This is a genomic window from Blastococcus saxobsidens DD2 (assembly GCF_000284015.1).
Lineage (GTDB): Bacteria > Actinomycetota > Actinomycetes > Mycobacteriales > Geodermatophilaceae > Blastococcus > Blastococcus saxobsidens_A.
This window is the reverse complement of sequence record NC_016943.1, coordinates 2,109,762-2,225,104: the sequence shown is the minus strand read 5'-3', so window position 1 is coordinate 2,225,104 and position 115,343 is coordinate 2,109,762. Positions and strand designations below refer to the sequence as shown.

Annotated in this window: 102 protein-coding genes and 5 tRNA genes (2 of these 107 cut by a window edge); 24 read left to right on the top strand and 83 right to left on the bottom strand. The window is 73.1% G+C overall.

From position 1 onward, the window contains the following. The 10 genes from pdxS to BLASA_RS10450 all read right to left on the bottom strand — a co-directional run. A protein-coding gene (pdxS, locus tag BLASA_RS10495) for a pyridoxal 5'-phosphate synthase lyase subunit PdxS (protein WP_014376107.1) crosses the window boundary here: on the bottom strand, positions 1-508 show its 5' portion. It extends 401 nt beyond the left edge of the window; only the first 508 of its 909 coding nucleotides appear in the window; its start codon is at positions 506-508; its stop codon lies off the left edge, out of view. Between the two features lie 51 nt (positions 509-559). Then, the gene (locus BLASA_RS10490) at positions 560-1,108 is read right to left on the bottom strand and encodes a hypothetical protein (RefSeq protein ID WP_014376106.1); all 549 of its coding nucleotides are present in this window, start codon (positions 1,106-1,108) and stop codon (positions 560-562) included. 11 nt (positions 1,109-1,119) lie between these two features. Next, entirely contained in the window at positions 1,120-2,331 is a 1,212-nt protein-coding gene (locus tag BLASA_RS10485; RefSeq protein WP_014376105.1) for a glycosyltransferase family 4 protein, read from the bottom strand. After that, positions 2,331-3,269, bottom strand: coding sequence for a phosphatidylinositol mannoside acyltransferase (locus tag BLASA_RS10480; protein WP_014376104.1), 939 nt, complete (start codon positions 3,267-3,269; stop codon positions 2,331-2,333). Before BLASA_RS10480 ends, BLASA_RS10485 begins: the two co-directional genes overlap by 1 nt. Beyond that, on the bottom strand, positions 3,266-3,883 hold the full coding sequence (gene pgsA, locus BLASA_RS10475) for a phosphatidylinositol phosphate synthase (RefSeq protein WP_014376103.1): 618 nt from the start codon (positions 3,881-3,883) through the stop codon (positions 3,266-3,268). Before pgsA ends, BLASA_RS10480 begins: the two co-directional genes overlap by 4 nt. Beyond that, positions 3,884-4,498 carry an HIT family protein gene (locus BLASA_RS10470; protein ID WP_014376102.1) on the bottom strand — a complete coding sequence of 205 codons (615 nt, stop codon included), beginning with the start codon at positions 4,496-4,498 and terminating at the stop codon, positions 3,884-3,886. Then, the gene (gene thrS / locus BLASA_RS10465) at positions 4,495-6,522 is read right to left on the bottom strand and encodes a threonine--tRNA ligase (RefSeq protein ID WP_041775716.1); all 2,028 of its coding nucleotides are present in this window, start codon (positions 6,520-6,522) and stop codon (positions 4,495-4,497) included. The genes BLASA_RS10470 and thrS overlap by 4 nt, the downstream gene beginning before the upstream one ends. A 61-nt stretch (positions 6,523-6,583) precedes the next feature. Continuing rightward, the gene (locus BLASA_RS10460) at positions 6,584-7,756 is read right to left on the bottom strand and encodes a CapA family protein (RefSeq protein ID WP_014376100.1); all 1,173 of its coding nucleotides are present in this window, start codon (positions 7,754-7,756) and stop codon (positions 6,584-6,586) included. Positions 7,757-7,765: 9 nt separating this feature from the next. Next, positions 7,766-8,320 (bottom strand): MOSC N-terminal beta barrel domain-containing protein, encoded by a 555-nt coding sequence (locus tag BLASA_RS10455; RefSeq protein ID WP_014376099.1) that lies wholly within the window; start codon positions 8,318-8,320, stop codon positions 7,766-7,768. A 10-nt stretch (positions 8,321-8,330) separates the two neighbouring features. Further along, positions 8,331-8,714 carry an HNH endonuclease gene (locus tag BLASA_RS10450; protein ID WP_014376098.1) on the bottom strand — a complete coding sequence of 128 codons (384 nt, stop codon included), beginning with the start codon at positions 8,712-8,714 and terminating at the stop codon, positions 8,331-8,333. Positions 8,715-8,933: 219 nt separating this feature from the next. On the opposite strand from BLASA_RS10450, the gene BLASA_RS10445 reads away from it, so the two are divergent. Next, positions 8,934-9,779, top strand: coding sequence for a hypothetical protein (locus BLASA_RS10445; protein ID WP_014376097.1), 846 nt, complete (start codon positions 8,934-8,936; stop codon positions 9,777-9,779). After that, positions 9,776-11,158 (top strand): multicopper oxidase family protein, encoded by a 1,383-nt coding sequence (locus tag BLASA_RS10440; RefSeq protein ID WP_014376096.1) that lies wholly within the window; start codon positions 9,776-9,778, stop codon positions 11,156-11,158. The genes BLASA_RS10445 and BLASA_RS10440 overlap by 4 nt, the downstream gene beginning before the upstream one ends. A 61-nt stretch (positions 11,159-11,219) precedes the next feature. Here BLASA_RS10440 and BLASA_RS10435 read toward each other — a convergent pair. The 4 genes from BLASA_RS10435 to BLASA_RS10420 form a co-directional block, all read right to left on the bottom strand. After that, positions 11,220-11,291, bottom strand: a tRNA-Val gene (locus BLASA_RS10435). A 26-nt stretch (positions 11,292-11,317) separates the two neighbouring features. After that, on the bottom strand, positions 11,318-11,695 hold the full coding sequence (locus tag BLASA_RS10430) for a TIGR02611 family protein (protein WP_014376095.1): 378 nt from the start codon (positions 11,693-11,695) through the stop codon (positions 11,318-11,320). 107 nt (positions 11,696-11,802) lie between these two features. Beyond that, complete coding sequence (locus BLASA_RS10425; protein ID WP_014376094.1) at positions 11,803-12,621, bottom strand: anti-sigma factor; 819 nt, start codon at positions 12,619-12,621, stop codon at positions 11,803-11,805. Further along, complete coding sequence (locus tag BLASA_RS10420; RefSeq protein WP_051005163.1) at positions 12,603-13,250, bottom strand: sigma-70 family RNA polymerase sigma factor; 648 nt, start codon at positions 13,248-13,250, stop codon at positions 12,603-12,605. The genes BLASA_RS10425 and BLASA_RS10420 overlap by 19 nt, the downstream gene beginning before the upstream one ends. 125 nt (positions 13,251-13,375) lie before the next feature. Between BLASA_RS10420 and BLASA_RS10415 the strand changes: the two genes are divergently transcribed. From BLASA_RS10415 to BLASA_RS10400, 4 genes are all read left to right on the top strand, one after another. Further along, positions 13,376-13,837 carry an SsgA family sporulation/cell division regulator gene (locus tag BLASA_RS10415; protein WP_166486532.1) on the top strand — a complete coding sequence of 154 codons (462 nt, stop codon included), beginning with the start codon at positions 13,376-13,378 and terminating at the stop codon, positions 13,835-13,837. Between the two features lie 93 nt (positions 13,838-13,930). Beyond that, positions 13,931-14,002, top strand: a tRNA-Gly gene (locus BLASA_RS10410). A 41-nt stretch (positions 14,003-14,043) separates the two neighbouring features. Continuing rightward, positions 14,044-14,114, top strand: a tRNA-Cys gene (locus BLASA_RS10405). 54 nt (positions 14,115-14,168) lie between these two features. Continuing rightward, positions 14,169-14,243, top strand: a tRNA-Val gene (locus BLASA_RS10400). A 47-nt stretch (positions 14,244-14,290) separates the two neighbouring features. On the opposite strand, the gene BLASA_RS10395 is transcribed toward BLASA_RS10400, so the two are convergent. The 3 genes from BLASA_RS10395 to coaE are packed head-to-tail and all read right to left on the bottom strand — an operon-like array spanning position 14,291 to position 15,664. Then, positions 14,291-14,773, bottom strand: coding sequence for a GNAT family N-acetyltransferase (locus BLASA_RS10395; protein ID WP_231839635.1), 483 nt, complete (start codon positions 14,771-14,773; stop codon positions 14,291-14,293). Beyond that, on the bottom strand, positions 14,737-15,075 hold the full coding sequence (locus tag BLASA_RS25020) for a hypothetical protein (RefSeq protein WP_014376090.1): 339 nt from the start codon (positions 15,073-15,075) through the stop codon (positions 14,737-14,739). Before BLASA_RS25020 ends, BLASA_RS10395 begins: the two co-directional genes overlap by 37 nt. After that, positions 15,068-15,664, bottom strand: a complete 597-nt coding sequence (gene coaE, locus BLASA_RS10385) for a dephospho-CoA kinase (RefSeq protein ID WP_041775714.1) — start codon at positions 15,662-15,664, stop codon at positions 15,068-15,070. The genes BLASA_RS25020 and coaE overlap by 8 nt, the downstream gene beginning before the upstream one ends. A gap of 145 nt (positions 15,665-15,809) precedes the next feature. On the opposite strand from coaE, the gene BLASA_RS10380 reads away from it, so the two are divergent. Continuing rightward, the gene (locus tag BLASA_RS10380; protein WP_041775713.1) at positions 15,810-16,070 is read left to right on the top strand and encodes a hypothetical protein; all 261 of its coding nucleotides are present in this window, start codon (positions 15,810-15,812) and stop codon (positions 16,068-16,070) included. A 222-nt stretch (positions 16,071-16,292) separates the two neighbouring features. Here BLASA_RS10380 and rpsA read toward each other — a convergent pair whose 3' ends face one another. Then, entirely contained in the window at positions 16,293-17,780 is a 1,488-nt protein-coding gene (gene rpsA / locus BLASA_RS10375; RefSeq protein WP_014376087.1) for a 30S ribosomal protein S1, read from the bottom strand. Between the two features lie 220 nt (positions 17,781-18,000). On the opposite strand from rpsA, the gene BLASA_RS10370 reads away from it, so the two are divergent. Next, complete coding sequence (locus tag BLASA_RS10370; protein WP_014376086.1) at positions 18,001-18,852, top strand: class I SAM-dependent methyltransferase; 852 nt, start codon at positions 18,001-18,003, stop codon at positions 18,850-18,852. Between the two features lie 4 nt (positions 18,853-18,856). Here BLASA_RS10370 and BLASA_RS10365 read toward each other — a convergent pair whose 3' ends face one another. Together BLASA_RS10365 and polA are read right to left on the bottom strand one after the other, a co-directional pair. Then, positions 18,857-19,921 carry an AI-2E family transporter gene (locus BLASA_RS10365; RefSeq protein WP_014376085.1) on the bottom strand — a complete coding sequence of 355 codons (1,065 nt, stop codon included), beginning with the start codon at positions 19,919-19,921 and terminating at the stop codon, positions 18,857-18,859. A gap of 61 nt (positions 19,922-19,982) precedes the next feature. Further along, positions 19,983-22,730, bottom strand: a complete 2,748-nt coding sequence (gene polA, locus BLASA_RS10360; protein WP_014376084.1) for a DNA polymerase I — start codon at positions 22,728-22,730, stop codon at positions 19,983-19,985. A 63-nt stretch (positions 22,731-22,793) separates the two neighbouring features. On the opposite strand from polA, the gene BLASA_RS10355 reads away from it, so the two are divergent. The 5 genes from BLASA_RS10355 (at position 22,794) to BLASA_RS10335 (ending at position 27,624) form a co-directional block, all read left to right on the top strand. After that, complete coding sequence (locus tag BLASA_RS10355) at positions 22,794-23,210, top strand: PaaI family thioesterase (protein ID WP_014376083.1); 417 nt, start codon at positions 22,794-22,796, stop codon at positions 23,208-23,210. A gap of 130 nt (positions 23,211-23,340) precedes the next feature. Continuing rightward, entirely contained in the window at positions 23,341-24,705 is a 1,365-nt protein-coding gene (locus BLASA_RS10350) for a branched-chain amino acid ABC transporter permease (RefSeq protein ID WP_014376082.1), read from the top strand. Between the two features lie 3 nt (positions 24,706-24,708). Further along, positions 24,709-25,707, top strand: coding sequence for a branched-chain amino acid ABC transporter permease (locus BLASA_RS10345; RefSeq protein ID WP_014376081.1), 999 nt, complete (start codon positions 24,709-24,711; stop codon positions 25,705-25,707). Continuing rightward, on the top strand, positions 25,697-26,713 hold the full coding sequence (locus BLASA_RS10340) for an ABC transporter ATP-binding protein (RefSeq protein ID WP_014376080.1): 1,017 nt from the start codon (positions 25,697-25,699) through the stop codon (positions 26,711-26,713). Before BLASA_RS10345 ends, BLASA_RS10340 begins: the two co-directional genes overlap by 11 nt. Next, on the top strand, positions 26,710-27,624 hold the full coding sequence (locus BLASA_RS10335; protein ID WP_014376079.1) for an ABC transporter ATP-binding protein: 915 nt from the start codon (positions 26,710-26,712) through the stop codon (positions 27,622-27,624). The genes BLASA_RS10340 and BLASA_RS10335 overlap by 4 nt, the downstream gene beginning before the upstream one ends. A 304-nt stretch (positions 27,625-27,928) precedes the next feature. Here BLASA_RS10335 and BLASA_RS10330 read toward each other — a convergent pair whose 3' ends face one another. Further along, positions 27,929-29,239, bottom strand: a complete 1,311-nt coding sequence (locus tag BLASA_RS10330) for an ABC transporter substrate-binding protein (RefSeq protein ID WP_419761018.1) — start codon at positions 29,237-29,239, stop codon at positions 27,929-27,931. Between the two features lie 268 nt (positions 29,240-29,507). Continuing rightward, complete coding sequence (locus BLASA_RS10325; protein WP_014376077.1) at positions 29,508-30,107, bottom strand: ANTAR domain-containing response regulator; 600 nt, start codon at positions 30,105-30,107, stop codon at positions 29,508-29,510. Between the two features lie 76 nt (positions 30,108-30,183). Here BLASA_RS10325 and BLASA_RS10320 point away from each other — a divergent pair. From BLASA_RS10320 to BLASA_RS10310, 3 genes are all read left to right on the top strand, one after another. After that, positions 30,184-30,257 (top strand) — tRNA-Leu (locus tag BLASA_RS10320). 2 nt (positions 30,258-30,259) lie between these two features. Then, on the top strand, positions 30,260-30,763 hold the full coding sequence (locus BLASA_RS10315; protein ID WP_014376076.1) for an SAM-dependent methyltransferase: 504 nt from the start codon (positions 30,260-30,262) through the stop codon (positions 30,761-30,763). Between the two features lie 60 nt (positions 30,764-30,823). Then, positions 30,824-32,542 (top strand): pyridoxal-dependent decarboxylase, encoded by a 1,719-nt coding sequence (locus BLASA_RS10310; RefSeq protein WP_014376075.1) that lies wholly within the window; start codon positions 30,824-30,826, stop codon positions 32,540-32,542. Between the two features lie 15 nt (positions 32,543-32,557). Here the strand turns inward: BLASA_RS10310 and BLASA_RS10305 are convergent, their stop codons facing one another. From BLASA_RS10305 to BLASA_RS10225, 17 genes are all read right to left on the bottom strand, one after another. Further along, a complete protein-coding gene (locus BLASA_RS10305) occupies positions 32,558-33,436 on the bottom strand; it encodes an acyl-CoA thioesterase (protein ID WP_014376074.1) in 879 nt (292 codons plus the stop codon). After that, positions 33,433-34,848 carry a pyruvate kinase gene (pyk, locus tag BLASA_RS10300; RefSeq protein ID WP_014376073.1) on the bottom strand — a complete coding sequence of 472 codons (1,416 nt, stop codon included), beginning with the start codon at positions 34,846-34,848 and terminating at the stop codon, positions 33,433-33,435. Before pyk ends, BLASA_RS10305 begins: the two co-directional genes overlap by 4 nt. Before the next feature lie 198 nt (positions 34,849-35,046). Next, positions 35,047-36,549: a glutamate synthase subunit beta gene (locus tag BLASA_RS10295; protein WP_014376072.1), complete on the bottom strand. Its 1,503-nt coding sequence runs from the start codon at positions 36,547-36,549 to the stop codon at positions 35,047-35,049. Further along, positions 36,542-41,218, bottom strand: a complete 4,677-nt coding sequence (gene gltB / locus BLASA_RS10290; protein WP_014376071.1) for a glutamate synthase large subunit — start codon at positions 41,216-41,218, stop codon at positions 36,542-36,544. The genes BLASA_RS10295 and gltB overlap by 8 nt, the downstream gene beginning before the upstream one ends. A gap of 350 nt (positions 41,219-41,568) precedes the next feature. Then, positions 41,569-42,504 carry a prolipoprotein diacylglyceryl transferase gene (lgt, locus tag BLASA_RS10285; protein ID WP_014376070.1) on the bottom strand — a complete coding sequence of 312 codons (936 nt, stop codon included), beginning with the start codon at positions 42,502-42,504 and terminating at the stop codon, positions 41,569-41,571. Continuing rightward, positions 42,504-43,304, bottom strand: coding sequence for a tryptophan synthase subunit alpha (trpA, locus tag BLASA_RS10280; RefSeq protein WP_014376069.1), 801 nt, complete (start codon positions 43,302-43,304; stop codon positions 42,504-42,506). The genes lgt and trpA overlap by 1 nt, the downstream gene beginning before the upstream one ends. Further along, on the bottom strand, positions 43,301-44,650 hold the full coding sequence (gene trpB / locus BLASA_RS10275) for a tryptophan synthase subunit beta (RefSeq protein WP_014376068.1): 1,350 nt from the start codon (positions 44,648-44,650) through the stop codon (positions 43,301-43,303). Before trpB ends, trpA begins: the two co-directional genes overlap by 4 nt. Positions 44,651-44,738: 88 nt before the next feature. Continuing rightward, positions 44,739-46,310: an HNH endonuclease signature motif containing protein gene (locus tag BLASA_RS10270; RefSeq protein WP_014376067.1), complete on the bottom strand. Its 1,572-nt coding sequence runs from the start codon at positions 46,308-46,310 to the stop codon at positions 44,739-44,741. 98 nt (positions 46,311-46,408) lie between these two features. Beyond that, positions 46,409-47,218, bottom strand: coding sequence for an indole-3-glycerol phosphate synthase TrpC (gene trpC / locus BLASA_RS10265; protein ID WP_014376066.1), 810 nt, complete (start codon positions 47,216-47,218; stop codon positions 46,409-46,411). A gap of 157 nt (positions 47,219-47,375) precedes the next feature. Further along, positions 47,376-47,981 (bottom strand): Trp biosynthesis-associated membrane protein, encoded by a 606-nt coding sequence (locus tag BLASA_RS10260; protein ID WP_014376065.1) that lies wholly within the window; start codon positions 47,979-47,981, stop codon positions 47,376-47,378. Continuing rightward, positions 47,978-49,516, bottom strand: a complete 1,539-nt coding sequence (locus BLASA_RS10255) for an anthranilate synthase component I (RefSeq protein ID WP_014376064.1) — start codon at positions 49,514-49,516, stop codon at positions 47,978-47,980. Before BLASA_RS10255 ends, BLASA_RS10260 begins: the two co-directional genes overlap by 4 nt. After that, positions 49,513-49,890, bottom strand: coding sequence for a phosphoribosyl-AMP cyclohydrolase (gene hisI, locus BLASA_RS10250; RefSeq protein ID WP_014376063.1), 378 nt, complete (start codon positions 49,888-49,890; stop codon positions 49,513-49,515). The genes BLASA_RS10255 and hisI overlap by 4 nt, the downstream gene beginning before the upstream one ends. 26 nt (positions 49,891-49,916) lie before the next feature. Then, positions 49,917-50,615 (bottom strand): hypothetical protein, encoded by a 699-nt coding sequence (locus BLASA_RS25015; protein ID WP_014376062.1) that lies wholly within the window; start codon positions 50,613-50,615, stop codon positions 49,917-49,919. Between the two features lie 166 nt (positions 50,616-50,781). Further along, complete coding sequence (locus tag BLASA_RS10240; protein WP_014376061.1) at positions 50,782-52,452, bottom strand: FAD-binding dehydrogenase; 1,671 nt, start codon at positions 52,450-52,452, stop codon at positions 50,782-50,784. A gap of 151 nt (positions 52,453-52,603) precedes the next feature. Then, positions 52,604-53,602, bottom strand: coding sequence for a type IV toxin-antitoxin system AbiEi family antitoxin domain-containing protein (locus BLASA_RS10235; RefSeq protein ID WP_014376060.1), 999 nt, complete (start codon positions 53,600-53,602; stop codon positions 52,604-52,606). Positions 53,603-53,757: 155 nt separating this feature from the next. Then, on the bottom strand, positions 53,758-55,599 hold the full coding sequence (locus BLASA_RS10230; RefSeq protein WP_014376059.1) for an ABC transporter ATP-binding protein: 1,842 nt from the start codon (positions 55,597-55,599) through the stop codon (positions 53,758-53,760). Next, positions 55,596-57,374 carry an ABC transporter ATP-binding protein gene (locus BLASA_RS10225; RefSeq protein WP_014376058.1) on the bottom strand — a complete coding sequence of 593 codons (1,779 nt, stop codon included), beginning with the start codon at positions 57,372-57,374 and terminating at the stop codon, positions 55,596-55,598. The genes BLASA_RS10230 and BLASA_RS10225 overlap by 4 nt, the downstream gene beginning before the upstream one ends. Positions 57,375-57,513: 139 nt before the next feature. On the opposite strand from BLASA_RS10225, the gene BLASA_RS10220 reads away from it, so the two are divergent. Further along, positions 57,514-58,125, top strand: a complete 612-nt coding sequence (locus BLASA_RS10220; RefSeq protein ID WP_014376057.1) for a TIGR03085 family metal-binding protein — start codon at positions 57,514-57,516, stop codon at positions 58,123-58,125. A 251-nt stretch (positions 58,126-58,376) separates the two neighbouring features. On the opposite strand, the gene hisF is transcribed toward BLASA_RS10220, so the two are convergent. From hisF to priA, 3 genes are read right to left on the bottom strand one after another with little or no spacing between them, the layout of a single operon-like run. Next, complete coding sequence (gene hisF, locus BLASA_RS10215) at positions 58,377-59,168, bottom strand: imidazole glycerol phosphate synthase subunit HisF (RefSeq protein ID WP_014376056.1); 792 nt, start codon at positions 59,166-59,168, stop codon at positions 58,377-58,379. Then, complete coding sequence (locus tag BLASA_RS10210) at positions 59,165-59,557, bottom strand: RidA family protein (protein WP_014376055.1); 393 nt, start codon at positions 59,555-59,557, stop codon at positions 59,165-59,167. The genes hisF and BLASA_RS10210 overlap by 4 nt, the downstream gene beginning before the upstream one ends. Beyond that, complete coding sequence (gene priA, locus BLASA_RS10205; protein WP_014376054.1) at positions 59,554-60,285, bottom strand: bifunctional 1-(5-phosphoribosyl)-5-((5-phosphoribosylamino)methylideneamino)imidazole-4-carboxamide isomerase/phosphoribosylanthranilate isomerase PriA; 732 nt, start codon at positions 60,283-60,285, stop codon at positions 59,554-59,556. Before priA ends, BLASA_RS10210 begins: the two co-directional genes overlap by 4 nt. Before the next feature lie 60 nt (positions 60,286-60,345). Here priA and BLASA_RS10200 point away from each other — a divergent pair, with 60 nt between their 5' ends. The 3 genes from BLASA_RS10200 to BLASA_RS10190 are packed head-to-tail and all read left to right on the top strand — an operon-like array spanning position 60,346 to position 62,078. Continuing rightward, positions 60,346-60,960, top strand: coding sequence for a nitroreductase family protein (locus tag BLASA_RS10200; RefSeq protein ID WP_014376053.1), 615 nt, complete (start codon positions 60,346-60,348; stop codon positions 60,958-60,960). 48 nt (positions 60,961-61,008) lie between these two features. Beyond that, the gene (locus BLASA_RS10195) at positions 61,009-61,350 is read left to right on the top strand and encodes a hypothetical protein (protein ID WP_014376052.1); all 342 of its coding nucleotides are present in this window, start codon (positions 61,009-61,011) and stop codon (positions 61,348-61,350) included. Next, positions 61,314-62,078, top strand: coding sequence for an SDR family NAD(P)-dependent oxidoreductase (locus BLASA_RS10190; RefSeq protein WP_014376051.1), 765 nt, complete (start codon positions 61,314-61,316; stop codon positions 62,076-62,078). The genes BLASA_RS10195 and BLASA_RS10190 overlap by 37 nt, the downstream gene beginning before the upstream one ends. 9 nt (positions 62,079-62,087) lie before the next feature. Here BLASA_RS10190 and hisH read toward each other — a convergent pair whose 3' ends face one another. From hisH to hisD, 5 genes are all read right to left on the bottom strand, one after another. Continuing rightward, a complete protein-coding gene (gene hisH / locus BLASA_RS10185; protein ID WP_014376050.1) occupies positions 62,088-62,726 on the bottom strand; it encodes an imidazole glycerol phosphate synthase subunit HisH in 639 nt (212 codons plus the stop codon). Positions 62,727-62,860: 134 nt separating this feature from the next. Beyond that, positions 62,861-63,037 carry a hypothetical protein gene (locus tag BLASA_RS25010; protein WP_014376049.1) on the bottom strand — a complete coding sequence of 59 codons (177 nt, stop codon included), beginning with the start codon at positions 63,035-63,037 and terminating at the stop codon, positions 62,861-62,863. A gap of 4 nt (positions 63,038-63,041) precedes the next feature. Beyond that, positions 63,042-63,638 (bottom strand): imidazoleglycerol-phosphate dehydratase HisB, encoded by a 597-nt coding sequence (hisB, locus tag BLASA_RS10180; RefSeq protein ID WP_014376048.1) that lies wholly within the window; start codon positions 63,636-63,638, stop codon positions 63,042-63,044. Between the two features lie 78 nt (positions 63,639-63,716). Beyond that, positions 63,717-64,823, bottom strand: a complete 1,107-nt coding sequence (locus tag BLASA_RS10175; protein ID WP_014376047.1) for a histidinol-phosphate transaminase — start codon at positions 64,821-64,823, stop codon at positions 63,717-63,719. Between the two features lie 73 nt (positions 64,824-64,896). Next, positions 64,897-66,201, bottom strand: a complete 1,305-nt coding sequence (hisD, locus tag BLASA_RS10170) for a histidinol dehydrogenase (RefSeq protein ID WP_014376046.1) — start codon at positions 66,199-66,201, stop codon at positions 64,897-64,899. A 190-nt stretch (positions 66,202-66,391) separates the two neighbouring features. Between hisD and BLASA_RS10165 the strand changes: the two genes are divergently transcribed. Next, positions 66,392-67,192 (top strand): LON peptidase substrate-binding domain-containing protein, encoded by an 801-nt coding sequence (locus tag BLASA_RS10165; protein WP_014376045.1) that lies wholly within the window; start codon positions 66,392-66,394, stop codon positions 67,190-67,192. Positions 67,193-67,195: 3 nt separating this feature from the next. Here BLASA_RS10165 and BLASA_RS10160 read toward each other — a convergent pair whose 3' ends face one another. From BLASA_RS10160 to BLASA_RS10070, 19 genes are all read right to left on the bottom strand, one after another. Beyond that, positions 67,196-68,524, bottom strand: a complete 1,329-nt coding sequence (locus tag BLASA_RS10160; RefSeq protein ID WP_085972510.1) for a PucR family transcriptional regulator — start codon at positions 68,522-68,524, stop codon at positions 67,196-67,198. Between the two features lie 12 nt (positions 68,525-68,536). Beyond that, a complete protein-coding gene (locus BLASA_RS10155; protein WP_014376043.1) occupies positions 68,537-69,952 on the bottom strand; it encodes a phytoene desaturase family protein in 1,416 nt (471 codons plus the stop codon). Then, complete coding sequence (locus tag BLASA_RS10150; RefSeq protein ID WP_014376042.1) at positions 69,949-71,757, bottom strand: DUF3556 domain-containing protein; 1,809 nt, start codon at positions 71,755-71,757, stop codon at positions 69,949-69,951. Before BLASA_RS10150 ends, BLASA_RS10155 begins: the two co-directional genes overlap by 4 nt. Before the next feature lie 78 nt (positions 71,758-71,835). Beyond that, complete coding sequence (locus BLASA_RS10145; RefSeq protein ID WP_014376041.1) at positions 71,836-73,341, bottom strand: class I adenylate-forming enzyme family protein; 1,506 nt, start codon at positions 73,339-73,341, stop codon at positions 71,836-71,838. A gap of 152 nt (positions 73,342-73,493) precedes the next feature. Further along, positions 73,494-74,105 carry a hypothetical protein gene (locus tag BLASA_RS10140; RefSeq protein ID WP_014376040.1) on the bottom strand — a complete coding sequence of 204 codons (612 nt, stop codon included), beginning with the start codon at positions 74,103-74,105 and terminating at the stop codon, positions 73,494-73,496. Between the two features lie 70 nt (positions 74,106-74,175). Next, the gene (gene dnaE, locus BLASA_RS10135; protein WP_166486530.1) at positions 74,176-77,742 is read right to left on the bottom strand and encodes a DNA polymerase III subunit alpha; all 3,567 of its coding nucleotides are present in this window, start codon (positions 77,740-77,742) and stop codon (positions 74,176-74,178) included. 202 nt (positions 77,743-77,944) lie between these two features. After that, positions 77,945-78,409, bottom strand: a complete 465-nt coding sequence (locus BLASA_RS10130; protein WP_041775709.1) for a GNAT family N-acetyltransferase — start codon at positions 78,407-78,409, stop codon at positions 77,945-77,947. A 17-nt stretch (positions 78,410-78,426) separates the two neighbouring features. Next, positions 78,427-79,230: a CPBP family intramembrane glutamic endopeptidase gene (locus BLASA_RS10125; protein ID WP_014376037.1), complete on the bottom strand. Its 804-nt coding sequence runs from the start codon at positions 79,228-79,230 to the stop codon at positions 78,427-78,429. 8 nt (positions 79,231-79,238) lie between these two features. Next, positions 79,239-80,186, bottom strand: a complete 948-nt coding sequence (locus tag BLASA_RS10120) for an RluA family pseudouridine synthase (protein ID WP_014376036.1) — start codon at positions 80,184-80,186, stop codon at positions 79,239-79,241. Between the two features lie 38 nt (positions 80,187-80,224). Then, positions 80,225-80,716: a signal peptidase II gene (gene lspA, locus BLASA_RS10115; protein WP_269446702.1), complete on the bottom strand. Its 492-nt coding sequence runs from the start codon at positions 80,714-80,716 to the stop codon at positions 80,225-80,227. Between the two features lie 183 nt (positions 80,717-80,899). Continuing rightward, positions 80,900-82,585 (bottom strand): glycoside hydrolase family 13 protein, encoded by a 1,686-nt coding sequence (locus tag BLASA_RS10110; RefSeq protein ID WP_014376034.1) that lies wholly within the window; start codon positions 82,583-82,585, stop codon positions 80,900-80,902. A gap of 73 nt (positions 82,586-82,658) precedes the next feature. Continuing rightward, positions 82,659-83,936: an ABC transporter ATP-binding protein gene (locus tag BLASA_RS10105; protein WP_014376033.1), complete on the bottom strand. Its 1,278-nt coding sequence runs from the start codon at positions 83,934-83,936 to the stop codon at positions 82,659-82,661. A gap of 35 nt (positions 83,937-83,971) precedes the next feature. Continuing rightward, positions 83,972-84,805, bottom strand: coding sequence for a carbohydrate ABC transporter permease (locus BLASA_RS10100; protein WP_014376032.1), 834 nt, complete (start codon positions 84,803-84,805; stop codon positions 83,972-83,974). After that, positions 84,805-85,767, bottom strand: a complete 963-nt coding sequence (locus tag BLASA_RS10095) for a carbohydrate ABC transporter permease (protein WP_014376031.1) — start codon at positions 85,765-85,767, stop codon at positions 84,805-84,807. Before BLASA_RS10095 ends, BLASA_RS10100 begins: the two co-directional genes overlap by 1 nt. After that, positions 85,764-87,014 carry an extracellular solute-binding protein gene (locus tag BLASA_RS10090; protein WP_041775708.1) on the bottom strand — a complete coding sequence of 417 codons (1,251 nt, stop codon included), beginning with the start codon at positions 87,012-87,014 and terminating at the stop codon, positions 85,764-85,766. Before BLASA_RS10090 ends, BLASA_RS10095 begins: the two co-directional genes overlap by 4 nt. Before the next feature lie 257 nt (positions 87,015-87,271). After that, complete coding sequence (locus BLASA_RS10085) at positions 87,272-88,501, bottom strand: DUF4032 domain-containing protein (RefSeq protein ID WP_014376028.1); 1,230 nt, start codon at positions 88,499-88,501, stop codon at positions 87,272-87,274. Positions 88,502-88,580: 79 nt separating this feature from the next. Then, on the bottom strand, positions 88,581-90,092 hold the full coding sequence (locus tag BLASA_RS10080; RefSeq protein ID WP_014376027.1) for a potassium/proton antiporter: 1,512 nt from the start codon (positions 90,090-90,092) through the stop codon (positions 88,581-88,583). A 214-nt stretch (positions 90,093-90,306) separates the two neighbouring features. Next, a complete protein-coding gene (locus tag BLASA_RS10075; RefSeq protein ID WP_014376026.1) occupies positions 90,307-90,702 on the bottom strand; it encodes a type II toxin-antitoxin system VapC family toxin in 396 nt (131 codons plus the stop codon). Position 90,703: 1 nt separating this feature from the next. After that, positions 90,704-90,952, bottom strand: coding sequence for a type II toxin-antitoxin system Phd/YefM family antitoxin (locus BLASA_RS10070; protein WP_014376025.1), 249 nt, complete (start codon positions 90,950-90,952; stop codon positions 90,704-90,706). Between the two features lie 239 nt (positions 90,953-91,191). Between BLASA_RS10070 and ileS the strand changes: the two genes are divergently transcribed. Continuing rightward, complete coding sequence (ileS, locus tag BLASA_RS10065; RefSeq protein WP_014376024.1) at positions 91,192-94,383, top strand: isoleucine--tRNA ligase; 3,192 nt, start codon at positions 91,192-91,194, stop codon at positions 94,381-94,383. Between the two features lie 31 nt (positions 94,384-94,414). On the opposite strand, the gene BLASA_RS10060 is transcribed toward ileS, so the two are convergent. Together BLASA_RS10060 and BLASA_RS10055 are read right to left on the bottom strand one after the other, a co-directional pair. Then, positions 94,415-94,969, bottom strand: a complete 555-nt coding sequence (locus BLASA_RS10060; protein ID WP_014376023.1) for a lipase chaperone — start codon at positions 94,967-94,969, stop codon at positions 94,415-94,417. Positions 94,970-95,022: 53 nt separating this feature from the next. Then, positions 95,023-96,141: an ABC transporter ATP-binding protein gene (locus BLASA_RS10055; protein WP_014376022.1), complete on the bottom strand. Its 1,119-nt coding sequence runs from the start codon at positions 96,139-96,141 to the stop codon at positions 95,023-95,025. A gap of 113 nt (positions 96,142-96,254) precedes the next feature. Here BLASA_RS10055 and BLASA_RS10050 point away from each other — a divergent pair, with 113 nt between their 5' ends. Continuing rightward, positions 96,255-96,647, top strand: a complete 393-nt coding sequence (locus BLASA_RS10050; RefSeq protein ID WP_014376021.1) for a carbohydrate ABC transporter permease — start codon at positions 96,255-96,257, stop codon at positions 96,645-96,647. An 88-nt stretch (positions 96,648-96,735) separates the two neighbouring features. On the opposite strand, the gene BLASA_RS10045 is transcribed toward BLASA_RS10050, so the two are convergent. The 4 genes from BLASA_RS10045 to BLASA_RS10030 form a co-directional block, all read right to left on the bottom strand. After that, positions 96,736-97,464 carry a DivIVA domain-containing protein gene (locus BLASA_RS10045; protein ID WP_014376020.1) on the bottom strand — a complete coding sequence of 243 codons (729 nt, stop codon included), beginning with the start codon at positions 97,462-97,464 and terminating at the stop codon, positions 96,736-96,738. Positions 97,465-97,563: 99 nt separating this feature from the next. Further along, entirely contained in the window at positions 97,564-97,854 is a 291-nt protein-coding gene (locus tag BLASA_RS10040; protein WP_014376019.1) for a YggT family protein, read from the bottom strand. Positions 97,855-97,903: 49 nt separating this feature from the next. Further along, on the bottom strand, positions 97,904-98,635 hold the full coding sequence (locus tag BLASA_RS10035) for a cell division protein SepF (RefSeq protein WP_041775706.1): 732 nt from the start codon (positions 98,633-98,635) through the stop codon (positions 97,904-97,906). Positions 98,636-98,686: 51 nt separating this feature from the next. Further along, on the bottom strand, positions 98,687-99,460 hold the full coding sequence (locus BLASA_RS10030; protein WP_014376017.1) for a YggS family pyridoxal phosphate-dependent enzyme: 774 nt from the start codon (positions 99,458-99,460) through the stop codon (positions 98,687-98,689). Positions 99,461-99,601: 141 nt separating this feature from the next. On the opposite strand from BLASA_RS10030, the gene BLASA_RS10025 reads away from it, so the two are divergent. After that, a complete protein-coding gene (locus tag BLASA_RS10025) occupies positions 99,602-100,960 on the top strand; it encodes an RNA-guided endonuclease InsQ/TnpB family protein (RefSeq protein ID WP_014376016.1) in 1,359 nt (452 codons plus the stop codon). Positions 100,961-101,020: 60 nt separating this feature from the next. Here the strand turns inward: BLASA_RS10025 and pgeF are convergent, their stop codons facing one another. The 11 genes from pgeF to BLASA_RS09970 form a co-directional block, all read right to left on the bottom strand. Continuing rightward, positions 101,021-101,764, bottom strand: coding sequence for a peptidoglycan editing factor PgeF (gene pgeF, locus BLASA_RS10020; RefSeq protein WP_014376015.1), 744 nt, complete (start codon positions 101,762-101,764; stop codon positions 101,021-101,023). A gap of 82 nt (positions 101,765-101,846) precedes the next feature. Then, positions 101,847-103,151, bottom strand: coding sequence for a cell division protein FtsZ (gene ftsZ, locus BLASA_RS10015; protein ID WP_014376014.1), 1,305 nt, complete (start codon positions 103,149-103,151; stop codon positions 101,847-101,849). A 489-nt stretch (positions 103,152-103,640) separates the two neighbouring features. Continuing rightward, positions 103,641-104,285, bottom strand: a complete 645-nt coding sequence (locus BLASA_RS10010) for a cell division protein FtsQ/DivIB (protein ID WP_231839602.1) — start codon at positions 104,283-104,285, stop codon at positions 103,641-103,643. Positions 104,286-104,437: 152 nt separating this feature from the next. After that, positions 104,438-105,901 carry a UDP-N-acetylmuramate--L-alanine ligase gene (gene murC, locus BLASA_RS10005; protein ID WP_014376010.1) on the bottom strand — a complete coding sequence of 488 codons (1,464 nt, stop codon included), beginning with the start codon at positions 105,899-105,901 and terminating at the stop codon, positions 104,438-104,440. Next, positions 105,898-106,995 (bottom strand): undecaprenyldiphospho-muramoylpentapeptide beta-N-acetylglucosaminyltransferase, encoded by a 1,098-nt coding sequence (gene murG, locus BLASA_RS10000; protein ID WP_014376009.1) that lies wholly within the window; start codon positions 106,993-106,995, stop codon positions 105,898-105,900. Before murG ends, murC begins: the two co-directional genes overlap by 4 nt. Beyond that, complete coding sequence (ftsW, locus tag BLASA_RS09995; protein WP_014376008.1) at positions 106,992-108,404, bottom strand: putative lipid II flippase FtsW; 1,413 nt, start codon at positions 108,402-108,404, stop codon at positions 106,992-106,994. The genes murG and ftsW overlap by 4 nt, the downstream gene beginning before the upstream one ends. Positions 108,405-108,514: 110 nt before the next feature. Next, positions 108,515-109,942 (bottom strand): UDP-N-acetylmuramoyl-L-alanine--D-glutamate ligase, encoded by a 1,428-nt coding sequence (murD, locus tag BLASA_RS09990; RefSeq protein WP_014376007.1) that lies wholly within the window; start codon positions 109,940-109,942, stop codon positions 108,515-108,517. Between the two features lie 111 nt (positions 109,943-110,053). Continuing rightward, positions 110,054-111,130 (bottom strand): phospho-N-acetylmuramoyl-pentapeptide-transferase, encoded by a 1,077-nt coding sequence (gene mraY, locus BLASA_RS09985; protein WP_014376006.1) that lies wholly within the window; start codon positions 111,128-111,130, stop codon positions 110,054-110,056. Then, complete coding sequence (locus tag BLASA_RS09980) at positions 111,127-112,518, bottom strand: UDP-N-acetylmuramoyl-tripeptide--D-alanyl-D-alanine ligase (RefSeq protein WP_014376005.1); 1,392 nt, start codon at positions 112,516-112,518, stop codon at positions 111,127-111,129. Before BLASA_RS09980 ends, mraY begins: the two co-directional genes overlap by 4 nt. A gap of 73 nt (positions 112,519-112,591) precedes the next feature. Continuing rightward, positions 112,592-114,160 (bottom strand): UDP-N-acetylmuramoyl-L-alanyl-D-glutamate--2,6-diaminopimelate ligase, encoded by a 1,569-nt coding sequence (locus tag BLASA_RS09975; protein ID WP_014376004.1) that lies wholly within the window; start codon positions 114,158-114,160, stop codon positions 112,592-112,594. Positions 114,161-114,249: 89 nt separating this feature from the next. Next, on the bottom strand, positions 114,250-115,343 hold the 3' portion of the coding sequence (locus BLASA_RS09970; RefSeq protein ID WP_231839601.1) for a peptidoglycan D,D-transpeptidase FtsI family protein. It continues 673 nt past the right edge of the window; only the last 1,094 of its 1,767 coding nucleotides appear in the window; its start codon lies off the right edge, out of view — the gene reads right to left on this strand; it ends in the stop codon at positions 114,250-114,252.

Below are 115,343 nucleotides of genomic sequence, written 5' to 3'. Positions count from 1 at the left end.
GGGTGGCCTCCACGACGTTGCCGGTGCCCGCCTCCCCCTTGGAGCGGATCATCGCCGCCCCTTCGGCGATGCGCCGCAGGGCCTCGCCGAGGTCGGTGGCGCCGCAGACGAACGGCACCGTGAACGCGTGCTTGTCGATGTGGTGGGCCTCGTCGGCGGGGCTGAGCACCTCGGACTCGTCGATGTAGTCGACGCCGAGCGACTGCAGCACCTGAGCCTCGACGAAGTGGCCGATGCGGGCCTTGGCCATCACGGGGATGGAGACCGCGTCGATGATCCCCTGGACCATGTCGGGGTCGCTCATGCGCGCGATGCCGCCCTGCGCCCGGATGTCCGCGGGCACCCGCTCCAGCGCCATGACGGCGACCGCGCCGGCGTCCTCCGCGATCCTCGCCTGCTCGGGGGTGACGACGTCCATGATGACGCCGCCCTTGAGCTGCTCGGCCATGCCGCGCTTCACGCGGTCGGTGCCGGTGGCGGGCTTCGCCTGGTCGGAGTTCGCTGCCACGGGTGTCCGCCTTCGCGTAGACGAGTCGAGTGACGCACGACGTTACGGGGGTCAGCCCGCCCGGCGGCCCGCCGGGTCGGCGTCCTTGGTCACAGCGGCCACCCGGTCGTCGATGTCGAAGTAGCGCGGCAGCGGCCGGGACCGGTGCAGGCCCGTCCAACGCGGGAACCGACGTCCGCGCAGCTGCCGGGTGTCGCGGACGGCGTCGTTGTAGAACCGGCGGGCCAGCGCCACCCGCGTCTGGGTTCCGGCGAGGTCGGTGCGCAGCGCCGTCGGCACTCCCGGCAGCTCGGGCGGCAGCTCGCGCAGGATGCGGCCGAGCGCGTTCTCCGCCAGTTCGCGGTCGCCGGGACCGGCCGCGCGCGCCTGCGCGACCGCGGCGGCCAGCGCCCCCGCCGCCGCATCGCCGAGCGCGGCCGGATGGTGCCGCGCCAGCTCCTCGGCCAGGCCGGCGCGCCGCTGGAGCTGGGCGTCCAGCGTCGCCCATGCGCGGTCGACCCTCACCCGGAGCCGCCGCAGCCGGGTGAGGGTCCAGCCGGCCCAGACGGCGAGCACGACGAGCATCCCTGCAGCGAGCAGCAACCAGTCCAGGGACGTCACGGGGGTCGAGGCTAGCGGCGGACCCGCCGGATGCGGGGAGGTCGCGCCGCGGTGCCCGTCGGCGGCACCGCCGGGAAGTCGTCCTCGGGGGCCGCCGTCACCACTCCGCCCCCCGGGGGCAGCACGGTCTCGTAGACGGCGAGGATGCGCCGGGTGAGGACCTGCCAGTCGTAGCGCGCGGCCACCTCCGCCCCCCGGGCGGCGAGCGCCTCGCGGCGCTCCGGGTCGGCGAGCAGGTCGCACAGGGCCCGGCCGAGGGCGGCGGCGTCCCCACGGGGCACGAGCACACCGGCCGCGCCGTCGTCCAGCACCCGCCCGAACGCGTCCAGGTCGCTGGCGACGATCGGCGCCCCCGCGGCCATCGCCTCGATGAGGATCACGCCGAACGACTCGCCGAGCAGATTGGGCGCGCAGTAGACGTCGACCGAGCGGAGGAGCGCGGCCTTGTCCGCCTCGGAGATCTCACCGAGCAGCGTGACGGAGGGACGCAGCTCCTCCCCCACCAGCCGCCACAGCTCGCCGGCGTCGCCCCGGCCGGCGACGAGCAACCGCACGTCCGGGTGCTCCTCGACCACGGAGCGCAGGGCGCGGAGCAGGACGGGCAGCCCCTTGCGCGGCTCGTCGTACCTGCCGAGGAAGCCGATCGTCGGCGGGTGGCCGGCGCCGCCATGACCGGGCAGGCCCGGCCCATCGGCGAAGAACGGCACGTGCACCCCGTTGGGCAGGATGACCGCGTCGCCGCCGAGGTGCTCGACCTGCACCCGCCGGGCGAAGTCCGAGACGGCGATCCGGCCGCTGATCTTCTCCAGCCACGGCCGCGCCATGGGGCCGACAGCGGCGAGCCACTTCGACCGGGTCGTCGCCGCATGGAAGGTCGCCACGATCGGCCCGGTGGCGATCATGCAGACCAGCAGCGACACCGACGGCGTGGCCGGCTCGTGCACGTGGACGACGTCGAACCGCCCGTCACGCAGCCAGCGCCGCACCCGGGCGGCTGACACCGGGCCGAACTGGAGTCCGGCCATCGAGCCGTTGTAGGGCACCGGGACGGTGCGGCCGGCGAAGGTGATGCAGGGGTCGGTGAGCGACTCCTCCCGCTCGGCCGGCGTGAGGATCTCGACGTGGTGACCCATGGATCGCAGCGTCTCGGCGAGGTCGCGGACGTGGTACTGGACGCCGCCGGGGACGTCCCACCGGTACGGGCAGACCAGGCCGATGCGCATCAGGCGGTCACTCCCCGGCCCCGCCGCGGCGGGTCGGGCGGCACGTCGGGCCAGATGCGGCCCAGCATGTGCCAGTCCTCGGGCCGCTCGGCGATGCCGGCGGTGAACGCGTCGGCGACGCCCTGCATGGCGACGGTCGCCCCGGTGCGGGACCTGTCGGCCACGGGCACCTCCGGGTGGACCTGCACCCGCCAACCGGCGCCGTCGAACCGGCCGACCGCGGGCAGCAGGGCGGCACCGGTACGAGCCGCCAGCAGGGCGGCCCCGCTCGGCATCAGTGCGGGACGGCCGAAGAAGGTGACGGGCACGCCACCGCCACCGAGGTTCCGGTCGACCAGCAGGCACGCCACCCCGCCGTCGGCGAGCCACTGACGGACCACCTCCGAGCTCGGCCGCGGCCCGCCGGTCAGCGGGACGACCCGCATGCCGAGGGATTCGCGGTACTCCAGGAAGCGCCGGTAGAGCGATTCGGGCTGCAGCCGCTCGGCCACGGTGAGGAACGGGCCGCCGAGCCAATCGGTGAGCCAGGCACCGGCGGAATCCCAGTTGCCGCTGTGCGGCAGGGCCAGCACCACGCCGCGGCCCGCACTGCGTGCCCGTCGGATGAGCTCCGCACCGGGAACCTCCGTGTCCCGCCGGATCCGCTCGATCCCGAGCGTGGGTAGCCGGAAGGCCTCCTGCCAGTAGCGCGCGTAGGAGCGCATCGCGCGGCGGGTGAGGTCGTCCAGCTCGGGTTCGCCCAGCCGCCCGCCGGTGACGATCCGCAGGTTGGCCCGCAGCTGCCGGACCCCGGTGCCCTCGCGATGGGTGGCCCAGTCACCGGCCCGCTCGAACAGGCGGCGCGCGACCGGTTCGGGCAGCATCCGCACCGCCCGCCAGCCGGCCGCGTAACCGGCGTCGGGCAGCCGCGCCTGCAGGTCCTGGCGGGAGCCGCTCACGACCCGATCCCCCGGCCCGCAGCGGCGCGCTTCACCGCCAGCACGCGCTGCCCCACGGTGACAGCACTCCCGACGAGCAGCACCCACAGCGCCACGTCCACGGCATACGGGATGCCGAGGCCCGTGAAACCGGTGCCGACGAGGACCAGGATCAGCCGCTCGGTGCGCTCCACCACCCCGACGTCGCAGGACAGCCCCATGCCCTCGGCGCGGGCCTTGATGTAGGAGGTGAGCACGCCGAGCACCAGGCACAGCAGTGCCAGCAGCACCAGCAGGCGGTTGTCGCCGGCACCGGAGTACCACCAGACGAGCGCGCCGAAGATGGCGGCGTCCGCGGCCCGGTCACCGGTGGAGTCCAGGACCGCACCGAACACCGATCCGCCACCGCGCAGCCGGGCCAGCGCGCCGTCGAGCATGTCCAGCAGCACGAAGACCGTGACGGCGAACGCGCCCCAGAACAGGTGACCGGTGGCGATCAGGCCCACGGACGCGGCGACGGCGCCGACGGTGCCCGTGACCGTGACCATGTCCGGCGTGACCCCGGCGCGGGCCAGGCGGACGGCCAGCGGGTTCACCACCTTGGCCACCACCGGGCGGGCGTTGACGCCGAGCACTCAGATCTCCGTCGGGGTGGTGGGGTGGGCGGAGGACCCGGCGTGGTCGGACCAGGCGGCCGCGAGCAGGTCGCGGGTCTCGCGCAGCACCTGCGGCAGCACGCGGGTCAGGCCCACGACCGGCATGAAGTTGGTGTCCCCGCCCCACCGCGGGACGGCGTGCTGGTGCAGGTGGTCGGCGATGCCCGCGCCGGCCACCGAGCCCTGGTTCATGCCGATGTTGAACCCGTGCGCGCCGGCGACCGTGCGGATGGTGCGCATCGCCGTCTGAGTGAAGGCCCCGAGCTCGGCGACCTCCTCGATGGTGAGGTCGGTGTAGTCGGGCACGTGCCGGTACGGGACCAGCATCAGGTGGCCGGCGTTGTACGGGTACAGGTTGAGGACGGCGAAGACCGTCGTCCCGCGGGCCACCACCAGCCCGTCCTCGTCACCGAGGGTGGGGATGACGCAGAACGGGCAGTCGTGGGCGCCGGTGGGCTTGCCCTCGCCGCGGATGTAGGCCATCCGGTACGGGGTCCACAGGTGCTCGAACACCGCGGTCGGGCCGCCGTCGTCGGAGGACACGGCCACCCGGTACGGCTCGGTGCCGTCGCCTCCCCTTCCCGGGGCGCTCATCGGCGGACCGTGGCGTTCTCGGCGGTCGGGTCGGCGTTGCTGCGCGCGGCGACCCAGGCCGCGATCTCCGCGACCGCCTGGTCGACCGGGATGCCGTTGCGCTGGCCGCCGTCGCGGTAGCGGAAAGAGACCGCGCCCGCCTCGGCGTCGGTGGCCCCGGCGATGAGCACGAACGGCACCTTCTGCTTGCTCGCCGTCCGGATCTTCTTCTGCATCCGGTCATCGGAGTCGTCGAGGTCGAAGCGCAGCCCGCGCTCGCGCAGCCGCAGGCCGATGTCGCGCAGGTAGGGCACCTGCTCGTCGGTGACCGGGATGCCCACCACCTGCACGGGGGCCAGCCAGGCCGGGAAGGCGCCGGCGTAGTGCTCGGTGAGGACGCCGAAGAACCGCTCGATCGACCCGAACTTCGCCGAGTGGATCATCACCGGCTGCGCGCGCCCGCCGTCGGCCGCGGTGTACTCCAGGCCGAAGCGGGCCGGCTGGTTGAAGTCGTACTGGATCGTGGACATCTGCCAGGTGCGGCCGATGGCGTCCCGGGCCTGGACGGAGATCTTCGGGCCGTAGTACGCCGCGCCGCCCGGATCCGGCACCAGTTCCAGGCCGGTCTCCTTCGCCGCCTCCTCGAGGACGGCGGTGGCGACCGTCCACTCCGCGTCGGAGCCGATGAACTTGTCGGAGTCGTCGCGGGTGGACAGCTCCAGGTAGTAGTCGTCGAGGCCGAAGTCGCGCAGCAGCCCGAGCACGAAGTGCAGCAGGTGCCGGATCTCCCCCGGCGCCTGCTCGGGGGTGACGTAGCTGTGCGAGTCGTCCTGGGCGAAGCCGCGCACCCGGGTCAGGCCGTGCACCACGCCGGACTGCTCGTACCGGTAGACCGACCCGAACTCGAAGAACCGCAGCGGGAGCTCGCGGTAGGACCGCCCCCGCGACCGGAAGATCAGGTTGTGCATCGGGCAGTTCATGGCCTTGAGGTAGTACTTCGCGTTGTCCAGGTCCATGCCCGGGAACATGGTCTCCTCGTAGTACGGGAGGTGCCCGGAGGTCTCGAACAGCCCGCTCTTGCTGATGTGCGGGGTGCCGACGTAGTCGAAGCCCTCCTCGAGGTGCCGGCGCCGGACGTAGTCCTCCATCTCCCGCTTGATCACCCCGCCCTTGGGGTGGAATACGGGCAGGCCGGAGCCGATCTCGTCGGGGAAGCTGAAGAGATCCAGCTCGACGCCGAGCCGGCGGTGGTCGCGGCGCTCGGCCTCGGCCAGGTGCTCGAGGTAGGCCTTGTGCGCGTCCTTGCTCTCCCAGGCGGTGCCGTAGACGCGCTGCAGCTGCGGGTTCTTCTCGCTGCCCCGCCAGTACGCGGCGGCGCTGCGGGTGAGCGAGAACGCCGGGATGCTGCTGGTGCGCGGCAGGTGGGGCCCGCGGCACAGGTCGGTCCACACCCGGTCGCCGGCGCGGGCGTCGAGGTTGTCGTACATGGTCAGCTGCGCACCGCCGACCTCCACGTCGGCGCCCTCGGCTGCCTCCCCCGCACCGCCCTTGAGACCGATGAGCTCGAGCTTGTAGGGCTCGTGCGCGAGCTCGCCCTGGGCGTCGGCGTCGCTGATCTCGCGGCGGGAGAAGTGCTGGCCGGCTCTGACGATCTCCTGCATCCGCTTCTCGAGGGCCGTGAGGTCCTCGGGGGTGAACGGGCGCTCGGGGTCGAAATCGTAGTAGAAACCGTTCTCGACCGGCGGGCCGATGCCCAGCCGGGTGCCCGGGAAGAGGTCCTGCACCGCCTGGGCGAGCACGTGGGCGGTGGAGTGCCGGATGACCGCGCGGCCGTCGGCGCTGGCGGCCGGCACCGGGTCGACCTCGGCGTCGGCGTCCGGCGCCCAGGCGAGGTCCTTGAGGTCGCCGGTCGCCAGGTCACGGACGACCACCGCGCCATCGGGGCCCTTCAGCGGCACGCCGGCGTCCTTGAGCGCCTGCTGCGCCGTCGTCCCGGCCGGCACCCGGATCGGGCCGACGGCGGTTGGCGAGGGCGGGGTCGACACGGAGACGCTCCAGAGGATCGGCGGGTGGGCGAGGACACCGAGCCTAGTGCGCGGCCCGACCTCACTCGGGAACGACGGCAAGCCCATCCGCGGTCGCCCCTCGCCGGTCGAGCACCCCAGCGACGAGATCGAAGGTCACCGGGTCGGCGGGCACGATCCGCAGCCCGTCAGCACGACGGTCGATGAGCAGCGGAACAGCCTCGGCCACGGAAACCGTGAACCCGCCATCGGACTCGCGGGTGAACGTGAACCGCGCCATCACCGATTCCTCGGTGGCGTAGCCCAGGGTCGCTTGCTCGGCCAGGTGGTTGCCCAGCCCGTACGCGATCCACTCGCCGTCGAACTCCTCGAAGGGCTGCACGACGTGCGCGTGGTGCCCCAGGACGAGGTCGACGTCCGGTGAGGCCAGCAGCGTCCGTGCGGCCTGCTCCTGCGCCCGGGTGGGGTCGTGGTCGTACTCCGCGCAGCAGTGCAGGCTCGCCACCACGATCTCCGCCCCGGCGGCGCGGGCCCGGGCGGCCGCGGCGAGCATCGGCTCGACGTCCGGCACCTCGACCACGTCGACCGCCCACGGCCGCCCGTCCGGCAGCGGGATCCCGTTCAGGCTGAACGTCCCCGCCACGTGCCCGACATGGACCCCACCGGCATCGACGATCGTGGGCTCGAGACTGTCCTGCTCGCTGCGGTGGGTGCCGGTGTGCGCCACACCGGCCGCCTCGAGGACGTCGAGGGTCCGGGTCAAGCCGTCGAAACCGTCGTCGAGCGAATGGTTGGACGCCGTGGAGCACACGTCGTACCCGGCCCCGGCCAGCGCCTCCACGATCTGCGGCTGGGCGACGAATCGCGGGTAGCCCCGGAACGGACCACCCGGCGGGGCGACCGGGGCCTCCAGGTGACAGATGGCCAGGTCGGCCGCCTGGATCAGCGGGGCGACCGGCGCGAAGACGTCCTCGAAATCGTAGCCACCGCCCTCCACGGCCGCGCCGGCGGTGAGCGCGCCGTCCTGATGGATCAGGACGTCCCCGGTGGCCACCAGGGTGACCGTCTCCGGCGGTGGCGGTGGCGGTGGCGATGGCGGTCGCGGTGGGCTGGTGGACGTGGCAGCGGCGGAGGTGCCCGGCGCCGCCGAAGCGGCTGCAGCCGGGGGCACCTGCTCACCGTCGGCCTGCGTCGAGCAGGAGGCCATCAAGGGCAGCAGCACCAGCACGACGTCCGTGCGGCGGATCTTCGGCACGCCCGGAGGCTAGTCGCCGAGCAGGCTCACCGGATCGCCCACGGCGATGTCGCCGGGCTGCCGGACCTCGGCGTACACGCCGAGGCAGTGCTTCGGGGTGCGGGTGACGTGCAGTTCCGCCGACCCGATCCGCACCGTGCGGCCCACCCAGCTCCGCTCGTTGTCGCCGGGCAGCTCGAGCAGGACGTTGGCGCGCGGATCGTCGGCCGAGCAGCCCTCGGGGACGTCGCCGACCGCGGCCCGGTCGATCGCCTGCCGGGACACCAGGTGCACCGCGGCGACGTCGGCGCCCGATCCCCCGGATGCGGGCTCGACGCGGACCGGCCGGCCGAGCACCTCGGCCACCGTGTGCCCGTCGGCGTCCGGATCCCCGCTGGGCGTCACCTCGGCCAGGCCGGGAGCGTGCCTGCCGCGCACCACCTCCCCACTGGCGGCGTCGACGACGGTGTACGCCCGGTCCCCCTCCGGCCCCGCCGGCGCCAGGTGCACGCGGTCGCGGGCGGTGCCCCCGAGGGACTTCACGGGGTAGATCCAGATCCTCGCCACCCGGCCGGTCGTCGTCACGGCCCCGACCCTAGGCGGCGGCTCCGAGGCGGCGCAGCCGGCGCAGCTGCGCGTCCAGGTAGGGCCGGGCCCGGCGCTGGCCACCGGTGCGGGCGATCGCCTCGCCCAGCGCGGTGAGCACCCGCTCGAGGCGGTGTCCGTCCGCGGGCCAGCCCCGCCGACGGCACTCCTCCAGCCACTCCACCGGCGTCCGGTGCCCGCGCTCCCCGTTGCAGCGACCGCAGGCAGCGACCTCGTTCTCCAGCCACGACGGCCCGCCCTTGACCCGCGGCACGACGTGCTCGGTGGTCGGCCGCACCTGCGGGGTGAAGGCCCGCCCGCACCACACGCAGCTGGGCCCGTCCCGGTCGAGGACGAGCTGCAGCCGGGCCGCTCGGTCGGGCTGCGCGCTCACCCCTCCATGGTGCTCCCGGAGGCCCGCCGCGCGCTCGTGCGCACCCAGCGGACTCCCGGGGAGACGGATCGTGAGGGATCGCGGCACCGGCCCAGCCGTTCCCGCGCGCCGCGCTCCGACCCCCACCACAGAACGCCCGACCTCGCAACTCTGCACCGTCCGACGCGATCGGCAACCGCGCCGGCCGCCGTCCACCGACCAGAGAGGCTGGGATGACCGATGGGCACGACGAGGAGGCTCCGCCGCTGGTCGGCGGGGGGTGCGGCGCTGGTGCTCGCCGCCGCGGTGAGCGCCTGCGGGTCCGACGACGGCCCGGTCGAGACCGCGGGCGACGCCCAGGCCACGGCGACGTCCGAGGCGACGGCGACGTCCGAGGCCGCCGTCGCTGATCCGGCGGAGTTCTGCGCGGCATCGGTGGACGTAGAGGCCTCGTTCGCCGGCGCACCACCGATCGACGAGACCATGCCGCCGGAGCAGGCGCAGGCGGCGCTGGAGGAGTTCGGCGCCGAGGTGGAGCCGTTGCTGGCGCACGCGGAGGGAACCGCCCCGTCGGAGGTCGAGGAGGACGTCCGCACCGCGGTCGCCGCGGTGCGGGAGGCGCTGGCCGGTGACATGTCGGCGCTCGACAGCGACGAGTACATGGCGGCCGACGATGCCATCGACGAGTACATGCTCGCCGAGTGCGACTACGAGCGCATCGAGGCCACCGGGGTGGACTACGAGTACGAGGGCATCCCCGACACGGTGCCGGCCGGAACGGTGTCGGTGACGTTCCACAACGAGGGCCAGGAGCTGCACGAGATCGGCATCGTCCGGATCAACGACGACGTGTCCATGCCGGTGGAGGAGATCGCCGCCCTGCCGCCGGAGGAATCGGAGTCGATGATCCAGTTCACCGGCGCCGCCTTCGCCCACCCCGGCGGGTCCGACACCGTGTTCCTGAAGATGGAACCCGGGCGCTACGCCGCCGCCTGCTTCGTCCCCCAGGGCACGACGCACGACACCGAGGGCAGCGGCCCGCCGCACGTGGCCCTGGGGATGCTGGCGGAGTTCGAGGTCGAGTGACCCGCCCGCAGCTGCCGCTGACCCGCCGGAGCTTCCTGGCCGGGTCGGCGGTGGCCGGGCTGGCCGCGATCACCGGATGCGGCGCCCCCGCGGCATCCGGCCCGCCGGCACTCCCCCTGCGGCCCGGCCCCATGACCCTGGACCTGGCGGGCACCGGGGCCCGCACCTGGGGGTACGGCACGGTCCCCGGCCCGGAGATCCGGCTCCGGGCCGGGGAGCTGCTGCGGGTGCGCGTGCAGAACGGGCTGCCCGACGACACGACGGTGCACTGGCACGGGCTGGCCCCGCCCAACGCGATGGACGGCGTCCCGGGCGTCACGCAACGGCCGATCGCACCGGGCGGCGAGTTCCTGTACGAGTTCCGGACGCCGGTGCCGGGCTCGTTCATGTACCACGCGCACGTCGGCATGCAACTCGATCGCGGGCTCTACGGGCCGCTGGTCGTGGAACCCCGGGACGAGCCGCTGGCCTACGACCGCGAGCACACCCTGATGCTCGACGACTGGGCCGACGGCGTCGACGAGCACCGCGGCCACGCCGGTGGGGAACCGGGCACGCCGGCGGTGCCCGATGCCCGGGAGGTGGTCTCCTTCGGCGGCCGCCGGTACCCCTTCCTCCTGGTCAACGGCCGGCCGCCGGAGGATCCGGCGGTGGTGGAGGGGCGGCCGGGTGACCGGCTGCGCCTCCGGGTGATGAACGTCGCCGCGGACACCGGCTTCCGGTTCGCCATCGCCGGCCATCCCCTCACCATCACGCACACCGACGGCATGCCGGTGGAGCCGGTGACCGTGGACGCCCTGCGCCTCGGCATGGGTGAGCGCTACGACGTCCTGGTCGACCTCCGGCAGCGCGGCGGGACGTGGCAGATCGGCGTGCAGCCCGAGGGCCGGCCGGGTCAGGGGCGGGCGGTGCTCCGCTACACCGGGAGCCCGGCGTCCGCCACGCCGCCGGCCGAGAGCAGGCCCGCCGAGCTCGACGGCCGGCTGGCCGGGTACGACGAGCTCCTGGCGACCGAGCCCCTGCCGGTCCCGACCGGGAGCCCGGACCGGGTCTTCGACCTGACGCTGGAGGGCACCGAGATCAACGGCCAGAGCTACCCCGACGCCGATCCGCTCCCGGTCGCCGACGGCGAATGGGTGCGGTTGAACCTGCGGAACACCGGCGCCAAGTGGCATCCGATGCACCTGCACGGTCATCACTTCCAGGTGCGCACGCCCAGCGGACGCGGCCCGGTCAAGGACACCGTCGCGGTGCCCTCGCGCGGTGGGGAGGTCAGCATCGACTTCCTGGCGACCAATCCGGGTCGGTGGCTCTTCCACTGCCACAACCACCACCACATGGAGGACGGCATGGTCCGACTCGTCGACTACGGCCGCTGACGCCGGACCCCTGGAACGCCGAAGGCCCGGTCCGCGGACGTGGACCGGGCCTTCGTACCGGTGGGCGATACTGGGTTCGAACCAGTGACCTCTTCGGTGTGAACGAAGCGCTCTACCACTGAGCCAATCGCCCGGTACGTCGTCGATTGTGCCAGACCGTCACCGCCAGAGCGGAACCCACCCCGGCACCCAGTCGGGCACCCCCGTCATGTGCAGGGTGGCCACCAGGACGCCGTAGACGAACGCCGCCGTCGCGACGGTGATCAGCAGGCGCAGCCACACCGGCCGCCCGGCGAGCCAGTCGGTCCAGCGCTTGACGTGGTGCTTGGTGAACTCGAGCAGCCGCTCGGCCCAGGTGAACTCGGTGGCCAGCACGAACAGGCCCGCGATCACCGTCAGCCACCCGGGGCCCGGCAGCGGGATGGTGGCGAGACCCGCCGCGACGATCAGGGCACCGACGATCCCGACGCCGACGCGGTAGCCGTGGTTCAGGCTCCGGCGGGTGGCCAGGCGCCGCCGCCAACGCGCCGCGGCCACCCGCTCGCGGAGGCTGTGGACCTCGTCGGAGTCATAGCGGGCGCGCCGCTCGTCGGCGGTCTCCGGCTGGGCATGTGCGACCGACGGCGTCGCGGTCTCCGAGCCGCTCAGCTGGCCACCTCCCCCATCGCCACGACCTCCGTCGGGGACGACGGAGCCTGCCGACCGGGCTCGATGCTGATCCCGTAGCCGGGGAAGGCGTCGACGCCGGTCCTTCTGGAGCCTACGGCCCGAACCTCGATCTGTGACCGCATGACGTCGAACGTGCCGAGAGCCACCGGATCACCCTCGCCGAGCCCCCACACCACGTACGTCGTCGACGCCGTGTCGTTCGGCTCGAGCCCGTCGGTGACCACCTGCAGCGCGTCGTCGCGGGACACCACCGTGGCCACCTGGCGATCCCCGGACGTGAGTGGCGTGATGGTCGCCCGCCCCGGCCGGGTCAGCTCCGCCACGACGTCCTCCTGGGCCGCCACGGTCGAACGCAGGTCGTCGCGCGCCTCGACGAGGACCGCCACCCACACCCCCAGCCCCACGACCGCGGCGGTCGCGGCTGCCACCAGCGCGCGGGGCCGCACACCGGGCCGCCAGGGAGCACGGCGTGGCACCGGCCGTGGTCCTGCCTGCTCCGTCGCGCTCCGTCGCGGTCCGGCGGGAGCTGCAGCGGCCACCGGCGACACCTGCTCGGTCTCGTCCACGGCGGCGCGGAGGCGGGCACGCAGCTCCGGCGAGGGTTCCGCTGCCGGCAGGTCCCGCGCCATGGCGGCCATCACCTCGGAGGTCTCGGCGACGGTGCGCAGGCATCGCCCGCACCCGGGCAGGTGGCGCGCGAAGTCCGCCTCGTCGTCCGGCTCCAGCGCGTGCAGCGCCCAGCCGACCGCCAGTGCGTCGAACGCGTGTTCCGCGGTCATCGTGTCCCGTCCCATGGCGCGTCGTCGCTCAGCGCTCCCCCACCCGCCGGGCCGGACAGCCCGCCGAGCTCGGACTTCAGCCGGCGCATCCCCGCCAGCATCCGCGTCTTGACCGTGCCGAGCGGCGCACCGGTCAGCGCGGCCACCTCGCGCTGGGTGTAGCCGCCGTAGTACGCGAGCGTCAGGGCCTCCTTCTGCGGTCCGGGCAGGACACTCAGCGCCGATCGCACCTGCTCGGCGACGACCCGGGACCACGCGTCGTCCTCCACGTCCCGGGTGGCGACCGGAGCATCGAGGACCGCCTGGTCCTCGGCGCGGGCCTGGCGCCGTCGCTGCGACTCCTCGCGGCGCACCGCGTCGACCGCCTTGTGGTGCACCACGGCGAGCAGCCAGGACGCGAAGCTCCCCCGCGCGCCGTCGTAGGCCCCGGGATCGCGCCAGACGCCGAGGAAGACGTCCTGCAGGACGTCCTCGGCCAGGCCGTCGTCGGCCAGGATTCGGCGGGCCAGCGCGAAGGCGGGCCGCCGGAAGCGCTCGTACAGCTCGTCGACGGCACCGCGGTCACCGGCGCGGATGCGCCGGAGGATCTCGACGTCACCGACGCCGTCCTCCGGCCGGAGAACCGGTCGACTCACGGCTCCCATGGTCACACGGGGCCTTCGTCCGGAACCAGCCATCCGGTTCGATGGGGCCGCTGTGGCGCATGATGCGGGTGTGACACCACATGCCCGAACTCGTGACTTCTCCCGCCGCCGGTCGTTGACCTGACATGACGAGCCGATGGATGCCCGGCCACATCTCCCCCATCACTCTTCAGCTGATCGGCCCCCAGTCCTGGACCGAGGTACCGGCACTGCTGTGCTACGACCCGGCCGATCCGTTCGCCGTGCGCATCGCCTTCGGCGACCCGGGCGAGCAGGACCCGGCAGACGGCGACGAGGGCATCGCATGGCTGGTGAGCCGCGAGCTGCTGCAGGCCGGCCTCGAGCACCCCGCCGGCGACGGCGACGTGCGCGTCTGGCCGGCGCACGCGACCGCGGACGTACTGTTCCTGCACCTGCGCGCGCCCTCGGGCGAGGCGCTCTTCGAACTCTCCCGGGGAACGGTCGCCGCCTTCCTGCGGCACACCGAGGCCCTGGTGCCCACCGGGTCCGAGACCGGGCTGCTGCACCTGGACCAGGAGCTGGACGCCCTGCTGTCCAACGGCGGACCGGACGCGCCCGGGCGCTGACCTGCGGAGAGCTCAGGCGGCAGGCCGTGGGCGGCGATCGGGGGACCCCCCTTCGACCCCCCTCCGGACGTCCGCTAGAGTTCTTTCCGTAACGCGGACGTGGCTCAGTGGTAGAGCATCACCTTGCCAAGGTGAGGGTCGCGGGTTCGAATCCCGTCGTCCGCTCGGAACCTCGGGCGTCGGTCGAGAGACTGGCGCCCGCGTGCGGTGGAGTGGCCGAGAGGCGAGGCAACGGCCTGCAAAGCCGTCTACACGGGTTCAAATCCCGTCTCCACCTCGTCTCCTCCGCGGAGCACGAGCGCGGAGGAGGGTCCGGTCGCGAGGCCGGAACGGGCGATTGGCGCAGCGGTAGCGCGCTTCCCTGACACGGAAGAGGTCACTGGTTCGATCCCAGTATCGCCCACCACACGCACACCCCAGGACGCCGGCCAGGCGCCTGGGGTTCTGCCGTTCTCAGGTCCGATCGCCGGTCGCGTGGCCGCGGAGATCGCGCTCCGCCACGATTCGCTCGCCGTCGACCACCGTGCCGAAGCCGACCGCCCGCAGCAGGGCCAGCACCCCGCCGTTCGCGCTCGTCGCCTCCGCCCGCACGACCACGGCACCCGCCTCCCGTGCCCGCTCGACCACCAGCTGTGCCGCTTCCCGTCCCACGCCCCTGCCGCGGGCGTCCCGGACCAGCCAGAATTCCATCTCCAGCACCCCTGGCTCCCCGGCCCGCCGCAGCCGCACCGCGCCGACCACCCGCTCGGCGTCCCGACCCCCGTCACCGACGAATTCGATGACGGCCCAGGTGGCCTCCTGCGCCGGCCCGTCCAGCCCTGCACGTCGCTCGCGGTGGAGGGTGCGCAGCCACTCGATCCGCTCGGCCGTCCACTCCTCCCCCGGCGTGATCGGCGGTGTCACCTCGCCGGGCGAGGCCCCGTCCCGAGCCGCCACCACCAGCCGATCGAGAGTCGCCTCGGTGACCGGTCGCAGGTCGATCCCGACCAGCGTCGCCGCTGCGCCCGTTCCCGCCGGAAGGTGCGCCAGCAGGCGAGGCCGACGCCGAGGTAGGCCAGCGAGAGGACCGTCCAGCCCCAGTCCAGCCAGTCGCTCCCGTCGTCCTCGGTCCACCGCAGCACCGCCAGCACCACCCAGAGCAACCCGAGCCCGATCTGCAGACGCAGCTGGAACCGCGCCCGTGAGACGTCCTCCCGCGCGCGCCGGCGCCGGTGCAGGAGCGAATCCGCGTCAGCCACGCGCCGGAACGACCCGCTCGCGCCAGAACCGGTCGACCTGCTCGGCCAATGCCTCGGGGGTCCCGCTGTTGTCCACCACCACGTCGGCGACCGCACGCCGCTGCTCGTCGGTCGCCTGGGCGGCGATCCGCGCCCGGGCGTCCTGCTCGGGCAGGCCGCGCTCGATCAGCCGCGTCACGCGGGTCTCCAGGTCGGTCTCGACGACGAGCACGAGGTCGTAGGAGCCTGCCCGACCGGTCTCGACCAGCAACGGGACGTCGTTGACGACGACGGCGTCCGCGGGTGCGCCGGCGATCGTCTCGGCGGACCGCTGCCGGACCAGGGGATGCACCAGCCCGTCGAGCCTCCGCCGGGCGTCCTCGGCGGCGAACACGATCGCGGCGAGAGCCGCCCGGTCGAGGGAGCCGTCGGCAGCCAGGACGCCACCGCCGAACTCGGCGGCCACGGCCGCGAGGCCGGGGGTACCGGGCTCGAGCACCTCCCGGGCGATGCGGTCGGCATCCACCACGAGGGCCCCACGCTCGGCGAGCAGCCGCGCCACGGTGCTCTTCCCCGAGCCGATTCCACCGGTCAGTCCGATCGTCAGCACGTACGGACAGTAGCGAGCACCCGGGCTGAGGTCACAGAGCGATAACGCGGACGCGACGGGCACGGCGCGTCGCAGTAGTCACACGGGCCCCACCGTTAACGTCTGCACCGGCGATCTTCCCCGCCCAGAGAGGCAGACCCAGAACATGTCCCGTCACACCAGCGCTGCATCCCCGTCGTCCCGCGCCGCCGGACGGCACCGGCTCGGTGCCGCCACGGGTGTGCGCTGCGCCGACATCCCCGCCGTCCGCGAGCGGATGCAGTTCCAGCGGCCGGCCATCGCCCACCGCAGCTCGCTGCTGCGGTGGATGTTCCAGACGCCGACCACCGGGCGCCACACGTGGAGCTTCCTCGCCGGTTCCGGCGGCCGCCCCCGCACGGCGTTCGCCATCATCCTCAGCCTCTGAGTCCGGCCGCACCGACCGCCGGCGTCGCGCCCTGCGGCCGGTCGGTGCCGCCCCGCTGACGGAAGGGCCCGTGGACGTCGTCCACGGGCCCTTGGTCGTGTCCGTCCGTCGGTGACCGGGTCGCACACCTGAGATCCCCGGCCCGGAAACGCCAGAGGCCCAGCACCCTGACGGGTCCTGGGCCTCCGGCGTTCAGCGCTGGATCAGCGCCGGGCTACCTGGTCACTCACCGCCGGCGAGCTTGGCCCGCAGCGCGGCCAGAGCCTCGTCGCTGGCCAGCGTGCCGCCGCCGCCGCCGCCGCCACCACCGGTCGCCGGGGCGTCCGGGCCGGCAACGTCGTCGCTGGAGTAGCTACCGCCGGCCGCAGCCTCGGCGTCGGCCTCCTTGGCGGCCGCGATCTGCTTGCGGTGCGCCTCGAAGCGGGTCTGGGCCTCGGCGTACTGCCGCTCCCACGTCTCGCGGGCCTCGTCGTAGCCCTCGAGCCACTCGCCGGTCTCCGGGTCGAAGCCCTCGGGGTAGATGTAGTTGCCCTGCTCGTCGTACGAGGCGGCCATGCCGTAGGCGGCCGGGTCGAACTGCTCCTCGTCGCCGACGACGCCCTCGTTGGCCTGCTTGAGCGAGAGCGAGATGCGACGGCGGTCCAGGTCGATGTCGATGACCTTGACCAGGATCTCGTCGCCCACCTGCACGACCTGCTCCGGGATCTCCACGTGGCGCTCGGCCAGCTCGGAGATGTGCACCAGGCCCTCGATGCCCTCGTCGACGCGCACGAACGCACCGAAGGGGACAAGCTTGGTGACCTTGCCCGGCACGACCTGACCGATCTGGTGCGTGCGGGCGAACTGACGCCACGGGTCCTCCTGCGTCGCCTTCAGCGACAGGGAGACCCGCTCCCGGTCCAGGTCGACGTCGAGAACCTCGACGGTGACCTCCTGGCCCACCTCGACGACCTCGGACGGGTGGTCGATGTGCTTCCAGGACAGCTCGGAGACGTGCACCAGGCCGTCGACGCCGCCGAGGTCCACGAACGCACCGAAGTTGACGATCGAGGACACGACACCCGAACGGACCTGCCCCTTGGCGAGCTTGTTGAGGAACTCGCTGCGGACCTCGGACTGCGTCTGCTCCAGCCACTGGCGACGGGAGAGGACGACGTTGTTGCGGTTCTTGTCGAGCTCGATGATCTTCGCCTCGAGCTCGCGGCCCACGTAGGGCTGCAGGTCGCGGACGCGTCGCATCTCGACCAGCGAGGCGGGGAGGAACCCGCGCAGGCCGATGTCGAGGATGAGGCCACCCTTGACGACCTCGATGACGGTGCCGGTGACGACCTCGTCGGCTTCCTTCTTGGCCTCGATCGTGCCCCAGGCGCGCTCGTACTGTGCGCGCTTCTTGGAGAGGATCAGCCGCCCTTCCTTGTCCTCCTTCTGGAGGACCAGGGCTTCCACCTCGTCGCCGACCTTGACGACCTCGTTCGGGTCGACGTCGTGCTTGATGGAGAGCTCGCGCGAGGGGATGACGCCCTCGGTCTTGTAGCCGATGTCCAGCAGCACCTCGTCCCGGTCCACCTTGACGATGACGCCCTCGACGATGTCGCCATCGTTGAAGTACTTGATCGTCAGGTCGATGGCGGCGAGGAAGTCCTCGGCGGAACCGATGTCGTTGATGGCGACCTGGGGGGTGCTGGAAGGACGGACCTGAGTGGAGGTCATGTGGTTGGTTGCTCCGGACGGTTTATGCGTAGGGACAGGACGACCCGCGGCTGTCGGACCGCGGGGAGGTGCAGCGGGGAGAACCGACGCGGGCGTCCCCCGGAGGGGAAGAGCACGACAGACCTCTGGCGCTCCTCAATGGTACGGACGCCGGGACGCTGCGGTCCACCTGGGTGCGACCGGTCCTCTTCCCCCGGCGGCGTGTCACCATCGGCGCGCCATGACCCAGCCCCCGCCGTCGTCCCCGCTGCCGCTCGCGAGCGACGGCTATCCGGCCGCGGGCGGGGTCGCCCGCCGCTCCGCCGACTCCGCCGAATCGGTGCGCGCCAACCGCCTGTGGTGGGACGCCGCGGCCCCGGCGTACCTGGCCGAGCACGGTTCGGACCTGGGCGACGCCGACTTCCTGTGGTGCCCGGAGGGCCTGCGGGAGGCCGACGGGCACCTGCTCAGGGACGTCGCCGGCCGGCGGGTGCTCGAGATCGGCTGCGGCTCGGCCCCGTGCTCCCGGTGGCTGCGCTCGGCCGGCGCCGACGTCGTGGCTCTCGACCTCTCCGCGGGGATGCTCGCCCGCGCTGCTGAGCTCAACCGGTCGACCGGCATCGCGGTCCCCTTGCTGCAGGCCGACGCCGGCGCGCTGCCGCTGGCCGACGGCAGCATGGACCTGGCCTGCTCGGCGTTCGGCGGGCTGCCCTTCGTGGCCGACGTCGAGGGCGCCCTGCGGGAGGTGGCGCGCGTGCTGCGGCCCGGCGGGCGGTTCGTCGCATCGGTGAACCACCCGATGCGCTGGCCGTTCCCCGACTCCCCCGACCCCGACGACCTGCGGATCGTCTCCTCCTACTTCGACCGCACGCCCTACGTGGAGACCGACGACTCGGGGCGAACGGTCTACGTGGAGCACCACCGGACCGTCGGCGACTGGGTGCGGGCGGTCGTGGGCGCCGGTCTGGTGCTCGAGGACCTGCTGGAGCCGGAGTGGACCCCGGGCCGCACGGAGAACTGGGGCCAGTGGTCCCCCGAACGCGGGGCCCTGGTCCCCGGGACCCTGATCCTGGTCGCCCGGAAGCCCGGCTGACCGATCAGCCACCGGCGATCGGCCGCCGCCCGTGCCGCTCCCACAGTTCGTGACCGGCGGCCGCGACCGCTGCGGCCAGAGGCACGAACAGCAGTGCACCGGCGAGGCCCCACAGGACCCCGCCGACCGTGACGGCGATCAGAACCATCGCGGCGTTCAGCGGCAGCCGGTTCTTCATGACGTAGGGCTCGATCACGGAGTTGCCGATCTGCTGCACGACCACGATCAGCCCCAGGACGAGGGTTGCGGTGCCCAGTCCGCTCGACGCATACGCCACGACCACCGCGACCAGGCCGGCGACGAACGCCCCGATCGTCGGGATGTAGGAGGCGAGGAACTGCAACGCCGCCAGGGTCAGGGCCAGCGGGACGCCGATCAGGAGCAACCCGATGCCGATGCCGACCGCGTCGAACAGCGCCACGATCGTCAGCCCCCGCACGTAGCCGCCCACCGTGGTCCAGGCACTCCTGCCAGCAGCGTCGACGTCATCCCGCAGGCGTCCCCCGAACTTGCCCAGCAGCCACCGCCACATGCCCGGGCCGCCGTGCAGGAACAGGTAGGTCAGCGCCACGACGAGGAACGCGGCGATGAGGACCTCGGCCACCGTCCGCGCCGGTCCCAGCAGGTCACCGGCGCTGGTCCCGCCACCGGACGACCCGCCGCCGCCACCGGCGCCGAAGCTAGGCAGGTCGATGCCGAACCGCTGGGACAGGTCGGAGGAAACCTGCTGGAACTGGTCGCGCAGCCGGGGCAGCTGCCCGGCGATCCGCGTGCCGAGCGCCGCCACCGCACCGACCAGGACGGCGACCAGCAGGAGCACGGCTACGCCGGCGGACGCCCCGCGCGGAACACCCCGACGCTGCGCCCACTCGACGGCGGGTGCGAGCACGCCCGCCAGCAGGAGAGCGACGAACACGGCCACCAGGGGCAAGGTGACCTTGACCGCGAACCCCGCGACCAGCCAGAGCAGTACCGCGAGGACCAGGAGCCGGCCACCCACCGCGGCCGACCTGGCCAGCCAGGCGGGAACCGCGGGGTCACCGGGAGCCGGGAGTCGAGAGGAGGCCATGGGTCCCGTCTTGTCCGCCGCGGGGCGGATCGACACATCTGGGACCGGTGGTGGCCCCAGGTCAGTGCGCGGCGGCGTCCCAGCTGGCACCCACGCCGACCGAGACCTCCAGCGGCACCGACAGCTCCGCCGCACCGGCCATCTCGCGGCGCACCAGCGTCTCCAGCGCGTCCCTCTCCCCTGGCGCCACCTCGAGCACCAGCTCGTCGTGCACCTGGAGCAGCATCCGGGAGTTCAGCCCCTCGGCGGCGATGGCCTTCTCGACGCCGAGCATCGCGACCTTGATGACGTCGGCCGCGGAGCCCTGGATCGGCGCGTTGAGCGCCATCCGCTCGGCCATCTCGCGCCGCTGCCGGTTGTCGCTGGTGAGGTCGGGCAGGTAGCGGCGACGGCCCAGCGTCGTCTCGGTGTAGCCGGTCATCCGGGCCTCGTCGACGACGCCGTCGAGGTAGTCGCGGATCCCGCCGAAGCGCTCGAAGTAGGCGTGCATCTGGCCGCGGGCCTCCTCGGGGGTGATCCGGAGCTGCTGCGCGAGGCCGTAGGCCGAGAGCCCGTAGGCGAGCCCGTAGCTCATCGCCTTGATCCGGCGGCGCATCTCCGGGTCGACGTCGGAGATCGGGATGTCGAACGCCCGCGAGGCGACGAAGGAGTGCAGATCCTCCCCCGACGTGAACGCCTCGATCAGGCCCTCGTCACCGGAGAGGTGCGCCATGATCCGCATCTCGATCTGGCTGTAGTCGGCCGTCATGAGCGACTCGTAGCCGGAGCCGACGACGAACGCCTGCCGGATCCGGCGGCCCTCGGCCGTGCGGATCGGGATGTTCTGCAGGTTCGGGTCGGTCGAGGAGAGCCGGCCGGTCGCCGCGATCGTCTGCTGGAACGTCGTGTGGATGCGACCGACGTCGTCGACCATCGGGATGAGCCCGTCGATGACGGTGCGCAGCCGGGTGACGTCGCGGTGCCGCAGGAGGTGCTCGAGGAAGGGGTGCCCGGTCGAGGCCAGCAGCGTGGTGAGCGCCTCGGCGTCGGTGGTGTAGCCGGTCTTGTTCTTCTTCGTCTTCGGCAGACCCAGCTCGTCGAACAGCACCGCCTGCAGCTGCTTCGGCGAGCCGAGGTTCACCTCCCGGCCGATCACCGCGTAGCACTCGGCGGCCGCCGCGGCGACGCCGTCGGCGAACTCCTTCTGCAGCTCGTGCAGGAAGTCGAGGTCGGCGGCGATGCCGCGCTGCTCCATGCGGGCCAGCACGAAGGTCAGCGGCAGTTCGATCTCGCCCAGCAGGTGGCCTCCGCCCCGCTGGCCGAGCACCTGCTCCAGCTCGTCGGACAGGTCGTTGACGGCGACCGCCTTGAGCACGTCGGCGTGCGCGGCCTCCCGGGCGACGTCGTCCTCGCTCGGGCCGAGGCCGTCCAGGGTGAGCTGCCCCTCGGGCTCGACGGCGTCCTTGAGCTCGCGCCGGAGGTACCGGACGGCGAGATCGCCCAGGTCGAACGACCGCTGACCCGGCAGCGCCAGGTAGGCGGCCAGCGCGGTGTCGCTGATGACCCCGTCGAGCTCCCAGCCCCGCGCCCAGATGGCCAGCAGCGGGCCCTTCACCTCGTGCACGACCTTGTGCACCGTCGGGTCGGCGAGCCACGCGGCCAGCGCCTGCTCGTCACCGGCGTCCAGGTCGGGGCCGACGTCGACGAAGGTGGCGGCGCCGTCGCCCGCCGCGAGCGCGAGGCCGGTCAGCTCACCGGTGCCCCGGCCCCACGTGCCACGGAAGATCAGACCCGTGTGCCCGGTGCGCGCGTGCGCGTCCAGCCAGGCACCCAGGTGGCCGGCGGCGACCTCGTCGACCGTGACGTCGAACCCGCCCTCGACCTCCGGCTCCGCGCTGGTGAGCGTGGCGAACAGCCGGTCGCGCAGCACCCGGAACTGCAGGTTGTCGAACAGGGTGTGCACCTCGTTGCGGTCCCACGACTGCACCGCGAGGTCCTGCGGCCCGAGCTCGAGCGGCACCGCACGGTCCAGCTCGGTCAGCCGCCGGTTCTGCAGCACCGAGGAGAGGTGCTCGCGCAGCTTCTCCCCCACCTTGCCCTTGACCGTGTCGACCTGGTCTACCAGCGCGTCGAGGGATCCGTACTCGCGCACCCACTTGGCCGCGGTCTTCTCACCCACGCTCGGGATGCTGGGCAGGTTGTCGCTCGGGTCGCCGCGGAGCGCCGCGAAGTCGGGGTACTGCGCGGGAGACAGGCCGTACTTGGTCTCGACCTCCTGCGGCGTGAAGCGGGTCATGTCCGAGACGCCCTTGCGCGGATAGAGGACGGTGACGTGCTCGTTGACCAGCTGCAGCGCGTCCCGGTCGCCGGTCGCGATCAGCACGTCCATCCCCTGCTCCGCCGCCTGCACGGTGAGGGTGGCGATGACGTCGTCGGCCTCGTAGCCCTCGGCGGTGATGACCGGGACGCGCAGCGCGCCGAGCACCTCCTGCACGAGGCTGACCTGCCCGCGGAAGTCGGTCGGGCTCTCGGCGCGGTTGGCCTTGTACTCGGCGAAGATCTCGCTCCGGAAGGTCTTCCGGCCGACGTCGAAGGCCACGGCGAGGTGGCTGGGCCGCTCATCACGCAGGATGTTGATCAGCATCGAGGTAAAGCCGTAGACGGCGTTCGTCGGCTGCCCCGTGGTGGTCGAGAAGTTCTCCACCGGCAGCGCGAAGAACGCGCGGTAGGCCAGGGAGTGCCCGTCGAGCAGCAGCAGCCGCGGGCGCGGCGCCGAGCTGGTGGGGACGGCGGACGGCGGGGCGCTGGGGGTACTCACCGGAGCGGACATCGCTGCCGATCCTAGGTGCGCCCGCCGACAGGACGGGCCCCGGCGACTGGCTACGGTGCCGGAGTGACCACCCCTCCCCCGGCCTGGCTGCCGGACGGCATCAGCAGCCCGCTCGACGACAAGCTCGGCGTCCGGATCACCGACTGGAACCCCGACCGGCTGGTCGCGACGATGCCGGTGGCCGGCAACGAACAGCCCTTCGGCCTGCTCCACGGCGGTGCGACCTGCACGCTGGCCGAGACGATCGGGTCGACGGCTGCGGCCGTGGGAGCCGGTCCCGACCGGCAGGTGGTCGGCATCGAGCTCAACGTGAGCTACCTGCGCGCGGCGACGTCCGGCGTCGTGACGGCGGTGTGCACCCCCGTCCGCCGTGGTCGCACCCTGTCCACCTTCCTGATCGACGTCACCGACGAGCAGGGCCGGCAGACCGCCACCGCGCGACTGACCTGCATGACCCCGAACGCGTCGAAGAAGGGCTGAGCCGACGTCGGTCGCGGCCACGAACGAGTGGACCGCGTGTCGCAGAAAGGTCACAGCTCGGTGCTCGAGGGCGGCTGGCCTGCACAACTACGTTAGGTTCCCTCCTCAACGAACCCGCCGAGGAGGTCGAGTGACGCACCCGACGGACCGTGTCCGCCGGCACGGTCGACGAAGCAGGCCCGCGAGAGCGGGGGCTCGGCCACGCCCCGGCGGCCCCCCGCACAGCGGTCTGACCGCGCTCCGACTGCTGCTGGTCGGCGTCTTCGTCGCCGGGCTCACCGCCCTGGTTCCGGGCGCCGCGCACGCCGCCGAGGACCCCGGCGAGCGCCTCTTCGGCACCCTGCAGACCAGCGTGAGCGGTCCCATCGAGGGCGTCTCCATCGAGGTCGCCGAGGCCTCGGGGGCCGAGGTCGACACCGTGGAGACCGACGAGAGCGGCCGGTGGTCGGTGGACCTGCCCGGTCCCGGCGACTACACGGTCACCATCGACGAAGGCGACCTCCCCGAGGGGGTCACCCTGAACAGCGCCACCACCCGCACCGTCACCGTCGACGAGGGCCGGGAACAGGGCGTCCTCATCGGGCTCAACGACGGCAGCCGCAACTCCGGCGGTGGCTCCATCCGCTGGGTCGAACTGCTCGTCTCCGGCCTCCGCTTCGGCTTGCTGATCGCCATGGCGGCCATCGGGCTCTCGCTGATCTTCGGCACCACCGGGCTGGTCAACTTCGCGCACGGCGAGCTGGTGACCATCGGTGCGATCGTCGCCTGGTTCATCAACGTGGGGGGCGGCGTACCGCTGATCGCCGCGGCCCTCCTGGCCATGTTGGTGGGCGCCGGCATCGGCGCACTCAACGAACTGGCCCTGTGGCGACCGCTGCGCCGCCGGGGCACCGGCCTGGTGGCCGCACTCGTGATCTCGATCGCTCTGTCGCTGCTGCTGCGGTACCTCTACCAGGTCATCTACGGCGGCCGCTCCAACGCCTTCGCCGACTACCGCGGCCAGCGCACCGTCGACTACGGCGCCTTCTCGATGACCAACAAGGACCTCACGTCGATGATCGTGGCGCTGGCGGTCCTCGTCCTCGTGGCCCTGATGCTGCAGCGGACCAAGATGGGCAAGGCCATGCGGGCCGTCTCGGACAACCGCGACCTCGCGGCCTCCTCCGGCATCGACGTCAACCGGGTGATCCTGGTGGTCTGGATGGTCGGTGGCGCGCTCGCCGCGCTGGGCGGCGTCCTGCTGGGGCTCTCCGACGAGGTCCAGTGGGACATGGGCTTCCGGCTCCTGCTGCTCATGTTCGCCGGCGTGACGTTGGGTGGCCTCGGGACCGCCTACGGCGCCCTCATCGGCAGCATCGTGGTCGGCGTCTTCGTCCAGATGTCGACGCTGGTCATCCCCAACGACATGAAGTACGTGGGCGGTCTGCTGCTCCTGATCGTCATCCTCATCGTGCGGCCGCAGGGCATCCTCGGCAGCCGGGCCCGGATTGGTTGAGCCATGGCTGAACTCCTCGACGCACTCGCCGTCGCACTCAAGGCCGGGATCGGCTTCCAGGCCGTCTTCTTCGCGCTGCTCGCCATCGGGCTCAACATCCAGTTCGCCTACACGGGGCTGCTGAACTTCGGCCAGATCGCCTTCGCCATGCTCGGCGGCTACGGGATCGCGATCTCCGTGGCGCAGTGGGGGCTCCCCTTCTGGGTGGGTGTGCTCATCGGCATCGCGGCCGCCGTGGTGCTCGCCCTGCTGCTGGGCATCCCGACGCTGCGGCTGCGCGCCGACTACCTGGCGATCGCCACCATCGCCGCGGCCGAAGGGCTCCGGCTGACCTTCCGGTCGGTCTCGGCGACGCCGATCACCGCCGGCACCCGGGGGCTGTCCGGGTTCAGCGACCCGTTCGTCGAGCTGGCCCCCTGGGACACCGGCCGGCGCTACAGCATCCTGGGCACCCGCTGGAGCGGAGCGGACCTGTGGGTCACGTTCGTCGGCTGGCTGCTGGTGGCGCTGGCCTGCCTGCTGGTGTGGTTGCTCGTCCGCAGCCCCTGGGGCCGGGTGGTCAAGTCGATCCGTGAGGACGAGGACGCCGTCCGCGCCCTGGGCAAGAACGTCTACGTCTACAAGATGCAGGCCCTCGTGCTGGGCGGCGTGCTCGGTGCGCTCGGCGGGATGGTGTACGCGGTCGGAACGGCATCGGCCACCCCGGACCAGTACCAGAACGCGAACACGTTCCTGGCCTACGCCGCGCTCATCCTGGGTGGGGCGGCCCGGGTGCTCGGTCCCGTCATCGGCGCGATCATCCTGTACTTCATCGTCCAGTTCGCCGACACCGGGCTGCGTACGCTGATCGGCAACGGGGTCATCCCCGAGGACCTGCTGTCGGCCACCGACGTGGCCCAGATCCGGTTCGTCCTGATCGGTCTCGGGTTGATCCTGCTGCTGATCTTCCGGCCGCAGGGCATCTTCGGTGACCGACGAGAGGTGATGCTCGATGCCCGCTGATCCCACTCCCACCAGCGGCGCGCACGCGAGCTCCGCGGCCGGCGCTCCCGCTGCTCCCCAGCGACTGGCGCAGGCGGCCCTCCGCGACCTGCCCTGGGAGGTCGGCGTCGCCAAGCCCGACCCCGCCATCGTGGTGGACGGCGTCGTCCGCACATTCGGCGGTCTCACCGCCGTCTCGGTCGACCACCTGGAGATCCAGCGCGGCGGGATCACCGGGCTGATCGGGCCGAACGGGGCCGGCAAGACGACCCTGTTCAACCTGCTCACCGGGTTCGACCAGCCCGATGGGGGCTCGTGGTCGTTCGACGGCCGCCCGCTCGGCAAGCTGGCGTCGCACCAGGTGGCCCGGCTGGGGGTCGTGCGCACGTTCCAGCTGACCAAGGCGCTGTCCCGGCTCACCGTGCTGCAGAACATGCTGCTCGGCGCCCAGGGGCAGAAGGGCGAGGGCTTCTTCCGGGCCCTGGTACCCGGCATCTGGCGCGCGCAGGAGCAGGCCAACACCGAGAAGGCCATGGAGCTGCTGCACCGGTTCAAGCTGGACACGAAGAAGGACGACTTCGCCGGCACCCTGTCGGGCGGGCAGCGCAAGCTGCTGGAGATGGCCCGGGCGCTGATGAGCGATCCCAAGGTCGTCATGCTCGACGAGCCGATGGCCGGGGTGAACCCGGCGCTGACCCAGAGCCTGCTCGGGCACGTCAAGGATCTGCGCGAACAGGGCATGACGGTGGTCTTCGTCGAGCACGACATGGACGTCGTCCAGGACATCAGCGACTGGGTGGTCGTCATGGCCGCCGGCCAGGTCATCGCCGAGGGCCCCCCCGAGTCGATCAGCCAGAACCAGGCCGTGGTCGACGCCTACCTCGGCGCGCACCACGACGCGCCGTTGACCGTCGAGGAGGAGGACCAGGCCCTCGTCGAGGCCGACGCGGCCATCTCCCGCGAGAAGAACGCGGACGGCGACACCCCGCGCCGCGAGCGGACCAACCAGAAGGGGACGGACCGATGACCATCGATCCCGGTCAGGGCAAGGACCCGCGCGAGAGCACGGATCCGGAGTACGAGTTCGACCGACCGGTCGACCAGGGCGACAACGCGGGGGCAGCGGACCGCGGGCCGACGCCTGCCGGGACGGCCGGTGACCTGTCTCCGGCCGAGAAGGCGGCGACCCGCGGGGAGCACGTCCGGCTGTCCGGCGACGCGTTGATCCGCGCCGACGAGCTGGTCGCCGGCTACCTGCCCGGGGTCAACATCCTCAACGAGTGCGACTTCTACCTCAACGACGGCGAGCTGGTCGGCATCATCGGGCCGAACGGTGCCGGCAAGTCCACGTTGCTCAAGGCGCTGTTCGGGCTCATCCCGGTGCGCTCCGGCTCGGTGATGCTGCGCGGGGAGAACATCACCTCGGCGCCCGCACACCGCCTCGTGTCGCTGGGTGTGGGGTACGTCCCGCAGAACAACAACGTGTTCCCCTCGCTGACCATCGAGGAGAACATGCAGATGGGCGTGTACCTGCGACCGAAGAGCTTCAAGGAGCGCTTCGACTACGTCGCCGACCTGTTCCCCATGCTCGGTGAGCGGCGCCGGACGAAGGCCGGCTCCCTCTCCGGTGGCGAGCGGCAGATGGTGGCCATGGGCCGCGCGCTGATGATGGAACCGTCGGTGCTGCTGCTCGACGAGCCCTCCGCCGGCCTCTCCCCCGCCTACCAGGACGAGGTCTTCATCCGCTGCCGGCGGATCAACGCGACGGGCGTCTCGATCATCATGGTCGAGCAGAACGCCCGCCGTTGCCTGCAGATCTGCGACCGGGGTTACGTGCTCGACCAGGGCCGCAACGCCTACACGGCGACCGGGGAATCCCTGATGCACGACCCCAAGGTCATCGAGCTGTACCTCGGCACGCTGGCCAAGGCCCACTGACCGGTTCCACTCCGCGCAGCGTCCGGCGTCGTCCCCTCTCGGGGGCGGCGCCGGAGCCTTCTGCGGGCCCTACGGCCGGACAGGGCACCTGGGGCTCTCCGCCCGGTGGTCCACCGCTGAGACGTTCCTGGCGGGCGCTCGCACCTCCGCCCGCGCTGGGTCGTGCCCGATCCGCGGTCCCGCCGGGTCCTGCCGCCCGGCCCCGGACGGCACAGTGGCCCGGCACCCCGTGGGGTGCCGGGCCACTGTGACCGACGGTCAGCCGTCCCGCGTCACCATGGTGACGCGGGACGGCCGGGCGACCTCAGTCGCGCGCCGGGCCGATGCCCTCCGCGTTGAGGCCTTCGATGATCCGCGCCGACTCCTCGAAGCCGATCACCACCAGAGCGTCGGGGTTGAACTCGACCATCTGCTGGATCTCGGAGTCGAAGTTCGCCGCCTGCGGGTCGTAGGTCAGCGTCTGGATGCTGTCCTCCGACAGACCCGCTGCCTGCAGGTTCTCCACGGTGTTCTCCATCAGACCGGTGCCGTACGGGTCGTTCAGCGCCATGATCCCGACGGTGTTGTTGCCGTCGTTGATGATCAGGTCCGACAGCGCCCGGGCCTGCAGGGTGTCCGGCGGAGCCGTCCGGAAGTACAGCCCGTTGTCGTCGTAGGTCGTGAACTGGTCCGACGTGTTGGCCGGCGAGAACTGGACCACACCGGCGCGGGTGATGGCGTCGATGACGGTGAGGCTCACCCCGGAGGACGCGGCACCGACGATCACGTCGACGTTCTGCTGCAGCAGGCGGTCGACGGTCTGCGAGGCGGTGTCGGTGGAGGCGTCGCCGGAGTCACCCTCGACCAGCTGGACCGGCTGACCGAGCACGCCACCGGAGTCGTTGATCTCCTGGACGGCCAGCCGGGCACCGGCGACCTCCGGCGGGCCGAGGAACGCCAGGTTGCCGGTGAGCGGCAGCAGCGTGCCGATCACGAGCGGGTCGTCGGACGTGGTGCCCGGAGGCGCCGGAGCCGGCCCCTCGTCGCTGGCCGCAGCGTCCTCGTCACCGGCGAGCTCGAACTCGGTCGCGTCGGAGTCGATCTGGTTGTCCTCGCCGAACTGGAGGATGCCGAAGCTGGCAACCGCCGGCTCACCGGGCTCGGTGAAGGCCAGCGGCCCCGAGACGCCGTTGTAGTCGGGGTTCCCGCCGGCGTCGATGATCGACTTGCAGGAGGCGAAGTCCTCGCAGGCCTCGCCACCGAAGGTCACCCCGTTGATGTACGGGGCGAACTCCGTGGGCTCCGTGCTGCCGGCCAGCAGGGCGGCCAGCGCGCTCACGATGATCGCGTCGTAGGTCTCACCGGCGTAGTTGAAGTCCTGCAGATTCGGGTCGATCGCCATGAGCCGGTCGGTGAAGTCCGAGGACAGCGACGTGAGGGGCGTGGTGCCCGACATGCCGGCGAGGGCGCCCTCGGTGGTGAAGGACTCGCCCAGGGCGTTGCCCATGTTCCCGTCGGTGCCGTAGACGTTGACCAGCTTCTCGCCGCCGCCGCCGTCGCCGCCCTCGGCGGCAGGGGTGCCGCCCTCGTCGCCGCCGCCGCACGCGGTGAGGGCGAGCAGGGCGGCACCGGTCACGGCGATGCCGCGGGCATTCTTGCCAGTGCGCATCAAGCAACTCCCAGTGTCATCAGTGCGTCCGTGGCCGGTGCGCATGCGCGACAACCGCCGATCGGACGCCGATCGGTGCGCAGAACCTAGCCGCCCACCACGGGGTTGCACCCGGGCGCGGAGGGACCGTGATGAGGTCGTGACCTCGATCGCGAACAGGTACAGCTACCGCCACACTGCGTGACAGCGCACTCACGGGTCGCTGCGACAGTCCCCCAAGGGCCCTCCAGCCGGGTCAGTCGGAGCCGCCGTCCGACGTCGCACTCCCGGACAGGACCGCCTCGGCGAGCGATTTCATGCTCGTCCGCCGGTCCATCGCCGTGCGCTGCAGCCACCGGAAGGCGTCGGCCTCGGTCATACCGCGGTCCGTCATGAGCCGACCCTTCGCCTGCTCCACGACCTTGCGGGTCTCGAGCCGCTCCTCGAGGGTGCGTACCTCGCCGTCCAGGGCGGCCATCTCCGCGAACCGTCCCCGGGCCACCTCGATGGCCGGCACCAGGTCGTTCTTGGAGAACGGCTTCACCAGGTACGCCATCGCCCCGGCGTCGCGGGCGCGCTCCACGAGCTCGCGCTGGCTGAAGGCGGTCAGCACGATGACCGGCGCGATCCGCGCGGAGGCGATCCGCTCGGCCGCGGACAGCCCGTCGAGCACCGGCATCTGGATGTCGAGGATGACCAGGTCGGGACGCAACTCCTCGGCGCGGTCGATCGCCTGCTGCCCGTCGCCGACCTCCGCGACGACCGTGTACCCCTCCTCCTCCAGCATCTCCTTGAGATCGAGCCGGATCAGGGCTTCGTCCTCGGCGATCAGAACGCGGACCGGGTCACTGCTCACGTCGGAAGACCCTATCGACGTCGGGGACCGCGCACCGCCCCGCTAGGCTTCTCGCGCAGCCGGGCCTCCCCGGCGCGCCCCCGTACCCCAATCGGCAGAGGGAGCGGATTCAAAACCCGCGCAGTGTGCGTTCGAGTCGCACCGGGGGCACTGTGCTCATCGTCGTCCTACCGGACGACGACCGTTGCGGGCTCGGCTGCTTCCGGGTGGCGACGGCTGACCTCCGCACCGTGCCCGCCGGCCTGTCGCCCCGTCTCGCCGCAGTCGTGGACGCATTGCCCGTGCAGCCGCACTCCCGTGTCCTGGAGATCGGCTGCGGCCCCGGGGCAGCCGCGCGGGCCGTGGCCGACCGACTCGTCACCGGTCATGTCCTGGCCATCGACCGGTCTGTCACGGCCGTCGCCCAGGCGGCGGCCGCATCAGCCGAACACCTCGCCACGCGGCGGCTGCGCGTCCGGCATGTCGCTGCCGAGGATTTCGTCCTGGAGCCGCGGGACGAACCGTTCGACATCGTCTTCGCCGTCCGCGTCGGCGCCCTCGACGGCCGGCACCCCGACGCCGGTGCCCGGGTCGTGCGACGCATCGCCGCGGCGACGAGGCCCGGCGCCCGCCTCTTCATCGACGGCGGCAGGGAACTGCCGATCCCCCGGCCCTGACCGGACGCCCCTCCCGGGAGGCACCCGCGACGGGCGGAGCCGACCCAATACGGTGGCACCGTGACCGAGCCTGCCCCGCACATGACCCCCGAGCAGTTCCGGCGCCACGGGCACGAGATCGTCGACTGGATCGCCGACTACTGGACGCGGATCGGCTCCCTCCCGGTGCGCTCGCCGGTCTCCCCCGGCGACGTCCGGGACTCCCTTCCGGCGTCCGCCCCCGAGCAGGGCGAGCCGTTCGACGCGATCCTGGCCGACCTCGACCGCGTCGTCGTGCCCGGCGTCACGCACTGGCAGCACCCCGGCTTCTTCGGCTACTTCCCGGCCAACACCTCCGGCCCGTCGGTGCTCGGCGACCTGGTCTCGGCAGGGCTGGGCGTGCAGGGCATGTCGTGGGTGACCAGCCCCGCGGCCACCGAGCTGGAGCAGCACGTCATGGACTGGCTGGCCGACCTCCTCGGCCTGCCGGAGTCCTTCCGCTCCTCGGGCACCGGCGGCGGCGTCGTCCAGGACTCCAGCTCCGGCGCCAACCTGGTCGCCCTCCTGGCGGCCCTGCACCGGGCCAGCGGCGGCGCGACCGTCCGCCAGGGCGTCGAGCCCGAGCGCGCCACGGTCTACGTCTCGAGCGAGACCCACTCCTCGATGGAGAAGGCCGTGCGCATCGCCGGTCTCGGCACCGATGCGGTCCGCATCGTGGAGGTCGGCGGCGACCTCGCGATGAACCCCGGCGCGCTGGCCGCGCGCCTGGAGCGGGACGTCGCCCGCGGCTACCGGCCGGTCCTCGTCTGCGCCACGGTGGGCACCACCTCGACCACCGCCGTCGACCCGCTCGCGGCCATCGGGCCGATCTGCCGGCAGTACGGCGTCTGGCTGCACGTCGACGCCGCCTACGCGGGCGTCAGTGCCGTCGTGCCGGAACTGCGGAAGCTGCAGGCCGGCGTCGAGTGGGCCGACAGCTACACCACCGACGCGCACAAGTGGCTGCTCACGGGGTTCGACGCCACGCTCTTCTGGGTCGCCGACCGCGCGGCTCTCACCGGCGCGCTCTCGATCCTCCCCGACTACCTGCGCAACGCGGCCACGGACGCCGGCGCGGTCGTCGACTTCCGCGACTGGCAGATCCCGCTGGGCCGCCGCTTCCGTGCGCTGAAGCTCTGGTTCGTGGTCCGCTGGTACGGCGCCGAGGGGCTGCGGGCGCACATCCGCTCGCACGTCGCCATGGCGCAGGAGCTGGCCGGGTGGGCCGAGGCCGACGAGCGGTTCGACGTCGTCGCGCCGCACCCGTTGTCGCTGGTCTGCCTGAAGCCCCGCTGGCCCGAGGGGGTCGACGCCGACGTCGCGACGATGACGCTGCTGGACCGGCTCAACGACGGCGGCGAGGTCTTCCTGACCCACACCACCGTCGGGCGGGAGCCGGTGCTGCGGGTGGCCGTCGGCTCGCCGGCCACGACGCGGGCGCACGTCGAGCGGGTCTGGACCCTGCTCGTGGAGGGCCACGACTGGCTCGCCGCCGACTTCGCCGCCCAGGCCGCCGAGCAGGCCGCCGCACGCGCGGCGGACCGGGAACGCGCGGAGACCGAGCGCGACCGGGCCCGGGCGGAGCAGGAGCGGTCGGACCAGGCGGGCGCCGAGGAGACCGAGCAGCTTGGCGCCGATCAGCGCGAGGCCGGAGGGGCGGCGACCGAGCAGCTCGAGGCCGGGGCTCCCCAGGCCGCCGAGGTCCACTCGGACGGGCAGGCCGTCGCCGACGCTGCCGAGTCCACGGGTGGGCGCAGCTGACCGCCCGCCGGGCGCTCAGCGGTCCAGGGACCGGATGAGCCCCTCCTGGGCCACCGTGGCCACATGCGTGCCGTCGGCGGACCAGACCTGCCCGAAGCACAGGGCCCGCCCGGACGACGCCGCAGGGCTGTCGGTCTCGTAGAGCAGCCAGTCGTCGGCGCGGACGCGGCGGTGGAACCACACCGCGTGGTCGAGGCTGGCGCCGACGAAGTCCGGCCAGCCCCCACCGAGCCGGGCGAACCCCGCCGACAGCAGGGTCAGGTCGCTCACGAAGGTCAGCGCCGCGGCCTGCACGACCGGATCGTCGGTCAGCTCCCCGGCGACGCGGAACCAGGTCCAGGTCTGCGTGTCCGGCGGCGCCTTGGGCGGCGCCGCGAACGGGTCTCGCGTGAAGCGTTGCTCGACGACGCGGCCCATCGCCGCCATCCAGGCCGCCTGCCCACCGTGCCGGGCGACGATCTCGTCGGTGCCCGGCAGGTCCTCGGGGCCGGGCACGGCCGGCATCGGGAGTGCATGCTCTGCGACGGCGGGCTCCCCCGCGTGGAAGTCCGCGGTGAGCGCGAAGATGGCGACGTCCTCGCCGTTGCGCCGCTGGCAGGCGATGACCCTCCGGGTGGTGAACGAGCGCCCGTCCCGGATCCGGTCCACCGAGTAGCGGATCTCCTCGGTCGGATCACCGGGCCGGAGGAAGTACGAGTGCAGCGAGTGCACGCCGCGTTCGACCGGGACGGTGCGCCCCGCGGCCACGAGCGCCTGGCCGGCGACCTGCCCCCCGAAGATGCGCTGCCGCTCGGTGGTCGGGGTCCGCCCGACGAACACGTCCGTTTCCCGCTCGGTCAGGTCGAGCACCGACAGGAGCGCCGCCGCCTGGGTGGCCTCCGCGCCCTCGTTCACGAGTCGGTACCCACCTCGTGCACGCGGATGAGGTTGGTCGAGCCGACGGTGTTCGGCGGGCTGCCCGCCACGACGACGACCCGGTCGTCCACCTTCAGCCGGCCGATCGACAGCAGCGAGAAGTCCACCTGGGCCACCATGTCGTCGGTGTGCTCCACCGCGGGAACGAGGAACGTCTCCACGCCCCACGAGAGCGCCAGTTGGCTGCGCACGCGGGCGTCGACGGTGAAGGCCAGCAGCGGCTGGCGGGGATGCAGGGCTGCCAGCCGCCGGGCGGTCTCGCCGGTCTGCGTGAAGGTCGCCAGTGCCTTGACGTCCAGCGACTCCCCGATGTCCCGGGCCGCCCGCACGATCGCCCCCGAGCGGGACCGCGACCGGCGCACCAGCTCCGGCACCCACAGGTGGTCGCTCTCGACCGCGTGGATGATCCGGTCCATCGTCCGCACCGCCCCGATGGGGTACGCCCCGACGGAGGTCTCGCCCGACAGCATCACCGCGTCCGCGCCGTCGAGGACCGCGTTGGCCACGTCGGATGCCTCCGCGCGGGTCGGCCGGGAGTTGGTGATCATCGACTCGAGCATCTGGGTGGCCACGATGACCGGCTTGTTGCGCTCCCGGGCGGCCTGGATCGCCCGCTTCTGCACCAGCGGCACCTGCTCCAGGGCCAGCTCCACACCGAGGTCGCCGCGGGCGACCATGATGCCGTCGAAGGCCTCGACGATCGCGTCGAGGTTCCGGACGGCCTCGGGCTTCTCCAGCTTGGCGATGACGGGGACGTAGATGTCCTCCTGCCGCATGACATCCCGCACCAGCGCGACGTCGGTGGGCGAGCGCACGAAGGACAGCGCGATGAAGTCGACGCCGAGGTGGAGGGCGAAGCGCAGGTCCCGCTCATCCTTGTCGGACAGCGGCGGCACGCTGACCGCGACGCCGGGCAGCGACAGCCCCTTGTTGTTCGAGACGGTGCCGCCCTCGACCACCAGGCAGAAGACGTCGGGGCCCTCCACGCGCACCACGCTCAGCGACAGGTTGCCGTCGTCGACCAGCAGCCGGTCACCGACGCGGACATCGTTGGCGAGGTCCTTGTAGGTGGTGGAGACCCGCTCCGCGGTCCCGGCCACCTCCTCGACGGTGATGCAGATCTGGCTGCCCGTGACCCAGGTGACCGGTCCGTCGGCGAAGGTGCCGAGACGGATCTTGGGGCCCTGGAGGTCGGCGAGGATGGCCACCGCGTGACCCACCCGGTCGGACGCCTCCCGCACCAGCGCATAGGCGGAGGCGTGGTCCTCGTGCGACCCGTGGCTGAAGTTGAGCCGGGCGACGTCCATCCCCGACTCGACGAGGGCGTTCACCTGCTCCGCGGAGCTGGTGGCGGGACCCAGGGTGCAGACGATCTTGGCGCGGCGGGACATGAAGTGAACGGTAGTGGGGTGGGTCCGAGCACACCGGGACCGGGCTCCGCGTCGCGGTGTGGACCGGTCGCGGGGCCCGGAGGGTCCCCGACCGGGACACGGGGCTTGGGCTCCGTGCCGGTCGGGGACGGCACCTGGCCGCGGTGCGGTCCGGAGGACCGCCATGTCACCGCGGTGTCGTCCGGTAGGACGACAGTGTTATCGCAGCGCGACCGCCGTCGGGGTGACCGGCCGCGGCAGCATCGACTCGCCGGTCAGCCAGGTGTCGGCGGCGGCGGCCGCGGCACGGCCCTCCGCGATGGCCCAGACGATGAGCGACTGGCCGCGGCCCATGTCACCGGCCACGAAGACCCCGGGCACGGTGGACATGAACTCGTCGTCACGGGAGACGTTGCCGCGGCCGTCGACCTCCACACCGAGGGCGTCGACCAGGCCGTCACGCTGGGCGCCGGTGAATCCCATGGCGAGGAAGACCAGGTCGGCCGGCAGCTCGCGCTCGCTGCCCTCGATCTTCTGGAACCGGCCGTCCACGCGCTCGACCTCGTGCAGCAGCAGGGCCCGCACGCGACCTTCCGTGCCGTCGGCGCTGTCGCCCAGGAATCGCTCGGTGTTCACCGAGTACAGCCGCTCGCCGCCCTCCTCGTGCGCGCTGGAGACGCGCATGATCATCGGGTAGGTCGGCCAGGGGTTGGCGCCCTGGTCCCGGCGGTCCGGCGGGGTCGGCATGATCTCCAACTGCGCGACCGAGGCCGCACCCTGCCGGTGCGCGGTGCCCAGGCAGTCGGCCCCGGTGTCGCCGCCACCGATGATCACCACGTGCTTGCCGTGGGCGTTGATCGGCGGGTCGTCCAGCTCGCCCAGCGCCTGCAGGTTGCCGTAGGGCAGGTACTCCATCGCCAGGTGGATCCCGGCCAGCTCCCGGCCGGGCGCCGGCAGGTCGCGCCCGATGGTCGCGCCGCCGGCGAGCACCACGGCGTCGAACTCGCCGCGCAACTGCTCGGGAGAGAGGTCGTTCTCCCCCGCGCCACCGACGTCCACATCGGTGACGAACCGGGTGCCCTCGGCGCGCATCTGGTCCAGCCGCCGGTCCAGGACGGACTTCTCCATCTTGAACTCGGGAATGCCGTACCGCAGCAGGCCGCCGGCCCGGTCGGCCCGCTCGTAGACGGTCACGTCGTGCCCGGCCCGGGTGAGCTGCTGGGCGGCGGCGAGGCCGGCCGGCCCGGAGCCGACGACGGCGACCTTCTTGCCGGTGCGCTCGGCGGGAGTCTGCGGGGCCACCCAGCCCTCGTCCCACGCCCGGTCGATGATCTCCCACTCGATCTGCTTGATCGTGACCGGGGACTCCTGCAGGTTCAGCACGCACGAGCCCTCGCACGGAGCCGGGCACAGCTTCCCGGTGAACTCCGGGAAGTTGTTGGTCGCGTGCAGCCGCTCGATCGCGTCGTGCCAGTCGTCGCGGCGGGCGAGGTCGTTCCACTCCGGGATCAGGTTCGCCACCGGGCAGGCGTGGTGGCAGAACGGGATGCCGCAGTCCATGCAGCGGGCGGCCTGGGTGCGCACCTCCGCCGTCGGGAAGAGCGGGTCCTCGCCGTTCTGCCGCAGGCTGTAGACGTCCTTCCAGTCCATGATCCGGAGCTCGACGGGCCGGCGCGGCGGCAGCGCGCGCTCGTACTTCAGGAAACCGGTCTGGTCAGCCACGTGCCGCCTCCATCACTGCTCGATCCACATCAACACCCGCCGCCTCGGCTGCCCGCCGGGCCTCGAGAGCCCGCCGGTAGTCGCGCGGCATGATCACGCTGAACTGCCCGGACCAGCGGCCCCAGTCGGCCAGCAGCGCCGCGGCGACCGGCGACTCGGTGTCGGCCGCGTACCGGACCAGCACGTCGCGCAGCCACTGCGCGGACTCGCCGTCCAGCGGCTCGACGTCGACCATCTCGCTGTTCACCCGGTGACGGGCGAGGTCCAGCACGTACCCGATGCCACCGGACATGCCGGCGGCGACGTTGCGACCGGTCGGCCCGAGGATCACCGCACGGCCACCGGTCATGTACTCCAGGGCGTGGTCGCCCACGCCCTCGACGACCGCGAGCGCCCCGGAGTTGCGGACGCAGAACCGCTCGCCGACCCGCCCGCGCAGGAAGATCTCCCCGCTGGTGGCGCCGTACCCGATGACGTTGCCGGCGATGACGTTGTCCTCCGCGGCGAACGACGCCTCGCGGGAGGGCCGGACGATGATCCGCCCACCCGACAGGCCCTTGCCGACGTAGTCGTTCGCGTCACCGAACAGCCGCATGGTGATGCCCCGCGGCACGAACGCGCCGAACGACTGCCCGGCCGACCCACCGAAGGTCAGGTCGATCGTGCCCTCGGGCAGGCCCTCGCCGCCGAAGCGACGGGTGACCATCGAACCCAGCATCGTGCCGACGGTGCGGTTGACGTTGCGGACCGGCAGCTCGAGGCTCACCGGCCGGGCGTCGAGCAGCGCCCCCTCGCACAGCTGGATGAGGGTCTGGTCCAGCGCGACGTCGAGGCCGTGGTCCTGGCCCCGCACCGCGCGGCGCGGCGTGCCCTCGGGCAGCTCGGGGACCACCAGCATCGGCGCGAGGTCCAGGCCCGCCGCCTTCCAGTGGTCGACCGCCTGGCGGGTGTCCAGCAGCTCGGCGTGGCCGACGGCCTCGTCGATCGACCGGAAGCCCAGCTCGGCCAGGTGGTGCCGCACCTGCTCCGCGAGGAACTCGAAGAAGGTGACGACGAACTCCGGGCGCCCGGTGAACCGCTTGCGCAGCTCCGGGTTCTGCGTGGCCACGCCGACCGGGCAGGTGTCCAGGTGGCAGACCCGCATCATCACGCAGCCGGAGACCACCAGCGGCGCGGTGGCGAAGCCGAACTCCTCGGCGCCCAGCAGCGCGGCCACGATGACGTCGCGACCCGTCTTCATCTGGCCGTCGACCTGCACCACGATGCGGTCGCGCAGGCCGTTGGCGAGCAGCGTCTGCTGGGTCTCGGCCAGGCCCAGCTCCCACGGGGAGCCGGCGTGCTTGAGCGAGGTCAGCGGGGCGGCGCCGGTGCCGCCGTCGAACCCGGAGATCAGGACGACGTCGGCGTGCGCCTTGCTGACGCCGGCCGCGACCGTCCCGACGCCGACCTCGGCGACCAGCTTGACGTGCACCCGTGCCGCGTCGTTGGCGTTCTTCAAATCGTGGATCAGCTGCTTGAGGTCTTCGATCGAGTAGATGTCGTGGTGCGGCGGCGGGCTGATCAGACCGACACCCGGCGTGGAGTGCCGCGTGCGGGCCACCCACGGGTAGACCTTGCCGCCCGGCAGCTGACCGCCCTCGCCGGGCTTGGCGCCCTGCGCCATCTTGATCTGGATGTCGTCGGCGTTGACCAGGTACTCGCTCGTGACGCCGAACCGGCCCGACGCCACCTGCTTGATGGCCGAGCGGCGCAGGTCGCCGTTCGGGTCGGGGGTGAAGCGGTCGGGGTCCTCGCCGCCCTCACCGGTGTTGGACCGCCCGCCGAGGCGGTTCATGGCGATGGCGAGGGTCTCGTGGGCCTCCTGCGAGATGGAGCCGTAGCTCATCGCGCCGGTGTTGAACCGCTTGACGATCTCGCTGACCGGCTCCACCTCGTCGAGCGGCACGGGGGGCCGGACACCGGTCTTCAGCGTGAACAGCCCGCGGAGGGTGGCGGCGTCCTCGGACATCTTGTCGACGGCCTGCGTGTACTTCTCGAAGACGTCGTACTGCCGCGACCGCGTGGCGTGCTGCAGGAGGAACACCGTCTCGGGGTTGAACAGGTGCACCTCGCCCTCGCGGCGCCACTGGTACTCGCCGCCGGTCTCCAGGGTGCGGTGCGCCCGCTCGGTCGGGTTCTCCGGGTAGGCCCGGCGGTGGCGCATCGCCACCTCCTCGGCGAGCACGTCGATGCCGACGCCGCCCAGCGGGGCCGAGGTGCCGGTGAAGTACTCGTCGACGAGGTCCTGCGAGAGACCGACGGCCTCGAAGATCTGCGCCATCGTGTACGAGCCGACGGTGCTGATGCCCATCTTGCTCATCACCTTGAGGACGCCCTTGCCGAGCGCCTTCACCATGTTCCGGACAGCCTGCGCCGGCTCCACGCCGGTCAGGGCGCCGTCGCGGATGAGGTCCTCGATCGACTCGAAGGCCAGGTAGGGGTTCACCGCGGCCGCGCCGTAGCCCAGCAGCAGTGCCACGTGGTGCACCTCGCGGCAGTCGCCGGACTCGACGACCAGACCGACCTCCATGCGGGTCTTCTCCCGCACCAGGTGGTGGTGGACCGCGGCGGTCATGAGCAGCGACGGGATCGGCGCGCGCTGCTCGTCGCAGTCCCGGTCGGAGAGCACGATGATGCGGGCGCCGGCGGAGATTGCCTTGCTGACCTTGCTGCGCAGCTGCTCGATCGCCTCGGCCAGTGCTGTGCCGCCACCGTTGACGTCGAAGTGGCCGGTGATCCGGACGGCGGCGTAGCCCGGCAGGTCGCCGTCGTCGTCGATGTGCAGGATCTTGGCCAGCTCGTCGTTGTCGATGACCGGGAACGGCAGGTGCACCTGCCGGCACGACGCCGGGGTGGCCGCCAGCAGGTTCTGCTCCGGGCCGAAGGTGCGGCCCAGGCTGGTCACCAGCTCCTCGCGGATGGCGTCCAGCGGCGGGTTGGTGACCTGGGCGAAGAGCTGCCCGAAGTAGTCGTAGAGCAGCCGGGAGCGGTCCGAGAGCGGCGCGATCGGGGTGTCGGTGCCCATGGAGCCGATCGGCTCGGCACCGCTGGCCGCCATCGGCGTCACCAGCAGGCGCAGGTCCTCCTCGGTGTAGCCGAACAGCGTCTGACGCCGGACGACCGACTCGTGGCTCGGCCGGGACCGGCGGCGCTCGGGAAGCGCGGGCAGGTGCACCAGCCCCGCGTGCAGCCAGTCGTCGTACGGCTGCCCGGCGGCCAGGGCGCCCTTGACGTCCTCGTCGGAGACGATCCGCCCGGAGGCGGTGTCGACCAGGAACATCCGGCCCGGCTGCAGCCGGCCCTTGGCGACGACGTCGGCGGCGGGGATGTCGAGCACGCCGACCTCGCTGGCCATGACGACCAGGTCGTCCTTGGTGTGCCACCACCGGCCCGGGCGCAGGCCGTTGCGGTCGAGGACGGCGCCGATCAGCGTGCCGTCGGTGAAGCAGACCGCGGCGGGCCCGTCCCACGGCTCCATGATCGAGGAGTGGAACCGGTAGAACGCCCGGCGGGCCGGGTCCATCTCGTCGTGGTTCTCCCACGCCTCGGGGATCATCATCAACACCGCGTGCGGCAGCGACCGGCCCGACAGGTGCAGCAGCTCCAGCACCTCGTCGAAGGTCGCCGAGTCGCTGAAGTCGCTCGCGGTGACCGGGAAGATCCGCTCCAGCCCGAGCTCCGACGCCGGGCCGGCCGGGCCGTCGAAGAGCTCGGTGGCGAGCTTCGCCTCGCGGGCCCGCATCCGGTTGCGGTTGCCCTTGATGGTGTTGATCTCGCCGTTGTGCGCGATGAACCGGAACGGGTGGGCCAGCGGCCAGCTCGGGAAGGTGTTGGTCGAGAAACGGCTGTGCACCAGTGCGATCGCCGACTCGTAGCGCTCGTCGCGCAGGTCGGGGAAGAACAGCGGCAGCTGGTCGGTGGTCAGCATGCCCTTGTAGGTGATCGTCCGGGACGACAGCGAGGTGATGTAGAGGGAGCTGCCGGCGTCCACGGCGGCGCGTTCGGCCCGCTTGCGCAGCACGAAGGAGCGCCGCTCGAGCCGGGTGACGCCGTTGCACACCTTGTTGCCGCCGAAGGCGGTCTCGTCCGCCCGGGCGCCCATGGTCTCGGCCACGAACAGCTGGGCGAAGTGCGGCATGACCGCGCGCGCGGTGGGGCCGAGATCGGCGCCGTCGGGGTCGACCGGCACGTCGCGCCAGCCCAGGACGGTGAGCCCCTCCTCCTCGGCCAGGCGGGCGATGTCCTCGACGCGGGCGGCCCGCTCCCGCTCGTCGACGGGCATGAAGGCGATGCCCACCGAGTACTCGCCCATGGGCGGCAGGTCGAACCCGACGCCGGCGCGCAGCAGGGCGTCGGGGATCTGGGTGAGGATGCCGGCGCCGTCACCGGAGTTGGGCTCGGAACCCGCGGCACCCCGGTGGTCCAGGTTGTGCAGCGCGGTGAGGCCGGCCTGCACGATGCGCCGGCTCCGTCTTCCACGCGCGTCGGCCACGAAGGCGACACCGCAGGCGTCCTTGTCGTTCGCCGGGTCGTACAGGCCGGTGGGGGCGGGCAGGGCGGAGAAGGGCACAGCGGCGGGCACCGCGGAGAAGGGCACTGCCGCGGGGGCGGAGGCGGGAAGGTCGGTCATGTCACTCCCGTCGTCGGCGCACCGTCGTCCCTCTGGGGGAGGTCGGACGGGGGGCGGGGCCCGGGCCGGAGGTCAAGGGCGGCGGAGATGGCGGCACGTGCGGAGCGCGGGTGCCGGCGGGAACAGGTGCCCCGGCCGGTGGTGGCGCGAGCCCACCGGTTGTTGCCGGCGGGCCGTCGTCCGCGGGGCAGCGCTGGCCCGGTTCCGACACGACGACCCGGCCAGGATCGCCGGCGGGTCAGCCCGAAGGGTACACAGCGGTACCGCGGCAGCGACATGAGCGAACTCACGCCATGCCCGGCTGTCCGGGGCGCCGCGATCCGCGGCCGGACCAGCGGTGGAGCAGTGGGTCAGGTGGGGGCGGGCGGCTCGTGATCGTTCTCACGGGCGGGCGCCTGCCGGGCGTCTGCCCGGCGACCGGTCACCTCCTGGGAGCGCTCCGCCGCCGCGTCCGAGCGGTCGATCTCCTCACGCGGCCGGCCGCGCTGCCAGACGAAGTAGCCGATCGCCAGCAGCCCCACGATGACGGCGGTGAAGACGTTGACCCGGACGCCGAAGAACGTCTCGGCCGGATCCGTCCGCATCAACTCGATCCACAGCCGGCCGAGGCAGTAGGAGGCGACGTAGAGGGCGAAGGCACGGCCGTGGCCGAGCCGGAACCGCCGGTCGGCCCAGATCACGAACGCCGCGGCCGCGAGGTTCCACAGCAGCTCGTAGAGGAAGGTCGGGTGGAAGGTGCCCAGCACCACCGGTTCGCCGTCGGCCCCGGTGACCGCCCGGCCCCCGCTCCACTCGTAGATCGTCAGCGCCCACGGCAGGTCGGTGGGGCCGCCGTAGAGCTCGTTGTTGAACCAGTTGCCCAACCGCCCGATCGCCTGGGCGACCAGCAGGCCGGGGGCCACCGCGTCGGCGAAGGCGGGCAACGGGATGCCGCGGCGCCGGCAGGCGATCCACGCCCCCACGCCGCCGAGGGCGACCGCGCCCCAGATGCCGAGCCCGCCCTCCCAGATGGCGAAGGCCCGCAGCGGGTCACCGCCCTCACCGAAGTAGGGGCGCGGGCTGGAGATCACGTGGTAGATCCGGCCGCCGACGATGCCGAACGGCACCGCCCAGACGGCGATGTCCAGCACGTCCTCAGCCCGCCCGCCCCGGGCGACCCAGCGCTTCTGGGTGAGCCAGACCGCGGCGACGATGCCGGCGATGATCGCCAGCGCGTACGCGCGGATCGGGAACGGGCCGAGCTCCCAGACGCCCTGCGTGGGGCTCGGGATGGCGGCCAGGACCATCACGCCCGCACCCCCGCGCGCCGGACGCCCGCGGCGAGGTCCTCGGTCAGGGCGCGCACCCCGGCGGCGCCGCGGCCCTCGAGCAGCTCCCGGACGTAGGCCGAGCCGACGATGACCCCGTCGGCGAACGCGGCCACCTCGGCCGCCTGGTCGCCGTCCGAGACCCCCAGCCCGACGCAGACGTGCCGGTCCGGCGCCGCCTGGCGGGTGCGGGCCACCAGCGTCTCGGCCGCGTCGCCGACGGTCGCCCGGGTGCCGGTGACGCCCATGGTGGAGGCGGCGTAGACGAAGCCGCGGCACGCGGCCGCCGTCGTGGCCAGCCGCGCGTCGGTGGACGACGGCGCCACGAGGAAGACCCGGTCGAGACCGGCGCGGTCGCTGGCGGCGATCCACTCCCCCGCCTCGTCGGGGATCAGGTCGGGGGTGATCGCACCCGCGCCGCCTGCGGCGGCGAGGTCGGTGGCGAAGCGGTCGACGCCGTAGCGCTCGATCGGGTTCCAGTAGCTCATCACCACGGCGACGGCGCCGGCGTCGGCCACCGCCCGGACGGCGCGGAGCACGTCCCGCATGCCCACCCCCGCGCGGACGGCGACGTCGACCGCCTGCTGGATGACGGGGCCGTCCATGCCGGGGTCGCTGTACGGGACGCCGACCTCGATCACGTCGGCGCCGGCCTCGACGGCGGCCACCATGGCGGCGATCGACCCGTCGACGTCGGGATAGCCGACCGGCAGGTAGGCGACCAGCGCCGCACGCCCCTCGGCCTTTGCGGCCCCGATGCGGTCCTCGAGCGCGCTCATGCCTGCTTCCCCGCCTCGTCGCCGCGCACGGCCTCGTCGTTGCTGACCGCACCCTCGGTGGGCTGCTGGTCGGTGTCGAGCCCCGGGCCGGGGTCGACCTCCTCGCGGTCGCCCAGCCCGAACCAGCGGGATGCCGTCTCGACGTCCTTGTCGCCGCGGCCGGAGAGGTTGACCAGCAGCAGCGCGCCCGTCCCCATCTCCTGGCCGAGCTGCATCGCGCCGGCGAGCGCGTGCGCGGACTCGATCGCCGGGATGATGCCCTCGGTGCGGCAGAGCAGCGCGAACGCCTCCATCGCCTCGGCGTCGGTGACCGGGCGGTACTCGGCCCGGCCGATGTCGTGCAGGTAGGAGTGCTCGGGGCCGACGCCGGGATAGTCGAGTCCGGCGCTGATGGAGTGCGACTCGATCGTCTGGCCGTTCTCGTCCTGCAGCAGGTACGAGCGGGCCCCGTGCAGCACACCCGGCGTCCCGCCGGTGATGGTGGCCGCGTGCCGATCGGTGTCCACGCCGTCGCCACCGGCCTCCAGGCCGAGCAACCGCACGTCCTCGTCCGGCACGAAGGCGGTGAAGATGCCGATCGCGTTGCTCCCACCGCCGACGCAGGCCAGGACGGCGTCGGGCAGCCGGCCCTCCCGCTCCAGGACCTGGGCGCGGGCCTCGTCGCCGATGACCCGCTGGAAGTCGCGGACCATCGCCGGGAACGGGTGCGGCCCGGCGACGGTGCCGAACACGTAGTTGGTGGTCTCCACGTTGGTGACCCAGTCGCGGAACGCCTCGTTGATCGCATCCTTGAGCGTGCGGGACCCGGTGGTCACGGGGATGACCTCGGCGCCCAGGAGTCGCATGCGGGCCACGTTGAGCGCCTGCCGGCGGGTGTCCTCCTCGCCCATGTACACGGTGCAGGACAACCCCATGAGCGCGGCAGCGGTCGCCGTGGCGACGCCGTGCTGGCCGGCCCCGGTCTCGGCGATGACGCGGGACTTGCCGATGCGCTTGGTGAGCAGCGCCTGGCCCAGCACGTTGTTGATCTTGTGCGAGCCGGTGTGGTTGAGGTCCTCTCGCTTGAGCAGCACCCGGGCGCCGCCGCAGTGCTCGGCGAACTTCGGCACCTCGGTGACGGGGCTGGGCCGGCCGGTGTAGTCCCGCTGCAGCCGGGCGAACTCGGCGAGGAAGGCGGGGTCCACGCGCATGGCCTCGTAGGCCTCGGTGAGCTCGTCGAGCGCCGCGATCAGCGCCTCGGGCACGAAGCGGCCACCGAAGACCCCGAAGTGCCCCGTGGCGTCCGGCCAGCCCGGGCGCGCCGGGAGGGAGAGTTCTCCGGGCTGCGGCGGGCTGGTGGTCGTCATGAACACAGTGTCCCGCGCCCGGCGCCCCGATCGGCGCAGGGGTCTGCCCGATGCCACCGGACCGGTGCGCACCTCGTCCCTCGCCGCCTCAGAAAGGTGGTGGGTCATCCGCCAGGGCCGGTTCCGGGGGTGGTGGTGCGGGTGGTCCGGTCAGCACGTGGAAGCCGGGTGGTCGGCTGATCCGGGTCACGCCGCTCGGGGTGATCACGGTGAGCACCCCGTCGGGGGTCATCGCGTGCCGCCAGCCCGGCGCGAACGTCTTGAGCCGGTGGTGCCGCCGGCAGCGGCAGCACAAATTCTCGCAACTGGTCGGGCCGCCGTCCGCGTGGGCGATCACATGGTCGAGGTCCGCCCAGCCGGCGCGCACGCTACAGCCGGGGTGCCGGCAGGTGCGGTCCCGCACGCGGAGGAATCGCTGCCGAGCAGCCGAGGGGCGGTACCGGTCGACCGCGCCGGGCCGGGCGAGCAGCGGGCAACCGCATCCGGTGTCGGGGTGGTCGGGGCAGCCGCGGCGGGCCAGCCGCTGCAGTTCGGTGCGGCCGGTCACGGCCAGCAGCGCGCCGGTGGCATCGGTGATCGCGATGTCCAGGCTGCCGCCGGTCGGTGCCTGCAGCCCGCCCGGGCAGATGGCGTCCAACTGCTCGAGGAGCTCGCGGACGTGGGCTGCGGTGATCGGCTCGCCGTCCACCTCGCCCGTGTGCGCGAGAGCACCGGGCGCTACGAAGGCCGCAGGCAACGTGGCGCCCTTGTCCAGGAACGCCCCGACTGTGAGTGCCTCCAGCGGAGCCACCACGGTCAGCTGCGCGGTCACCGCCGGCCGGTTGTCGTCCCAGGGGCGCAGCATCAGATCGGCCGCCGCGCCGGCGCGGAGCATGCCGATCGGGCGAGGGTCACCGGCGTCCTTCGCGGTGGGAGCGTGCTGATCCACCGCGTTCCGGCAGGCCCTGGCGTCCTGCTGCGGCAGGAGCATCGCCAGCAGACTCATCCCGTCCCCGACCGGGCGGACCGTCACATCCGCTCCGCGCCGCGCCCGCTCCCGCCGCCGGTCGGCCGCCTCCGCGTCCCGGGCCAGCAGTTCCCGGCGCACCGCCTCCCGCAGCCGGCGCACCGACGACTCCGCCGCACCCGGCAGCACCGCGGCCTCGACCGCCTCGACCACCGCCGGGTCGGCCTCCGGAGCCGTGGCCCGGAGCTCCTCGGCGATCGCCCGGGCCCGCGGCCAGTCCAGCTCACCGACCCGCAAGGCGACGTGGGTGGCCGGCAGCCGGGTGGTCAGCGTCTCGGACTGGCCCAGCAGCGTCACCGCCGCCGTCCAACTGCAGTTCAGGACCATCGCCAGCTCGTCGGCCACGAACTCACTCGTCCCCGCCGGTCGCACCTCACCGGCCCGCTCCCCACCCGGGCGCGGATCACCCGGCGCCGGGCGGGCCGCGGCCAGATCCATCACCAGCTCCAAGCGCAACGCCGCCAACTGGGCCTCGGCCACCGCGATCTGCTGCAGCAGCACGGCCACCTCCGCCGCCGACCGGTGGGCCGGCAGCCGTGCACCCAACGGCTCCGCCCACCGCACCGGGTCGGGATCGTCGATCTCCCACGGCAACGGGGCCTGGTCGACCGGCACCACGGTCACCCCGACCGCGAACCCGACACCCGACGACATGACCCCACGCTAGGCAAGGGGTACGACGGTTTCCGGCCTTGTCGGCCCTCCCGCAGGGGCCCGCCGCGAGTGTGCGAGCAGTGGAGGAGGGTCCTTCTTCAGCGGGTGGTGCGCGGGGTGGCCGGGTGCGAGCCGGCCGTGACCAGGTCGGCCACCGCCTGGCGGGCGTCCCCGGCGGTGACCAGGCCCTCGCCGACGAGCACCGCGTCGGCCCCGGCGGCGGCGTAGCTGATCAGGTCGTGCGGGCCGCGGACACCGGACTCGGCGACCTTCACGACCTCCGACGGCAGCCCGGGGGCGATCTTCTCGAATGTCGACCGGTCGACCTGGAGGGTGGTGAGGTCGCGGGCGTTGACGCCGATGACCGAGGCGCCGGCGGCCAGGGCGCGGTCGGCCTCGGCCTCGGTGTGCACCTCGACCAGCGCCGTCATGCCGAGGGACTCGACCCGCTCCAGCAGTCCGACGAGCACGTTCTGCTCGAGCGCCGCGACGATCAGCAGGACGACGTCGGCGCCATAGGCGCGCGCCTCGTGGACCTGGTAGCTGCTGACGATGAAGTCCTTGCACAGCACCGGGACGTCGACCACCGCCCGGACCGCGGCCAGGTCGGCGTGCGATCCCCCGAAGCGGCGTCCCTCGGTGAGCACCGAGATCACCCGTGCGCCACCGGCGGCGTACTGCTGGGCCAACGACGCCGGATCGGCGATGTCGGCCAGGTCGCCCTTGGACGGGCTGCGGCGCTTGACCTCGGCGATGACCCCGACGCCAGGGGCCCGCAGGGCGGCCAGGGCGTCGTGCGCCGGCCGGGCGGCCTGCGCCGCCGCTTTGATCCGGTCGAGCGGCGTAGCGGCCTCGCGCACGGCGAGGTCGGTGCGGACGCCGGTCACGATCTCGTCGAGCACGTTCACGGCGTCCTCGCAGCCTCGGCCGAGGTCCCGTGGTTGCGCATGGGCGCCGCTGCCTCTCGTACGTCGATCCCGCACCGGGCGGATGGGTGAGATCACTCTAGAGGCGCTCCGGACACGCTCCGGTCCGGGGTGGGGTGGCCGGGCTCGTCCGGTTGCGCTATACGGGGCGCCCGGGCGGCACGTCGGTGGGGTCCTCGCCGCGGTCCAGCGCCTTCCACGCGTCGTCGGCCCGGTCCTCCGCCGACCGCCTCGCTGCGGGGCTGCGCTCGTAACGCTGTCCCATGGCCGGCCAGGCCCGACCGCGGGCGGCGGCCAGTCCGCCGGCCGCCACGGCCAGCAGGCCGGCGACGAGGACGAGCACCGGCCAGGTCGCCGACACCTCCACCGTCGTGGCGCTCAGCTGACCTCCGCCCAGCCCGGGCAGGTCCGCGGCGGCGTCCGGCACTCCCCCGGCGAGGACGCGCAGCCCCGACAGCACCAGGGCCGCCCCGGCGGCGGCCACGAGCAGCCCGACGACGACCCGGCCGACGCCCCGCACCGCCAGGAGAGCCACGGCCGCGGCCAGGAGCACCAGCCCGGACGCGGGAATCAGCGGCGCCGCGTCGCCGCCCGACAGCATCCCGGTCACGGGTGGGAGCGGCGCCCGGCGCTCGGCGGTGACCTGCGCCCACCGCTGGCCGGCCGCCGACAGCGCCAGCGCGCCGGCCGCCGCGACGGCGAGCACCGCGGCGGCGAGTTCCCGGCGGTGCGCCGTCGGGCTCACCCGTCCTCCCGGCCCCGCAGCTCCCGCAGGCCCTCGGCCGTGGCTATCGCCGAGAGCACCGCCCGCGCCTTGTGCCGCGTCTCGGCCTCCTCGGCGGCAGCGTCGCTGTCGGCCACGACGCCGGCGCCGGCCTGCACGTAGGCCCGGCCCTGGTGCAGGACGGCGGTCCGGATCGCGATCGCCATGTCCATGTCGCCGCTGGCGTCGAGGTAGCCGACGGTGCCGGCGTAGAGGGCCCGGCGGGTCGGCTCGAGGGTCTCGATGATCGTCATGGCGCTCGGCTTCGGCGCCCCCGAGACCGTGCCGGCCGGGAAGGTGGCGTCGAAGACGTCCAGGGCGTCGCACCCGGGGCTGACCTGGCCGGCGACGGTGGAGACCAGGTGCATGACGTGGCTGTAGTGCTCCACCCGCATGAAATCGGGCACCTCGACGCTGCCCGGCACGCAGACCCGGCCCAGGTCGTTGCGCGCGAGGTCGACGAGCATCACGTGCTCGGCCCGCTCCTTGGGGTCGGCGAGCAGCCCGTCGGCCAGCCGCACGTCCTCCTCGGGCGTGGCACCGCGCGGGCGGGTACCGGCCGGCGGGTGGACGACGGCCGAGGAGCCGGTGACCGTCACCAGCGCCTCCGGCGAGGAGCCGACGACGTCGAACGGCGTCCTCTGCCCGGCGAACCGCAGCAGGTACATGTACGGCGACGGATTCGTCGCCCGCAGCACCCGGTACAGGTCCAGCGCCCCCACCTCGGTCTCCAGCTCGAACCGCTGCGCGAGCACCACCTGGAAGGCGTCGCCGGCCCGGATGTGCTCGCGGATCCGCTCGACCCCCTCCTCGTAGGCGCCGGGCGCCAGGTTGCTGCGCACCGTCGGGGCGTCGGCGGGCTCGAACACCGCGACCGCCGGGGCGGACGGCGCGACGAGGGCGGCGGCCATGTCGTCCAACCGGGCGACGGCGGCGTCGTAGCCGGCGGCGTCCTGCCCGCCCGCCCCGCGCAGCGCGTTCACGATCAGGAGTACCGACCCGTCGGCGTGGTCGAGCACGGCCAGGTCGGTCACCAGCATCATCGCCAGCTCCGGCATGCCGAGGTCGTCGGTGCTCGTCTCCGGCAGCCGCTCCAGGCGGCGCACCACGTCGTAGCCCAGGTAGCCGACCAGGCCACCGGTGAGCGGAGGGAGCCCCGGGGCGCGGGGCGAGCGCAGCCGCCGCGCCATCACCCGGACGGCGTCGAGGGGGTCGGCCGGGAGATCGTCGGTGATCCCCGGCACGTCGTCCCCGAGCCACTGGGTGCGGCCGCCCCGCTCGGTGAGCACGCCCGCGCTGCGCACGCCGACGAAGCTGTACCGGGCCCAGCGCTTGCCCTGCTCGGCCGACTCGAGCAGCAGGGTGCCGGGGCGGTCCCCGGCCAGCTTGCGGTAGACGCCGACGGCGGTCTCGCTGTCGGCGAGCAGCCGCCGCGTCACCGGGACCATGGCCGTCCCGCCCGCCCCGTCCAGCGCCGCGAACTCCTCGCGCGAGGGCCAGGTGCTGCCGAACCTCATGGGGCCACCGCCTGGACGGCGGGAAGCGGCCGGTGGAAGCAGCTGCGCTCGCCGGTGTGGCAGGCGGCGCCCTCCTGGTCCACCAGCACCAGCAGCGCGTCCCCGTCGCAGTCCAGGCGGACGTCCCGGACCCACTGGCGGTGCCCGGAGGTCTCCCCCTTCACCCAGTACTCGGCGCGGCTGCGCGACCAGTAGGTGGCCCGGCCGGTGGTCAGCGTGCGGCGCAGCGCCTCGTCGTCCATCCAGGCGACCATGAGCACCTCGTGGGTGTCGTGCTGCTGGACGACGGCGGCGACCAGCCCGGCAGGGTCGCGACGCAGCAGGTCGGCGACCTCGGGGGCCAGTACGGGATCGGAGGCCTCACGCGCGGACATGCCCGCCAGTGTGCCGTGCCCGGCGGTCAGGACTGCCGGGCGGTGAACCACCGGCGGCCGCCGCCGAACAGGACGAGGCCGAGCGCGACCAGGGGTGCCGCGGCGAAGAACAGGCTCAGCGCGCTCAGCACCCCACCGACGTCCTCCCCCGCCGCCGCCGGACCGAGCAGGTCGTTCAGCTCCGCCCACCAGTACGCCGTCAGCACCAGCTGCACGACATGGGCGCCCACGAGCAGCAGCCAGGCCACCCGGGTGCGGCGGTTGAGCGCCAGGATGCCGGCCGCCACGAGGAGCACCACCGCCACGATCTGGACGATCGACAGGACGGTGCCCTCACGGGCGAACTCGTGGAACACGGCCGGGGCGGCGGTGGGGGTCTGCTCGATCGCCAGCTCCGCGATCGAGGCGAAGAACCAGACATACAGCGAGGCGATGAGCACCAGCAGTGCCTGCACGAAGGTCAGCACCGCGGCACCGACCACCTGGCCGGGACGGCGCTGCGGCCCCGGTCCGTACGGCCCCGCCGGGTACGGCGGCGCGTAGGGGCCCGGATAGCCGTACGGCGGCGGTGGGCCGTAGCCGTACGGCGGAGGGACCGGACCGTACGGACCCGGCGGGCCGTAGCCGTAGCCGGGCGGCGGCACCGTGGGCGGCGGCCCGCCGTACGCCGGCACCTGCTCCGTGGGCGACGCCGGGTCGGACCAGGGATCGCGGGGTGCGCTCACGCCTGTCCGCTCACAGTGCACCCGGGTTCGCTCCCGCGGGACGCTCCGCTCCTCGCTCGGAAGTCCAGGCCGCCTCCGCGGTCGGTCCGCTCCTCGCTCGTCCCTCGCTGCGATGCTCCCTCCCTGTCGTCGGCCGCCTCGCTGCGATGCTCACGTCCCTGTCCGCTCACAGGGCCGCCGCCACCGCGCGGCCCGCCGTCCGCCCGGAGAACAGGCAGCCGCCGAGGAACGTGCCCTCCAGCGAGCGGTAGCCGTGCACCCCGCCGCCGCCGAAGCCGGCGACCTCGCCGGCGGCGTACAGCCCGGGGAACACCTCGCCGCCGGGGCGCAGGACCCGAGCGGAGAGGTCGGTCTCCAGGCCACCGAGGGACTTGCGGGTGATCAGGTTCAGTCGCACGGCGACCAGCGGCCCGGCCTCCGGGTCGAGCAGCCGGTGCGGTGGAGCGACGCGGATCAGCTTGTCGCCGAGGTAGTTGCGGGCGCCGCGGATCGCGGTGATCTGCAGGTCCTTGGTGAACGGGTGGGCCACCTCGCGGTCGCGCGCGACGATCTCGCGCTCCACCTGCGCGAGGTCGAGCTCGGGAGCGCCGCCGGTGATCCGGTTCATCCCGGCCACCAGCTCGGGCAACGTGCGGGCGACGACGAAGTCCTCCCCGCGGTCGAGGAAGGCCTGGACCGGTCCGGCCACCCCGGCCCGCGCCCGGTTGACCAGGAGCTTGACGTCCTTGCCGGTGAGGTCGGGGTTCTGCTCGGAGCCCGACAGCGCGAACTCCTTCTCGACGATCTTGTGGGTGGCGACGAACCAGGTGTGCTCGTACCCGGTCTGCCCGATGTGGGCCAGGGTGCCCAGGGTGTCGAAGCCGGGGAACAGCGGCACCGGCAGCCGCTGCCCGGTGGCGTCGAGCCACAGCGACGAGGGGCCGGGCAGGATCCGGATGCCGTGCTGCGCCCACACCGGGGAGTGGTTGGCGATGCCTTCGGTGTAGTGCCACATGCGGTCGGCGTTCACCCGGCTCGCGCCGGCCGCGACGGCCGACTCCTGCATCAGGCCGTCGACGTGCGCGGGCACGCCGGACAGCAGCCGCTGCGGCGCGGGGCCCAGCCGCGCCGGCCAGTTCCTGCGCACCAGGTCGTGGTTGCCGCCGATGCCGCCGGAGGTGACCACGACCGCCTGCGCGGCGATCTCGAACTCGCCGACCTCGGTGCGCGAGCTGGCCTCCCCGCGGGCCACGTCGCTGGGCTGGAGAACCGCACCGCGCACCCCCGTCACCGCGCCCTCGGTCACCACCAGCTCCGACACCCGGTGCCGGAAGCGCAGGTCCACGAGGCCGGCCTCCACCGCGGCCCGCACCCGCCGCTCGAACGGGGCGACGATGGCCGGGCCGGTGCCCCAGACGATGTGGAACCGTGGCACCGAGTTGCCGTGGCCGGTGGCGGTGTACCCGCCCCGCTCGGCCCAGCCGACGATCGGGAAGAAGCCGATGCCCTGCTCCTTGAGCCAGGCGCGCTTCTCCCCCGCCGCGAACTGCAGGTAGGCCTCGGCCCACTGCCGGGGCCAGTGGTCGCTGTCGCGGTCGAACCCGGCGCTGCCGAACCAGTCCTGGCGGGCCAGCTCCAGCGAGTCGTGCACGCGCAGCCGGCGCTGCTCCGGGGAGTCGACGAGGAACAGGCCGCCGAAGGACCACCACGCCTGCCCGCCCAGCGACGCCTCCGGCTCCTGGTCGACCAGGATCACCCGCTTGCCGGCGTCGGCCAGTTCGGCGGTGGCGACAAGCCCGGCCAGCCCCGCACCCACCACGACGACGTCCGCCTCGAAGCTGCGCGTGTCAGTGCTCACGGCGCGACGCTAGCTGCCGCGGGCCGCCGGCCGCCTCCCCCCTGGCGGGCGAGTTGCTCGACGCCGCTGACCTCGTCGCCGACCTCACCGTCGGGTCGCCGTCCTCGCGGTGCAGCACGAGGTCGGCGACCGATCGGTGAGGACGGCGCGCTCAGCCGGTCCGCCGCACTCCTGCGAGGCGGGGCGTAGCGGTGAACCGCCGCACCGCGGGGCCGGGGACAGCGAGCAGCTCCCGCAGACGCCGCTCCACGCGCGGCCATCCGGAACCGACGTCGGCGTCCGCGAGCCGGGCGACGCGGATGTCGAGCGCACGGAGCTCGTCCTCGCGTCGCTTCTCCTCCCACAGCACCCGCTCGGGGGCGCGCCCGCGCCACGGGTCCGCGTACTTCACCTGCCCGTCGAACTCGACCGCGATGGCGGCCTCGTCGAACCAGGCGTCGACCACGCCGACGAGCCGTCCCCCGGTGCGGACCTCCACCTGCAGCTCGGGTGCAGGGAACCCGGCGCCGACGATGCGCAGCCTGCCGCGGGTCTCCAACGGCGACTCGGCTCGCCCGTCGGCGTGCGCGGTGGCGCGGGCCGCCCGTCCGGCCCCGCGCCAGTGGTGGACGGCGGCCGTGGCGCGGCGGAGGTCATCCGGCGTCAGCCGCTCGGCCAGCAGAGCGGCGTCCATCGCGACGACGGCGTCCTCCAGCGGCCACTCCCTCGCGCAGTCGACGAGCGTTCGCGCCGCCGAGGTGAGCGGAAGTGGGCCCGTCCGCCAGCGCTCACCCGCCGACAGCGGTGCGCAGGTCACCAGGTAGTCGCGGCCGCGCCGCCACTGCACCGGGTCGGTGAGCCGGAAGACCGGCTCGATCGTTCGCGGCGTCGGGAACTCCCACAGGCGGGCCGCCGAGGCGTGGCTCAGCACCGCCGACGGTCGGTCCAGGCTCAGGAGGACTGCGAGGCAGTCGATGTCGTAGCGGCGTCCCGTCGCCTCGGCTGCCACCAGGGCCGCTACGTCGATCAGCACGCCTCGTCGCAGCCGTACCCAGGAACCGGAGCGGCAGAGGGCACGGATCTCCGACGCGCCGTAGCCGGCACCGAGGGCGTCGGCGGTCGTGAAGATCCCCAAGCGTCTTTCGGAGATGGCACGAAGAGCGGGGTGCATGCGCCGATGCTGCGGTCGGCGGCACTGTGCGCCGACCGGTCGATCACTTCTGTGGAGAGCGCAGCCAGGTGTGGATGGCCGTCCTCGCCGAGCGGTCGCCGTCCTCGTGATGCAACGCGAGGACGGCGACCCGACGGGAAGGTCGGCGCCGCAGGTCAGCCCACCGGCTCGGGTTCGCCCGCCGACGACCGGCGCCAGGAGGCGTGCAGCCGGGCGTAGGGACCGTCGGCGTCGACCAGCTCCGCGTGCGTGCCGCGCTGCACCACCCGCCCGGCGGCGACCACGAGGATCTCGTCGGCGCGCTCGGCGGTGGACAGCCGGTGGGCGATGGTGAGCGTCGTCCGGCCCTCGGTCAGCGTGTCCAGCGCCCGGGTGAGCCGCTGCTCGGTGGCCGGGTCCACGGCGCTGGTCGCCTCGTCCAGCACCAGCAGGTCCGGGTCGGCGACGTAGGCGCGGGCGATCGCGACCAGCTGCCGCTCGCCCGCCGACAGCGACTCCCCGCGCTGGCCGACCGCCGTCGCCACGCCGTCAGGCAGGCCCGCGAGCCAGGCGCCGAGCCCCAGGTCGCCGAACGCGGCGACGACCTGCCCGTCGGTCATGCCGGGGCGGCCGTAGCGCACGTTCTCGGCCACCGTCGCGTCGAACAGGAACCCGTCCTGGGGCACCATCACCACCCGCGCACGCAACGAGGCGAAGGCGACCTCGGCCAGCGGCACGAAGCCGCAGTCGCAGTCGCCCGACCCGAGCAGCACGCGGCCGTCGCCCGGGTCCATGAGCCGGGTGACCAGCTTGGCGAACGTCGTCTTGCCGGAGCCGGTCTCCCCCACGATGGCGACCCGCGTGCGGGGGGCGATGGTGAGGTCGACGTCGTCCAGCGCCGGGCGCGCGCCGGGCGCGTAGCGGAAGGTGACGTGCTCGAACCGGACGCCCAGCGGCCCGGCGGGCAGCTCCCGCACCCGGTCGGGGGCGGCGACGGCGGGGTCGCGGACGTCGGGCTCGGTGTCGATGACGTCGAGCACCCGCCGGAACCCGGCGATCGCGTTCTGCGCCTCGTTGAGCACCTCGCTGGCGGTCTGCACCGGCGCCACGAACAGGGTGACGAGGAAGAGGAAGGCGACCAGGGTGCCGGCGGAGATGTCGCCGGCCAGGCCCAGCAGCACGCCGACCACCACGACGGCGGCGTTGGCGACCGCGGCGACGAACTCGCCGCTGACGAACACGGCGGCGGTGACCTTCTGGGCGTCCACCTGCGACCGGTAGTGCCGGTCGATGGCGGCGTCCAACCGCGCGGCGGTGCGGGCGCGGACGCCGTAGGCGCGCACCGTCGGCGCGCCGACCACCGACTCCGCGACCGCGGCCAGCACGTCGCCGACCCGCTCGCGCACCACGCCGTAGACCTGCGCGAGCCGCTGGGCGAACCAGCGGACGGCGAACACCAGCGGCACGAAGCAGACCACGACCAGCAGCGTCAGCTGCCAGGAGTAGACGGCCATGACGACGGTCGCGACGACGAGCTGACCCATGCTCACCAGGCCGAGCACGCCGCCCCACTGCATGAACACCGACAACTGGTCGACGTCGCTGGTCACCCGGGACACCAGCGACCCCCGCCGCTCGCCCTGCTGGTGCAGCACCGAGAGGTCGTGCACATGGCGGAAGGCCCGCACCCGCAGGATGGCCAGCGCGGTCTCGGTGGTGCGGAACAGCCGCACGTTCATCCGGTAGACCGCGACGGCGGTGAGCAGCACGACCACCGCAGAGGCCGCGATCAGCCAGGCGACCAGGTCCAGGTCCGGGCCGTCGGGGCCGTCCAGCCCGCGGTCGATGACCTGCTGGACGGCGATGGGGACGACCACCCGGCCGGCGGTGGCGACCAGGGCGAGGGCGAAGGTGACCGGCAGCCCGCGGCGGAACTCCGGCATCATGCGCAGGCCCCGGCGCAGCGTGGTCATCGCGCCCTCGGCCCGGCGGTCGGCGGGCAGCGTCGCGGCGGTCACGCCGCCACCTCCGCCTGCGAGTAGGCCCGGACCAGCTCGGCGTACCCCGGGACGTCCTCGAGCAGTTGCGCATGCGTGCCCCGGGCGACGGCGCGCCCCTCGGCGAACCACACCACCTCGTCGGCCAGTGCGATCGTCGCCTGGCGGTAGGCCACGACCACGACCGTCGCCGGGCGCTCGCTGGCGCGCAGCGCGTCGAGGATCCGTGCCTCGACCGACGGGTCGACCGCGCTCGTGGCGTCGTCCAGGACGAGCAGCCGCGGACGCCGGACGACGGCGCGGGCGAGAGCCAGCCGCTGGCGCTGCCCGCCGGAGAGGGAGGCGCCCCGCTCCCCCACCCGGGTGTCCAGGCCCTCGGGGAGGGCGGCGACGAACTCGTCGGCCGCCGCCACCCGGAGCGCCGTCCACACCTGCTCGTCGTCGTACGGGCCGCCGAGGGTGATGTTGTCGCGGACGGTGTCGTCGAACAGGAACGCGCTCTGGGCGACGAACGCCGCCTGGGTGCTGACCTCGCCCTCGCGCAGCCGGCGGAGGTCGATGCCGTCGAGCAGGACGGTGCCGTCGGCCGGGTCGACCAGGCGGACCAGCAGGCCGGCCAGCGTGGACTTGCCCGAGCCGGTCGGCCCGACCACCGCCACCGTCCGGCCGGCCGGCACGTCGAACGTGACGTCGGTGACCGTGGGGCGGGTGCCGCCGGCGAAGGTGAAACCGGCCCCGCGCAGCGCCACTCCCGCTCCCCCGGCGGTGACCGGAGCCGCGTCCTGGCCGTAGCGCGTCTCGCCGGTCGCCTCGAGGACGGGGGTCACCCGGTCGAAGCCGGCCAGCGCGCGCGGCAGGTCGGCCAGCACCCACCCGATGGCCCGGATCGGCAGGGCCAGCAACGTGAACAGGTAGGCGATGGAGACCAGTTCACCGGCGTCGGCGGCGCCGTCGGCGACCCGGCCGGCGCCGATCAGCAGGACGGCGAGGGTGCCCAGGCTGGGCAGCGCCTCCATCATCGGGTCGAACAGCCCGCGGACCCGCCCGACCGCGATCAGGCCGTCGCGCAGCTGCTCGGCCCGCTCGCCGAAGCGATCGGTCTCGGTGCCCTCGCGGCCGAGGGTCTTGACCACCAGGGCCGCGTCGAAGCTCTCGTGCGCGATCTCGCTGACCTCGGCGCGCAGCTGCTGGGCGCGCTGCATCCGCGGGCTCATCACCTGCGAGTAGACGATGTTGGCGAGGAAGACCAGCGGGAAGACGACCAGGCCGACGACCGCGAGCAGGGGGTCGGTGAGGACGAGCGCGACGCCGGTGATCGCGATCATCACCAGCGCGCCGCAGGCGAACGGCAGCGGCGCGACGAAGAACCAGGCGGCCTCGACGTCGGAGTTGGCGTTGGACAGCAGCTGCCCGGTCGGGTGCCGCTGGTGCCAGGACAGCGGCAACCGCAGGTACTGGCCGGTCACCCGGCGCCGGTACTCGGCCTGCAGCCGGTAGCTCATGACGCCGGCGAACAGCCGCCGGCCGAGGATGCCCACGATCTTGAGGACGGCGACGCCCAGGATCGCGACCGCGGCCAGCGTGAGCGCCGCGCCGGTGGTCGCCCCCTCGTCGAACGCCGGGAGCAGCACCCGGCTGGTGATCTCGCCGATGACCCAGGCGCTGGCGACGGTCATGCCCCCGTACAGGGCGCTGCCGAGCAGGGCGAGGGCGAACATGCGCGGCTGCTCGGTGACGGCCCGGCGGATGTGGCGGAGCCCGCGGCGCAGGACGGCGTCTCGGCGGCGGCGGGCCACGGTGCTCCTCGGGGTCGGGGCTTCGAATCGTACGTGTTTCGTTAGGGCGGCTAACCGGACCGGACCGGCGCCGGGCACGGGCGACCGCTGACCGACGGCGCGCGTTTCGCCGAGGGGTCGTCCTCGGTAACTGCACGGGATGAGCGCTTCGTTCCCATCCCTGCACGAGCTCGAGCGGACGGCCCTGGCCGAGCTGCTGGCCGACCTGGGGCCCGACGCGCCCACCTGCTGCGCGGGGTGGACCACCGCCCACCTGGCCGCGCACCTCGCCGTGCGCGACCGCCGGCCCGACGCGCTGCCCGGCTACGGCCTGGAACTGCTGCCCGGCGGGGAGAAGCTGGCCTGGTGGTCGCACCGGCTGGAGGAGCGCATGCGAACCTCCACGCCCTACGCCGAGGTCGTCGACCAGGTGCTCAGCGGACCGCCGTCGTGGTCGCCGATGGCCCTGCCGGCCGCCGCGAAGGCGTTCAACGTCTCCGAGTTCGTCGTCCACCACGAGGACGTCCGCCGGGCCCAGCCCGGCTGGGAGCCGCGGGAGCTGACCCGCGAGGACCAGGACGCGCTGTGGGCGTCCCTGGGCCTGTACGCGCGGCGCGCCGCCGGGAAGCGTGGCCTCGTGCTGCGGCGCAGCGACGTGCCGGATGCGGAGCAGCGCTTCGGCGCCGGCGGGCGCACGGTCACCGGCGAGCCGCTGGAGTTGCTGCTGTGGGTGGCCGGCCGGCGGGAGGTCGCCCGGGTCGACCTGGCGTGACCTGTCGACGTGGCGTGACCTGTCGTGCCGAGTGGGCCCGGAGTGTCACGGAGGGTCCGCGCAGGTACGACGAAGCGGCTGTCGTGAGGAGTGGGGGCCGGAGGCTTCCGCGACCGAGCGACGATGGGGCTCAGCGAAGCGGTGCATCCACGTGGCCGCGGTGCCGTCCGGAGGACGGCGATGTCATGGCCGCGGTGCCGTCCGGAGGACGGCGATGTCATGGCCGCGGTGCCGTCCGGAGGACGACGATGTCATAGCGGGGTGTCGACCTCGTGGCGGACCGGGACGCCGGCGCCGGCGAGGGCGTCCTTCACCTCGCCGATGCGCATCACGCCGAAGTGGAAGACGCTGGCGGCCAGGACGGCGTCGGCGCCGGCCTGCACCGCCGGCGGGAAGTGCTCGGCGGCGCCCGCTCCCCCGCTGGCGATCAGCGGCACCCGGACCTCTGCGCGCACCTGCCGGATCAGGTCGGTGTCGAACCCGGCGCGGGTGCCGTCGGCGTCCATCGAGTTGAGCAGGATCTCGCCCGCGCCGAGCTCGGCCGCCCGGATGCACCACTCGATGGCGTCCTGCCCGGTCCCGCGGCGCCCGCCGTGCGTGGTGATCTCGAAGCCGGACTCTGTCTGCGCGCCGTCCCGGCAGTGCCGCGCGTCCAGCGACAGCACCAGGACCTGGTTGCCGAACCGGTCGGCGATCTCGGCGATGAGCTCGGGCCGGGCCACCGCGGCGGTGTTGATGGCGACCTTGTCCGCGCCCGCCCGCAGCAGCCGGTTCACGTCCTCGGCGCTGCGCACCCCGCCCCCGACGGTGAGCGGGATGAAGACGCTCTCCGCCGTGCGGCTGACCACGTCGTAGGTGGTGGCGCGGTCGCCCGAGCTCGCGGTGATGTCGAGGAAGGTGAGCTCGTCGGCGCCCTCGGCGTCGTAGACCCGTGCCATCTCCACCGGGTCGCCGGCGTCGCGCAGGTCGACGAAGTTCACGCCCTTGACCACGCGCCCGGCGTCGACGTCCAGGCACGGGATCACCCGGACCGCCAGACTCATGCGCTCGCCCCCCGCACCGCGTCGGCCTCGATCTCGACCAGCATCGCCGGGTCGATGAGCGCCGCCACCTGCACCATCGTGGTGGCCGGCCGGATGTCGCCGAAGGCCTCGCCGTGCGCCCGGCCGACCTCCTCCCAGCGGGAGATGTCGGTGACGTACATCCGGGTGCGGACCACGTCGGCGAGGTCGAAGCCCGCCCGCTCCAGCGACGCCTCGATGGTCGCCAGGATCTGGCGCGCCTGCGCGGCGGCGTCCCCGGGGTGGGCGACGACGCCGTCGACGGTGGCGGTCGTGCCGCTCACCCAGGCGGTGTCCCCGCGGACGACGACCCGGCTGTAGCCGACGATCGCCTCCCACGGCGCGCCGGAGGCGAAGCGGACGACGCTCACGCCAGCTCCTCGGTGAACCGCAGCGCCTCCGGCAGCGTGAACTGGCCGGCGTAGAGGGCCTTGCCGACGATGACTCCCTCGACCCCGACGGCGGTCAGCCCGGCCAGCGCCCGGATGTCGTCGAGCGAGCTGACCCCGCCGGAGGCGATCACCGGGCGCGGGGTAGCGGCGCAGACCTCGCGCAGCAGCTCCAGGTTGGGCCCGCGCAGGGTGCCGTCCTTGGTGATGTCGGTGACCACGTAGCGGGCGCAGCCCTCGGCGTCCAGGCGGGCGAGGGTCTCGTACAGCTCGCCGCCCTCCTTGGTCCAGCCGCGGGCGGCCAGCCGGGTGCCGCGGACGTCCAGGCCGACGGCGATCCGGTCGCCGTGCTCGGCGATGGCGCGGGCACACCAGTCGGGCGACTCCAGCGCCGCGGTGCCCAGGTTCACCCGGCGGCAGCCGGTGGCCAGCGCGGCGGCCAGCGACTCGTCGTCCCGGATGCCGCCGGAGAGCTCGACGTCGACGTCGAGCTCGCCCACGACGCGGGCCAGCAGGTCGCGGTTGCTGCCCCGGCCGAAGGCGGCGTCGAGGTCGACCAGGTGCACCCATTCCGCGCCGTCGCGCTGCCACTGCAGAGCCGCCTCGAGCGGGTCGCCGTAGGAGGTCTCGCTCCCGGCCTCCCCCTGCACGAGACGGACGGCCTGGCCGTCGGCGACGTCGACGGCGGGGAACAGCTGCAGCTTCGGCACGGCGACAGCGTAAGGAGGTCCCGTGCGGCCGGAGCCGGAGCCCTCCGGCAGGCTGGCGCCGTGGAGTTCGCCGAGGTCGTCCGACGCCGCCGCATGGTCCGGGACTACGACCCCGGCCGGCCGGTGCCGCCCGAGGTGCGGGAGCGGCTGCTCGAGCACGCGATCCGCGCGCCGTCGGCGGGCTTCAGCCAGGGCTGGGCTTTCCTGGTGCTCGAGACGACCGAGGAGCGGGACCGCTTCTGGGCGGCCACCACGAGCAGTGCTTCTGCCCACCCGCCCGGCCCCGACGGGTGGCTGACCCGCATGCGGCGGGCGCCGCTGCTCGTCGTGCCGCTGGCGAACAAGAGCGCCTACCTCGACCGCTACGCGGAGCCGGACAAGGGCTGGACCGACCGCGACGAGGCCCGCTGGCCGGTTCCCTACTGGGACGTCGACGCCGGCATGGCCAGCCTCCTCATGCTGCTGACCGCGGTCGACGAGGGGCTGGGCGCCTGCTTCTTCGGCGTCCCGGCCGATCGGGTGGCCGCCTTCCGGGCGGCGTTCGGCGTCCCCGAGGAGTACCGGCCGGTGGGCTGCCTGTCCTTCGGCTACCCGGGCGCCGACGACCGCCGGTCCCCGTCGCTGCGCCGCGGCCGGCGCGCGGTGGACGAGGTCGTGCACCGCGGCCGCTGGTGAGGACCGGTCGGTGAGAGCCCCCTCACCCCCGCTGCCGAGGGTGACCGGGTGGATGCTGCTCTGCTCTCCCCCGCTCCTGCGCCGCCGTCGTGGCCGCCCGCGCTGCAGGTGCTCCTCCGTGCGCCCGCCGTGGAGCTCTGGTCGGCGGTGCTCGGCCCGCCGGCCGCCGCGCGGTGGGTCGAGGTCGTCTCGCCGGCGGGGCGCTGGTCTCTCGAGGTGGTGCGGCCGGCGGTGGGCGATCTCGTGGCCCGGCACGCCACGCTCACCGCGGCGGTGCCGGTGCCGCCGGTGCTGGCCGCGATCGACGACGGGGTCGTCGTGCTGCCCGGGCTGCCGGCTGGTTCACTGGCGCGGTGGTCGAGCCCTCCGAGTCCCGCGCCGTCCTGGTGACCGGCGCCTCCCGCGGCATCGGCCGCGCCATCGCGCAGGCCTTCGCCGCCCAGGGCGACCGGGTCGCCGTGCACTACGGCAGCTCCCAGGATTCCGCCGAGCGGGTCGCCGCCGAGCTGCCCGGTGACGGGCACACGGTGGTCCGGGCCGACGTCGCCGACGCCGGTGCCGTCGCCCGGATGGTCGCCGACGCCGCGGCGGCGCTGGGCGGGCTGCAGGTGCTGGTCAACAACGCCGGCGTCTACACGGCGCACCCGGCGCTGGCGACGTCGTGGGAGGACTGGCAGGCGGTCGTGACCCGCACGTTGCAGGTCAACCTGGTCGGCGCCATGCACGCGACCTTCCGGGCCGTGCCGCACCTGGTCGCGGCCGGCGGCGGCGCCGTGGTCAACGTGACCAGCCGGGGTGCCTTCCGCGGCGAGCCGAACACCCCCGCCTACGGGGCGGCGAAGGCCGGCCTCAACGCGTTCGGCCAGTCGATGGCCCAGGCGCTGGCCCCGCACGGCATCACCGTGGGCAGTGTCGCCCCGGGTTTCGTGCAGACGGAGATGGCCCGGGAGATCCTCGACGGCGCCAGCGGTGATGCCGTCCGCGCGCAGTCGCCCTACGGCCGCGTGGCCCGCCCTGAGGAGGTGGCGTCGGCGGTGCTGTGGCTGGCCTCGCCCGGCGCCCGGTTCTCCACCGGGACGATCATCGACGTCAACGGGGCCAGCTACCTGCGCAGCTGACCCGCCGGGTCAGCGGAGGGTGCCGAGCCAGTTGGTGAGCAGCTGCGCGCCGGCGTCACCGCTCTTCTCCGGGTGGAACTGGGTCGCCGACAGCGCCGCGTTCTCCACTCCGGCCACGAACCGGTCGCCGTGCTCCGCCCAGGACACCCTCGGCGGTGCCAGCGGCGTGCTGCCGCCCTCCTGGCCCAGCGGGAACTCCCGCACGCCGTAGGAGTGCACGAAGTAGAAGCGCTCGTCCTCGATGCCGGCGAACAGCGCGCTACCCGGGGCGGCCTGCACGGTGTTCCACCCCATGTGCGGCAGGACGGGCGCCTCCAGCTGCTCGACGACACCGGGCCACTCGCCGCAGCCCTCGGCGTCCACGCCGTGCTCCACGCCCCGCTCGAAGAGGATCTGCATGCCGACGCAGATGCCCAGCACGGGCCGCCCCCCGGCCAACCGGCGGCCGATGATGCGGCGGCCGTCGACGGCGTCGAGGCCGGCCATGCAGGCGGCGAACGCGCCCACGCCGGGGACGAGGAGCCCGTCGGCGTCCAGCGCGGTCTGCGCGTCGGAGGTGACCGTCACTTCGGCACCCACCCGCGCGAGCGCCCGCTCGACCGATCGCAGGTTGCCCGAGCCGTAGTCGAGCACCGCCACCTTCTGCACGCCTGCCACGCTACCCAGCAGCGCGCGAGAGCCCGCGGTCATTCCAGCAGCCGGCCGTCTGCGGCGGCCCGCCCACGGCCCCGCCCCGGATCCCGCTCCGAGCGTGCGGAGGGTGGGGAGGACGGGGTCCGTTCTCAGACCAGGCGCAGGATGCCCGACGCGGTGGCCAGCAGGGCGGCGATCAGCAGGATGACGGCGAACACGACCTGCGGCCCGGTGCGCCCGGCGGTGTCGGAATCCGCCCGCCAGATGCTCCACGCCCCGCCCAGCAGGAACCCGCCCAGGATCACCAGGGCCAGACCGAAGTTCACCGGACTACAGCGCGCCCTTGGTTGAGGGCACGTCGGTGACCCGCGGGTCCATGGCGACCGCGGCACGCAGCGCCCGGGCCAGCGCCTTGAACTGGGCTTCGACGATGTGGTGGGCGTCCCGGCCGGCGTAGAGCACGCGCACGTGCAGGCTGATCCGCGCGTTGAACGCGAAGGACTCCAGCACGTGCTTGGTGAGGCTGGTCGGGTAGTCCGGCCCGATCATCGGCGTCATGTCCTCGGGCTCCGCGTGCACGAAGTACGGCCGGCCGGAGAGATCGACGGCGGCCTGCGCCAGCACCTCGTCCATCGGGATGGTCGCGTCGCCGTAGCGGGTGATGCCGCGCTTGTCCCCCAGCGCCTGGGCGAAGGCCTGGCCCAGCGCGATGGCGACGTCCTCGACGGTGTGGTGCGCGTCGATGTGCAGGTCGCCGTCGGCCTGCACGGTGAGGTCGATGCCGCTGTGCCTGGACAGCGCGGTGAGCATGTGGTCGTAGAAACCCACGCCCGTGCTGATCGAGCTGGTGCCGGTGCCGTCGAGGTCGAGCTCCACCACGAGCTTGGTCTCGTTGGTCTGTCGCTCGACACGTGCGGTGCGGGTCATGCGGTCAGTCTCCCAGAGTCGTGCGGTGGGCCGGCGCGACCTCACCCGGGGTGGTGGCCGGAAGCACGTACGCGGCCGTCAGGTCCGGCCACCGTGCTCGGCGACAACAGCCGCCAAGGCCGTGAGGAAAGCAGCCGTCTCCTGCTCGGTGCCGGCAGTCACCCGCAGCCAGCCCGGCAGGCCGACGTCGCGGACCAGGACGCCGCGGTCCAGCAGGGCCTGCCACGCCGCGGGCGCGTCGGCGAAGTGCCCGAACAGCACGAAGTTCGCGTCGCTGGGCACGCTGGTGAGCCTCATCGCCGGCAGCGCTGCCACGATCCGGTCGCGCTGGGCCTTCACGGCGTCGACGGTGGCCAGCAGGGCGTCGGTGTGCGCCAGCGCCGTCCGTGCCGCCGCCTGGGTGAGCGAGCTCAGGTGGTACGGCAGCCGGACCAGCTGGAGGGTGTCGACGACGGCCGCGTCGGCGGCCAGGTAGCCCAGCCGGAGCCCGGCCATGCCGAAGGCCTTGCTCATCGTGCGGCTCACGATCAGCCGTGGCCGGCCGGGCAGCAGGGTGAGCGCCGACCGCGTGCCGGTGCGGGCGAACTCGGTGTAGGCCTCGTCGACGACCAGTACGCCGGTGGTCGCCGCGTACAGCTGCTCGATCGTGTCGAGCGCGACCGCGGTGCCGGTCGGGTTGTTCGGGCTGGTCACGAACACGACGTCGGGAGCGACCTCCCGAACCTGCGCCACCGCGGCGGAGGGGTCGATGGTGAAGTCGGCCGCCCGGTGGCCGTCGACCCAGGCCGTGCCGGTGCCGGCCGAGATGATCGGGTGCATCGAGTACGACGGGGTGAAGCCCAGCGCCGTGCGCCCCGCTCCCCCGAAGGCCTGCAGGATCTGCTGCAGGACCTCGTTGGACCCGTTGGCAGCCCAGACCTGCGCGACGCGGACCTCCTCCCCGCTGCTACGGGTCAGGTAGGCGGCCAGGTCGGTGCGCAGCTCCACGGCATCGCGGTCGGGATAGCGGTTCAGCTCCAGGGCCGCGCGCCCCAGCGCCTCGCCGAGGTCGGCGAGCAGTTCGGCCGGGAGGGGGTGCGGGTTCTCGTTGGTGTTGAGCCGGTGCCGGGCCGGGAGCTGGGGGGCGCCGTAGGGCGTGCGGCCGCGCAGCTCGGGTCGCAGCGGGAGGTCCTCGAGCGACGTCACGCGGCCTCCTCGCTGGCGCTCGTCAGCCACGTGCCGCGACGTGCTGTGTCCCCGCGTGACCTCGCACGCTCGGTCACGTGCGCTGCCGGATCCGCACCGCGGCGGCGTGCGCCGGGAGGTCCTCGGCCCCGGCGAGGGCGTCGATGTGCGCTGCGACGCCGGCCAGCGCCTGCTCGTCGTATTCGACGACGTGGATGCCGCGCAGGAACGACTGGACCGACAGCCCGCTGGAGAACCGCGCGCAGCCGCCGGTGGGGAGCACGTGGTTGGACCCCGCGCAGTAGTCCCCCAGCGAGACCGGCGACCAGGCGCCGACGAAGATGGCACCGGCGTTGCGCACCCGCAGCGCCACCTCGCGGGCATCGCGGGTCTGGATCTCCAGGTGCTCGGCGGCGTAGGCGTCCACGACGCGCAGCCCGGCCTCGAGGTCGTCGACCAGCACGATCCCCGACTGGCTGCCGTCGAGCGCGGTGGTGATCCGCTCGGAGTGCTTGGTGGCCGTGACCTGCCCCGGCACCAGCGCCAGCACGGCGTCGGCGAGCTCCTCGCTCGGCGTCACCAGGACCGCGCCGGCCAGCGGGTCGTGCTCCGCCTGGCTGATCAGGTCGGCGGCCACGTGCGCGGGGTCGGCCGAGTCGTCGGCGAGGATCGCCACCTCGGTCGGGCCGGCTTCCGAGTCGATGCCGATCAGGCCGCGCAGCAGCCGCTTGGCCGCGGTCACGTAGACGTTCCCGGGCCCGGTGACCATGTCCACCGGCTCGCAGGACCCGGCGCCGTAGCCGAAGACGGCGACGGCCTGCGCCCCGCCGACGGCGTAGACCTCGGTGACGCCGAGCAGGGCGCACGCGGCGAGCACGCCGGGGTCGGGCAGGCCACCGTGGTCGCGCTGCGGCGGGGAGGCGACGGCGATCGACTCGACACCGGCGATCTGGGCGGGGACCACGTTCATCACGACGCTGGACAGCAGCGGCGCCAGCCCGCCGGGGACGTAGAGCCCGACGCGGCGGACCGGCAGCCAGCGCTCGGTGACGGTGCCGCCGGCGACCACCTGGGTCGTCACGTCGGTGCGCCGCTGGTCGGCGTGCACGGTGCGCACCCGGGCGATGGCTTCCTCGAGCGCCGCCCGCAGCGTCGGGTCGCACTCGGCCAGGGCCCGGTCCAGCGCCGCCTGCGGAACGGCGAAGTCCTCGGCGTCCACGCCGTCGAGACGGGCGGTGATCTCCCGCACCGCCTGGGCGCCGCGGATCCGCACGTCCTCGCACAGCGGCCGGACCGTGGCGAGCACCGAGTCGATGTCGGTGGCGGCTCGCGGCAGCAGGCCGGCCAGCTCACGGGCGCCGGGTAGCGCGGATCCACGCAGGTCGATACGGGCGAGCACGGGATGCCACCTCCGGGATGGTGGGCGGGTAGGGAACAGAGCATGGTGGGCGGGTAGGGAACAGAGCATGGTGGGCGGGTAGGGAGCGGAGCGGAGCACGTGCGGGAGGAGCCTCAGGGTAGCCAGCGGTCCGCGCCGCGCCCGGGGCGCCCGGGCGGACGGGCGACGGGCGGGCCGTACGCTTGCCAGGATGGGTGAGCTGATCCCGCTGTTCCCGCTGGGCAGGCCGCTGTTCCCCGGCGTGGTCCTCCCCCTGCAGATCTTCGAGCCGCGGTACCGCCGGCTGATGCGCGACCTGATGAGCCTGCCCGAGCAGGACGACCGCCGCTTCTTCGGGGTGGTGGCCATCCGGCAGGGCTGGGAGGTCGAGCGGGTGGCGCCCGCGGCGGCGCTGTACGACATCGGGTGCGCCGCCCGGCTGCGGCGGGTCCAGCCGCAGGCCGACGGGGGTTTCCGCGTCGTCACCGTGGGCGGTGAGCGCTTCCGGCTGCTCGACGTGGTCGTCGGCGACGACCCGCCCTACCTGCAGGCGGAGGTGGAGTGGCTGGCTGACGAGGAAGCGGCCGAGGAGGCCGCCGGCGACGCCGAGGCGGTCACCGACCGGCCGGGCCTCGGGGTGCCGCCGACCGACGACGTCGCCGCGTCGGTCGTCCGCGGCTCGCTGGACGTCCTGGCCCGGGGAGTGGGGAGCCTGTTCACCCGGTACGTCGCGGAGGTGTCGGCCCTGGGCGCCGGCACGCACGGCGACGGCGCGGAGGCGGCGGTGCGGCTCGCCGCGGCCGCCGACGACCCGACCGCGCTGTCGTGGCTGGTGGCCTCGTCCGCCCTGCTGACCACCGAGGACCGGCAGGCCCTGCTCGCCGAGTCCGCGACCCGCCGGCGGCTGGGCGCGGAGTCGCGGCTGCTGCGCCGTGAGCTGACCCTGCTGCAGACCCTCGGTGCGGTGCCCGCCCCGCTGCAGCAGTTCACCACCCCGATGACGGTGAACTGACCCTCACCGGACGATCGCCGGTGCCCGTGGGCCGGGGTCGGCCAGGACGGCGGAGCCCAGGAAGTGGCAGGCATTGAGGGCCACCGCCAGGTCGACCCGGTGCGAGCGCCTCGGACCGTCGCGCAGCCCCAGGGCCCGCGATACGCGGTACTTCACGGTGTTGCGGTGCAGCCGCATGATCTCGGCCGTGTCCGTGTAGTTCTCACCGGTGAGGTAGAAGACCCGCAGCGTCTCGCGGAGCACCCCGGCTCCGTCGTTGTCCTGCGCGAGGTCGCCCAGCACCTCCGAGATCCACGCACGGGCGGAGCCGAGGTCACCTGCCAGCATCGAGGTGATGGCCACCCCTTCGTCGCCGAAACCCATCACTGGCGTGGTCTCACCCGACGCCACCGCGAGGCGGCGGGTGGCCTGGGCCTGTGCGTGGGTCCGCCGGAAACCGGCCACCCCGGAACCTGAGAGGCCCAGGGTCGCCCGGCAGTTCCGCGTCTGCTCGACCAGCCGGCAGATCTGCGCCATGTCCACCTCGGTCGGCCGGACGCGGAAGGGCAGCCACGCCCAGGCGGTCGCACGGTCGACCGCCGTCACGAGCGGTGCGCCGGAACAGCCGGCCCCCGCGGCGACCTTGGACACCACCGAGGTCAGCGACCGGAGCTCGTCCGGTGCTGGCGCAGCGTCGACCGACCAGACGACCATGCCGAGATGGTGGGCGGACAGGCGGTAGCCGGTCTCCCGCTCGAAGTGCGCCGGCGCCACCTTCTGCCCGGCCAGCACGTCGTGGATGAGCGCGGCACGGACGGTCCCCTGCGTGCTCAGCCAGCGCTCGCGTTCCTTCTCGTACGCCTCGAAGACGTACTGCGAGATCCAGTCGATGTACCGCCCGACCACCGTGGCCATGTGGTGGAGAACCTCGAGCTTCTCCTCCGCCGAGCAGTCCAGGGCCTGGACGTCGGGGAACATCTGCTCGATGAAGTCGTCCTTGCCCACGCTGTAGGCGCGGACCAGGGAGTTCGCCGGAACCTCGCGCTGCGCCAGCCGCAGCGCGTACTCCACGGCGGCGGTCGTGGGCTGCAGGTGCTCGATCGGGATGTGGTTGATCAGGATGTGCGTGAGCGTCTTGGTGTTGGCGTCCACGCTGGCCCGGAGCAGCTCGAGGAACTGCGGGTCGACGTCGAGCGAGCGGATGTGCCGGAGGATCAGTTCGCTCATCTCCCGTGCGAGCCGCGGCTGCCGCCGGTCCAGTCGCTGGGCCGCCTCAGTCACCAACGCCAGGACGCGCCCGGTACCGCCCTCGGGCGCCCGGACGCCGCTTCCCTGCTCCACCTCCGTACTCATACCTCCTCCGGTTCAGCCGGCGATCCACCGGAGGGCCGACCGCGCGGCGTTGTAGCCGCACAGTCCGTGCGCCCCCGCCCCCGGCGGGGTGGCCGCCGAGCAGAGGTATACCCCGTCGACGCCGAGCGCGTACGGGTCCAGGGCGAGACGCGGTCGGAACACCAACTGGAGCGGGTCGTTGGCGCCGGTGACGACGTCGCCGCCGACGTAGTTGGCGTTGTGCATCTCGAGGCCGGATGTCGAGGTGACGTGCCGGGCGAGCAGGCGGTCGCGGAAGCCGGGGGCGAACCGCTCGATCTGCGCCTCGATGGCGGCGGTGGCATCCCCGGTGTAGCCGGCCGGGACGTGCGCGTAGGTGTACAGCGGGTGGATGTCGTCCCGGGACCGGGTCGGATCGGCCACGTACTGCTGTCCCACGAGGACGAAGGGCCGCTCCGGCATCCGCCCCCGGACGACGTCCTTCTCGGCGGCCGCGATCTCCTCGAAGGTGCCCCCCACGTGCACGGTGCCCGCCCGCCGTGATTCCTCGTGCGTCCAGGGCACGCCACCCTGCACGGCGAACTCCACCTTGAAGGAGCCGGGGCCGTGCCGGTAGCGGCGCAGCGCCCGGGAGATCCGCCGCGGCATGAGGTCACCGACGATACGGGCGGCCGCCGCAGGTGCGACGTCCAGCATCACGACGTCCGGGTCGCCGAGCTCGGCCAGCGAGCCGACCGTCACCCCGGTCTCCACCTTGGCTCCGTAGGCGGCGAGCAGGTCGGCGACCGCGCGGGCGATGGACGCCGAGCCGCCCTCGGCCACCGGCCAGCCGTACCGGTGCGCCGCCGTGGCCAGGGCCACGCCGATCGCCGAGGATGCCGGCGACGTGAACGGCCGGAACGCGTGCGCAGCCACGCCGGCGAACAGCGCACGCGCCTCCGGCGTCGACCACCGCTTCGCCAGCACCGCCGCCGGAAGGAGCGAGTAGGCGCCGAAGCGGGCGAGCTCCACCGGATGGGCCGGCACGTGCAGCAACGGCCGCAGGAAATCCTCGGCGATGTCGTCGAAGCGTCGCGTCAACGGCTCGAAGAGGCTGCGCCAGCGACGCGCATCCACCCCCAGGTGGCCGGCCGTCTCCTCGACCGAGCGCCGGACGGCGGCCCCGCGGCCGCCGTCCAGCGGGTGCGAGTACTCGATGTCGGCCCACCGCCAGGTCAGCCCGTGCGCCGACAGGTCGAACGCCCGGGAAAACGGGGTGTCCACGGCCAGCGGGTGGAAACCTGAGCACTCGTCGTGAACCAGCCCGGGCAGCGTCAGGGCGCTGCTCCGGGTGCCTCCTCCGATGGTGTCCGCGGCCTCGAGCACCGTCACCTGGACACCGGCCGAAGCGAGAGTGAGGGCGGCAGCGAGCCCGTTGGGCCCGCTGCCGACCACGACGGCGTCGGTCATGCACTCACACTGGCACGGACCACCGGGTGGGGGTGCTCCCCGGCCGGCGTGTAGCCGGGGCTGCGCCACGTGACGGTGTGCGGGATCGGCCCGTTCGGCAGCCAGGGCTGCTCGGCCACCGCCTCGGCCACGTTCCAGTAGCCGCGCTCCACGACACCGAGCGCCGCGTCGATGACCTTGTACTCCTGGGTCGGGCGGTGGATCGGCTGTGACTCGACCCACACGACGATGCACTCACCCGGCTCGAACCCGCAGCGCTGCTGCACGGCGGTGATCGTCTGCTCGTTGTGCAGGTGGGCGTCACCGAACTGCCAGCCGACCAGCGTGGTGCAGACGAACTCCCCCTCCCGGATGCGGTAGTTCTCCAGGCGGTCGAGGTGCCGCATCATCAGCGACATCAGGCCCCGGCCCTGGCTGTGCATGGTCCGCCAGGCCACCGCCTTCTGCATGAAGATCTCGGCGATCTCCTTGCCGAACGCGCCGGAGAGCTGGTCGACCTGGTTGGGGTTGTACTTCACCAGGTGCTTGTTCAGCTTGTCCTCGGCCTCGTCACCACGGAACGCCCAGGCGGCCGACGCCCAGTTGCCGGCGTACTGCCGCATCGACGGCAGGAACGAGACGAGGTCGGGCCGCAGGTTCCCCAGGATCGGGAAGGCGACGAAGACGGCGAGGATGGCGGCGAGCAGCCACGGCGAGCTGATGTCGCCGACGCCGTAGCCCTCGGAGGCGGGAAAGCCCGCGAAGAGCCAGACGGGGGCGAACATGAAGAAGACGTTCCACTCGAGCGGCACGGCGAGCGGGAACGTCGAGGTGATAAAGATGTGGAACACCACCATCCCGACGATGGCCAGCCAGGTGATCGTCGAGTTCGTCGAGAACAGCAGAACCAGCGGGAGGACGAGTTCGACGACTGTGCCGCCGATGTGGGCGAAGGCCCACGCCAGCTTTGACGGCCGCAGGTCGTTCGGGTAGTCGCGGTAGAGGGCCCGCTTGAACCTCAGCGACGTCAGCCAGGGGGTGTTGCTCATCATCGGCGGGACGACGTTGGTGAAGTGGTGCCCGAACTTGGAGATCCCGGCTCCCATCCAGATCGTCACCACGGCGATCTTGGCCGCGAGGACCATGTCGACGTGGTTGCTCAGGATGCCGAAGAAGAACAGCACGGCCACGTACTGCTCGGAGCGCGCGGCCAGGAAGACGACCCGGTCACGGAGCCCCATGACGATGATCAGGGCCACGTAGGTCAGCAGCCCCCACTGCGGGAGCAGCCCCGCCTCGCTCCCCGGCAGGGCCGACGACTCGAATCCCGGGGTGACCAGCAGGAAGACCAGCGTGGCCAGGATGGTGACGTACAGCGCGACGTCGAAGGTGGTGCGGTGGTCGCCCTTCGTGAACGGCACCTTGCCCGGCCACGGGGGCAGCCGGAGGGTGTTGCGCCGGGTCCAGTAGAGGAAGCCGCCGATGAACGGCTTGAACTTGAACGCCAGCGGACCGGACGACGACGCCCATCCGGTGATCTCGAACAGCACCGTCCAGATGATCAGCTTCTGGTAGACGATCAGCTCGCCCCACCAGGAGCCGAAGTCGCCGATGCCCCCGAGGCCGGGCGTGGTGAGGGCGACGACGGCGACGCCACCGACGACGTAGAAGATGAGCTTGTAGACGTAGAGCATGTGGTTGGTCTTCGGCCCACCGAAGCCGTACTCGCACCAGTGGGTGGCGAGCATCCGCATGCGTTCCATGAACGGCATCGATTCGAACTGGGCCGGGTCCACCGGCGGCATGTCTGCGGTCTTGAATCCCATGGGGCACTCCTTTTCGCGGGCAGGGTTGTCCGGCACGAGGGCTGCTCGCGCGGTGGACGGGGCGGGGTGGAGCTGGGGTCAGGCCGTCTGAGGTTGGAGTGAACGACGAAGCGCCGGCTTGTCGATCTTGCCGACGGGGTTCTTGGGCAGTGCCGGTACGACGCTGATGGCCTCGGGGACCTTCACCCTCGTGAGGTGACGCCGGCAGTGCTCGAGGAGTTCGTCCTCGGAGAGGGTGGCGCCCGGGTAGAGGCTGACGTAGGCCAGCGGCGCCTCACCCAGGACGGCGTCCGGCCGGCCGACGACAGCGGCCTCGAGCACCTCGGGCAGGCCGTGGAGGACCGACTCGATCTCCTTGGGGTAGATGTTCTCGCCACCCCGGATGATCATGTCCTTCACGCGGTCGACCAGCGTGAGGTACCCGTCCTCGTCCAGCCGGCCGACGTCGCCGGTGCGCAACCAACCGTCGACGACGGTCCGGGCGGTCTCCTCGGGCTTGCCGAGGTACCCCCGCATCACGGTCGGCCCGGAGATGACGACCTCCCCGGTCTCCCCGGTGTCGGCCAAGGAGCCGTCCTCGCGGATGATCGCGATCCGCTGGCCCGGCAGTGCGGGGCCGACGGTGCCCAGCTTGCGGACGCCGTCGACGGGGTTGCACGCCGAGGCGCAGGTGCCCTCGGTGAGGCCGTAGCCCTCCACCATGGTGAACCGGAAGCGTTCCTCGCAGCGGTCGAGGAGCTCGGCGGACACCGGAGCGGCACCGCAGACCACGAAGCGCAGCGACGAGGTGTCCGGTCGGACGTCCTCGGGCAGCGAGGCCAGCAGTGCGTAGATCGTCGGCACCGCCGAGAAGTACGTGGGCCGCAACCGCTCGACCTGCTCGAAGAAGCGGCTCGCGGAGAAGCTGCCGACGATGCTCAGCTGCCCACCCGACCGGAAGCTCGCGAGGGCGCTCACCATGATGGCGTTGACGTGGAAGAGAGGCAGCACCAGGAGGCAGTGGTCCGCCTCGGTCAGCCCGAAGTGGGCGGCCATGATCCCGGACATGGCCTCGGCGTTGGCGTGGTCGAGCATCACGCCCTTGGGGCGCCCGGTCGACCCGCTCGTGTAGATGAGGAGTGCCAGGTCCTCTCCCCGCAGGTCGACCGGCGGGACGGCGACGCCGCCGGTGACCCGCATGTCCCCGACGTGGATCGCCGCGCACCCCCCGGTGGGTGCGTCGGGGCCGAGGTTCACCACCACCGTGGCACCGGAATCGGTGATCTGGTGGTCGGCCTCGCTGGCGGTGAAGACGGGATTGACCGGCGTCGCCGCGCCACCGAGCCGCCAGGCCGCGAACAGGGCCACGAGCAGCTCCACGCGGTTGGGCAGCATGACGGCCAGCACGTCCCCGCGGCCGAAACCGTGCTCGGCCAGCTGACCGGCGAAGGCGGCGATGCGGGCGTCGAACTCGGCGTAGGTCAGCTCGGCGTTCTCGTCGCGGACGCACGGCGCCGCACCGGATGTCCCGGGCCGTTCCCACGGCAGGTAACCGAACGCCATCGTCGCCGACTCCTCGAAGCTGTGCACTGTGACCCGCACCATGCCGGCCGTGTGATGCACGACACTAGGAATACCGGGTCGCCGTGCCCACGTCCGTGGTGGACCAACTTCGCCGAGCGCTTTGTGCACGACGCACACCAGTAGCTCCGAGAGAACGGCTGTCGGATGGGTGGGCGCCCAGCCATCCTCGCGGGTTACCTGCCCCGGGGCAGTGTGCCGACGAGCTGCTCGCCGTTGGGCACCGTGCGGCCCAGGCCGTCGTCGGCGGCCACCAGCGCGCCGGCCAGGTAGACCAGCAGGGCCCCGAACGGCGCAGCCGCCAGCACCGGCAGCGAGCCCAGCCGCAGCCCCGTGGTCACCTGCGCGCCGAGCTCGGTCAGCTGCGCTGCGGTGGGCGCCGCGCCGAGCAGCTCCCCGGTCTGCCAGGCCAGCACGGCGCCCAGCGACGTGCCGACCGCCAGCACGAGCAGCATGCCGACGCCCCGACCGCGGCGCACCCGCCAGGCCGCGGCCCCGGCCAGGAGGCCGAGCGCGAGCAGCACGAACAGCAGCACCGCGTCGTCACCGACCTGCAGCTCCCCCGACGGCGTGCCGCCGACGGGCACCGGGCCGGCCTCGGTCACCCGGTAGTCCTCCCGCGGGGCGAGCAGCCACCACAGGACGCCGGCGGGGAGACCGGCGAGCACCGTGCCGAGCAGCACGGCCCGCCCGGCGCGGAGGTCCTGCCGGACCTCCGGCCACCCCCGCCAGTAGGCGTGCGCAGGCACCCCGAGCATCGGGCGGGCAGGCAGCGGTGCGGTGCTCACCCGCCCAGTGAACAACGCACGCGCGAGGGCCGCGGTCCCCGCCCCCCGTCGACCGCGAGGGGACGCCGGCTCAGAGCAGGGCCACGCTGGTCGGACCGAGCAGCGCCTTGATGTCGCCCATCAGCGCCGTGCTCGGGCGAACCCGCAGCCCCTGGTCGAGACGGAGCACGGTCTCCCGGCTGCCGTTGACCAGCTTGAGCTGGACCTCGGTGGTGCCCGGGTGGCTGCCCAGGACCTCGCGCAGCCGCTCGACCACCGGCGGGGTGCAGCGCGCCGCCGCCATGGACACGAGCACCGGACCACGCGGCCCGTCGGTCAGCTCGGGGATGACGACCTCCGAGCCGAACAGCGACGGCTGGTCGTCGCGGCGGCTGATCCGCCCCTTGACCACGACGATCTGGTCGCGGACCACCTTCTCCGAGACCTCGGCCCAGGTCTTCGGGAAGAACAGCACCTCGATGCCCGACTCGAGGTCCTCCACCGTCGCGATCGCCCACGGCGCACCCTGCTTGTTCGTGCGCGGGGAGACCGCCGTGAGGATGCCGGCGATGGTGACGTTCGCGCCGTCCTCGACACCGCCGGCGTTGATCTCGACGATCGGGGTGTCGGCGTTGGCCGCCAGCACGTGCTCGACGCCGTGCAGCGGGTGGTCGGAGACGTAGAGGCCGAGCATGTCCCGCTCGAACATCAGCCGCTCGCTCTTCGACCAGTCCGCGGTCGGGATGGTGAGGTCCAGGGCACCGGCGAACGGGTCCTCCGCGCCGCCCTCGTCGCCGAAGCTGCCGAACAGGTCGAACTGGCCCTCGGCCTCCTTGCGCTTGAGCCCCATGGCGGACTCGACGGCCTGGGCGTGGACGGCGACGATGCCCTGACGCGAGTGGCCCAGCGAGTCGAACGCCCCGGCCTTGGCCAGTGACTCGATGACCTTCTTGTTGCAGGCCACCGTGTCGATCTTGCGCATGAAGTCGGCGAAGTCCTTGAACGCGCCCTTCTCCTCGCGGGCGCGGACGATCGACTCCACGACGTTGGTCCCGACGTTGCGCACCGAGGCCAGGCCGAAGCGGATGTCGGTGCCGACGGCGGTGAAGTCCCAGGACGACTCGTTGACGTCCGGCGGGAGCACCTTGATGCCCATCCGCCGGCACTCGGCCAGGTAGATCGGCCGGCGGTCCTTGTCGTCGCCGACGCTGGTGAGCAGCCCCGCCATGTACTCGGCCGGGTAGTTGGCCTTGAGGTAGGCCGTCCAGTAGGAGACCAGCCCGTACGCGGCCGAGTGCGCCTTGTTGAATGCGTAGTCGGCGAACGGGACCAGGATGTCCCACAGCGTCTTGACCGCGGCGGCCGAGAAGCCGTTGGCCGTCATGCCGGCCTCGAAGCCGACGTACTCGGCGTCCAGGACGGACTTCTTCTTCTTGCCCATCGCGCGACGCAGCAGGTCGGCCTTGCCGAGGGAGTACCCGGCGACCTTCTGGGCGATCGCCATGACCTGCTCCTGGTAGACGATCAGGCCGTAGGTCTGGCCCAGGATCTCCGCCAGCGGCTCGGCCAGCTCCGGGTGGATCGGGGTGATCTCCTGCTGGCCGTTCTTGCGCAGCGCGTAGTTGGTGTGCGAGTTCGCACCCATCGGACCTGGGCGGTAGAGCGCGCCGACGGCGGAGATGTCCTCGAAGTTGTCCGGCCGCATCAGGCGCAGCAGCGACCGCATGGGGCCGCCGTCGAACTGGAAGACGCCGAGGGTGTCACCGCGGCCGAGGAGCTCGTAGGTCGCCTTGTCGGTGAGGTCCTTGCTGAGCTCGTCGAGGTCGATCGGCTCCTTGCCGTTCAGCACGATGTTGCGCAGCGCGTCGTCGATCACGGTCAGGTTGCGCAGGCCCAGGAAGTCCATCTTCAGCAGGCCGAGCGTCTCGCAGGTCGGGTAGTCGAACTGCGTGATGACCGCCCCGTCGGCTTCGCGCCGCATGATCGGGATGCTGTCGATCAGCGGGTACCGGCCGATGATGACGCCGGCCGCATGCACGCCCCACTGCCGCTTCAGGCCCTCGAGCTTGCGGGCCTGGTCGACGACCTCCGCCGCGCCCGGGTCGGACTCGTAGCGGGCCCGGAACTCCGCGGCCTCCTTGTAGCGCTCGTGCTTGGGGTCGAAGATCCCGGACAGCGGGATGTCCTTGCCCATCACGCCCGGCGGCATCAGCTTGGTCAGCTCGTCGCCCACCGAGTACGGCCGGTCCAGCACGCGAGCGGCGTCCTTGATCGCGGCCTTCGCCTTGATCGTGCCGTAGGTGACGATCTGGCTGACCCGCTCCTCGCCGTACTTCTGCGAGACATACTGGATCACCTCGCCGCGGCGGCGGTCGTCGAAGTCGATGTCGACATCGGGCATGGAGACGCGCTCGGGGTTGAGGAACCGCTCGAAGATCAGGCCGTGGGCCAGCGGGTCCAGGTCGGTGATGCCCATGGCGAAGGCGGCCAGCGAGCCGGCGGCCGAGCCGCGGCCCGGGCCGACCCGGATGCCGTTGTCCTTGGCCCAGTTGATGAAGTCGGCGACCACGAGGAAGTACCCCGGGAAGCCCATCTGACTGATGATTCCGACCTCGTAGTCGGCCTGCTTGCGCACGTGGTCGGGGATGCCGCCGGGGTAGCGCTTGTGCAGCCCGCGCTCGACCTCCTTGACGAACCAGGAGGTCTCGTCCTCGCCCGGCGGCAGCGGGAAACGCGGCATGAGGTCGGCACCCTCGGTGAAGGTGACCTCGCACTGCTCGGCGACCAGCAGGGTGTTGTCGCATGCCTCGGCCAGGTCGCCGGTGAACAGCGCGCGCATCTCGGCGGCGGACTTCAGGTAGTAGCCGTTCCCGTTGAACTTGAAGCGGTTGGGCTCGTTGAGCCGCGACCCCGTCTGGATGCACAGCAGGGCGTCGTGGGCGTCGGCGTCCTCCTTGTGCGTGTAGTGCAGGTCGTTGGTGGCCAGCAGCGGGATGCCGAGGTCCTTGGCGATGGCCAGCAGCGCGGGGCGGGTCTTCTTCTCGATGGACAGCCCGTGGTCCATCAGCTCGGCGTAAAAGTTCTCCTTGCCGAAGATGTCCTGGAAGTCGGCGGCCGCCTGGCGCGCCTTGTCCTCCTTGCCGGCGCGCAGCCACATGTTCACCTCGCCCGACGGGCAGCCGGTGGTGGCGATCAGGCCCGTGCCGTACTTCTCCAGCAGGTCGCGGTCGAAGCGCGGCTTGCGGTACTGCCCCTCCAGGCTGGCCAGCGAGGAGATGCGGAACAGGTTGTGCATGCCCTCGGTGGTGCGGGCCAGCAGCGTCATGTGGGTGTACGCGGCCTTGCCCCGGTTGGACCCGCCGTCCCCCTCCTCGTCGAGGAGCTTGTCGCCGAAGTCGAACGGGGCGCGGTCGAACCGGGAGCCGGGGGTGTAGTACCCCTCCATGCCGATGATCGGCTTGACCCCGGCGGCGGTGGCCTTCTTGTAGAAGTCGTAGGCGCCGAAGACGTTGCCGTGGTCGGTCATCGCCAGCGCGGGCATCCCCTGCTCCGCCGCGGCCGCGGTGACCTCCGGCAGCTTCGCCGCGCCGTCCAGCATCGAGTACTCGGTGTGCACGTGCAGGTGCACGAAGTTCTCTGCGCGGGACGGGGTGCTCACGGTGCGGGGTGCTCCTCACGGGTCTCGACGGCCCGGCCGGCGGGAGACCGGCAGGGTCGGCGGGATGGTTCTCATGACCGGCGGGGAAGGCCGTTCGACGGTGCCGCTCGAGCGGGGACCGGTTCGGTGTCGATCCTCGCACCTGGACAGGTGTACCGGCGACCACCGACAAGTTCGTGTCTCGGCGATCCGGACCACTCCGTCACACGGCTCCCGCACGCCCCTCCCCGAGCCGCCGGCGCATCGTGACGTGCGCGATACCGGCCTCCTCGTACACGTCGCCGACGGCCGTGTACCCCTCGCGCTCGTAGAACCGGCGGGCCGGCAGCTGGGCGTGCAGCTCGACCTCCGTGGCGCCCCGGGCGGCCGCCTGGCGGTGCAGCTCGGCCAGCACCGCGGCGCCGTGGCCCCGGCCCCGGACGTCGGCGGCCGCGGCCATCCGGCCGATCCGCGCCGTCGGCCCGTCCACCAGCAGCCGCCCGGTGGCGACCAGCCGCCCCGCGTCGTCGCGGCTGAGCACGTGGACGGCGGTCGCGTCGGCGGCGTCCTGCTCGATCTCCGGCGGGACACCCTGCTCCTCCACGAAGACGCGGGTGCGCAGCCGTGCGACCTCGGGCCAGTCGGCGGCGGTGGCGACCTGCGCGGTGGGGCTCGACACGGCGCCCATCCTGCCGGGCGCGCCGCTCAGACCCCGGGGGCCTCCCGCGGGCCGTGCAGCGACGAGGGCAGGGCACTGGCCGGCACCAGCAGGAACCGGAGGTCGATCAACGCGTGCAGCAGCACCGGCAGCAGCAGCGAACCGGTGTCCAGGTAGAGGCCGGCCATCACGCCACCGAGGACGCCGGTGAGGAGGATCCCCGCCCGGCCCTGGTAGGCGTGCGCCAGCCCGAACGCGACGGCGGCGACGACCACCAGCACGAACGGCGGGGCACCGCCCACCACGGCCGACACCACGGCCAGGAAGAAGCCGCGGTAGAGCCACTCCTCGCACACCCCGGCGGTGATGCCGACCACGGTGAACAGCCGCCGCTCCTCGTCGGTGCGGGGCAGCAGGGCGAGGGTCGACTGCCCGGGCGGCTCGGCGTGCCGGCCCTCTCCCGGGCGGCGCGCGGGGCGGGCCATCTCCAGCAGCGCACCGGAGCGGAGCTGCCGGGTCGAGGCGACCACGAACAGCAGCACGACCGCGACGACGACCGCCGTGAACGACCTCGGCCACTCCTGCGGCCACCGCAGCCCCACGGCGCCGCCGTCGACGCCGGGCGCGAACAGCCAGACCACGAACGTGAGCACCGCCAGCCCCCACTCCAGGACCAGCAGCCGCCGGTAGAACGACCGCCGCGCTCCCGCGTCGGTGCGCAGGCGCCCTTCGAACCGACGGTGGAGGACGTGCCCCACCACCGGCTCCCCGACGACGAGGTAGCCGGCCACCACGACCGCGGCCAGCGCCGCCGGCCCGAAGTCGGCGAGGGAGGTCGGCAGACCCGACACCGGAGGGGTCAGGCCTCGGCGCGCAGCACGCCCAGCGCGCCGGCGAGGTCGGGCGGGTACTCGCTGGTGAACTGGACCCAGCGGCCGTCGGCCGGGTGCGGGAGGCCCAGCCGCACCGCGTGCAGCCACTGGCGGGACACGCCCAGCCGGGCGGCGAGCGTGGGATCGGCGCCGTAGGTGGTGTCACCCACGCACGGGTGCCGCAGGGCCGAGAAGTGCACCCGGATCTGGTGCGTGCGGCCGGTCTCCAGCCGGATGTCGACCAGGCTGGCTGCGGCGAAGGCCTCGGTCACCTCGTAGTGCGTGATCGACGGGCGACCGCCGCTGACCACGGCGAACTTCCAGTCGTGGCGGGGGTGCCGGTCGATCGGTGCGTCGATGGTGCCGCGCGACGGGTCGGGATGGCCCTGCACCAGGGCGTGGTAGCCCTTCGCGACGGTGCGCTCCTTGAACGCGGCCTTGAGCGCCGTGTACGCGCGCTCGCTCTTGGCCACCACCATGACGCCGGTGGTGGCGGCGTCCAGCCGGTGCACGACGCCCTGCCGCTCGGCTGCGCCCGAGGTCGAGATCCGGTAGCCCGCCGCGGCCAGGCCACCGATGACCGTGGGCCCGTCCCAGCCGGGGCTCGGATGCGCGGCGACGCCGACCGGCTTGTCGACGACCACGAGGTCGTCGTCGTCGTGCAGGACCGCCATCCCCTGGACCGGCTTCGGCGGGGCCGGCTCGCCGGGCGGGGGCGGCAGCTCGACCTCCAGCCAGCTCCCGCCGGTCAGCCGGTCGCCCTTGCCGCGGACCCGACCGTCCACGACGACGTGGCCGGCGTCGGCCACCTCGGCCGCGGCGGTGCGGCTCAGTCCGAACAGCCGGGAGAGGGCCTGGTCGACCCGCTGCCCCTCCAGGCCGTCGGGCACCGGAAGGGCCCGGTGCAGGCCGGGAGCGCTGGTCACGGGCACCATTGTGCGGGTCGGCGCGGACACGGCGTCGCAGCGGAACCTCAGGCGGTGTCGGGCCGGTCCTCCGCGTCGCCCCGGGTGCCGTCGAACTCGATGCCCCGCAGGGCCATCACCGCGCCCAGGACGCCGCCGCAGACGATCGCGGAGTCGGCGACGTTGAACACCGGCCACACCTCCCCGTCGGGGCCGAAGACCGACAGGAAGTCGACGACGCCGCCGCGCAGGAAGCCGGGGTCGCGGAAGATCCGGTCGACCAGGTTGCCCAGTGCTCCGCCGAGCACCAGCCCGAGGGCCACCGCCCAGCCCGTCGACCGCAGCCGTCGGGCGGTGCGCAGGATGACGACGGCGACCGCCACCGCGATCAGCGTGAAGACCACGGTGAAGCCCTCGGCGAAGGAGAACGCCGCGCCGGTGTTGCGCAGGTTGGTGAGGTACAGCGCGCCGCCGAGCACCCGGATGTCCTCGCCGGGCTCGATCATCGCGACGGCGACGAGCTTGGTCACCAGATCGGCGAGCAGGACGACGGTGGCCAGCGTCAGCAGCAGCCGGGTGCGCGGCCTGGCGGGGGGCGCGGCGGCGGAGGACCCGCCGGGTGCGCCGTCAGCCGGATCGACGTGCTCGGTCAGGTCGGGCTCCAGGGTCGGGCGGCACCGGCCGGATGACCCGGCGGCGCCGACGACGATAGTCGCCCCGCCTCGTCGTCGACCGATCCCGGGTCACGTACGGTCGAGCCAGACGGCGGTGTCGGCTGCCAACGAACCGTCGTCCGGTCCGCTGGCGAGCAGGACGCGGCCGTGGTCCTCGAGGGCGACCGGCTCGGGCGAGAGGTTGACCAGGCACCGCAGCGCCGGGCCGCGGTCGAACGCCAGCACCTCCGGCCGGTCACGGAACTCCGCCACCCAGGTGAGCGGCGCGTCGTGCAGTTCCGGCCGGATCCGCCTGAGGTGCAGCGCCGTGCGGCACAGCGACAGCATCGAGCCTGGGTCCGCCCGTTGCGCCTCGGCGGTGAGGGTGGCCCAGCCGCGCGGTTGCGGCAGCCAGGGCGCGACGCCGGGAGCGGTGAACCCGAACGGCGGGTGGGCGCCGGACCAGGGCATGGGTACCCGGCAGCCGTCCCGGCCCCGGACGGTGCGTCCGGACCGTTGCCAGGTGGGGTCCTGGAGGACGTCCTCGGGCAGGTCCTCCACCTCAGGCAGTCCCAGCTCCTCCCCCTGGTACAGGTACGCGCCACCGGGCAACGCGAGGGTGAGCAGCAGGGCAGCCCGCGACCGGCGCAGCCCCAGCGCGAGGTCGGAGGGCTGGCCCGTCGAGCCGGTGCCCATCAGCGCGATGCCCGTCTCGGCCCGGCCGAAGCGGGTCACGGGCCGGGTCTCGTCGTGGCTGGACAACACCCAGGTGGCCGGCGCCCCGTGCGGCGCCAGCGAGGTCAGCGTGGCGTCGATCACCGACCGCAGGGTCGGGCCGTGCCAGGGGGCGTGCAGGTAGTCGAAGTTGAACGTGGTGTGCGCCTCGTCCGGGCGCACGTAGCGGGCCAGCCGCTCGGGACCGTTGACGACCGACTCGGTGACGATCAGCCGGTGACCGTCGTAGCCGTCGGCGAGCCGGCGCCAGCGGCGGAGGATCTCGTGCACGCCCTCGACGTCCCAGTGCGGACTGTCGACCCACCGGGCCGACTCGAAGAGCGCGTCCGGTGCGTGGCCGGCGTCGGGCAGGCCGGCCTTCTTCGCCATCGCCGGTGCCGCGTCGATCCGGACGCCGTCCACGCCGCGCTCGAACCAGAACCGCAGGACCTCGTCGAAGTCGTCCTGGACCTCCGGGTTCTCCCAGTCCAGGTCGGGCTGCTCCGGCGCGAACGTGTGCAGGTACCACTGCCCGGGACCGCCGTCGGATTCGGTCACCCGGGTCCAGGCCCGTCCGCCGAAGGCGCTGATCCAGTCGTTGGGCGGCGAGTCGCCACCGTCCCGGCCGTCGCGGAAGAAGTACCGCTCCCGCTCGGGCGAACCAGGGTGCGCGGCCAGCGCCGCCGTGAACCACGGGTGCTCCGCCGAGGTGTGGTTGGCAACCAGGTCGATCACGATGCGCAGGCCCAGCGCGTGCGCGTCGGCGACGAGGGCGTCGGCGTCGGCCAGGGTGCCGTAGCGGGGATCGATGTCGCGGTAGTCGCTGACGTCATAGCCGCCGTCGGCCAGCGGTGACGGGTACCAGGGAGTGATCCAGACCGCGTCGACGCCGAGCTCGGCGAGGTAGGGCAATCGGGAGCGCAGGCCGCGGAGGTCACCGGTGCCGTCGCCGTCCGTGTCGGCGAAGCTGCGCAGGTACACCTCGTAGATCACGGCCGAGCGCCACCACGGGGCTCGCACACCGTCGACCGCGCCCGTCGATGCCGGCTCGCTGGAAGTCACGGGCACGAGTGTGCCCGGACGGTCCCCCACATGCGGTGGGGAGTCCGTCCGGGCCGCGCCGGCACGTCGGCTGCTACGCGACGTCGGCGCCCCGCCGGTCGCCGCTGATGCTCTCGCCGCGGGACCGCGCCTCTTCGACCTGCTCCTGCCGGTCCTCCTCGGCCAGCCGGGTGAGCTCGGCGCCGGCCTCGGCGTCCCGGGTGAGGTTCTCGCCGGTGCTCGGGTCGAACACGTGCGCCTTCCGGCTGTCCATCCAGAACTCGGCGTCCCGGCCTTCACGGATCCGGCTGGTCGAGTCGATGGAGACGATCGCCTGGGTGCGCAGCGCCTCGGAGTCCAGCTCGCGGGAAAGTTCGCGCAGCTGGTTCTGCACCTCCTCCGGCGCGTCGTACGGGATGTAGGCGTACTGCTGGTCACCGAGCCACTCGGTGACGTCGACCCGGGCACGGAAGGTCGTGCCGTGCGGCCGCTTGGCTTCGTCGACCAGAGAGGCGTCCTCGAAGTACTCGGGCCGGATGCCGACCAGCAGGAGGTCACGGCCGGAGACGGCCGCGGCCCGCCTGTCGTCCAGCTCCATGGTGCCGAAGGGCGTCTGGAGCCGTCGGCCCTCGACCGTGGCCGGCAGGAAGTTCATCGGCGGCGAGCCGATGAAGCCTGCGACGAAGAGGTTGACCGGCTGGTCGTAGAGCTCGCGCGGCGAGGCGACCTGCTGGATGACCCCCTTGCGCAGGACGCACACCCGGTCGCCGAGGGTCATGGCCTCGGTCTGGTCGTGGGTGACGTAGACGGTGGTGATGCCGAGGCGGCGCTGCAGCCGGGAGATCTCGGTGCGCATCTGACCGCGGAGCTTCGCGTCGAGGTTGGACAGCGGCTCGTCGAAGAGGAAGGCCTCGGCCTGGCGGACGATCGCCCGCCCCATCGCCACCCGTTGCCGCTGACCTCCGGAGAGATTGGCCGGCTTGCGGTCGAGGTGCTCCTGGAGCTCCAGCACGTCGGCGGCCTCCGTGACCCGGCGGCGCACCTCGTCGTCCGGCGTCTTGGACAGGCGCAGCGGGAAGGCGATGTTCTCGAAGACGCTCATGTGCGGGTACAGCGCATAGTTCTGGAAGACCATCGACAGGTTGCGATCGCGGGGCGCCTTGTCGTTGACCCGGTTGCCGCCGATGACCATGTCCCCGCCGGTGATGTCCTCCAGCCCGACGATCATCCGCAGCAGCGTCGACTTCCCGCACCCGGACGGGCCGACGAGGATCATGAACTCCCCGTCGGCGATGTCGAGGCTGACGTCGTTCACCGCCGGGAACCCGTCGCCGTACTGCTTGACGATGTTGCGCATCTCGATGGAAGCCATTGGTTCGTCCCCTCGATGGGTCGGTGGAGCAGAGGTCAGCCCTTGACGGCGCCGTTGGTCAGACCGGCGACGATGCGGCGTTGGAAGATCAGTACCAGCACGATGACGGGGATGGTCACGATCACTGCGGCCGCAGCGATGCTGCCGGTCGGGTCCACGAACTGCGATGCTCCGGAGAACAGCCCCAGCGCGGCAGGTACCGGCCGGGCCGCGCTCGTCGAGGTCAGTGAGATCCCGTAGACGAAGTCGTTCCACGCGATGAAGAAGGCGATGATCGCCGTGGTGAACACACCCGGCGCGGCCAGTGGCACGATCACCCGGCGGAACGCCTGCCAGGTGGTCGCCCCGTCGACCTGGGCCGCCTGCTCCATCTCCCAGGGGATCTCGCGGAAGAACGCCGACATCGTCCAGATCGAGATGGGCAGCGTCAGCGACAGGTACGGGATGATCAGGCCTGGCCAGGTGTCGTACAGGCCGATGTTGCGCCACACGTTGAACAGCGGCGTGACGATGGAGATGACCGGGAAGATCGCGACGGCCAGCGCGGTGCCGAGGATGAGCTTCTTGCCGCGGAAGTCCAGCCGCGCGATCGCGTAGGCCGCGAACATCGACAGCACCGACGCGATCGCCGTGGCGATGAGGACGATGCCGAACGAGTTGCGCAGCGCCGGCAGGAACAGGTCGCTGGCGGCACCGGTGAGGATCAGGCTGTAGTTCTCCCAGGTCAACTGGGTGGGCAGGAACTGACCGTTGGCGATGTCCGACGGGCCCTTGAACGACAGCGAGACGATCCACGCGATCGGGAACAGCGCGTAGATGATGATTGCGATGCCCCCGACGATCCACCAGGTCTTCTCCCTGCGCGACATCACTTGTCTCCTCTCGCCTGCGACAGGTCGACCTTGAACCCCTTGATGAAGCCGAAGGCGATGAGCACCACGGCGAGGAACAGCAGCACCGACACGGCAGACCCGAGTCCGATCTCGAGCCGGGCGATGGTCTGCCGGTAGGCCAGGAACGACACCGACTCGGTGCCGTTGGCCCCGCCCGTCATGACGAAGATGCTGTCGAAGACCCGGAAGGCGTCGAGCGTGCGGAACAGCAGGGCGACCATGATGGCCGCCTTCATGTTGGGGATGGTGACCCGTGTCATCCGCTGCCACCACGTCGCGCCGTCGACCTTGGCGGCCTCCTGCAGCACCTCGGGCACCTGCGCCAGCCCGGCGAGCAGGAGCAACGAGATGAAGGGCGTCGTCTTCCAGATCTCTGCCAGGCAGATCACCAGCAGCGACGACCACGTGCCGCCGAACCAGTCCGTGTCCGCCGAGATCCCGGGGAGCCAGGCGAACCAGTTGTTGACGAACCCAGTGGTGAGGTCGAAGGCGAAGGCCCAGGCGAAGGCCGAGACGACGGTGATGACCGCGTAGGGGATGAGGATGGCCGCGCGGAGGATCGGGCGGAGCCCTCGTAGGGCCTTGGCCATGACCAGGGCCAGGGCGAAGCCGAGGACCAGCTCGACGGCCACCGTGACGACGGTGATGAAGACGGTGACGCCGATCGCCTGCCACCACAGCGGATCGGTGAGGACGACCCAGTAGTTGTCCAGCCCGATGAACTCCCGGTTGGCCGGATCGGTGAGCCGGTAGGAGAACAGCGACTCGTAGACGGCTTGCAGGATCGGGTAGGCGGTGACGGCGAGCATCACCACGAAGGCGGGTCCCGCGAGCATCCAGGCCAGCCGCCGTTCACTGCGGGAGCGGTCGCTGACCTGCCTCGGGGGGGCCGAGACGGGTTGCTGTTTCTGCCCGGGGGGCAGCGTCGTGGTGCTCACAGCAGTTGCTCCCCTCGCAGGACGGCATTGATCAGTGCCGCAGCCACCTCACCGGTGGCTCCGGGCTCCACCGAGGTCACCGGGTGGTAGGTGCGCTGGATCCCCACCGACACCTCGTTGTAGTACGGCGTCTGCGGGCGCGGAGCGGCCATCTCCAACGACTCCCGGATTGCCGGGGCCATCGGGAACAGCTCCAGCACCTCGGGGTCGTCGTAGACCGTGGTCGACGACGCCGGGTTGCCGTTGGTGATGAAGTAGTAGGCCTGGTTCTCGTCGCTGACGATGCACTCGGCCGCCTCGTAGGCGAACTCGGGGTACTCGCTGAAGGCCCCGATGCCGAGGTTGATCCCGCCGTAGGGGGGCGCCGCCGGCTCGTCCTCGTTCACCCGCGGGTAGATGGTCCACCCGTAGTCCTCGGGGACTGATGGGTCGAGCGTGCCGGCCTCGACCCCGGCCAGGGCCTGCGGCCACACGAAGGGCCAGTTGACCATGAAGCCGGCGTCCTCGCTCTCGAAGGCGACGGCGTTCTCGCCCTCGCCGGTGGTCGAGAAGGCGGGCGAGACCTGCCCGCTCTCGGCGACGGTGTGCATGATCTCGGCAGCCCGCGTGGCCGCGTCGGTGGCCAGACCGAGCTCGATGTCGGCCGGGTCCTCGGCGTTCTCCTGGATGATCGAGCCGCCGGCCGACTCGATGAGCGCGTTCAGCCACACGGTGAGCGCCTCTGCCCGGATGCCCTGAGCGCCCATCCGCACGTCCTGCTCCTGGGAGACCTCGACCAGCTGTTCCCAGGTCACCGGCTCGCTCATGTCCAGTCCCGCGGCCTCGACCACGGATTCGCGGTACCAGAGCAGCTGGGTGTTGGCCCAGAACGGGACGGCGACCAGCTCACCGTCCCAGGTCGAACCCTCGATTGCGCTCTCGACGGTGTCCTCGGTGACCCGCTCGGCCACGTCCTCAGGCACCGGGGCGAGGAAGCCGGCCTCGGCGAACTCGGGGATGTACGGCGGATCCAGGCTCATGATGTCGATCGAGGAGTCGTTTGCAGCCAGGCGGCGGATCAGCTGCTCGCGCTGTGCGGAGGATTCCCGCGGCAGTACCGACGTCGCGATCCGGTACTGGCCGTCAGCCGCATCGGTGCACCGGGCAGCGATCTCCGCCTGCCCGCCGGAGTCCGGGTTGGTGTACCAGTTGAGCACCGGGACGTCACTCCCGCCGCCGCCGCAGGCCGCGAGGCCGGATGCCAGCATCAGCGCGGCGGCGCCGCCGGCGAGACGGCGAGTCGAGGACCGCGCCGGTGACCGTCGATGAATCGTCGGGGTCGCTCGTGATCGTTCGCCCGCCTCGCTCGGCACAGTCATCGTCCTCCGTTGGTGCGGCCAGCCAGTGATCAACGCAGTGCTAGGAGCGTGATCCAGCACACAGAGGGTGTCAATTCGAAGCGGTGCCCGGTACGGAAACGCGACCGGACCGAGACCGACCCGTCGATGCCCCGCACGGTCGGCCGCTACTTCCGCCCGGCGATCACCGACGGCGTGGTGAGCTCCTGCGGCGTCTTGGGCAGCTCGGTGGTGAAGTAGGACTGGGCGGCCTGCGTCGTCCCGACGTCCCGGCCGGCGCGCTCGGACAGGAACCAGCGGTGCTCGAGCACCTCGTGGAAGACCTCCGCCGGCGCCAGCCGTCCGGCCAGGTCCGGCGGGATCGCGTCGACGACCGGCTGGTAGACCTCGGCCAGCCACTGGTGGCCGGCGGTGCTCTCGGGCACCGGCCGGCCGGCCTGCTGCTCCAGGTAGGCGCGGTACGCGCGGACGTCGTTGAGCAGCCGCTGCGCCTGGCGCTCCTGCACCTCCAGGCCGGTGAGGCGGAACAGCTCCCGGCGGTTGTGCCCGGGGTCGGCGACCCGGGTCTCCACACGCAGCCGGGTGCCGTCCTCGGCGGTGATCAGCTCGACCTCCCCGACGTCGAAGCCGAGCTGGTTGAGCCGCTGCAGGCGCTCAGCTATGCGGTAGCGCTGCTCGTCGGTGCGGAACACCTCCTCACGGGTCACCTCCTCCCACAGCGACTCGTAGCGTCGCGGGAGGCCCTCGGCCACCTCGAACGGGTCGACCCCGGCCGGCAGCAGGCCGCCCGCCCGCAGGTCGAGCAGCTCGGCGCCGACCCGTTCACGGGCGAGGTCGACGTCGTAGGCCCGCTGGCCCCGGGTCAGGCTGGGGTAGCGCTCGACGGTCTCGGCGTCGACCAGGTAGGCGGCGAAGGTTCCCGCATCCAGCCGGAACAGGGTGTTGGACAGCGAGCAGTCGCCCCAGAAGATGCCGGCCAGGTGCAGCCGCACCAGGAGGACGACCATCGTGTCGAGCAGCTGGTCGGCCGAGCGCTCGCCCTGCGGCCCCGAGAACAGCCAGCGGTAGGACATCGAGTACTCGAGGTAGCGGGTCACCAGGATGGCCTGCTGGTCGTCCGGGCGGTCGATGCAGATGCCGAGCACGGAGACCGCGGGCAGCCCCTCCGCCTCGAACTGGGCCAGCAGCGCGTACTCGTGCCGGGCCAGCGGCTCGGCGATCTCCTTCAGCGCGTACACCCGGCCCTCGACGGCCACGAAGCGGACGACGTGCCGGGAGATGCCGCGCTGCGGGACGTCGAGCAGGTGCGCGTCGTCCCACTCCTCCAGCGGCTGGTGCCAGGGCAGGCTGAGCAGACCCGTCGCGTCGGTGGCCGGAGGACGGAAGAGGTACCGCATCAGCCGCTCCCGGTGGCCGGTCCTGGACGAGCACGGACTTCCCGTCACGATGCCACCCCGCAGCGCGGCGCGCCCGGTGTCAGTCGGTCTCGTCCGGGCGACCGGCCTCCCCGCGCCAGCTGGCCAGCCGGCCGGCGCGGCTGACCGCGCGCAGCCGCCGCTCGGCCTCCTCGCGGGAGGCCCGCGCCGAGACCAGCAGGGCCTGGTCGCCGCGCATGAGGCGGGTCGTCTCGTCGGGCACGAACGCCCGGCCGTCCCGGACGATCAGCACCACCGCGGCGTCCTCGGGCAGCCGCAGCTCCGGCAGGTAGACGCCGTGCAGCCGGGAGCCGGCCGGCACGGTCATCTGCATCAGCTCGGCGTCCAGCTCCTCCAGCGGCGCCGCCTCCACCTGGATCTCCCGGGGGGCCACCGGCGCGGCGATGCCCAGCCGCCGGGCGACCCAGGGCAGCGACCACCCCTGCACGAGGGTGAACACCACGACCAGCACGAACACGGTGTCGAAGACGATGGTGGCGCCGGGCACCTGGGCGGTCAGCGGGAAGGTGGCCACGACGATCGGGACGGCGCCGCGCAACCCGGCCCAGGACATGAACACCTGCTGGCGCAACGGGAAGCGGAACCAGACGAGGCTGGCCACGACCGACAGCGGCCGCGCCAGCAGCAGCAGCGCACCGCCCACGAGCAGCGCCGGGCCGACCGCCTCGGGTAGCCGCGCGGGCGAGACCAGCAGGCCCAGCATCACGAACAGCCCGATCTGGGCGAGCGAGGCCATGCCGTCGGCGAAACCGATGCTGGCCGAGCGGTGCGGCAGCGTGGCGTTGCCGAGCACGAGCCCGCAGAGGTAGACGGCGACGAAGCCGGAGGTGTGCGCGAGCGAGGCGCCGGCGAAGGCCAGCACGCACAACGCGAGGGTGGCCAGCGGGTAGAAGCCCGACAGCGGGAGGGCCACCCGCCGCAGCAGCTCCGCGCCGCCGAAGCCGACGGCCAGCCCGAGCGCCGCCCCGCCGGCCAGCTGAGCCACCACCTCGACCGGCACGATCCACCAGGGCCCGGTCGCGCCGCCGGTGAGGACGTCGGAGAGCACGACGACCAGCAGGATGACCGGCGCGTCGTTGAGCCCGCTCTCGGTCTCCAGCGATGCGGCCACCCGGCGGGGAAGGGGCAGCCGGCGCAGCGTCGCGAACACCGCGGCGGCGTCGGTGGAGCTGATGACCGCGGCCACGAGCAGGGCCACGCCCCACGACCAGCCCAGCAGCCAGACGGTCACGGCCGCGGTGACGCCGATGCTGAGGACGACGCCGAGCGTGGCCAGGGTGAGCCCGGGACCAGCCGCCCGCCGGACGTCGGCCCACCGGGTGGTCAGGCCACCCTCGGCGAGGATGACCAGCAGGGCGGCCACGCCCAGGGTCTGGGCCAGCGAGTAGTCGTCGAACTCGACGCCCACGCCGCTCTCGCCCAGCACCACCCCGATCGCCAGGTACAGCAGGAGGCTGGGCAGTCCCAGGCGGTCGGCCACCCGCAGGGCCACCGCGGCCAGCAGGACGACGGCGGCCCCCACGGCGAGGGCGACGGTGACGGTCGTGTTCACCGGGGCCCCCTCATGGGAGCAGTCTCCCGCAGCACCAGGAACCGCGAAGAGCCGCCATGCTTGGCCACGGGGCAGCGGCCGCACCCCTCGGTGGATGCCTACGCGCGCCGTCGCGGGCCGGCCGGGCTCGGATGATCGCGCCGATGGGCGGCTCGGTCAGTGCGTCATGCCGATGTCCTCAGCGCAGAACGACAGACTCCCCAGGAGCGGCACTTCAGATGGCGACGACGCGGACGAGGTCGTCGAGTCCTGTGAAGTCATCGCCGTTGCGGGTGTAGAGATCGAGGCCATTGGCGTGTGCGGTCGCTGCGATCAGCAGGTCCGCAAATCGGCTGCGCGGCTTGCGTCCTTCGCGCACGACGGCGGCGACCACGAGTCCGTAGCTGCGCACAGTCGTGCCGTCGAACGGAAGCGGCGCCATGCTCGCCTCGACTTCTTGCAGCCGCACCTGCCTTCTCGCCGCTTCGGCGGGAGTGGCGGCAAGGTGCGGCCCGGCCGCCAGCTCAGCAGCAGTGATCGCCGAGATCGACACCTGGTCCGGTAATGCCGCGACAACGATCGGATCGTGCCAGTCGACGACGACCGAGGTGTCGAGCAGTCCGGAGCTCATGTCACAGGCCTTGGTCGATCACCTGGTCGAGATCGGCTCGAAATCGATGCCTGTCGATCCGCACGCTCGTTGCCGCCAGTGCTGCGACCTCGTCGCGGGAGATGAAGACGCGCCGGCCAGCACGAGCGGGCCGGAGCTCGGCAACCGGTTCGCCATTGCGGGTGATGACGAAGGTCTCTCCGGCCGCCACGGCATCGATCACCTTCGCGTTCTCGTTGCGCAGTTCGCGCTGCGCGATGGTCTTCGCCATCGCCACATCGTAGCAAGATGTGCGACATTCTGCTACGGAAGAAGCGGAGCCGGGCGGTGCTGCACGTTCTGCGGCGGCTTCACGAGCACAGCCTTGGTCAAGCTGGCGCAGACCCCGAGTTCCGCGGCCGCTGGGCGAGGACGCCCCGTGGGCTCCCCGCGGTGAGGGTTCTCGCGGCGGCCTGACCGGGACAGGGATCCGGACCACCTCTGCTGAGCGGCGGCTGGGATGATGACGGCGTGAGCAGCCCCGTCCCGCAGCCCGATCACCAGAGCCCCTTCCGGGCGCTGCCCCCGCAGGTCGACCTGCCCGCCCTGGAGCAGCGCATCCTGGACCGCTGGGAGGCCGACAAGGTCTTCGACCGCTCGCTGCAGGAGTCCGCCGGCCGCCCGCAGTGGACCTTCTACGAGGGCCCGCCCACCGCCAACGGCCGGCCGGGCACCCACCACATCGAGGCGCGGGCCTTCAAGGACGTCTTCCCCCGGTTCAAGACCATGCAGGGCTTCTCGGTGCCGCGCCGCGCCGGGTGGGACTGCCACGGCCTGCCGGTGGAGATCGCGGTCGAGCAGGAGCTCGGCTTCGCCGGCAAGCCCGACATCGAGCGCTACGGCATCGCCGAGTTCAACGCGCGCTGCCGCGAGTCGGTCGAGCGGCACGTGGACTCGTTCTCCGAGCTCACCCGCCGGATGGGCTACTGGGTCGACATGTCCACCGCCTACTGGACGATGGACCCGTCCTACATCCAGAGCGTCTGGTGGTCGCTCAAGCAGATCTTCGACAAGGGGCTGCTCGTCGAGGACCACCGGGTCGCGCCCTACTGCCCGCGTTGCGGCACGGGCCTGTCCGACCACGAGGTCGCTCAGGGCTACGAGACCCTCACCGACCCCTCGGTCTACGTCCGGCTGCCGGTCACCAGTGGCGAGTGGGCCGGCAAGGCCGACCTGCTCGTCTGGACGACGACGCCGTGGACGCTGCCGTCCAACACCGCCGTCGCCGTCCACCCCGACGTGGCCTACGTCGTGGCGCGGGCCGCCGGGTCGGACGACGTGCCCGTCGTCGTCGCCGAGCCCCTGCTGGCCGCCGTCCTCGGCGAGGACGCCGAGGGCCATGGCATCGAAGTCCTCGCGCGGACCAGCGGCCGCGACTGGGAGCGGGTCGGCTACCAGCGGCCGTTCGAGCTGGTCGAGTTCCCGGACGACGTCCCCACGCACTACGTCGTGCTCGCCGACTACGTCACCACCGAGGACGGCACCGGGCTGGTGCACCAGTCCCCCGCCTTCGGCGCCGACGACCTCGCCGTCTGCCGCGGCTACGGCCTGCCGGTCGTGAACCCGATCGACCCGACCGGGCACTTCCTGCCCGACGTCCCGCTGGTCGGGGGCCACTTCTTCAAGGCCGCCGACCCCGCGCTGGTCGAGGACCTCAAGGCCCGCGGGGTGCTGTTCCGCGAGATCCGGTACGAGCACAGCTATCCGCACTGCTGGCGCTGCCACACGCCGCTGATGTACTACGCCCAGCCGTCCTGGTACATCCGGACGAGCGCGATCAAGGACCAGTTGCTCGCCGAGAACGAGAAGACCAACTGGTACCCCGAGAGCATCAAGACCGGCCGCTACGGCGACTGGCTGAACAACAACGTCGACTGGGCGCTGTCCCGCGACCGGTACTGGGGCACGCCGCTGCCGATCTGGCGCAACGACGCCGATCCGAGCCGGATGGTCGCCGTCGGCTCGCTGGCCGAGCTCTCGGAGCTGACCGGACGGAACCTCTCCGACCTCGACCCGCACCGGCCGTTCATCGACGACGTGACGTTCACGCTGCCCGGCGAGGACGGCACGTTCCGCCGCGTCCGCCAGGTCATCGACGCCTGGTACGACTCGGGCTCCATGCCCTTCGCCCAGTGGGGGGCCCCGCACCGGAACAAGGCCGAGTTCGAGGCCGCCTACCCGGCGCAGTTCATCTGCGAGGCCATCGACCAGACCCGCGGCTGGTTCTACACGCTCATGGCGGTCGGCACGCTGGTGTTCGAGAAGAGCTCCTACGAGAACGTGCTCTGCCTGGGCCACATCCTCGCCGAGGACGGCCGCAAGATGAGCAAGCACCTGGGCAACATCCTGGAGCCCATCCCGCTGATGGACCGGCACGGCGCCGACGCCGTCCGCTGGTTCATGCTCGCCGGTGGATCCCCGTGGTCGGCCCGCCGGGTCGGCCACGAGACGCTGTCCGAGGTCGTCCGCAAGGTGCTCCTGACCTACTGGAACACCGCCAGCTTCTGCACCCTCTACGCCGAGGCCAACGGCTGGGACCCGGCAACCGCCCCTCCCCCGGCGCGTACCGGGCGCCCGCTGCTCGACCGCTGGGCGCTGGCCGAGCTGGCCGCCGTCACCGACGGCGTCACCACGGCGCTGGAGGACTTCGACACCCAGGGCGCCGGACGGCTCATCGCGCAGTTCGTCGACGACCTCTCCAACTGGTACGTGCGCCGGTCCCGGCGGCGGTTCTGGGACGGCGACCCCGCCGCCCTGGGCACGCTGCACGAGGTGCTCGACGGCCTGACCCGGCTCATGGCGCCGTTCACCCCGTTCGTGACCGAGGAGGTCTGGACCCGCGCGGTGCTGCCCGGCCTCGGCGCGGACGCCCCCGACTCGGTGCACCTGGCCAGCTGGCCGTCCGTCGACGAGGGCGCCCGGGACGACGCGCTGGTGGCCCAGGTCGACCTCGTGCGTCGCCTGGTGGAGCTGGGCCGGTCGGCCCGGACCTCGTCGAAGGTGCGCACCCGGCAGCCGCTGGCCCGCGCCGTCGTCGCCGCCCCGGGCTGGTCGTCGCTGCCGCGCGAGCTGGTCGCCGAGGTGGCCGACGAGCTCAACGTCGTGGACGTCGCCGAGCTGTCGGGCGCCGACGGCGAGCTGGTCGACGTCAGCCTGAAGGTCGACTTCCGGGCCGTGGGACGCCGGCTCGGCAAGCAGGTGCAGGCGGTGGCGAAGGCCGTCACCGCCGCCGACGCGGCCGCGCTGGTCGCCGACTACCGGGCCGGCACGGCCACCGTGGACGTCGAGGGCGTCCCCGTGCCGCTCGAGGACGGCGACCTGATCGTCACCGAGACTCCCCGGGAGGGCTGGACCGTGGCCAGCGCCGGCGGGCTCACCGTCGCGCTGGACCTCACGCTCACCCCGGAGCTGGAGCGGGCGGGCCTGGTGCGCGAAGCCGTCCGGCTGATCCAGGAGGCCCGCAAGAACAGCGGCCTGGAGGTGAGCGACCGCATCGAGCTGTCGTGGACGGCCGACGGCGCCATGGCCCGGGCGCTCACCGAGCACACCGGGCAGTGGGCCGGCGAGGTTCTGGCCAGCACGGTGCACGCCGGTACCGCGGGCACCGGGGAGTGCGTCGAGGGCCCCGAGGGTTCCCGGTTCTGGATCGCCCGCGCCCGCTGATCACTCCGCCCGGCTCGGGCCCGGCGCTCGGTCAGCTCCCCGAGCGCCGGGCCCGCGCACGTGCGGCGAGGGTCCGGTCCGGCCGGCACACCCCGCAGGGGGTGAAGCCGTCGGTCCGGGCCTCGTCCAGCGGCAGGGGGATGGTGCTGCGCCCCTGCAGCCACCTGCAGTCGGCGACGTGGTACCGCGGGTGCTCGTCGACGACGAGCACCTCGTCGGTGAGATCGACGATCAGCAGCAGGTCGGTGACCTCGACCTCCTCCACGGGCGGGTCGTCCGGCTCGTCGTGCCGGACCGCCGGTACCGGTGCACCGGCGGCTGACGCGCCGCTCTCCGTGGTCCCGGCCGGCGTGGCGGCGGTGACCGTCTCGGCGGGCGCGGCGGCGACCGGCCCCGAGGCGCCCGCGGCGCCGGCGGCGGTGCGGACCGGGGCGCGGCTCATCGAACGGCGGGCCAGGACGATCAGGACCGCCGCGGCGGCGCAGACGGCCACGCAGGCCCAGTACCAGGCGGTGACACCGGTCAGGAGCCCGGCGACGAACAGCCCCAGGCCGAGGAGCACCAGCAGGGCGGCACCCATGATCACCCCGAGGACTGTAGGCGCAGGACGGACCCGCCGCCCGGCGGCCGGCCCGCGGGTCAGCCCTCGATCGGCGAGACCCGGAGGCCCGTCTTCGGGGAGAAGACGTGCACCTCACCCGGCCGGACCGTCACGTGCACGACCGCTCCCTTCGCCGGCGGCCGGCGCGCGTCGGCCCGCAGGACCAGCTGGTCGTGCTCCGTACCGGGCACCGCCCCGGCGGCCAGCCGGCCGTAGGCGAAGGCGAAGGCGTCGGAGCCCAGCTCCTCCACGATCAGCACCTCGACCGGGATGCCCTCCCCCGTGCCGGCGAACTCGACCGACTCCGGCCGGAAGCCCAGTGTGGCGGTCTGGCTGCCCTCCTGGTCCAGTGCCGCGAGAACCGCAGGGTGCAGCGGGACGGAGTACCCGCCGACGACCGCACCTCCGTCGCGCACGGGCACCTCGAGCAGGTTCATGGCCGGCGAGCCGATGAACCCGGCGACGAACACGTTCGCCGGGCGGTCGTAGAGGTTGCGGGGTGTGTCCACCTGCTGGAGCACGCCCTCGCTGAGCACGGCGACCCGGTCGCCCATCGTCATGGCCTCGACCTGGTCATGGGTGACGTAGACGGTGGTGACCCCGAGCCGGCGCTGCAGCGCCGCGATCTCGGTGCGGGTCTGCACCCGCAGCTTCGCGTCCAGGTTCGACAGCGGCTCGTCCATCAGGAAGACCTGCGGCTGGCGCACGATGGCCCGGCCCATGGCCACCCGCTGCCGCTGACCACCCGACAGCGCCTTGGGCTTGCGGTCCAGGTACGGCTCGAGATCGAGGATCTTCGCCGCCTCGCGCACCCGCGTGGCCCGCTCCTCCTTGGACACCCCGGCGATCTTCAGCGCGAAGCCCATGTTCTCGGCCACCGTCATGTGCGGGTAGAGCGCGTAGTTCTGGAACACCATCGCGATGTCCCGGTCCTTGGGCGGCAGGTGGGTCACGTCCCGGTCGCCGACGCGGATGCTGCCTTCGGTGACCTCCTCCAGGCCGGCCAGCATCCGCAGCGAGGTGGACTTGCCGCACCCCGACGGGCCGACCAGCACGAGGAACTCACCGTCGGGGATCTCGAGTTCCAGCGCATCGACCGACGGGCGGGTCACGCCGGGGTAGACCAGGGTGGCGTGGTCGAAGGTGATGGCGGCCATGGGGTCCTTCCTGCACCGATGAGTGGGCGCCACTCTGGCACGGCCACGACCCGAAGACCACCACGCGCCCCGGCCTGGCCGGGTCCTTCTGGACCGTCTGGCTGTCGCACTCGATGGTCGCGCTGCCGCTGGCGATCTTCCTGCTGCACAAGTTCATGAAGGAGATCCCGGCGTCGCTGGTCGAGGCCGCCCGCATGGACGGCGCCGGGCACGTGAAGATCTTCTTCCGCGTGCTGCTGCCCCTGCTCACCCCGGCGATCGCCGCCTTCGGGGTCTTCCAGTTCCTGTGGGTGTGGAACGACCTGCTCGTCGCCCTGACCTTCGCCAGCGGCCCCGACACCGTCCCGCTGACCGTCCGCCTGGCCGAGATGGTCGGCACCCGCGGCTCCGACTGGTACCTGCTCGCCTCCGGAGCCTTCGTGGCGATGGTGGTACCGCTGGTCGTCTTCCTGGCGCTGCAGCGCTACTTCGTCCGCGGTCTGCTGGCCGGCAGCGTCAAGGGCTGACATGCCTCAGGACGGCCCCCGAGGGGGCCGACACGACGACGGGGCCCCGGACCGAGTCGGTCCGGAGCCCCGTCGTCGTACGAGCGTCCTAAGCGTGCTGGTTCTGCCGCCCGGCCGTGGCCGGCTCGGCCGACCCGCGGCTGTCGAGGTCGCGCAGGTGCGACTCGAGGTAGGAGCGGAGCCGGGTGCGGTACTCGCGCTCGAAGGTGCGCAGCTCCTCGATCTTGCGCTCGAGGCTGCTCCGCTTCTCCTCCAGCGTGCCCATGACCTCGACGTGCCGGCGCTCGGCGTCCTGGTCGAGCGCGGCGGCCTTGGCCCGCGCCTCGCGCTCCACGGTCTCGGCGCGCGTGCGGGCGTCGCCGATCATCGAGTCGGCCCGGTGCTTGGCCTCGGCGACCATCTGCTCGCTCTTGGTACGGGCCTCGGTCATGAGGCGCTCGCTGTTGGTCTTGGCGCCGCTGACCATCTGCTCGGCCTGCGTCTTCGCCTCGTTGACGTACCGGTCGGCGGTCTCGGTCGCCAGGGCCAGCATCCGCGACGCGCGCGCGCTGTCGTCCTCCCGCGGCTGCTGGACCGGGGGCGGCGGCGCGGCGGCCACCGGCGGCGCGACGGGGGCGGCCGGCTCGGGCCGCTCCTCGACACGGACGCCGGCGCGACCGGCCGTGGCCCGCAGCTCGTTGTTCTCCTCGATCAGGCGGGCCAGCTCGGCCTCGACGACATCGAGGAAGGCGTCGACCTCGTCCTCGTCGTAGCCCCGCTTGCCGATGGGTGGCTTCTTGAAGACGACGTTGTGCACGTCGGCAGGCGTCAGTGGCATCGGGTCACCTCGGGTCGGAGGGCGGGCACAAGGACAGAGTCGGACGGGACGCGGTGGTGCGCGGCCGCCCGACGGCCCAGATCCCGGGGGGAGCGGCGATCATCGGGCGAGAGACAGCGTGATGCTCCGGAGGACCACCACGGCGATCAGCAGCACCATAAACCCGAGGTCCAGTCGGATGGACCCCAGGCTCAGCGGTGGGATGACCTTGCGGACAGCCTTCAGCGGCGGATCGGTGGCGGAGTAGACAACCTCCAGCCCAGCCGCGACGGCGCCCGAGGGCCGCCAGCTGCGGGCCAGGACCATCACCCAGTCGACCACGAACCGCGCGAAGAGCAGCACGAGGAAGACGAGCAGCACCGAGGAGAGAATCTGCCAGAAAAGAGACACGGGCCCCGCTCGTTCAGGGCACCCCCCGGTGCCGACTCCACTCCGCCGCTCAGGACTTGTCGGAGAACCCGCCCTCGCGGATCTTCGCCTTGTCCTCAGCCGTGACGGCGACGTCCTGCGGGCTGAGCAGGAACACCTTCGCCGTGACGCGCTCGATACTACCGCGCAAGCCGAAGCTCAGGCCGGCAGCGAAGTCGACGAGCCGCTTCGCGTCGGCGTCGTCCATCTCGGTCAGGTTCATGATGACCGGCATGCCGTCGCGGAAACGCTCGCCGATGGTCCGCGCCTCGTTGTAGGTGCGCGGCTTGAGGGTCGTGATGCGGTAGTTCTTGGCCACAGGTGCGGACACGGGCTCCGGCTCCGGTTCGGGGGTTGCGACGGGCTCGCGGACCGCGAGGCTCGCGGCGGCGACGGGGCCGCTGTTCATACCGCTGCTCAGGTTGCTGTTCCGGCGGGCGCCGGCCGCCCCCGAGCCCGCTCCGACCGGGGCGAGGCCCAGCGGACGGGCCTGGACGCGCCGGACCGACAGGGGCTCGGCGTCGCGGGCGGCGGCCACCTCGGCGACCTGCGGGGCGTCGTCGGCGTACGGGCCGGCGTAGTCGTCGTCGGCGTAGGACCGGTCGGCGTAGTCGTCGGCGTAGCGGTCCTCGCCGTACCGCCCGTAGCCACGGTCGTGGTCCAGCCCGTCGGACTGCCGGGAGTCGTACCGGCCGTAGCCCCGGGTGTCCTCGTCCTCGACGAGCCCCAGGTAGATCCCCATCCTCCGCATGGCTCCAGCCATCGGACCTCCCCCTCTGCTGGTGTCCTCAGCGTCGCGTCTGCACGATCGTCGTCACATCGTTCCGGATGCCCGATGACCGTGCGGCCCGTGTGACTGCTGTGACTCACGTGGCTGGTGTTCCTCGAACTCACCGCAGGGTAGGGCCCGCCGGCCGAACAACGCGGTTCCGACACGCACGAGCGTGGCGCCGGCCGCCACCGCCTCCTCCAGGTCCTCGCTCATGCCCGCGGAGATCTGCACCGCCTCCGGGTGGTCCGCGCGCAGGCGCTCGGCGACGGCGGCCAGGCGCGCGAAGGCGGGAGCCGGCTGCTCGCCGCGCGGAGCGACCGCCATCAGGCCGCGGAGGCGCAATGCCGGTGCGCCGGCGACGACATCGGCCAGGGCCGGCACCTCGTCCGGCCGGGCCCCGCCCCGCGCGGCTGCCTGACCGGCCGGACCCCCGAGGTCGACCTGGATGAGGACCTCGATCGGGCGCCGGGCCTCCTGGCCCGCCCGGTCCAGGACCGTGGCGAGCGAGGCCCGGTCCACCGAGTGGACGACGGCACCGGTCCGCGCGACGGCCGCGGCCTTGTTCCGCTGCAGCTGGCCCACGAAGTGCCACCGGAGGTGCACGTCATCGAGCTCGGCCGTCTTCCCCAGCAGCTCCTGGACCCGGTTCTCGCCGAAGTCCCGCTGGCCCAGGGCGGCGAGCGCGCGGACGTCGTCGGCCGGCCAGGTCTTGCTCACCGCGAGCAGGGCGACCCCCGCCGGATCCCGTCCCGCCGCCCGGGCCGCCGCGTCGATGCGGGCACGGACCGCGCGCAGGTTCTCCTCGAGCGGACTCATGACGCGATCCTCCCGGAATCCTGCAGAGAGTGGCCAGGACGGTCGGGGCGATGTCCGCCTCAGCCGAGCCCCCCCCCTTTACGGTGAAGGCGTGATGCAGGTTTCCTGATCTTGTCGGACCCGCCCGGCACTATCGGGCTCGTGACGCATGGTGCGGTGCGGGTGCGGCTGGACGTGACCGACGTCCAGGCCAGCGTGCTGCTGCGCGCCGCGGGTGCTCGTCGCAAGGCGTGGAACTGGGCCCTGGCGAAGATCAAGGCGAACGCCGACCAGTGGGCCGCCGAGGCCACCTACGGCATCGAGCGGACTGACCGGGTCCGGCCGCTCAACTACTTCGCTTTGGGCAAACTGTGGACCGCCGAGCGGCCCGAGGTGGCGCCGTGGGCGGGCGAGCACTCCACGTGGACGTTCCGGTACGCGCTACGCGACGCGGCGAACGCGCACCAGGCGTTCCTCGCCGGGAAGCGCCGGTTCCCGCGGTTCAAGGCCCGGCGCCGGGACCGCGCGCGGTTTACCGTCCGCGACGGCCTGGCGCTCGAGGTCGGCCGAGTGCGGCTGGCCAAGTACGGCTGGGTGCGCATCAGCTCGGCGTGCCCGCAGCAGGCGAAGCTGCGCCGACTGCTGCGGCGTGGCCAGGCGGTCCTGCAACACATCACCGTCAGCCGGTCCTCGGACGGGCACTGGTACGCCACCGTGAGCTACACGCGTGAGGCTCGCGTCCCGACCGAGCAGTGCACTGCGTCGGCCGGCCCGGTCGTCGGGGTGGACCGGGGCGTCAAGACGACTGCCGTCGTCGCCACGACGGAGGGGCGGGTTGTCTCCCAGTTGCCGGCGTCCCGGGCGCTGCGGGACCGGCTGCGCCAGGTGAAGCATCTGCAGCGGACGGTGTCCCGCACGAAGAAAGGCTCGGTGAACCGGCGGCGGGCCGTCGCCAGGCTCGGCCGGGCGCACGCCCGTGCCGCCGCCGTCCGTGCCGAAGCGCTGCATACCTTCACCGCCGAGCTGGCCCGAGAACACGGCGTCGTGGTGGTCGAGGACCTGGCGACGAAGAACCTCATGGCCAACCGCGCGCTCGCCGCCGCGATCGGCGATCAGGGCTGGGCCGAGCTCGCCCGGCAGCTGACCTATAAGACGGCCCGCCACGGCGGGCAGTTGATTGTCGCGGATCGCTGGTTCGCGAGCTCGAAGACTTGCTCGGCATGTGGTGCGGTGAGACCCAAGCTCACCCTCGCCGAGCGCACCTACCACTGCGGCAACGACTCCTGCGGCCACGTGGCCGACCGGGACGTCAACGCCGCCGCGAACCTCGCCGCCTGGGGCGAGCACACACTCGGGCTCTGCCCGTGCGTAACCCAGGACGGGGACCGCCACCCGGGCGGCCCGACAGCCGGCAGTAGCCGGCATGCCTGTGGAGGGCGGGTGTCAGCCGCGACCGGCCAGGTCGCGGCGGTGTTGCCCGGTGAAGCAGGAACCAGCGGGCCACGCCTCGGCGTGGCGTAAGCACTGGACGCCCCGGACAGGGGCGCTTGCGCGTAGGTGCGATGGGCAACCATCACACTTTCACCGTAAGGGGGGGCCGAGCCAGATCAGCCCGGCCTGCCGCCCGGTGACACCGTCCCGGCGGTGGGAGAACAGGGTCGGGTCCTCCACCGTGCAGCGCGGGTCCTGCACCACCTCGGGGATGCCGGCCCGGCGGAGGATCTCCTCGACCCCCGCCCGCAGGTCCAGCCCGGGGGTACCGGCGCGGGTGCGCACCGCGGCCGCCGGGGCGATCCGCGCGACCTCGGCCTGCATCGGCGCCGGGACCTCGTAGCAGGCCCCGCAGACGGCGGGTCCGAGCAGTGCGGTCACGTGGCGCGCCCGCGCGCCCAGCCGGGCCATGGCCGACAGGGCCGCCGGCAGGACACCCTGCCGCACACCCTCCCGGCCGGCGTGCACGGCCGCGACGACGCCGGTCTCGGAGTCGGCGAGAAGGACCGGGACGCAGTCGGCGGCCAGCACCGCCAGCACCAGCCCCGGCGTCGCCGTGACGACGCCGTCGGTGGCCGGGAGCGGCCCGGCCTGCGGCCCGTCGACGACGGCCACACCGGTGCCATGGACCTGGTCCATCCAGACCAGCCGGTCCTCCCCCACCCCGAGCTCCCGCGCCACCCGGCCCCGGTTGGCGGCGACGTCGGCCGGGTCGTCCCCGACGTGGCCTCCGAGGTTGAAGGAGTCGTACGGCGGACGGGAACGGCCGCCCCGCCGGTCGGTGACGACCCTGCGGGGTCGCACCGACGACGGGGCGGCCGGATTCGTGCTCATCGGAACCAACCCTACGGTCCCGCTGCAGCGTCCCGCCGCGAGCGTGCGCGCGGCGGGAGCAGGGGTCCGTCGAGGGCTCCAGCTATCCCTTGAGGAACTCCGGGATGTCCAGCTCCTCCTCGAAGTCCTCGTTCGACAGCGGCCGACGGCCGTTCGCCGGGGGGCCGGGGATCGGCGGCAGCGGAGGGACGGTCAGCCCGCCTCCCGCGGCCGGCCGCCCGGCCGCCGCGCCGGGCGGGGACTGGGCGAGCCGCTCACCGCTCACCGGCGCCTCGGGCGGCTGGGCGGCGGCCGGAGGGGCCGCCGCTACCGGTGGAGCGGCGACCGGTGGAGGTGCCACCGGACGGCGGTGCGCGGCGAACGGGGAGGCCCCGCCGGTGGACAGCTGACCGGAGGTGGTGCCCATCCCCGCACCGGCCGTCTCCTTGCGGGAGCCGGGCCGGCCGCCGTCGAAACCGGCGGCGATGACCGTCACCCGCACCTCGTCACCGAGCGCGTCGTCGATCACCGCGCCGAAGATGATGTTGGCGTCGGCGTGCGCGGCGTCGGACACCAGCGAGGCCGCCTCGTTGATCTCGAACAGGCCGAGGTCCGACCCGCCGGAAATCGACAGCAGGACGCCGTGGGCGCCCTCCATCGAGGCCTCGAGCAGCGGGCTGGCGATCGCCTGCTCGGCGGCCAGCAGGGCACGGTTGTCCCCGCGTGCACTGCCGATGCCCATCAGCGCCGAGCCCGCCCCGGACATGACCGACTTGACGTCGGCGAAGTCCAGGTTGATCAGGCCGGGCGTGGTGATCAGGTCGGTGATGCCCTGGACACCGGAGAGCAGCACCTGGTCGGCGGTGCGGAACGCGTCCATGACGCTGACGTTCCGGTCGCCCAGCTGCAGCAGCCGGTCGTTCGGGATCACGATGAGCGTGTCGCACTCGTTGCGCAGCTCCTCGATGCCCGACTCGGCCTGCACCGCGCGCCGCTTGCCCTCGAACGAGAACGGACGGGTGACCACACCGATGGTCAGGGCCCCGAGCTTGCGGGCGATGGAGGCGACCACAGGGGCGCCACCGGTGCCCGTGCCACCACCCTCGCCCGCGGTCACGAAGACCATGTCGGCCCCCTTGAGGACCTCCTCGATCTCCTCCCGGTGGTCCTCGGCGGCCTGCCGGCCGACGTCGGGCTGTGCACCGGCGCCGAGTCCCCGCGTGAGCTCCCGGCCGACGTCGAGCTTGACGTCGGCGTCGCTCATCAGCAGCGCCTGGGCGTCGGTGTTGATCGCGATGAACTCGACCCCCTTGAGGCCGACTTCGATCATGCGGTTGACCGCGTTCACCCCGCCGCCGCCGATGCCGACGACCTTGATGACCGCTAGATAGTTGTGCGGAGGTGTCATGCGGCGCTCCCCAACTGGACCCTCATCCTCAAGTTCAGCCTTACAGTTATGTCAACTCGGTCGACAGAGGTGAAGTTAGGTGGGCGCGGAGAGGCGCTACAAGCACCATCTCCGCGTCGGCGTGTCGGTGAGACCGAATCGCACCGAACACCCGCGACTCATTGGTCACATGAGCACCACCGCGCGTGACGACTCGCGCCGAAAATGTCTCGTCCCGTGACCGTCCCGGCCGCCGCCGGGCGAGAGCAGAAACATCCCGGCGACTTGTGCGTGTCGGGCGTGTCGCACCGACCGGCGTGTCGGCGGCCCGGACCGCCGGAGGCGGTGCGCAGGCGGACGACGACGGTGCGCGACCGGCGCATCGGCCGAGCCGGGAACCGGACTCCGGCATAGGAACCTATGCATACGGTTCCCGGCGGCAAACCGTAGGCATAGGTTCCTATGCCGGTGGGGCGGGCTGGGCGCGGCGGCGGCAGCGGGTCAGAACGACTAGCGCAGGACGACCGCGTCCGGGGCGCTGACGTCGATGACCAAGGCCGGGTCCAGCTCGCCGTCGCGGATCCGGTCCAGCAGCGCCACGAGCACCGTGCCCTTGGTCTCCGACCGCTCCTCGCTCCCCCACCGCACGACCGTCCCGCCGGCCATGGTCAGGCTGATGTCGTGCGGGTCGGGAGCGGCCACCTCGACCACCTCCTCGCGCAGCCCGGCGGGCAGCGTGCGGATGGCCGCCAGCCCAGCGGTCGTGGCGGGATCCTCCGGTCCCGGGTCGGCCACGTCGAGTGGCACGACACCTCGGGGGGCGTCCCCTGTGACGGTGTCGAACAGCACGCCTCCGGCGTCGAGCAGCGACCGCCGGCCGCGCTCACCGACGACGGCCACGGGGACCCGCTCGGCCACGGTCACCACGATCCGGTCCGGCCAGCCGCGGGCGGCCTGCACGTCGCGGATCTGCGGGAGCCGGGCGACCCGGTCCTCCACCGAGCCGAGGTCGACGCGCAGCAGAGGGACGCCGCGCGGCACCTGGGCGGCCTCCCGCACCTGGTCGGCCGACAGCGTGGTCGTCCCGTCGACCTGCACCGTGCGGACCGCGAACACCGGCCCGAGCCACAGCAGCCAGCCCACCGCCGCGACCACGGTCAGCGCCGTGGCGATCCGGATGGACCGACGGCGCCGGACCGTCCGCCGGGACGGACGCCGGTCAGGGATCGGCGCGACCCGGGCACGGCGGCTCCCGGAGGTCCGCCGCCTGGTCCCGGTCCGGTCGCGGGTGGTGCTGCCGGGCCGGCTCACCGGCCGGCGTCCGGCGCGTCGTCCTTCCCCCCGGCCGGCCCGTCCGCGCTGCGCAGGGCGTCCAGCACCTCCGGCCCGACCATGGACACGTCACCGGCACCCATGGTCATGACCAGGTCCCCGGGACGGGCCCGGGCGGCGAGCGCGGGACCGGCCGCCGACCACGACGGCTCGAACAGCACCCGCTCGGGCGGCAGCGGCACCGCGTCGGCCACCATCGCGCCGGTGATCCCGGGCACGGGGTCCTCCCGCGCGCCGTAGACGTCCATGACCACGACCTCGTCGGCCAGGCCGAGCGCGGCACCGAATCCGTCGGCGAACTGACGGGTCCGGCTGTACAGGTGCGGCTGGAAGGCGACGACGAGCCGCCCCTCCCCCGCGACCGCGCGGGCCGCCCGCAGCTGGGCCTCGACCTCGGTGGGGTGGTGGGCGTAGTCGTCGTACACGCGCACCCCGCCGGCCACGCCCTTCAGCTCGAAGCGGCGGTGCACGCCACCGAACCGCCCGAGCCCGTCGACGAGCCCGGCCGCGGGGAGGCCCAGTTCCAGCCCGGCCAGCAGTGCAGCCGCGCTGTTGCGCGCCATGTGCTCGCCGGGGACCAGGATCTGCACCCGGCCGAGCTCGACCCCGTCCAGGACCGCGGTGTAGCTGGTGTGCTCCCGGCCGACCTCCAGGCCGACCAGCCGCAGGTCGGCGCCGGCGGCGGTGCCGTAGGTGCGCACCCGGGCGGGCCCCGGGACGGACGCCAGCCGGGCCGCGCCGGGGTCGTCGGCGCACAGCACCACGAAGCCGTCGGGCTGCACGGTCTGCAGGAACCGGTCGAACGCGGCCTCCACGGCCGCCAGATCGCCGTAGTTGTCGAGGTGGTCGGCCTCGACGTTGGTGACGATGCCGGCGAACGGCGACAGCAGGAGGAAGGACCGATCGCTCTCGTCGGCCTCGGCCACGAAGACGTCCCCCTCCCCGGCGTGCGCGTTGCTGCCCGACTCGTTGAGGTTGCCGCCGATGGCGAAGGAGGCGTCCACGCCGCAGGCCTGCACAGCGACGGTCAGCATCGAGGTGGTGGAGGTCTTCCCGTGGGTGCCGGCGACGGCGACGCTGCGCCGGCCGGCCATGACCGCGGCGAGGGCCACGGCACGGGGCAGCACCGTCAGCCCACGGGTCCGGGCCTCGACCAGCTCGGGGTTGTCCGCCCGGATCGCCGTGGAGACGACCACGGTGTCGGCGTCCCGCAGGTGCGCTGCCTCGTGGCCGAGCTCCACCCGCGCGCCCAGTGCACGCAGCGCCAGCAGGGTGGGGCTGTCCCGGCGGTCGCTGCCGGAGACCTGCACCCCGCGGGCCAGCAGGATGCGGGCGATCCCGCTCATGCCGGCCCCGCCGATCCCGATGAAGTGCACCGCGCCCAGTTCGGGCAGCGAGGGCACCGGTCCGGTCCAGGCCGCGACGTCCTCGGCGCTCATCGCCTCGCCACCTCGCAGACGATGTCGGCCAGCCGCTCGTCGCCGTCGGCCACCCCGGCCGCCGCGGCGTGCCGGGCCAGGCCCGCGAGCGCCGCGGGGTCGGTGAGCAGGGGCAGTAGGCGGTCGGCGATCCACCCCGGGTCCAGCTCCGCGTCCTCGACCAGCAGGCCGCCTCCGGCGTCGAGGACCGGCTGCGCGTTGCGCCGCTGCTCGCCGTTGCCGATCGGCAGCGGGACGAACGCGGCCGGCAGCCCCACCGCCGACAGCTCGGCGACGGTGACGGCCCCGGACCGGCACAGGGCCAGGTCGGCGGCGGCGTAGGCGAGCTCCATGCACTCCAGGTAGTCGACGACGACGTACGGCGCGCCGCCGGCGGGCCGCGCAGGCACGGTCACGTCGGTGTTCTTGGGCCCCCGGGCGTGCAGCACCTGGACACCCGCGGCGGTCAGGGCGTCGGCGGCACCGACCGCCGCGCGGTTGAGCGTGGCGGCCCCCTGCGAGCCGCCGAAGACCAGCAGCGTGGGCAGGTCGGCGTCCAGTCCGAACTCCGTGCGGGCCTCGGCCCGGCGGGCGGCCCGGTCCAGGGAGGAGATCGCCCGGCGCAGCGGCATGCCGACGTGCTCACCCCGGTGCAGCGGCGTTCCCGGGGCGGTGACCGCGACGCGGGCGGCGAGCCGCGCGCCGATCCGGTTGGCCAGGCCCGGCAGCGCATTCTGCTCGTGCACTACGACCGGGATGCCCGACCGCCGTGCGGCGAGGTAGGCCGGCAGCGCCACGTACCCGCCGAAGCCCACGACGACGTCGGCGGTCAGCTCGTGCAGCAGCGCGCGGGTCTCGGCCACCGAGCGGCGCACCCGCCCGGGCACGCGCAGGAGATCCGAGGTCGGCTTGCGGGGCAAGGGCACCGGTGGGATCAGGCGCAGGTCGTACCCGCGGGCCGGCACGAGGCGCGTCTCCATCCCCCGGGCGGTACCCAGGCAGGTGATCCGCAGCTCGCCGCTGCGCCGGCGGAGGGCATCGGCGAGCGCGAGCATCGGCTCGATGTGCCCGCCGGTGCCGCCCCCGGCGAGGACCACCGACAGCGGCCGGTTCATCGCTCGCCTCCCGAACGGCCCCGGCTGCCGACGGGACGCTGCCGCGGCGCCGGGGCACCGGCGGTCCCCCGCGCCGGAGCGGTGCGGGCGGCCGGTCGTGGCCGCGCCGGAGCCGCGGCGCGCGCGGAGTTCTCGGTACGCGCCGGCGTCCGCCGCGGGGTCGTGCCGCGCGCGTGCAGGAGGGTGCGCACGCTGCCCACGACCGGCCGCTCGTCGACCGCTTCCCCGGGGAACCGCCGGGGACGCACCTGGTCCACGGCCGTGGTGGGGGCCGGCAGCAGCAGCCGGGACAGCCGGCCGCGCTCGGCGGTGCGCAGCGCCTCCACGGCGGCCGGCTCGGACAGCGCGAAGCGGGCCAGCAGTCCGACGATGAAGAGGGTGAGGATCAACGAGGTCCCGCCCGCCGAGATGAGCGGGAGGGTCACGCCGGTCACCGGCAGCAGGCCCACCACGTACCCCATGTTCATGGTCGCCTGGCCGATCAGCCACACGGTGATGGCCACGCACGCCAGCTGCACGAACCGGTCGGCCGAACGGCGGGCGATCCGGAAGCCGGCGTAGGCGAGGACGCCGTAGAGGGTGACGACCACCAGGCAGCCGAGGAAACCGAGCTCCTCGCCGATGATCGCGAAGATGTAGTCGGACTCCGCCTCGGGGAGGATGTTCCACTTCATCGCGCTGTTGCCCAGGCCGACGCCCCACAGGCCGCCGGTGGCCAGCGCGTACATGCCCCGGATCGCCTGGAACCCGGTGTCGGTGGGGTCGGCGAACGGGTCGAGGAACGCGGTGATCCGCTCCATGCGGTACGGCGCGGCCTTCACCATGATCACCATGGCGAGCCCGGCCGCCCCGGCGAACGCCCCGAACCAGCGCAGCGGCATGCCCCCCGCCCAGAGCAGCCCCACCAGGACCAGGCCGAGGCTCACCGTGCCACCGAAGTCCGGTTCGGCGATCAGCAGGAGCGACAGGACGGCGAAGACCGGCAGCACCGGCACCAGCAGCGAGCTCGTCGTCAGGTAGCGCTCGCGCAGGGCCAGCACGTGCGCACCCCACAGCGCGAAGACCAGCTTCCCCAGCTCCGACGGCTGGAAGTCGGTCACGCCCAGCGAGATCCACTGCCGGGCGCCGTTGCGCTCCAGCCCGATGCCCGGGATCAGCACGAGGAGCAGCAGGGCGACGACGACGACCAGCGCGATCGGGGACCAGCGCCGCACCAGGCTCACCGGCAGCCGCAGGGCGACGCCCATCGCGACCAGCCCGATGCAGGCCAGCACCAGCTGCTTCACCCCCGGAGCCCACGCCGGCTCGTCGGCCAGGGCGGCCTCGATGGCGGAGGCGGAGAAGACCATGACCAGGCCGATGAGGAGCAGCAGCCCGGCGGCGCCCAGCACCAGGTGGCAGCTGGTCATCGGCCCGTCCAGCCACGCGGGCCCGGACCAGCGCCGGCGGGGCGGTCTCCGGGCGGCCGGCGCCCGCCCGCGCGGAGAGCGGGAGGCGCGCGCGGGTCGTTCGGTCGTGGTCACGCGCGCCCCCCGAGCGCCCGCACCGCATCGGCGAAGGCGCGCCCGCGGTGCCCGTAGTCGCGGAAGACGTCCATGGAGGCCGCGGCCGGCGCCAGCAGCACCGTGTCCCCCGGCCGGGCCAGCCCCGCCGCGGCGGCGACGACCCGGGTCATCGTCGTCTCGGCGTCCATCGCCTCATCGTTCCCGCTGGCCACCTCCACCACGGGGACCGACGGCGCGTGTCGCGCCAGCGAATGCGCCACCACCGCCCGATCCCGGCCCAGCAGCACCGCCCCGGCCAGCCGCGGGGCGGCGTCCGCCACCAGCGGATCGACGTCGGCGCCCTTGAGCAGCCCCCCGGCGATCCAGACGACCCGCGGGTACGCGGCCAGGGAGGCGCCGGCGGCGTGCGGGTTGGTCGCCTTGCTGTCGTCGACGTAGTCCACCCCGTCCACCGTGGCGACGAGGGCGTTGCGGTGCGCGCCGCCACGGAACCCGGAGAGACCGCGGGCGACCGCCTCCGCGGGCACCCCGACCGCGCGGGCCAGCGCCGCGGCGGCGAGCGCGTTGACCGTGTTGTGCGGCCCCGGCACCGGCAGGTCGGAGCGTTCGAGGAGCACCTCGCCGGCCGGGTCGTCGGCGAAGGCGCGGTCGACCAGCGCCCCGGCGCGCACGCCGAGCTGCCCGGGGGCCGGTTCGCCCAGGGTGACGGTGACCGGTCGCGGATGGGCGGCCACGACCGCCGAGGCCACCGGGTCGCCGGCGTCGGCCACGGCCACCGGCGACCGCTCGAGGATGCGGGCCTTCGCGTCGCGGTACGCGGCGAAGGACCCGTGCCAGTCGGTGTGGTCGTCGGCGACGTTGAGCACCGCTGCCGCGGCCGGGGCCAGCGAGGAGGACCAGTGCAGCTGGAAGCTGGAGAGCTCGACGGCGACGACGTCGAAGGCAGCGGCGCCGTCGTCGTCCCGCGCGGTGACCACCTCGACCAGCGGGCGGCCGACGTTGCCCGCCGCCACCGCCCGGCGACCGGCCGCGCTCAGGATCGCCGCCAGCATCGTCACCGTGGTGGTCTTGCCGTTCGTCCCGGTGACCGCGAGCCAGGGCGCCGGCACCCCGTCGGGGCCGGGGATGCGCAGCCGCCAGGCCAGCTCCGGCTCGCCGATCACCTCGACGCCGCGGGCGGCGGCGTCGACGAGCAGCGGCGCGTCGGGCCGCCAGCCGGGCGAGGTGACCACCAGGTCCACGCCGCCGGGCAGGGTCCGCACCTCGCCCAGCCACTCGGCGCCCAGGCCGACCAGCTCGGCTCCGACCGGCGGCTCGGCGGCGTCGGTGAGCAGCACGGTGGCGCCCTGCGCGAGCAGCACGCGGGCGGCCGCTTCCCCCGAGACGCCGAGGCCGGCCACCAGGACCGTGCGGCCGGCGACCGGGAAGCCCTGTCCGCTCACGGTGCCATCCGGTTCGCTCCCGCGGCGCGCTCCGCTCCTCGCTCGTTCCTCGCTGCGATGCTCGCTCCCTGTCGCCGGCCGCCTCCCTGAGATGCTCACGCCCCTGTCCGCTCACAGGCCCACGAAGCTGAGCCAGTCGGCGTAGAACAGGCCGAGCCCGAAGGCGACCGCCATGCCGGTGACCAGCCAGAACCGGACGATGACGGTGTTCTCCGTCCAGCCGGCCAGCTCGAAGTGGTGGTGCAGCGGCGCCATGCGGAACACCCGCCGCCGGGTGGCGCGGAAGAAGGCCACCTGGATGATCACCGACAGCGTGACCGCCACGAACAGCCCGCCGAGCACGACCAGCAGCAGCTCGGTGCGCGTGACGATGGCCAGGCCCGACAGCAGGCCACCGAGGGCCAGCGACCCGGTGTCGCCCATGAAGATCCGCGCCGGGCTGGTGTTCCACCACAGGAAGCCCAGGCAGGCGCCCATGCCGGCGGCGGCGACCAGCGTGACGTCCAGGGGGTCGCGGACGGTGTAGCAGCCCACGATCAGCTCGTTGGCGCAGTCGTGGGTGAACTGCCAGAACGAGATGACGATGTAGGAGGCCAGCACCATCGCCGAGGCTCCCGCGGCCAGCCCGTCCAGGCCGTCGGTGAGGTTCACGGCGTTGCTGAACCCGGCGATGAACAGGTAGGCCAGGATCACGAACGCGACCGGGCCCAGGGCCAGCGGGGCGATGTCACGGACGTACGAGACCACCGTGGACGCCGGGGTGATCCCGTTGCTGGGGAAGTTGATCGCCAGCACCGCGAACGTCACGCCGATCACGAGCTGTCCCACCAGCTTGGCGGTCTTGTTCAGCCCGAGGCTGCGCCGGTACCGGATCTTGAGGTAGTCGTCGAGGAACCCGACCGTCCCCATGCCCACCATCAGGAACAGCAGCAGCACGCCGGTGGCGCTGAAGCCCCAGTTGTCCGCGCCGACGAACGCCAGGTGCGCGGCGAGATAGCCGCCCACCGTGGCGCCGACGATGACGGTGCCGCCCATGGTGGGCGTGCCCTTCTTCGACAGGTGGCTCTCGGGGCCGTCGTCGCGGATCTCCTGGCCCAGCCCCTGGCGGCGGAACGCCCGGATGGCCAGCGGGGTCAGCAGGATGGAGATCATCAGGCCGACGGCGGCGGCGATGAGGACGCTCCTCACTGGGCGGCCCCGCCCAGCAGGTCGGCCGCGAGCAGCTCCAGGCCGTAGGAGCGGCTGGCCTTGACGAGGACGACGTCCCCCGGCCGGAGCACCTCCGACAGCCACGCTAGGGCAGCGCCCCGGTCCGGCACGTGCACCGACTCCTCTCCTGCGCGCCGCCCCGCGGCGGAGGCGCCCTCCGCTATGCCTACCGCATCGGCGCCCACGGCAACGACCAGGTCGGCACCCGCGGCCACGGCGTCGCGGCCGAGCCGCTCGTGCTCCGCAGCCGCGTCGGGGCCCAGCTCGGCCATCCCGCCCAGGACGGCGATCCGGCGCTCCCCGGTCAGGCCCGCCAGCGCGGCCAGCGCGGCCCGCATCGACTCGGGGTTGGCGTTGTAGGCGTCGTTGACGACCGTGACCCCGTCGGCCCGCCGGTCCACCTCCATGCGCCAGCGGCTGCGGGACTGCGCCGCGGACAGCGCCGCGGCCACGTCGGCGGGCGCCATGCCGGCGGCCAGCGCTGCGCCGGCCGCCGACAGCGCGTTGGCCACCTGGTGCTCCCCCACCACGCGCAGCGCGACCGGGTGGAGTTCCCCGCCGCTCACCAGCGTGAACCGGGGTCGGGCCGCGTCGTCCAGCGAGACGTCGACCGCGCGGACGTCGGCCTCCGCCCCCCGGCCGGTCCGCAGCACGCGGGCCCGGGTGCGCGACGCCATGCCCAGGACCCTCGGGTCGTCGGAGTTGAGCACCGCGGTGCCGTCGGCGGGCAGCGCCTCGACCAGTTCACCCTTGGCCTGCGCGATCCCGTCGGGACTGCCGAACTCACCGAGGTGGGCCGAGCCCACGTTGAGGACCACGCCGACCTGCGGCCGGGCCACCCGGCACAGCCGGGCGATGTGCCCGGGGCCGCGCGAGCCCATCTCGAGGACCAGGAACCGGGTGTCCGCGTCGGCCGACAGGACGGTCAGGGGCAGCCCGATGTCGTTGTTGTAGGACCCCGGCGGGCTGACCGTGGCGCCGGCCGTGGCCAGCACCTGGCCCAGGAGGTCCTTGGTCGAGGTCTTGCCCGAGGAGCCGGTGATGGCCAGCGTCCGCAGGCCGGCACCGGTCAGCCGCCCGTGCACCCCGGCCGCGAGCCGGCCCAGCGCGACGACCGGGTCGTCGACCACGACGCACGGCAGCGCGGGGTCGGGCCGGCTGGCCAGCGCGGCCACGGCGCCGGCGGCGGCGGCGGCGTCCAGGAAGTCGTGGCCGTCGGCCCGCTCCCCCGCCACGGCGACGAACAGGTCCCCGGCGGCGACCGTGCGGGAGTCCAGGGTCACCGTGCCGGTCACGGCGCCGGACGGCGCGCCGTGGAGGCGGCCACCGGTCAGCTCGGCCACCTCGGCCACGGTCAGCGGGATCACAGCTTCTCCTCGCTGGCGCTCGTCGCACCCGTGATCGGGGATGCTCTGATTCCGCGCGCCCTCGCAAGCTCGGTCACGAGGACGCCCCCGATCCGCCCAGGACCTCGCGCAGCACCGTCCGGTCGTCGAAGGGGTGCACCGTCTCCCCGATCTGCTGTCCGGTCTCGTGGCCCTTGCCCGCGACCAGGAGGACGTCGCCGGGCCCGGCCAGCCGGACCGCCGCGGTCAGGGCCGCCCGCCGGTCACCGACCTCGAGCACCTCGGCGCGGCGGTCGTCCGGCACCTGGGCCGCACCGGCCAGCATCGCCGCCCGGATGGCGGCGGGCTCCTCGGAGCGGGGGTTGTCGTCGGTGACCACGAGGACGTCGCTGCCCTCGGCCGCCGCCCGCCCCATCTCCGGGCGCTTCCCCGGGTCACGGTCGCCGCCGCAGCCCAGGACCGTGATCAGCCGACCGGCAGTGGCCGGCCGCAACGCGCTCAGCGCCGTCCGCACCGCGTCGGGGGTGTGGGCGTAGTCGACGACGGCGACGAAGGGCTGCCCCACGTCGACCGGCTCCATCCGCCCCGGCACCACGGTCGTTGCGAGCCCGGCGAGCGCGTCGGCGACCGGGATCCCGATGCCGTCCAGGAGCACGACCGCGAGCACCGCGTTGGCGACGTTGAACCGGCCGGGCAGGCGGACGCGGGCCGGCCAGGTCGCCCCACCGGGGCCGTGCAGCGTGAAGGTGGAGCCGCCGCCGGGAACCGGCGTCACGTCCGACACCGTCCAGTCGGCCACCGCGCCCTCGGTGCTGGACACGGTGACCGGGCGCGGGCGGCCCGGCCGGTCGAGCAGCCGGCGCCCGTAGGGGTCGTCGACGTCCACGACCTCGACCGCGGCGCGCCCGTCGAACAGCAGCGCCTTGGCCTGGAAGTAGTCCTCCATGTCGGCGTGGAAGTCCAGATGGTCGCGGCCGAGGTTGGTGAACCCGGCGGCGGCGAAGCGCACGCCCCCGACGCGGCCCTGCGCGAGGGCGTGGCTGGAGACCTCCATGACCACGGTGGAGACACCGGCGTCGGCCATACCGGCCAGCAGTGCGTGCAGCGCGGGGGCCTCGGGCGTGGTTCGCACGCTGGGCAGCGCAGTCACGGTCGGCGTCCCGTCGGCAGCCCGCCCGCGGGTACGGGTCTGGACCGTCCCGATCAACCCGGTGGACCGCTCGGCCGCGGCGAGCCCGGCCTCGACCAGGTAGCTGGTGGTGGTCTTGCCGTTGGTGCCGGTGATGCCCACGACGGTGAGCCGGCCGCTGGGCTCGCCGTAGACGCGGTCGGCCACGTCGCCGAGCACCGCGCGCGGGTCGTCGACCACGAGGACCGGCAGGTCGGCATCGGTCACGGCGGCGTGGCCGACGGGATCGGTCAGCACCGCGACGGCACCGGCCGCCACGGCGTCGGCCAGGTAGGCCGCGCCGTGGGTGCGCGCTCCGGGCAGGGCGGCGTACAGGTCACCGGCGCGGACGTCGGTCGAGGAGAGCGTGACGCCGGTGACCGCGGTGGCGGGATCCCCGTGCACGGGGAGGCCGACGAGGTCGGCGAGCTCCGAGAGGGGCAGCGGGCGGTTCCCGGCGGCCCGCGGGGCCGCCCCGGGCTCGGTCGGGGTCACGGGGCTCCAATCTACCGGCGGCAGTCCCCCGGCCGGCGCACGTGCGCGGGACCGGCCGCGCGCCGCCCGTGCGCACGGCCGGGCACGGGTCAGGGGGCGCCGGTCAGCTCGAACTCGGGGCGGGCGGTGCCCGAGGGCACCACGCGGTCGGCGGTCAGGGCGGCCCGCATGATGTCGGCGAAGACCGGGGCGGCGACCTGGCCGCCCTCGGCGTCGCTGGTCGGGCGCTCCAGGTCGACGGCGACGACGTACTGCGGGTCGTCGGCGGGGGCGAATCCGACGAACGTGGTCACGTAACCGCCGCCGGCGTAGCAGTTGCACTCCGGATTGGCCCGCTGCGCGGTACCGGTCTTCCCGGCCACCCGGAAGCCCTCGATCTGGGCCAGCGGCGCCGTGCCACCGGGACCGACGACGGCCTCGAGCATGTAGGCGAGCGCCTCGGCGGTGGACTCGCTGACCACCCGGGTGCGGGCGGGCTCGGGGGTGGCCGTGGACCGGCCGCCCGGGCTGGTCACCGAGGTCACGAGGCGTGGCTCGACGCGTACGCCCCCGTTCGCGATCGCCTGGTAGACGGACGCCATCTGCAGCGTGGTGACCGAGACGCCCTGGCCGATGGGCACGTTGGCCGCACGGCTCTCGGTCCACTCCGCGGAGCTCTCGAGGATGCCCCGGCTCTCACCCGGGAGCTCGATGCCGGTCTTCTCCCCCACGCCGAAGGCCCGCAGGTACTCCTCGAGCTTTCCGTCGCCGACCTCGCGGGCCAGCATGATCGTGCCGACGTTGCTGGACTTCGCGAGGATGCCGGTGACCGTCCAGTCCACCGGGTCGTGGTCGTGCGCGTCCCGGACCACGCGGTCGCCCGCCTCGATGTGCCCGTCGACCGAGAGCACCCGGTCCGGCGTGGCCAGCCCTTCCTCCACGGCGGCGGCCAGCGTCACGGCCTTCATGACCGACCCGGGCTCGAACACGTCGGAGATGACGGAGTTGCCCAGCAGGTCGGGGTCGGTGCGGGAGTACGCGCCCGGGTCGTAGCCAGGGCAGGAGCCCATGGCCGCGACCTGCCCGGAGGCGACCTCGAGGACGACCGCGGAGGCCCGCGTGGTCGCGCCGTCGGTGCACGCCTGGCCCAGCCGCTCGTCGGTGGCGAACTGGAGGTCCTGGTCGAGGGTCAGCGTGACGTCGT

Bases quoted from the DNA above. Each gene is read 5' to 3' on its own strand.
- BLASA_RS10485 (WP_014376105.1), bottom strand. From the start codon at position 2,331: ATGCGCATCGGCCTGGTCTGCCCGTACCGGTGGGACGTCCCCGGCGGC.
- BLASA_RS10470 (WP_014376102.1), bottom strand. From the start codon at position 4,498: ATGAGCGCCCCGGGAAGGGGAGGCGACGGCACCGAGCCGTACCGGGTG.
- BLASA_RS10445 (WP_014376097.1), top strand. From the start codon at position 8,934: ATGGGCACGACGAGGAGGCTCCGCCGCTGGTCGGCGGGGGGTGCGGCG.
- BLASA_RS10425 (WP_014376094.1), bottom strand. From the start codon at position 12,621: ATGGGACGGGACACGATGACCGCGGAACACGCGTTCGACGCACTGGCG.
- BLASA_RS10420 (WP_051005163.1), bottom strand. From the start codon at position 13,250: ATGGGAGCCGTGAGTCGACCGGTTCTCCGGCCGGAGGACGGCGTCGGT.
- BLASA_RS10415 (WP_166486532.1), top strand. From the start codon at position 13,376: ATGACGAGCCGATGGATGCCCGGCCACATCTCCCCCATCACTCTTCAG.
- BLASA_RS10380 (WP_041775713.1), top strand. From the start codon at position 15,810: ATGTCCCGTCACACCAGCGCTGCATCCCCGTCGTCCCGCGCCGCCGGA.
- rpsA (WP_014376087.1), bottom strand. From the start codon at position 17,780: ATGACCTCCACTCAGGTCCGTCCTTCCAGCACCCCCCAGGTCGCCATC.
- BLASA_RS10370 (WP_014376086.1), top strand. From the start codon at position 18,001: ATGACCCAGCCCCCGCCGTCGTCCCCGCTGCCGCTCGCGAGCGACGGC.
- BLASA_RS10365 (WP_014376085.1), bottom strand. From the start codon at position 19,921: ATGGCCTCCTCTCGACTCCCGGCTCCCGGTGACCCCGCGGTTCCCGCC.
- polA (WP_014376084.1), bottom strand. From the start codon at position 22,730: ATGTCCGCTCCGGTGAGTACCCCCAGCGCCCCGCCGTCCGCCGTCCCC.
- BLASA_RS10345 (WP_014376081.1), top strand. From the start codon at position 24,709: ATGGCTGAACTCCTCGACGCACTCGCCGTCGCACTCAAGGCCGGGATC.
- BLASA_RS10340 (WP_014376080.1), top strand. From the start codon at position 25,697: ATGCCCGCTGATCCCACTCCCACCAGCGGCGCGCACGCGAGCTCCGCG.
- BLASA_RS10335 (WP_014376079.1), top strand. From the start codon at position 26,710: ATGACCATCGATCCCGGTCAGGGCAAGGACCCGCGCGAGAGCACGGAT.
- pyk (WP_014376073.1), bottom strand. From the start codon at position 34,848: ATGTCCCGCCGCGCCAAGATCGTCTGCACCCTGGGTCCCGCCACCAGC.
- gltB (WP_014376071.1), bottom strand. From the start codon at position 41,218: ATGACCGACCTTCCCGCCTCCGCCCCCGCGGCAGTGCCCTTCTCCGCG.
- lgt (WP_014376070.1), bottom strand. From the start codon at position 42,504: ATGGTCCTGGCCGCCATCCCGAGCCCCACGCAGGGCGTCTGGGAGCTC.
- trpA (WP_014376069.1), bottom strand. From the start codon at position 43,304: ATGAGCGCGCTCGAGGACCGCATCGGGGCCGCAAAGGCCGAGGGGCGT.
- trpB (WP_014376068.1), bottom strand. From the start codon at position 44,650: ATGACGACCACCAGCCCGCCGCAGCCCGGAGAACTCTCCCTCCCGGCG.
- BLASA_RS10270 (WP_014376067.1), bottom strand. From the start codon at position 46,310: ATGTCGTCGGGTGTCGGGTTCGCGGTCGGGGTGACCGTGGTGCCGGTC.
- BLASA_RS10255 (WP_014376064.1), bottom strand. From the start codon at position 49,516: ATGAGGTTCGGCAGCACCTGGCCCTCGCGCGAGGAGTTCGCGGCGCTG.
- hisI (WP_014376063.1), bottom strand. From the start codon at position 49,890: ATGTCCGCGCGTGAGGCCTCCGATCCCGTACTGGCCCCCGAGGTCGCC.
- BLASA_RS10235 (WP_014376060.1), bottom strand. From the start codon at position 53,602: ATGCACCCCGCTCTTCGTGCCATCTCCGAAAGACGCTTGGGGATCTTC.
- BLASA_RS10220 (WP_014376057.1), top strand. From the start codon at position 57,514: ATGAGCGCTTCGTTCCCATCCCTGCACGAGCTCGAGCGGACGGCCCTG.
- hisF (WP_014376056.1), bottom strand. From the start codon at position 59,168: ATGAGTCTGGCGGTCCGGGTGATCCCGTGCCTGGACGTCGACGCCGGG.
- hisB (WP_014376048.1), bottom strand. From the start codon at position 63,638: ATGACCCGCACCGCACGTGTCGAGCGACAGACCAACGAGACCAAGCTC.
- BLASA_RS10165 (WP_014376045.1), top strand. From the start codon at position 66,392: ATGGGTGAGCTGATCCCGCTGTTCCCGCTGGGCAGGCCGCTGTTCCCC.
- BLASA_RS10160 (WP_085972510.1), bottom strand. From the start codon at position 68,524: ATGAGTACGGAGGTGGAGCAGGGAAGCGGCGTCCGGGCGCCCGAGGGC.
- BLASA_RS10155 (WP_014376043.1), bottom strand. From the start codon at position 69,952: ATGACCGACGCCGTCGTGGTCGGCAGCGGGCCCAACGGGCTCGCTGCC.
- BLASA_RS10150 (WP_014376042.1), bottom strand. From the start codon at position 71,757: ATGGGATTCAAGACCGCAGACATGCCGCCGGTGGACCCGGCCCAGTTC.
- BLASA_RS10145 (WP_014376041.1), bottom strand. From the start codon at position 73,341: ATGGTGCGGGTCACAGTGCACAGCTTCGAGGAGTCGGCGACGATGGCG.
- BLASA_RS10130 (WP_041775709.1), bottom strand. From the start codon at position 78,409: ATGGGCGCCGTGTCGAGCCCCACCGCGCAGGTCGCCACCGCCGCCGAC.
- BLASA_RS10120 (WP_014376036.1), bottom strand. From the start codon at position 80,186: ATGGTGCCCGTGACCAGCGCTCCCGGCCTGCACCGGGCCCTTCCGGTG.
- BLASA_RS10105 (WP_014376033.1), bottom strand. From the start codon at position 83,936: ATGGCTTCCATCGAGATGCGCAACATCGTCAAGCAGTACGGCGACGGG.
- BLASA_RS10100 (WP_014376032.1), bottom strand. From the start codon at position 84,805: ATGTCGCGCAGGGAGAAGACCTGGTGGATCGTCGGGGGCATCGCAATC.
- BLASA_RS10090 (WP_041775708.1), bottom strand. From the start codon at position 87,014: ATGCTGGCATCCGGCCTCGCGGCCTGCGGCGGCGGCGGGAGTGACGTC.
- BLASA_RS10085 (WP_014376028.1), bottom strand. From the start codon at position 88,501: ATGCGGTACCTCTTCCGTCCTCCGGCCACCGACGCGACGGGTCTGCTC.
- BLASA_RS10075 (WP_014376026.1), bottom strand. From the start codon at position 90,702: ATGAGCTCCGGACTGCTCGACACCTCGGTCGTCGTCGACTGGCACGAT.
- BLASA_RS10070 (WP_014376025.1), bottom strand. From the start codon at position 90,952: ATGGCGAAGACCATCGCGCAGCGCGAACTGCGCAACGAGAACGCGAAG.
- BLASA_RS10055 (WP_014376022.1), bottom strand. From the start codon at position 96,141: ATGGCCGCCATCACCTTCGACCACGCCACCCTGGTCTACCCCGGCGTG.
- BLASA_RS10050 (WP_014376021.1), top strand. From the start codon at position 96,255: ATGGTCGCGCTGCCGCTGGCGATCTTCCTGCTGCACAAGTTCATGAAG.
- BLASA_RS10045 (WP_014376020.1), bottom strand. From the start codon at position 97,464: ATGCCACTGACGCCTGCCGACGTGCACAACGTCGTCTTCAAGAAGCCA.
- BLASA_RS10035 (WP_041775706.1), bottom strand. From the start codon at position 98,635: ATGGCTGGAGCCATGCGGAGGATGGGGATCTACCTGGGGCTCGTCGAG.
- BLASA_RS10030 (WP_014376017.1), bottom strand. From the start codon at position 99,460: ATGAGTCCGCTCGAGGAGAACCTGCGCGCGGTCCGTGCCCGCATCGAC.
- pgeF (WP_014376015.1), bottom strand. From the start codon at position 101,764: ATGAGCACGAATCCGGCCGCCCCGTCGTCGGTGCGACCCCGCAGGGTC.
- ftsZ (WP_014376014.1), bottom strand. From the start codon at position 103,151: ATGACACCTCCGCACAACTATCTAGCGGTCATCAAGGTCGTCGGCATC.
- murC (WP_014376010.1), bottom strand. From the start codon at position 105,901: ATGAGCGCCGAGGACGTCGCGGCCTGGACCGGACCGGTGCCCTCGCTG.
- murG (WP_014376009.1), bottom strand. From the start codon at position 106,995: ATGAACCGGCCGCTGTCGGTGGTCCTCGCCGGGGGCGGCACCGGCGGG.
- ftsW (WP_014376008.1), bottom strand. From the start codon at position 108,404: ATGACCAGCTGCCACCTGGTGCTGGGCGCCGCCGGGCTGCTGCTCCTC.